We start from the raw sequence: 115,343 nt of genomic DNA on the forward strand, positions 1-115,343 counted from the left end.
ATGGCATCGATAGAGACAACCGGTATCGAAATAGTCGACGATAGTGAGCGCACCGCGAAACCCCGGCATCTTTTCCTGCCGTGGTTCGCCTCGAATATCTCCGTTTTTGGGATGAGTTACGGGGCGTGGGTGCTTGGATTTGGTATTTCTTTCCCGCAGGCGCTGGTTATCACGGTCATCGCCGTGATTCTTTCCTTTGCTATTTGCGGGGTCATCGCGCTGGGCGGCAAACGCGGCTCGGTGCCTACGATGGTCATGTCCCGGGCAGCTTTCGGGGTCAGCGGCGCGAAAATTCCGGGCATTATTTCCTGGCTGACCTCCATCGGCTGGGAAACTTCGCTGGCCATTACCGCAGTTCTGGCCACCAATACGGTGCTTGCGCGGCTGGGGTGGGCCGGGGAAGATTCCACCACGGTCAAAGTGGTAGCGGCCGCAATTGTTGCCACCCTCATCGTTTTGGGCGCGGTGGCCGGCTACCACATTATTATGAAAATGCAGGCGGTTCTCACGTGGATCACCGGCATCACCACCATTATCTATATTATTTTAGTTTTCCCGCATCTCGACGCCGGAGCGCTCTTCTCCCACTCTTCCGGCTCAGTTGCGGCCATGCTCGGAGCTTTCGTCATGGTACTCACCGGCATGGGCCTGGGCTGGGTGAATATCGCGGCGGATTGGTCGCGCTACCAGAGCCGGGAGGCGCGCGGAAGCCACATTATTTTCTGGAATACCCTGGGCGGTTCCCTCGGCCCGGTGGTGCTCATTAGTTTCGGCCTTATGCTGGCCGGTTCGGACGACGTGCTCTCCGAAGCCATCGGCTCTGACCCGGTCGGGGCACTGGCCACCATCCTGCCCACCTGGTTCCTCCTCCCCTTCCTCCTCACCGCAATTCTTTCGCTGCTGTCGGGCGCGATTAACGGTATTTATTCTTCGGGGCTCACGCTCCTGACCCTGGGGATTCGGATTCCGCGGCCGCTCGCCTCCCTTATCGACGGTGTCATTCTCACCGTGGGAACCGTATACGTCACCTTCTTCTCGCCCACGTTTATCGGCCCCTTCCAGTCCTTCCTGGTCACCTTGGGGGTACCGCTTGCCGCGTGGACCGGCATCATGATGGCGGATATTACTTTGCGTAAGCGTGATTACGACGACGCCGCACTCTTCTCCCCCACCGGCCGCTACGGCAAGTACAACGTGACCTCACTGGCCATCTTGGCGGTGTGCTGTGTGATCGGCTGGGGTTTGGTAGTCAACGGCTTCTCCGATGCCCCCTTCAATGATTGGCAGGGCTACCTCCTCCCCCTCATCGGCGGGGTGGACGGGCCCCTCGGTTCGGGCAATATTGGAGTGATCCTGGCCCTCATCATCGGCTTCGTGGCCTACTACGCCCTGTGCGGGGCGCGGGTGCGGCGCCAGGAAGTTGAGATGATTTAGCGCTCGCATACGCAAGTGGGGCGGACATTTTAATGCTGTCCGCCCCACTTTTATAATTTTACTTTTTCTTGCTATCCGCAAGATCTCCCCATTATTGCTGCTTTTTGACCACCAGTACGATAGCCCAGATGGAGAAGGCAATATCAACGATGGTGGCGAGGATAAAGAGAATAAAACCAATACCCACGCTGGCAACCTCAGAGAATTCAGAAAGCTTCGAAAGCGCGTTCATGCTCCCGATGAAGAGCAGAATTCCGAAAAGCAAACCCACCCCGCCGGCGGTGGCCATGGTCCACTTCTTCTTAATGACAAGAGCAAGCGTGGCGAATACCGCCGCAATGAGGTAGCAGAGAATGACCATCCACGCCGACTCGGCATCCCCCTTCATCATGCTGGCGGAAAAACCGAAGGCAGAGGCAAAGGGCAGGAAAACGCTGAGCATAGCAAGCACCTGAGCACCAATGAGCACGGCCGGCACAATCGTGCGCCAGTTAATGCCGCCTGTTGCGGAAGCGTTCGCGAAGCCCTGGCGCATCGCACCGGCCTGCTGGGCGACAGCCGGCGCCACCCGGTTACTAACAAATTCTTTGGCGCCGGTGGCGAATTGCTTGAGGCCCTCTTTCATATCCCCCACGGAATTATCGGGAACACCCGGCCCGGCCACGGTACCCTGGGCCACGGCCTCCTGGTATTCCCGTAACGTGGGTTCACGCCCGTTATCCAGCTGGAAACGAGCTTGCCACTGTTCGGTGGTGAGGGGCTGCGAGGCATGCGTGGCGGGCTGCTGGAACTGAGGTGCGGACTGCTCTTCCGGCTGCGCTGCCGGTTGCTGAGCCTGCGCACACTGCGGAACTTGCTGCCCCGAGGCTTCGGCTTGGCGCTCGCGAATCCAGGACACCAGTGCCGGGTAGCACTGCGGGTGGACCGCGATAGCCTCCCAGAGGTCGGGGCGCTGGGCCGCGATATCGGCAAGATCCCGCGCGGTAATCTGCGGGTCCGCCAAGTTCTCAAGGGTCATCGTGCGCGGATCGTACATCATAGCCGTTCTACTTTCTCCCATAGAATTTTCGTGCCGTGACAACGCGGACGAAAACCCGTGTAGCTACTAATAGTTTCTATGGTTAACATACGGAGTTTTCTCCTGTAGCAACTGTATCCCAGCTACCCTGGATACGTGGAGTTTATGAAAAACTCTACAGGTACGACGGCGGGGCTCATCACGCGAGTTCCACCTTCCACGTCACCGTACTCCATCTGTGAGGAAGGACTTTCTATGACTAACGGACCTGACCAGTTCCCACCGTCCACGCCGGTGCCGCCACCCCCGCCTCCGCCTCCGCCGCCTTCCGCGCCGACGCCCGAGGACGCGGAGCTGACCCGGACTATTCCGCACGTCGAGGAGGTGCCGGCAGCGCAGCCGGAAGCTACCCCGGCGTATCCGCTCGCGGTTCCGGTGCCTCCCCCGCAGCCCGATCCGGAGGCCGCATTCCCTGCTGAGACCCCCGCTGCAGATTCGCCCGCGCCAGCGGCGCCGTCGCCCCTGTCCCCCGGCGAGCCTGAGGCGTGGATCACCACCGAGGCTGATGCGGGTGCGCCCACCCATATCGCACTTCCGCGCATGCTCGAGGAGATTCCGAGTGCGACCAGTGCCGGGACCGGCACGGATGCGGTACCAGCTCCGGATGCGGTACCGGTCCCGGGGTACCCGCCCGCTCCCGGCTATGCGCCGCAGCCCGGTTACGGCGCCCCGCCGCAGGGCTACGCACCTCCGGGCGGGTACGGCACCGCGCCGAGCCCGGCCGCCGGCCCCGGAATGCCGGGCGGAATGTACGCCGCTGCCCCGGCCCCAGCGCTCCCGCGGGAAAAGAAATCACATAAGAAATTGTGGATCAGCCTGGCGGTTTTGCTGGTGCTCGTCGTGGCGGGAGTTATTGGTTTTAAGGTAACGGCCAGTAAATTCGCGCCGGAGAAAACTGCCGAGGCATACCTCTCCGCGATTGTGGAAGGGAAAGCCAGTGCAGCGCTCGAGGTGTACGACCCGAATGTGCGTTCCGGGGAGCGCCTATTCCTCAGCGACGAAATCTACAGCAAGGCCACGAACCGGCCCACGGATTTTGAGGTTATCTCCGCCTTTAAGCAATCGCAGCCGGGCGGGAAAAATACCGTGCACGTGAGCGCGGAATTCACCATCGATATGAAGAAATATCCCGTTGATCTCACCCTCAGCGAGCGCGGCAAGAAATTCCTGTTCTTCTCCGAATGGCAGGTGACCGATGCACCGCTGGGAACAGTGGAGTTACGTTCCGCCACGCCGCTGGTGAATGTTAATGGGGTCGACGTCGATCTTTCGGCCACGATGGACCCGGCCACGAAGGGCGAGCGCGCTAGCGAGTACTATTCGCTGCCCGCTTTCCCAGGGACCTACACGGTGGGTGCCCAGGGCGGTGATACCTTCGTGAGCTTCGGGGAGGCGGAGAGTGTATCCGTTCCGGTTAGTGGCCCGGGTTCCTCGGCATCCATTGAACCGAGCTTCACTCCGGAGGTGGCCGCGGAAATCCAAAAACAGGTGAATGCCCGGTATGAGGCGTGCATGCCCGCTAATACCTTCGAGGTGAAAGACTGCCCCGAATTGAATATGAGCGATCCTGTTTTCCAGGCTGTCACGGAGATTCGACGCTCGTGGAAGGAAGAACCCAAGGTCGAGGTGGAGGCCTCCAGCCTGCGCTACGAAGATGGCGCATACGTGGGCACCGCCAAGATCAAGGGCAAGGCGATTATTAATTACAAGCAGCGCTACAGCGAGAAAGATCCCTGGAAGGAATCGGAATTCCCGGTCAATATCTGGGTGAACCGCACCCTGCGCTTCGAAGTGAAGGACGGGGCGATCACGGTGGATTTCTCCAAGGATAATTACGGCTGGTAAAGGGGCTTATGACGGCATGTCGTTAGCCCGGATCCAGTCCAGTACTGCATGAACCGGGCCCGGTGCCGCACGACGGACCGGGCCCGGTATGTGTTTTCCGGGGTGTACTGCGAATGTCGTACATACGAAGTACAGCGCTGAAAACACCTGGCGCCCCCGCAGATGCTGGTGTGACTCCTACGGTTTGACTTATAGGACCTCAGTTCGACTATAGGAACTCAGCTCACCCAGGATTTCCTCAGCTCACCCAGGATTCCAGAAGAGTCGTTATCTCGCTTCGAATACTTTCGGGTGAGAAGCCCTCATCCACCTCAAGGTTTTCTATTCCCACGTGGCCATCTTTTACCCGAGCCGCGACACGCCCGATAATCTGCTCATCACACAGAATCGGCATCCCGAAATATCCAAACTCCCGTTTATGCGCGGGCTTATATGCCTCGAGTCGATAATCTTTTCCGAAAAGCTCACGCTGGCGCGAGCGCGTCCAGATAAGCGAATCGAAGGGAGATAGCAGCGTCATACTGCCCGTTTCCCAACGGGCGTTATGTAGTTCCTCCATGAGGGCCTCGTGAGCAAGCCACGTTCCGGCCAGCCCGCGCACCTCAACCGCTACATATCCGTCCGCAAAACAATGCTCGCGGATATTCGCGCTTTTCGGGAACCTGAAATAATCCACCACATCGTCAAGGCGCGCAATCCCGAGTGCCCTCAGGGCTAGCGCAACGGTTTTATTCAGGCTTGTATCCGCATCGAGAAGCTCCACGTCCGGCAAACCCGCTTGCTCGGGCGTGCAGTAAATTCTTTGCCACTTTTCGTCTCGGCTGATCACCGCGAGTTCACCAATGCTCAGCAACCATTCACAGGCAGTTTTAACCGGGCTGCTGCGCTCCCAGCCCTGCCCCACCGCGCGCCCGAGCTGCGAGTGCACCATCGGGCCGTTCTCGCGTATGCGTTCCAGCACGGCCCGCGCCACATCGTCATCGACCTGGGGACCGGATAACCCGTGTTGTTTAATGAGGCGACGACGCCAATGGAGCAAGGGCCATATTAACCTGGGCATAAGCGAATGCGCGTGGCCCCAAGTTTCGAAGAGGCCAGTCGAACTCTCGTGCAGCAGCGGTAAGCTCTGTTTATCGACCCCGCGGGCCAGCAGAACCAATTCTTGAGATCTGCGTACGGCCTGTAGCGAATCAATCTGGACGCAGCCGAGGCGCTGGAAAACATCGGCAATAGAAGGCTCGGCGCTGCGAGCTTCCGGGGCGAGCATCTGCGCCGTCACCGCAATTTTCCGCGCTGTTGCAATATCGATGCGATACCGCGGCTCACTATCAGGATTCACCATCACGGTATTGAAACATCCACTGCCACCAAGAAACAAGCGCCCACAGAGACACAAGCAACGCACACACAGAACGGGGCGGGGTGGTTCGTGATGAACTACCCCGCCCCGCTCTTATGGGATGGATCCGCCCTGCTTTAGCTCTGCTTTAGCTCTGCTTTAGCTCTGCTTTAGCTCTGCTTTAGCTCTGCTTTAGCTCTGCTTTAGCGCAGCTGGTACTTTCCGTTCACCAGGCGGTAGCGCGGATCGAGGAGCAGCGCAGCTTCGCCTTCGTGGCGATCCCCGGCGAAGCGCTCGTCCACCGAAGTTTCGGTGTAGAGCGGCGCGTGACCGACCATTCCGGCAACCAGGTGGCGCGCGCCGTCCAGCAGGCGCATATCAGCGCTCTCCCGCCACAGCTGGGCTGCCTTCGCGCCGTTGGTGCGCGCGATAGCAGCCTCGAACGCCGCCGGATGCACGAGCATCATAAGCGCGGAGACATGTCCGAAGCCGAGCGAGGTCAGCACGGCCGCCTTAATATCTCCCACCTCGAGGACTTCACGCGGCCACACTAGGTAACTACGTTCCTCAAAGGCCGGATCGGAGCAGTCCAGGGCCTTATTACCGGGGATCTTCCCGGTGGCGAACATCTGGGTGATGCCAGCCATCTGGAAGAGCGCCGCCCCGCCCTTGGAATGCCCGGTCAGGGTCTTCTGGGAAACCACGTAGAGCGGGTTGCCTTCGCTGCGCCCGAGCGCCGTGAAGAGGCGGTCATGGAGTTCCGCTTCGTTCGGATCATTCGCATTGGTGGAGGTATCGTGCTTGGAAAGCACGGCGACGTCGTCCACACTCACGCCGAGCTCGCGCAGGTTCGTGGCCAGTACGGAGTTTTCTCCGCCCATGCCCGCGGCCAATGCTCCCAGGCCAGGTGCGGGAATCGAGGTTTGGATACCGTCCGCGAAGGAGCGGATGTAGGCCACCACTCCGTAGACGGGCAGCCCCATCTGGGCGGCCACGTCTCCGCGAGCCAGCAGCACCGTGCCGCCACCGCAAGCTTCCACGAAGCCACCGCGGCGCAGATCGCCGGCGCGGGAGAAGAAGCGCGGGTTGATGCCCTTCTTCGCCATGGCGGCAGAATCCGCCGTCGCATTCATATCACCGAAACCGATGAGGGACTCCACCTGCACGTCATCAATCGCACCGGAGACCACGAACTGGGCCTTGCCGGTGGCGATCTTATCCACGCCTTCTTCCACGGACACCGCGGCGGTCGCGCAAGCGCCGATGGGGTGAATCATGGAACCGTACCCGCCCACGTAGGCCTGCATGGTGTGCGCGGCGATCACGTTCGGCAGGGTTTCCTGGAGGATATCCTGCGGGTAATCCTTGCCCAGGAAGCGATCCACGTACAGGCGGCGCATGGAGGTCATTCCGCCAAAGCCAGTGCCCTGCGTGGAGGAAACATCCACCGGATGGACGTATTCGAGCAGTTCTGCCGGGGAGAACCCGGCCGAGAGGAAGGCATCCACCGCCGTCATGAGGTTGTAGATAGCCATCCGGTCCGCACTCTCCACCAGCGATGCCGGGATCCCCCACTTGGCCGGATCGAAATCGGTGGGGAACTGCCCGCCCACGCGGCGGGTGAGGGTGGTACGGCGCGGCATATAGGTCAGTGCCCCGGCCTTGCGGGTCACCCGCCATTCGCCGTCTTCCTCGAAGAAGCTGGTGAAGCTCGGATCGGCTTCGGCGTGGGCGCGGGCTTCCGCTTCGCTGCCCACCGTGAAGGTCACGTCCTTCTCCAGGTAGACCGGGGCGATATCGGTGGTCCCGATATCGGCCAGCGGCCCGTCATCCACAAAGGCGCGGATTCCGGAACGTGCCACAACTTCATCGCGGTAGCGCTCGAAAATATCCTCTTCGGGAACCAGTTCCCCCTCGGGGGTGTACCAGCCCGGCTTGGGGGTATCGAACCAGGTGAGCAGGCCCATCATCCAGGCCAGCTCAAGCACCCCGGCCGGGGTGAGGTCCACATCGCCGTCGCTTTGAATCCCGAGTTCGGCTTCCCACCGGGTACGCGAGCTACCCCAGGGGCCGGTTTCGCCCAAGCCCACGATAACCACGAGATCCTCAGGCTTCGCGGTGCCCTTCCCGAAAGCACCCAGGTCCATGGTCGGCTGGTGGATGCTCACCGGGCTGGGCAGGGCCCGCACGCTCGGCGCGGCCTCCGCTGCCGGCGCGGGGGCGGCCGGCGTGATGCTCGCGGCCAGTTCGGGCAGGTTAATATCGCCCAGCCCACCGGTCATATCGTGAATAACCGGGGCGGTACGGGCGGCCGCCACAGATTCGGGGGTGAAGAGAGTGAGCAATTCGCGCCCGGCCTCCGCCGTGGACCAGGTATGCACACCCTTGGCTTCCACGGCTTCCACCAGCGGATCGTTCCCGCCCATGAGGCCGGTGCCGCGCACCCACCCGATCTTCGCGTGCGCGATGGTGGTGCGCTGCCCCCAGGGCTCCACGCGCCACTTATTGACCACGGCATCCAACGCGGCCTTGACCTCGCCATAGGCGCCGTCACCACCGAAGGATCCCCGATTCGGGGAGCCCGGCAGGATCACGTGCATACGGTGATCGATAGCGGCATCGGTTCCGAGGCTCGCGAGGGTGCCGATGAGGCGCTCCACGCTCCACAGCAGCACTCGGGCCTGGTTTTCCGCTTCGGGGCCGGCATCGCTGAGGTAGCCGCTCACCCGCGGCGCCGCGAAGGGCACGAGCAGATCCGGAATAAGAGCCGGCTTGATGAGCTTCGAGGTGGCACCCACGGTTTCGCGCTGTTCGGCACCGATCCACGCGGTGATCGCGTCGACGTCGCGGAAGGAGGCGAGGTTGGCGGGAATAAGCCACAGCTCGGCACCGTTGATGGCGTTCTCGCGGTAGAGCTTCTTGGCGAAGTTCAGACGCGCGGTGGAGATACGCGAGGAGGTGGCGACGACGGTTGCCCCGCCGGCCAGCAGCCCGGCCACCACCGCACCGGCGATGGAGTTTTCTGCCATACCGGTGACAACCGCGATCTTCCCGGCGTAAATGCCGGGGGTGGTATCGCGCGCCTCACGGGCAATCTTGGCGAAACGCGCCGCCAGATGGGGATTGCGAGCCGCCTGCCATTCGGCCTGGCGGGCCACTTCTTCCCCAACGCCGGTGAAATTGGCGCTTACCTCACGCCCGAAGGCGATCTTGGCAACGTCCTCGCGGGCGGTCGCCCAGCGGTCGCACAGGCGCACGGCCTGGGCCGGATCGAAACGCGGGGTCACGAAGTCTTCCCAACCGCTGCCCAGTTCCGCGCTCATGGCTTCGCGCAGAGCCAGATCATCGGCGCTCGCCTGCGTGTCCGGGCGCTCATCGTGCCCGAGGCGCGCGAGCAGATCGCGGGCGGTCCCGGCCAAAATCGCGTCCATACGCTCGGCATAAGCGTCCAGGGCCGCGGAGTCGACGACGCCGCCCGCCCCGCTCCCGGTACTCGGAAGCGCAACGCTGACCCCGTGGGCTGCACCCACCGCCCGTACCGCCGCGTCGATGAGGTCATCGAGCTGCGCAGCCGAGGTGGGGGCGAGCGGGAGGGTCGCCAATTCATCGCCGCGTACCGACTTACCTTCCCGGGTACCCAGGAGAATCGTGGCGGTCACGTGCGCCACCCAGCCTTCACCGAGCTGCCAGGTGTCCTGCACCCGCTGGGCCACCCGGGCCGGCTTGGCGCCGGCCGCACCGGTGAGGGAACGCAGCCGGTCAGCGATAGCTTCGCGCAGCACGCTCCCGAAAGGCTTGTAGGAGTGGGCGGCCTGATCCACCTGGGAAACCAGGGTGGCGAGCGGTGCCTCCGCGGCGCCGTCCATGGAGGCCAGGTCAAATTCAGCGGTCATATCCATAAGGATCTGGTTACGCTTCGAGGAAACCCCGTTGGTGAGGGTTTCGACCGAATCGGCATCACCCATCTGATCCACACGGATCTTGGTGGACCAGGCCAGCAAAACGCGCAGGGCGTCACCGGCCCGGAAGGGCAGATCCGCTGCCGGCTGGCCATCGCCCGCCGGAGCGCTTTCCGGGGCGGGAGCGGCCGCAGCTGCCGGAGCAGCCGCGGGGGCCGGGGCCTCCGGAGTAGCAGGCGCAGCTTCGGGTGCCGCAGCAGCGATATCGCCGCCGCTCGCACCGGCACCGTTGGCGGCGCTCGGGGCCGCGGCCGCGGTGCTTTCCTCGAGTGCGTCCTCCGCAACCGGGGCACTGGCCACATCCTCATGCAAAACCCGCTTGGCGTCACGCTGGACGTTGTACACGCTCACGTGGCGTTGGGCGTGCTTGGGCAGCGCCAGGGTGCGGGTGGCCATATTCGCCAGCGTGGGCGAAGCGGCCAGGCCGATTTCCACGATATCTTCCACCCCGGCCTCAATGAGGTAATCCTGGGTTTCAATCCAGCGCACCGGGGAGGCGAACTGCCAGGCCAGCAGCTCGATAAGTAGCTCGCGGGCGGTGCCTACCCGGTCGCGCTCCAGGCGCGCGGGCAGGTCGGCGCGAATCTCACGCACCACCCGGGAGGGCACAACCTCAAGAATGGCATCGCAGAACTCTTCCGTGAGTTCGAAGGGGCGAGCTACCAGATTCGGCAGGTAGCGCCCTTCGAGGATCTCAAGCTTGATATCGGCGGGAACGATGGCGCGCAGGGTATCCCCAAATTCGGCCACCCCGGTGCGCAGCACGCTGGAGTGGAAAGGCACATCAATACCGGGAACCAGCATGAAGGGGCGCTTGCCCCCGGCCTGCCGGGCGCGCTCATTGGCGTCCTTTTCCAGGGCTTCCAGGCCCGCTACGGTTCCGGCCACCGCGTACTGGGCGCCGGCCAGGTTGTAATTGACAATCTCGAGGAATTCCCCGGAAGCGGCAGCCACCTGCGCGACGTAGTCGCGCACGGCGTCGTCGCCCACCCCAAATTGGTTGGGACGCAAGGCACCCATACGGTAATTCGAACGGCCCTGCTCATCGCGTTCCACAAGATGATGCATCGTGGTACCGCGCCGGTACACGATTTCCAGCACGTCCTCGAGGCTGAAGACCTGCGAGTAGGCGGACAGCGCATTGTATTCGCCCAAGGAATGCCCGGCGAAGTAAGCGCCGCTTACCAGTGAACCTTGTTCACGCAGGCGCGAGGTCTGGGCGAAGGCCACGGTCGCGAGCGCCACCTGGGTGAATTGGGTGAGGTTGAGGACGCCTTCCGGGTGGCGGAAGATCTCATCACGTACCCGCAGCTCCACCGGGTTATCGCGCACCACGGCGAGGATGGAGAAACCAAGGGCGGAGCGGGTATGCCGGTCGGCGCGTTCCCACACCTCGCGTACGGCAGCGGAGGCTGCCCGATCATCGAGGGTCATGCCGCGGGCCTGGATCCCCTGGCCCGGGTAAACATAGGCGGTACGCGGGGCGCTCACGGTGCACGATGCCTGGGAAACCACGGTATCCCCGCAGCGGGCGGTCACATCGAGGGCAAGCCCGCCCCCGCGCACCCGGCCCACGCGCTCCACGGTGATATCCACCGCGTCACCGAGGTTAACCATGCCGAACATGCGGTAGGTCCACCCGGTGATATGCATGGCGGCGCGCCCGGCAACCGGATCGGCCACCGCGTGCTGGGCGGCGGCGCACAGCCACATGCCGTGCACCAGCGGGGCTTCCATTCCCGCCACCAGCGCGGCGTTGCGGGACACGTGAATCGGGTTGAAGTCACCGGAAACAATGGCGAAAGCCGTCATATCGGTGGGGGCCTGCACGGTAACCTTGCGCAGCACCGAGCGCGGGGTGTCGATAATATCGGCATCCACTCCCCCGCGCGCCGCCGGCTCAGAGGGCAGTTCGGTGGTGGTAGCACGCCCGCGCATCGCGAAACGCTCCTGGAATTCCAGCACCACGGTGCCATCTTCGCGCGAAACATTCGTGCGGATGGTCAGCACTCGGCCGGCCGAGGATTCAGCCACGGAGGCCACCCAGGAGCGCGCGGTGAGCTGCCCGGCTTCCAGGATCTCCTCCACCGGCACATTCACCTTTTCGAGGTGATCGAGGTGCACGCCGGAGAGCAGTCCTTCAATAATCGGGTAGCCATCGGCTTCGCCCGAGCCCATCGCGGAATAGATGGTGGGCCAGCACGAGCCGAGCAGCGCGGAGGGCACGGCCGCCGGGGTGCGCCCGGCCGGCGCGGTGATCCCCGCGTGCAGGGTGTTGATTTCCGGGGAGACCGCGAAAGTGAGGGTGGCCACGCCGTCGATCATCTCGGGTTGCTTGGTGATGGGGGTGCCCCCCAGCGTTGTGGTGCCCACCCCGGACATCGCGGCGAGGACCTCGCGCATGGCATCTTCCAGGCGCGCGTCGTCCACCACGGGCAGCCCGCCGGTGGCTACCGATTCGGGCAGCAGCAGCGGGATGCGCATATGCCGCACCACGTGCTGATGGGCCTGGGTGCCGTCCCAGAGCGTATCGAGGGGCACGAAGATTTCCAGGCCCTCCGGGGTATCGCGGATTTCCGCTTCCGGAATGAGGTGGGCCGGGTTGGTGGCCAGGTGACCGTGCCACACAATGAAGGGGGTTTCGCGCAGGAACGTTTCGCGATCGCGTGCCGCGCGGGAGAAGGCCGGTTCGGCCTGCGCTCCGGCAGCGGCTACCCGGGAAACCGCGTCTTCTTCGTAGCGGCCCAGAATCTCGGCGATCGGCTCATCCACCTTGGTGATGGCTGCCACCGAGGTGGGGCCGGGAATAATGCGTACCTGGTCCGCGGTGTAGCGCGGGTTATGGGATTGCCACAGGGAATCCGAACCCCAGAACCGCAGTACCTGCTCGTTGATAACCGGCACGAAGGGTACCGGCTTGGGGTACTTGGAGGCCAGGGCCACGAACCACGCTTCATCCTGCGCCAGAACGGTGTGTTCTTCGGCGCTCGGGTAGGCGGCGAGGAACCGCTCGAGTGCGGCCTGCGGATCGGCGGCGGCATCTTCCTGAGTGGGGAAGAGCGTGGGAACGTCGCCGCTTTCGGCCGTGCACAGGCGCGCTTCGAAACGCTGCAGCATTTCCCAGAAACGGGTTTGGGTGGGGTCGTCGGCCCACGGCACGGTCAGGTCCACGTAGCGGCGCAGCACCTGGGCGTAGGTCATATGCGCGATATCCCCGAAGTACGGCTTCGCGGTGGCGTTGATCGCGGTGATGATCTCATCGCGGCGCGCGGCAATCGCCTCGGCGTCCCCGTCCACTTCCACGAGGAGGCGGGCGGCGCGGGCAGCCGCGTTTTCCACATTGTAAATATCGGCGTGCAGGGAGGACTGGGTGGAGCAAATACCACCGCGGGTGGAGCCGGCCGCCACCCAACCGCCGTTATCGTCCGGGCTCACGCCGGGTGTATCGACGAGCAGCTGCTTCACATCAGGATTCGTTTTCGCTTCTTTCGCGGCCATGGCCGCGGTCCCGATGAATACGCCGTCCACGGGCATGGGCCGCATACCGTAGGCCTGTGCCCACGTTCCGGTGAGGAACGACGACGCGCGCTCGGGAATGCCCAGCCCGCCGCCCACGGTAATAATGAGCCCGGCCTCACGCATCTGGCCGTACGTTGCGATAAGTAGATCTTCCAGGTTCTCCCAGGAGTGGTGCCCGCCGGCGTGGCCGTCTTCCACCTGCGCGATGAGCGGGGCACCCGGGCACGCCTTGGCGATCTCCACGAGCTGACGAATTTGAGCCACGGTACCCGGCTTGAAAGCAATATAGGGGAAACCTTCGGCGCGCAGCCGCGCGATGAGGTCGAGGGCTTCCTCCTTCTCGGGAATACCGGCGCTGATAACCACGCCATCCAGAGGTGCCCCGGCGGCGCGCTGGCGGGAGACCAGCCGGCGCGATCCGAACTGGAGATCCCACAGGTAGCGGTCCAAGAACATGGTGTTGAACTGAGCCACCCGGCCCGGTTCCAGGTGCTCCCGCAGGGTGGAGAGGTTCTCAGCCAGGACTTCTTCGGAGACCTGCCCGCCCCCGGCGAGCTCGGTCCAGTACCCGGCGTTGGCGGCAGCCGCCACGATTTCCCCGTCCACGGTGGTCGGGGTCATCCCGCCCAGCATAATCGGGCTGCGCCCGGTCAGCCGCGAGAAAGCGGTATCCAGGTAGGTATGCCCCTTGATCTGACGCAGCTGGGGGGCGTAGTCGGACCAATCGCGGGTGCGGGTCACCCGCGCCACTCCGGTCACCAGGTCATCGCGGGCCGCGGCGGTGGAGGCATCCACGTAGCTCACTCCGGTACCGGCCAGGTTTTCCAGGGCGATGGTCTTGAGGTTCGGGCCCGGGCCCAAGTCCACCACGAAGCCCACCGGGGTGCCCTTTCCGCCCGCTTCTTCCAGGGTGGCGGCGAATTCCGCGGTCCAGTCCAGGCTGGCGGTCAGCACCGCGCGAGCGAGTTCATCGCTGCGTTCCACGCTCAGGGAACAGCGGGCCGCCCAGGAATCCACCAGGGCCACGGCCGGCTCGAGGAGCGGCGAATGGAACGGCGCTCCCACGTTGAGGAATTCGCAGACCGGGTGGAGGGCTTCCCCACCGGTGAGCTTATCGGCGCGAGCGCGCGCTTCCCGTTCAGCTTCGCGTTCGATGAGCGCCACCAGCGCAGTGAGCGCCGCCGGGCGCCCGGATACCACGCAGGCTTCCCGGGAGTTAATAATGGCAACATCCGCATCCGGGACCTTGGCGGCCAGCCGGCGCAGCAGCGGGGCACCCACACCCCGCACCGAAAGCATGGGGCTGGCCTCCTTGCTGGCGGTAATTCCGAGTTCCCCGCTGATCTTGGAAGCAGCCGCCCCGATGAGGCGGGCGAGGGCGAAAATACTGGCCGGCTCGCTGGATTCCACCATGGCCGCGGCTAGCACGCCCTGGGAATGCCCGATGGTGGCGGTGGGGCGCACCGCTAGATCGCGGTAGGCCCCGTACTGGCTGAGGAGGATGCCGGGAACCGAGGTGTGGGGGGCCCGCCCGGCGCTGGCCGGGCCGCGCAAGCCGAGCAGGTCGAGGCGTCCGGCCGAAATCACGGTGAGTTCGGGGAGCACCGGGGCGAGGATTTCTTCGGCCGCCGCATCCACCGCGCTCAGGTCGGCGCGCAGCTGCGCGGAGGTGAGCAGCTCATCTAATTCGGTGCGCCAGGGGGTTCCCTGGCCGGCGAATTGGAGGATCCAGGGGCTGGCGGGCGGGGTGGCCGTCAGAGATTCATACACGCTGGTCATAGTGTTCTTTCTGCTAGGTGCGGGAGATCCCGCGAGGCAATTCTTGAGAAAAATGGAAGGTCACAGGTGGCGGTGGGGCTCTCCGGATGAAGTACTTACGGATAAGCGATCCGCTACGCCACTCGAGGCGGGCCGCTACATGGGAATATTCCCGTGCCGGCGCTCGCCCGGATGCGAGCAGTCTTTGGTGGCGAGGATGCGCAGGGATTCAATGAGCACCCGCCGGGTATCTTCAGGGGCGATAATGCCGTCCAATTCGCCGCGTTCCACGGAAAGGAAAGGATTGACGTTATCGCGGGTGTACTCTTCGATGAGCTGCTGGCGCACCGCCGCCACATCTTCACCGTTCTGTTCAGCTTCCCGCAGGCGCCGTCGGCCTGTAATAGCGACCGCGCCCTCGGCGCCGAGCACCGCAATTTCCGCACCGGGCCACGCGAAGTTGAGGTCCCCACCCAGGGACTTCGACCCCATCACGATATAGGCGCCCCCGTAGGCTTTCCGTAACACCACGGTGACGAGGGGCGTCGTCGCATTCGCGTAGGACCAGATCAACTTCGCACCGCGGCGGATAATCCCGGCCTGTTCCTGTTCGGTGCCGGGCCGGTACCCGGGCACATCCACGAGGGTGATAACCGGCACGTGGAAAGCATCGCAGAATTGCACGAAGCGCCCGGCCTTTTCGGAGGCATCCACGTCCAGGGTGCCGGCGTCCACGAGCGGCTGATTGGCCACAATTCCCACGGACTGCCCGGCCAAGGCCGCGAATCCCACCACGATGGAGCGGGAGAAATGTTCCTGGACCTGCACGAATTCCCCGTAGTCCACGAGGTTCGCGATGACGTCGAGCATATCGTAGGGCTGTTTGGTGGAGGCGGGTACCAGATCGGTCAGGTGGCGGGCGCACTGGGTATCCGCGGCCGTTTCCTCATAATCCCAGCGCGGCAGCGAGGCGTCGCAATGCGCGGGAAGGTAGGTGAGGAGGGTGCGGGTGTAATCGAGCGCATCATCCTCATTGGCGGCCAGGTAGTGGGCCACCCCGGATTGGAAATTATGGAGGGTGGCCCCGCCCAAGTCGTCGAAAGACACCTCTTCGCCGGTGGTTGCTTTGACAACGTCCGGTCCGGTCACGAACATATGCGCGTTATCACGCGTCATAATAATGAAATCGGTGAGCGCCGGGCCGTACACCGCACCGCCCGCGCAGGGCCCCAGAATAACGGAAAGTTGCGGGATAATGCCCGATGCCGCGATCGTTTTCTTGAAGATGCGGCCGTATTGGGAAAGGGCGACGACGCCGTCCTGGATGCGGGCGCCACCCGAATCAAGCAGCGAGACCATGGGGATGCGCAGCTCGAGGGCCTTATCCATGAGGGCCACGATTTTATCGCCCTCGGCTTCACCCAGGGTGCCCCCGGATACGGAGAAGTCCTGGGCGTACACGGCCACCAGTTGCCCATCCACCTGGCCAATTCCGGTCACCACCGCGGCACCCTGGAAACCGCGCCCGAGGTTGCCCCCGGCAAAACGCCCGATCTCCGTGAAACTTCCTTCATCGCACAGCAGGGCGATACGCTCCCGTGCGGTCTTTTTACCGTGGGCGTGCTGGCGCTTCGCGGCGCGTTCCTCGGCCTGGCGGGCCAGGTCGTTTTGGTACTCCGCGAAACGCACCCGATCCACCTGCTGGGCGCTATGATCCAAGGTTTGCCATTCGTGGGCGGATCGTAATTCAGTCAGCGACATGATTCTCCTTCGCTACGTGCGGGCACGGACTCGAGTGGTGGTGGGCTAGCGCGCACGGGCCAAGGCGCATATACCAGCCCCGCATATTTTTAGGCATCGGCACCCACCACCCGCACGAGGGGCTGGAAGGCCGCCACGGTGGCCCCGGCCCGCACTTCCACATCCGTCACTTCGCCATCGTGCGGCGAATAAACATAACTTTCCATCTTCATGGATTCGAGCACGACGAGCAGATCGCCTTCGTGCACCTTATCCCCCGGTTCCACAACCACACGCACCACAATTGCCTGGATGGGTGAATTCACCATTCCGCTCGGATCGGTAAGATCCTGGGCCGGCATCGCGGTGCGGGAGACCGCCTGGGAACGGCGCGGCTGCAGGGTGCGGCGGGCCACGTGCGAACCGGTGGCAATGAGCGCGGCCGGGAGGGTCATGCGCATGCGCCGCCCATCCACTTCAATAACGAAGGTGTGGCGCGGTTCCTCATCTTTGACAGGCGCCGGAGTGGTGCTGGCCTGCGCATTTTCGTAACTCGGGAGCACGGTATCTTCCAGCCAGCGGGTAGAGGGAATATGCCCGGCAAAATCCTCCATAGCCAGCACATCGCGGTACATGGCGCAGGGGGTGGCCACCCCGGTGATCTGCAATTCCGCGAGCGCGCGGCGCGAACGAGCAATGGCCTGCTCCCGATCCGGGGCGGTCACCACAAGCTTGGCAAGCATGGGATCGAAATCGGCGGTCACAATATCGCCTTCTTCAATCCCCGATTCGATACGCACCCCGTGCCCGAGGGGCCAACGGATTTTTTCAATGGTTCCGGTAGAGGGCACCATGCCGGTGGCCGGATCCTCACAGGTAATACGGAATTCGAACGAGTGGGCGCGCGGGGCGGGAACCTGGGAGAGTTCCGCGCCGGAGGCGATCAGGATCTGTTCGCGCACCAGGTCCATTCCCGTTACTTCTTCGGAAACGGTGTGTTCGACCTGAAGGCGCGGATTCACTTCCAGGAAATTAACCCGTCCGTCGGGTTCCACCAGGAATTCACAGGTGCCCAAACCAACGTAATCCACCGCTTCGAAAAGCCGGCGCGACCACTCGGTCACAATTGCTTCCGCGTTCCCGGGCAGCAGCGGGGCGGGTGCTTCTTCGATGAGTTTCTGGTTGCGGCGCTGGGCCGAACAATCACGGGTGGAGATCACCGCGAAGTTCCCGTGGGAATCGCGCGCCGACTGCGTTTCAATATGGCGGGCGGTCCGGATAAAACGCTCCACGAAATAGGAATCAAGATCCGCTCCGTGGGCCGCGAAGAAGCGGTCCAGGTCAGCGGCTTCATTATGGATGGTGATACCGCGCCCGCCCCCGCCGTCGGCCTTCTTGGTGACAATCGGGAAACCGAAGCGCGCCACGAACTCGTCCACCCCGGCGCGCCCCTGCACCGGATCGGAAACGCCGGGCACCGGGGCCACGCCCACTGATTCGGCCAGGCGGCGCGCCTGGATTTTATCGCCGAGCCGATGGAGCACCGCGGGGGCCGGGCCGATCCACGTCAGGCCCGCTTCAATAACGGCGGTGGCGAATTCGGGAACTTCGGAAAGGAAACCGTAGCCGGGGTGCACGGCATCCGCGTGGGAACGCTGCGCAATCGCGATGATTTTCTCGATATTCATATAGGTATCGGCATACGCGGTACCTTCGAGCGCATAGGCGCTATCGGCATCCTCAACGAACTGCGCTTCGCGATCCGCGTCGGCATACACCGCCACCGCTTTCATCCCCATATCGTGTGCGGTACGTATAACGCGCTCGGCGATTTCGGAGCGATTGGCAACAAGAATTTTTTTCATCACTACTTTCCTTCCGAGGGCGCTAGCCGACCCACAAGCGAGACTTCTCCGGTAGAAATACGCACGTCACCGGCAGCGGTGGCGACCACGAGGGCGCCGTCGGCCGCAATACGCACCCCGCGCCCGCGCACCGGAGTATCGCGCGGGCGGTTAACGGTGATGCCAGCGCGGAGGGTATCGCAGGAGGCATTGAGTTCGGCCAGGAGTCCGGCGCGTTCCGCCGCGCTACCTTCCCCGCTCCCGCAGGCGGCCATGAGGGCGGCCAAGCGTTCCCCCAGTTCATGCAGGTAGGCGGCGGCTACCTCATCCCGGCTGGGAACCGGGAATCCGGCGGTAGCAAGGGAGGCGGAGGTGGGAGTGGGCAGTTCTTCGGCCCGTAAGCCCAGGTTGATTCCTACCCCGAGGACAATTCCGATATTCCCGGCCGCGTCTGTACTCACGACTTCACCCAGTACGCCGGCGACTTTCGCGGCCCGCGGGCGGGTGACAATATCATTCGGCCAGGAGATCCCCACCCGGGCGCCGAGCTTTTCCAGGGCGGCGCGCGCGGCCAGGGCCCCGGCGAAAGTGACCCAGCTCAGCTCCGCGCGCACCGCTTCCGGTACCGCAAGAAGAACCGAGAAGAGCAGAGAGCCATCTTTCGTGGCGAACCAGGAGCGGCCCATCCGCCCGCGCCCATCACTTTGACTATCAGCAATGAGGCCGCACACCAGCCCGGGCATATGCGCACCCGCGGAACTGAGCCAGAGTTCGGCCAGGTCATCCTGGGTGGATGTGGTGAGGTCGGTATGCAGGAGCGCCGCACCGGGGACCCCTACTTCCCCTAGCGCGCTCGCGGTACGCGGGAAGAGCACGTTTCCTGAATGCACGTGACTCACCTCAGCCTTCTTTCCGGCGGGCCACCCCGCCGCTAACCTACCAATGCGTAACCTTACGTAATCGTAACTTACGGATTCGTAACATACTCGCATCCGCAGGGCGCGCCACCGTTAGTCCTCTCACACCCGCGCCGCACAAAGCCCGCAAATACGCCAAAGCCGGTGTTATCTACCCGCATATTCACATGTTTATACATCGACGCGCATATTTAGTGGCTATACTTGGGGTTGTTCCGAGTAATTTCCACCCGAACACTGAAAAAACATTCACCGTAGGGGAAGAAAATGAAGAAAACATTCGCGCTGCTCGCTGCCGGCCTCCTCACGCTGGGCGCCTGCTCCAATGATGAGGCTGCTTTGACGGATTCCACCGCCGCGGCCGATCCGGGTGAGTCCGGTTTCGCTGTTGATGGCATCGCGGCAGATTCCGCCGTCGTCGCCCTGGTTCCTAGCGATATCACCGCACGCGGGCAATTACGCAACGGCGCGTCCACCGATTACGCTCCCGCGGAATACCGCAAGGCAGACGGGCAGACCCCCACCGGTTACGATATTGATCTCACGCGCGCCATCGCGAAGAAAATGGGACTCAAAGACGGCACCACCACGCACGTGGAATTTGATTCCCTCCTCCCCCAGATCGGAACCAAATTCGATGTGGGCCTCTCAACCTTCACCGTCACCCCCGAACGTGAAGAAGCTTTCAATATGATCACGTACTTCGAGGCGGGTTCCGAATACGGGGTGCCGGCCAAGTCCAGCGATTTCACCCCGGATAACCCCTGCGGTTTCACCATCGGTGTGCAAACGGGTTCCTCGCAGGAAGATGCCCTCAAGGAAGCCACCGCGGCCTGCGAAGCCAAGGGTGCCAAACCGATTAAGATCATGTCCCTGCCGGACGTACCGCAAATCGTCACCCGGGTGGTCTCCGGCCAGTACGACGCTATTTTCGCTGATTCCCCGGTGCTCGGTTACGCCGTGGCCCGCTCGAACGGGCAACTGAAAACCACGGGCGATATTTACGATTCAGCGCCGGTGGCTATCGCGGTGGCCAAGGATAACCCCGAACTTGCCAAGGCGGTGCAGGCCGCCCTGCAATCCCTCATGGATTCGGGTGAACTCAAGGAGATCTTCGCGCATTACGGTATTACCGAAGGCGTGCTGAGCACTGCCGAGATTAACCCCCAGGTGCAGTAATGGAGAAGATTCATCCGCAAGCCCGCGTGAAGCTGAGCAATATTGTGTGGCTCATCGTCATGGCGGTGCTCGGGGCGATGGCGCTCAATGCGCTTATCACCAACGATGCTTTCCACTGGGATGTGGTGGGGCGCTATCTTTTCGACTGGCGTATCCTGCGCGGTATCGTCTACACCCTGGTGCTGACGGTGCTGGCCATGTGGTTTATTGGCATCATCTTGGCTTTGACCATGGCGGTGCTGCGCGAATCAAGTAACGCGGTATTGCGCGCGGCGGCCCGGTTCTATATTTGGTTCTTCCGCGGTACCCCGATTTACACCCAGCTCATGTTCTGGGGCCTGCTACCCTCGCTCTACCAGAAGCTATCCCTGGGCATTCCCTTCGGGCCGGAATTCTTTACCTTCCACACAGACCGGGTCATCACCCCGTTTATCGCGGCGATTATCGGGCTGGGGCTCAACGAAGGTGCCTACCTGGCGGAGATCATCCGCTCCGGTTTGGGTGCAATTGATCCGGGCCAGCGGGAAGCCGCGGTGGCGCTGGGGATGCGTTCGGGTACGATTATGCGGCGTATTATTTTGCCGCAGGCCATGCGCATTATTATTCCGCCCACCGGGAACGAAACAATCTCGATGCTTAAAACGACGTCGCTGGTGCTCGCCGTCCCCTTTACTCTGGACCTCACGTTCGCGGCCCAAGATTTGGGTTCGAAAACGTACCTCCCCTTCCCCTTCCTCGTAGTCGCCGCTATCTGGTACCTGGTTATTACCTCGCTGCTCATGATGGTGCAGCACCGTATCGAACGCCATTTCGCGCGCGGCTTTGACGGGCGTACCGCGACGACGGCCTTCCTCGACGTCACCCCCTAAGGAGCACAATGACTCACGCCATGGTGGACGTGTGCGACGTCTACAAATCTTTCGGTGACCACACCGTTCTCAAAGGTGTCAATCTCACGGTGGAACGCGGTGAGGTGGTGGTGCTGCTCGGCCCTTCCGGTTCGGGTAAATCCACGCTGCTGCGCTGCCTGAATGAGTTGGAAACTATTACCGCCGGGCGGATCTACCTGGACGGGGAGTTGCTGGGTATGACCGAGCAGCCCGCCCCCACCGGGTGGCGCGGGGTGCTGGCCCGCCGCGCTGGCGCACTCACCCCCCAGGGAACCTGGCTGCGCCAGCGCACCGAGGCGGAAGTTGCCGCCCAGCGCGCCAAGGTCGGGATGGTTTTCCAGCGCTTCAATCTTTTCCCCCATATGAGCGCGATGGAAAATATTATGGAGGCACCCGTGCAGGTGGCCCATCGCCCCGAAAAAGAGGCGCGGGCCGAGGCTTTGGAGCTCCTGGAGCGAGTGGGTTTGCGCGATCACGCCAATCATTTCCCGGCGCAGCTTTCGGGCGGGCAGCAGCAGCGGGTGGCCATCGCCCGCGCCCTGGCCATGCACCCCGAACTCATGCTTTTTGATGAGCCTACCTCCGCGCTCGATCCGGAGCTCGTGGGTGAGGTTCTCTCCGTGATGCAGGATTTAGCCCGCGGGGGGATGACCATGGTGGTGGTCACTCACGAAATCGGTTTCGCCCGGGAGGTCGCGGATAAAGTGGTGTTCCTCGACGAGGGCATGATTATCGACGAAGGCACCCCGGCGCAGGTTATTGATAACCCGCGCTCGGAGCGCACCCGCGATTTCTTCACCAAGGTGCTCTAGACAACCGTCCGCAGCCCCGTCTTTCGGTCTATCGGTCCTTCCTTGAGCGAATCCTCAGGATTCACACCAGTATCCCGGGGCACAACAGCACCTGCGGGGGGACTAGGTGTTGTCAGAGCTGTACTTCGTATGTACGACATGTGCAGTACACCTCGGAAAACACATGCCGGGTCCGAACTAACAACACGCTGTCAATAGCAACTATTTTGTCTATTACCTCGCTACGGCAGCTAGATAAATGGTGCCGGCCACTCCCGTTGTGGAGGGGGTGACCGGCACCGTATGCGTCTACCGGGTGCTAGTGCCGTGCGGCACTATTGCCGCGCAGCACTACTTCCGGTGGGCGCGGTAGTACTCAATGAGCTGGCGGGTGGAGGAATCCTGGGCCTCTAGCGCCTGCTCATCCCCGCTAATCGCCGGGGTGAGCTCCTTGGCCATCTGCTTGCCTAGCTCCACGCCCCACTGGTCGAAGGAATCGATACCCCAGACCGCACCTTGCGTGAAGGTAATGTGCTCGTAGAGCGCGATGAGCTGGCCGAGCACCGCCGGGGTGAGAGCCGGGGCCATAATCGAGGCGGTCGGCTTATTCCCGGGGAATTCCCGCGCGGTCACGATTTCTTCCGGGGTACCTTCCGCGCGTACTTCCTCCAGGGTCTTCCCGAAAGCCAAGGCTTTCGTTTGCGCGAAGAAATTGCCGAGGAAGAGCTCATGTTGGTCGGCTTCCCCGTCCACCAGCGCGAAAACAGGATTCGCGAAGGCGATGAAATCAGCCGGAATGAGCTGGGTGCCCTGGTGGATAAGCTGGTAGAAAGCATGCTGGCCGTTGGTGCCCGGCTCACCCCAGAACACTTCCCCTGTTTGGGTGGTCACCGGGCTGCCGTCCCAGCGCACTCGCTTGCCGTTGGATTCCATGGTCAGCTGCTGGAGATAGGCCGGGAAACGGTGGAGGTATTGGGCGTAGGGAAGCACCGCGTGGGTGGCCGCCCCGAAGAAATTGACGTACCAAATATTGAGGAGCCCCATGAGGAGGGGCACGTTTTCCGCGGCCGGCGCGGTGGCGAAATGCTCGTCAATCGTGCGGAACCCGGACAGGAATTCTTCGAAATGTTCCGGTCCGATGGCAATCGCGAGGGAAAGGCCGACGGCGCTATCAACCGAGTAGCGCCCCCCTACCCAATCCCAGAAGCCAAAGGCATTGGCGGGCTCAATTCCGAATTCCGCCACCTTTTCCAGGTTGGTGGAAACTGCCACGAAGTGCTTAGCCACCGCACCGGGATCTTGAATACCACGGGCGGCGAGCTGGGCGAGGAACCAGCTGCGGGCCTGGCGCGCATTGGTGAGGGTTTCCAGGGTGGTGAACGTTTTGGATGCCACGATGAAGAGCACGGTTTCCGGGTCCACTCCCCGCAGGGTCTCCCCCACATCGGTGGGGTCGATATTGGAAATGAAGCGGCATTCCAGCCCGTCCTTGACGTACGGGAGCAATGCTTCGTAGGCCATGACCGGGCCCAGATCCGAACCGCCAATACCGATATTGACCACGGTGGTGATGGCTTTTCCGGTTACCCCGCGCCAGCTGCCCTCGCGTACCTTGGTGGCGAAAGCGTACATCCGCTCGAGGACTTCGCGTACATCAGCGACGACGTTATGCCCGTCTACTTCCACTGTGTCGTCCGCGGTGCGCCGCAGTGCGGTGTGGAGCACCGCCCTATTTTCGGTTACGTTAATGCGCTCTCCGCGCAGCATGGCATCGCGGCGGGCGGCAACGCCGGTTTCTTCAGCGAGCTGGAGCAGCGCATCGCGGACGTCGTCGTCCAGATACGACTTTGACAGATCCACAAAAAGATCGCCGGCGGTGAAACTCAGCCGCTCAGCGCGCTGGGGATCCGCGGCGAAGCGGGCGCGGAAATCAGCGGTGAAGCCCTCGTGAAGGTCATGCAGCCGCGCCCAGGCGCGCGTGGTTGTGGGGTCAATGGGGTGCGACATGGTTATCCTCATCCTCGAAGTAGTCTTTAACTCGTAGTGTAATCAACTTCGCGGCCGCGCGGCGCGCGCTACCACACCGCGCGGGCGCGCCACCGGACTCTAGCACCACACATGAGCCCACCATCTTTGACACAATGTGTTCGGAGGAGGAACCATGTCAGATCACGCAGATCCCGTATCCCTTGCCATTCTTACCTCGGGTGGGGATGCCCCGGGTATGAACCCGGTGGTACGCGCCGTGGTGCGCACCGCTTTACACGTGGGCGCCCGTCCTTTCGCGATTCGCGAGGGGTGGCGCGGAGCTATCGATAATCTTATTGAGCCGCTGGTCTGGAGCGATGTTTCCTCCATTCTGGATAAGGGCGGTACGGTTATCGGCTCGGCCCGTTCCACCGAATTCCGCGAACGCGACGGGATGCGGAAAGTCGCCGCGAATCTGGTGCGCGCCGGAATTGACCGCCTCGTGGTTATCGGTGGGGATGGCTCGCTTACCGGTGCCGATACGCTGCGCGAGCGCTGGACCGGGCTCCTCGAGGAACTGGTTGAAGCGGGAGAAATTGAGGCCGAGCTGGCCGCCCGTCACCCCGAACTGCATATTGCCGGAGTGGTGGGTTCTATCGATAACGATATGGTCGGCACCGATATGACGGTGGGAACTAATTCCGCTCTGTGCCGCATTATTGATGCGATTGACGCTCTTACTTCCACGGCTGCATCCCACCAGCGGGTTTTCGTGGTGGAAGTGATGGGCCGGCGCTGCGGCTACCTGGCTCTTATGGGCGCGATGGCCGGCGGGGCAGATGATGTCATCATCCCCGAGCTTCCCCCGGAAGACGGCTGGGAAGATGCCATGTGCGAAAAGATCCGTGCCGGGCGGGCGGCCGGACGGCGCGATTCCATTATCGTCGTCGCAGAAGGCTGCATGGATCGGCACGGGGAAAAGATCACCGCGCAGCGCATCCAAGCCGCTATTAAAGAGCGCACCGGGGAATCCCCGCGTATTACGGCGCTCGGCCACGTGCAGCGCGGCGGTACGCCTTCCGCTTATGACCGCTGGATGTCCACCCTGCTCGGTTACACCGCTGCCCTGGAAGTCATCCGGGCTGAGCCGGGTGAAGAATCCTGCATTATCGGGATTCGCAATAACCGGCTCCAGCGCCTGCCGCTGGTGGAAACGGTTGCCAATACCAAGAAGGTCATTGATTACCTCGAAGAAGGCGATTATGAGGCGGCGGTGCGCTCGCGCGGCACCAGCTTCTCCCGTATCAAGTCCCTTTTTGAAACACTTTCTTCCCCGCTGGGTGAGGACCGTTACTTCAAGGACGGCTGGCGCCCGCGGGTGGCTATCCTGCACGCCGGCGGGCTTGCCCCGGGAATGAACGCGGCCGCGCGCAGTGCGGTGCGCTTGGGGCTGGATCGCGGCTTTGAAATGCTCGGGGTGGAAGGCGGTTTCCCCGGTCTCATTCGCGGGGATATTCGCCCGCTTGCCTGGGGCGATGTGGATGGCTGGGTCTCGCTAGGCGGGGCGGAACTGGGCACCGCCCGCTCGGTGCTCGGTATTGAGGATTACTTCGGGCTGGCGCGCTCCATCGAAGCCAATGGCCTGGATGCCATTATTATGATCGGCGGCCTGGCCGGCTATGAAACGGCGTGGAATATGGCGAAGGAAGCGGATCGCTACACGGCCTTCCGCCTCCCCCTCATCTGCGTGCCGGCCTCCATTGATAACAATCTGCCCGGCCACGATCTTTCCATCGGGGTGGATACCGCGCTCAATACCAATGTGGAGACCATCGATAAGATTCGCCGTTCCGCTTCGGCCTCCCGGCGCTGCTTCGTGGTGGAAACGATGGGGCGTAAATGCGGCTACCTAGCCCTCATGAGTGCGCTCTCCACCGGGGCCGAACAGGTCTACCTGCATGAAACCGGGGTGGATCTGGCCATGCTCACGAAGGAAAGCGAGCGGATGAACCGGGCCTTTGACGGCTCACGCTCCCTCTACCTGGCCATTCGCAATGAGGATGCCTCCAAGTACTACACCGCGGATCTGTTGCGGCGGGTCTTCCAGCAGGAAGGCCACGGGGCTTTCTCGGTTCGGTCCACGATTATTGGCCACCAGCAGCAGGGCGGTATCCCCACCTCCTATGACCGTACTCTCGCGGTTTCGCTCGCGGCCCTCGCCATTGATGAGGTCACCGCGCAGCTGGAGAAGAAGGAACGAGTGGGGGCGCGTTATATCGGCCAGCACAACGGCCAGCTGGAATCCCATCCGATTATGCGCATGGACGAAGAGATGGATATGAAGAACCGGGTCCCCCTGGATCCGTGGTGGATTTCGGCGCTCCCCGTGCTCTACACGGTGGCGGCCCGCGAGGATACCACCCCGCTGGAGCACCTGGCGATTTACGACGATAACCGCTAGTCTCGCTTGCTTGCAGCGCGGTTCTTGTACTCGCACGCGGTGGGGGCGACGACGCCGCTAGCTGGCAGCGCTCCCACCGGCCGCGGCTGTGCTCCTAATCCTCGGCCTCTGCGGCCCGGTCGCATTTTATTAGCGCGGCGGGTTCATTCTTCGAGAGCTTGGAGGACGGTGGCGCGGTTATGCCGCACTACGGCTCGCACCTGGTTCTCTTCCCAATCCTCGATGCCTTGGTCGAGCGCTTCGCGTGCGCCAGGTGTGCATGCCACGCCGAGCTCGTCAATGACGAAGAGGAGGATTTCTTCCAGACAGGGGCGGAACCAGCGCCGGCCGACCGGGAAATGAATATCAGCAATGTGGGGAGTGCGGGCTTCGTTCTTGATGCGCCGGCGCGACCGGCTGGAATGAGTACCACCCAGAACTAAAGTATGTGTCCATTCATCGCGGTGGGAATGGATCTGGATATGGGCGCAGGGAATACTCGAGCGTGGTGAGCGTATATAATCCCAGCGCACCAGCGGCTCGCTGCTTTTTGCTCCTCGGATGACCGAGAACGTTGATTCGTTGACGCTGAGAGAGCCGGTTTCCGGATTAAGGAAAAGTTCGTAATCGAAGCGGACGATAAGGAAACGAGCAACACGAATATCGCCCGACAATCTTTTTAGCGGGAGATCTCCTTTTGTGATCGTCTGTTTTATCAGTAAAAAGCCCGGGTCAATCAGCTCCCCGATCCGCTGTAGATGTGCCGCAAACTCATCGGCACGCTCATCCAATCGTGCGTTCACCACGGCAATACTCCTCGAAGCGATCCAGACCTATCATCTCGAAATAGGCGTCGGACTCTTTTGGTCCAAGCTGGTAGTTATCGGCGCGCCAGTCGAATTCTTCGCGGGTCATTCTGACCTCACGCAAGATTTCCTCCTTGCGTTCGAGGATTTCTTCCAGCGAGTTGAAAACACGATCCGGAAAATACAACCGGTCCTCGTAAACATCCATGTGTCTCACTCCTTCAATCGCCTCATAGCGGAGTAGTTGTTTGTGCTTATTCGTTATTCTCGCATGGCTCCAAGACGCAGCAAAGAGCTATTTACCCCCTGTGGGAAAGGGTGACGTTTGGTGATTATGTGGATAGCTTCTAGCTGGCCCCGTTACCGCCGGCCACAGCTTTACGTACTTCGTCCAGGAAGATTTCCGCAACCCGGCCCAGGCGCGCCTGTTTATCCCAAGCGAGCACACAGGTCAGGCCTACCAGCCAGTCAAGCGGGATAAACACCAGCCCCGCAGCACTACTCGGTTTACCCGAACTAGCATCAGCACGGCCCGTCAGCGCCATATTCTCCAGCACGATGGCTTCACCCACCCCGGCTTCGACCATGACCCGGGCCCCACGGCTGGTCCCGTAACGCCCCACAATTGTGAGTTGGTTTTCTTTATTAAGCCAGTACCCCAACTCTCGACTGCGTTCCTTCGGCATAATAAGAGACCGCTGGGTAATATCAGCCCGGCAAATCCTCTCACGCCCAACCAGGTCACTATCCGAGCGCACCAGCAACCCCCAACGGTCCTCATCCACTAAAGGCAGGGTTTCCCAGGCCGAGTAATCCCAGGATCCGTCCAGGACCGCGAAAGACGCGGTCCCCTCGGTAAGCATGCGGGTAGCTGCCTCCCGCCCGGAGAGCGTGATCTGGAACGTAATACCCGGGTAACGCGCTCTAACCTGGCTCATCACGGGTGCCAGGCCGTCCAGGGCGCTGCTTTCCCGCCCGGCAATCACGATGGTCCCGTTCGGATTATCCTCCAGGTTGTGAAGTTCGGCCACGGTGGTATCCATAAGGTTGAGGATCTGGTAGCTACGTTCGACCAAGTGGTGGCCAGCCTCGGTAAGTTCCCGCCCGCGCCCAAGCCGGCGAGTAAGCACCTGACCTACTTCTTCTTCCAGGAGCTGGATACGTTTAACAACCGCCGCGGTCGTACACCCAGATTCACGCGCCACCGCATCCATGGTCCCTAAACGTGAATAAAGAATAAGGGTCTCTAATAATTCCAGTCTCACACCGGTACCTCGTTTTATGTCTTGTAATAGTGAGTGGTCTAGATCGTTGACTGATAAGTGGTTAGTAACGCTCGATGCCGCAGTGCCCCCACCGGGCGAGCCGAGCTGCCGCGCGCTTTACGCTGCCACGCCCCACGCCCCGCGCCGCGCGCTTCGTTTTAGCGGAGCATATGCCGGGGCAGCATAAGTCGTTGGGGTTCTTCCCTACGCCTAGCAAACGCAGAGCGGGCAACCAGGAACGCGAACAGCAAAGATATAAGAATCGCGAGCAAGAAGGGGGTCATCCACCACGACCACTGCAACCCGTCTACCGCCGGGACTTCCACCGGATCAGGGAGCATGCGTTCCCCCGTCACAAGCAACCGGTGGGAATTCACCCCGTAGGGAGTACACGTAAGAAGGGTGGCTAGGTCTCGCCCGGGCACGCGTACCAGCAGGGTTGGGTCATGTGGGTCGACGACGTCTATCCGCACCACCCGATACCCGAACACTTGTCCTTGGATTTCGAAAAAGAACTCATCACCGATTCTCATATCGGTGAGCCGGTCAAACATTGACGAGGTCGGCAAACCCGTATGAGCAGTAACCACACTATGCCTGTTTAGGCCGCCTACCGGGATATCAGTACCAAACATATGCCCAGCTCCACGCTGGAGAGTACCCGGAGAAGTCCCGTGATAGATCGGAAGTTTCACCTCGATTTTCGGGATTTTCACTATCCCCATAATCCCGTTGGGTTGATCAAGTACCCGAGCGTATTCCTGGTAGGCCGGCAGGTCCGTGGCTAGGTCATCAAGATAGGGGTCAAGAACTGCCATTCCTTGGTGGCTAGCGTTATAGGCATGAGCACGCTCAATATAAGAGTTACGTAGTTCTTGGGATTGGGTATTTACCTGGCCCTCATAGGCACGGGATACCACTTTGGACTGCCAGTTATTCCACAGAGTCGAAGTCACCGGATAGGCCAGGCACAAAATCCCGATAAGGATCATAGCCAGCGGGGAGACCCGGCGTTTCTTCTCAACTGGATCAGTATAGAAGAGCAGGCTCGCCAACCCGCTCTCTTCACCCACACGCGCAGCCCGACGCCCAGCAACCGAACCCGATACCGGTTTAGATACCGAGCGGGAATTCTCCTTGGGTTCTACGTCGGAGGCTGGGTGCGACGCCGGCTGCGTTGCCGGCCGTGCTGCTGGTGACTTAGGTGTAGGGGTTTCCAGGGCACGCCGCCCACGCATCGGTGTCCTATCTGCTTCACGGCTCATGTCCCTTCACCCCCCTCTTTTTCCCTGGCGTTGGTCGGTCTTTCAGGGATTTGTGGGGCCGGTCGTGGACTGACCGGCCCCACAATCTTCGTTACCTACTCAGGCTGGCAATACCTGCGTAGTCAGTGTTTGTGTTTAGGCATTGCGCTTACGCGAACGCAGGTGCGTGAGCGCACCACCCGCCACTAATCCAGCACCGGCAAGGGCGAAGATACCCACCCCGATAGCACCGGTCTTCGGTAGGTCGAACCACTTCCCCGAATCCTTAGTCGGCACGTTCTTAATACCCGACTTGAAGACCTGACCGGCCTGATCGGTCACGGTCACCGTGGTGATCTCATCCGAGCGAATGAACTTAGCTGGGGCCTCCACCTCAACCACGTAGAAAGCTTCACCCTTCTTTGCCTTGAACTTCGGGGTTAGACCATCAGCGCCGGTCTCCTTGGTACCGAAGCCCTTCGACGCGTTCTGGCAGCTGGTGCGATCCTTCAAAGCCACGCAAGCCTTGGCATCATCCAGGCTCGCGAAGGCCGCGAACTTCGCGGCCGCGAGCGGCTTGCCGTCCGAAGCGTTGGTCTTAGCGATCTGGAAATCGTAGAGCTCAATGGTCGGGAACGGATTCGGCGTCGGGCCAGGACCCGGCTCCGGGCCGGGGCCAGGGGTCGGGCCGGGCTCGGGAACAACCGGACCAGGGGTCGGTTCGCTATCCGAGTGCCCAGGGATGAAACCAAACTTGTTAGAAACCGAATCAAGAGTCAGATCACTCTTGAGGGTGAAACTGAGATCCACCGTCACCACCGGAGCCTCCGAAGCAGTAGCCTTAGCCGCGATAGTGTTGAGGCCGTCCTCGGTGAAGTTCACCTGCAAGCGGGTACGATCCGCTTCTACACCCTCGGTCGGGGTGGTAATCGTGTACTGCGAAGCATCAATCGCAGTGCCGTTAACCTTCACAGACTTCACTGCACTCGCCTCCACGCTCTGGTAGGCGTTGGTAGGAGCGTCATCGAAGATAGCGAAGTCCTTGATATCACTCCCCTTGATGGGGCCCTTCTTATTTAGGGTCGCGGAGATCGTATAGGAGATATCATCACCTGCACCCACGACCTTATCGAAGGCACCAGTCTTACTCACCAGGTTACGGTCATCCGTATTCTTCGGGGTAACCTCAACATCATAGGTGTACTTCTGGTCCGCGCTCGAGGTACCCGTGATTTCCGGGACCGTCATGAAGAACGGCTTAATATCCGAGGTATAACCAGCCGGTACTTCAGATTCCACAATCTTGTAGAGGCCAAGCGGAAGATTTTCGACGACGGCCTTGCCCTCGCCGGTCGTTTTTACCTTGTGGACGGCAGTCGTGCTGAGCTTAGCCTTCGGACTATCGGGATTCGCGTTGAGGTCCTTGATTGCACCCGCCACGGTCTCCCAATCAGACACCTTCTTCATATCACCAAGGGTGACATCCCCGAGGGAATCCACCTTGGTCACTGTGAACTCGGCCCCGTTAACCGGTTTCTTCGTTGCCGCGTCCTGCTTCGTGATCGTAATCGATCCCGTTGTGGGAGCATTCGCAGCCCACGGAGCAACCGGGGCACCGGCCGGAGCCGGGTCACTTGCCGGGGCGGCGTTAGCAACACCGATACCCATTCCCGTCAGTGCCAGCGCACACGCCGCCACCAACGCTCTCAATGACTTCTTACGAGTCATATTATTTTTCCTTCCCATTATCAGCGACATGTCATGCGCTGGCCAACAGGCTTGGCATACGCCACGCCTTTGTTGTTGAACTTGTTTAAAATCTGTGCCCATATCTGGGCCAGTCCCACCCGTTACACCAAGGCAACGAGGATGCCGGCTTATTACACGCCCAACACACCCCGTTTCCGCTGCTTACACAACCCTGGGTCTATGAGGGCATATTCCGGGTGGGGCGTATTGGTTCATGCTCTGGCCCACCCCCTCTTTCTGCGGGTTTGGGTCAGCCACCACCCACCGGTAAGACCCACAATGACAAGCGCACCTAGCCCGGCAGCCCGGTTCATTCCTGCTCCACCTGTTTTTGGTAGTGCAGGCTGCACAACTTCTACCGTGAGCGGCTTGCGTGCCCATCCCAGGCCTTCCACGCCATTAGGGCCACTGGCTTGGCCTGTTGCCGGGTCAATCGTGACGCCGGGTTTCGTGGCATACACCCAACACCGGTAGAGACCTAGCTCCGCCTGGGTGGCATTACCATCCACCTCGCCAACCGTTCGCGCTGCGTTACTTACAAGCTCGATACCGGTAGGTGCTTGACGCACGCGAATCAACTCAACACCCGCGGGTAGTGCGTTGCGGTCCGTTTCACCCTGCCCATCATGCTTCGGGGCACAAACAGTCTGGAGACTGATAAGCCCGGGATCTGTTGTTGATGTGGCTTCAACCAAGAGTGGTTGCAATACCGGCTGGCCCTTGACCACCGTCAGGCTGTCCTTCGAGATAGTGAGGGCAACATTGATGCATTCGCCAAGTTCCCTCTCATTCATATCCCGCTCACGGGTTTCTACTCTCGAGGTCGCTTTACCGGTATCCTCCACCCATTTACGCAAAGACGAGTCCCACTTATAAGGAGTTGTTGTCACGGTCCTGGTTTCCTTGGCCTTACGAGTGTTGCAGTCTTTCGAGCCCTGCTCGGTCGAATCCTGCCAGTCACCTTCCGTGACCTTATCCACCGGCTGCGGGGTGCAAGCCTTATGCTCACCATCATTCATATCCCGCTGACGATTCTCAGTAGTCTTCGACGCCTTACCCGCGTCGAGCACCCACTGACGCTTACCCGAATCCCACTTATACGGAGTCGTGGTCTTGATACGCGACTGCGAAACCTTACGGCTGTTGCAATCCTTAGCCCCGTCAACCCAATCCGAATACGTCACCTGAGCCGGTGGAGGGTTGCCTTGTAGTCCCTTCACAACCACCGCCGCCGGAGTGAACCTAAAACCATATTTCGATGCGTTCTCCGCTGTAAGACCAAGGGTTCCCTGAGTGATTGGATACTCGCCAGGCGGATCACCCGGTTTATACGTTGTGGCGAGTTCACCTTGAATCTTCGAGCGATCCGATCCGGGATTCGTCCGATATGTGAGCGGAGGAAGGGGATCACCTACATTAATGAAAATAGGATTAGCACTCGCCGCGACGAACGGCTTAGGCCTTATTACGAGAATTGCATCATCGGGCGGATTCGGCGGACAAAGGTAATAAAGGAGATCCCAGGCATTCCAACCGGAAGCAATATTTCCGTTCTTACGACAAACTTGGGCTAATACTTCCTTGCCCTCAACCTCCTTATATATGGAATAAGCATCCTCACTGAACTCAAAAAACGAGTAGCCGTAACGATCATCATGATTATCGAAATAAAACTCATCCAGATCCCAGAATGGCTTATATTCAAAACGTATGGTGGTCTTACCAAACGTCCTAAAAGCTGCTTGGAACTTTTTAAAGGTTGGATCGTCAAACGGTCCTCGGAGACGCTTCAGATTCCATTCCGTTGTATCGACATACGAAACGGATACTGCTCCGTAAAACATCCACGCGATATTGTCGATGTTCGGCAATTTCCATTGACTGGTATCAGGATCCGCAGATACAGCGTTATAAAACATCCTTCCCGTTGATGTAACTTGTTCGGTGTCCCATCGGCTAACGTCAGGATTAGCTAATTCGGCCCCCTCGAACATGCGCGATAAGTCGCGGACCTGGCTGGTGTTCCATCGACTAACATCTGGATTAGCTTTTTTCGAATGGAGGAACATCCACCTCATTGTGGTGACATTTTTTGTGTCCCAATTGGATACATCTGGGTTCGCCATATAAGCTCGAAAAAACATTCTCTGCATATTTGTAACAGAGGAAGTATCAATACCGTGGCTCGGCAAGTCTATCTCTGCAGCATCACAGCCCTCGAAAAGTGATGATGAATCGCTTGGAAAACTAATCTGCTTATTAGAATTTGGAGAAAAAGCTATTCTTTTCGGTTCAGCTTCACCACCTTTGTCGCAATACTGCTTTTTCAGATCCATCCACTGTCTACGGTTAAGTTCGCCGTATCCAGCTACGGTAAGTGTTTTTATGGTGGCATCCCATGTGGCGGTGAGGTTAGGGCCGACGGGCACGGATGCAGCACGCTCCATTGCGCGCGTTTCTCCCCCATCGGAAGTGTCGGGTGACGCAAGGCTAGGAGCAGCTACCCCCCCCCCCGCTAAAACAGCAAGCGCGGCAATAACAGCAGCCGCTCGTTTGATCAGCTTCACTACTAACCCCTCACCAATTGTCACCGTTACAGGCACACATTCCACACCCGTCGCGAAACCATTTTCACGTTCAATAAGGAATAGAAATGAGTACGACTGCATAGTCGCTTTCTTGATTTACCTTAGCTAATTTCTACAGTTTTCACCACAGGTTACATTCACGATTGCTTCAGCACCAACTGCGCAGTAGTCAGACTTTTCCGCTATTTAATGCGCCTACAGGTAGATACTTGTGACTAAAGTCTCGAGCGGAAACGTCTTTTGTAATCAACATTCAATAGTGTGGAGATTGGTCCAATATCGACCATACCATTCGGGAAACATATCGCCAATTTGTGCATAATAATTAGTTACAAATATGCCGCACCAATAAGATATTTTGATCTAATATCATTAGCGTCACACAGATCGTACGCACCCACTACGCCGTGAAAATACTATTTTTTGCGTTTTTGTGTCACCGCGGGAATGCGCCGCGCAGCCCCTGTAAAAGGTATATCCAGAATTCAACAGCACCGCGGTAGAGCGCCGACTAGCACCCCGAAGGCTGCCCACGGCTCGAAAGTTTCGCGAAACCGCTCCCCCAAACCGCTAGTGCTGGCGGCCGGCTTCGCTGTGTCCCTCCATGCGAGCCATAGCGATATCCTCCGATTCGGTCACCTGGTCCACCCGCACCCGGTCGATACGGCGTCCGTCCAGGGATTGCACGGTGAGTTCCACCGCGCCCAACCGGGTGGAATCCCCCACCTGGGGCATGCGCCCGAGCTGGGCGATGATGTAGCCGGCCAGGGTATCGAAGGGCCCCTCGGGAAGTTCCACCCCGAGCATTTTGAGCACTTCGGGGCGGGTGGACAGCCCATCCATATCCCGCACTCCCCCGTGCACCTGTACTTTGGGCACCTCGCGGTCGTATTCGTCACGAATTTCGCCCACGAATTCTTCCATGACGTCTTCAATCGTCACGATGCCGTCCGTGCCCCCGTATTCGTCCACCACAATGGCGAGGTGGGCGTGCGCCTTGCGCAGATCCGAGAGGGCTTCCAGCACGTCCTTCCCCGTGGGGAAGAAGGTCACCGGGCGCACAAGATCGCTCACCCGCTGGGCGGTGGGAGCGGGGGCGAGCATATCGCGAATGTGGAGGAAGCCGATCACGTCGTCGTCGTTCCCACCGCGGCGCACCGGATAACGCGAGTGTTCCAGCGCGGTCACCAGCGGGCGCGCTTCCTTCAGGGAAAGTTCCGCGTCCAGGAATTCTACTTCGGTGCGCGGCGTCATCACTTCCTGCACCGTGCGGTCCGAAACGGAGAGCATGGAGACGACCATATCGCGCTCTTCCGTGCCGATGGTTTCTTGGCTGGCCACGAAAGCGCGCAGCTCCGCCACGCCCATTTCTTCGCGCTGCTCCTTCGGGTCGCGGCGCAGCAGGCGCAGCACCCCGTTCACGCTCACCCCGAGGAACCAGATGACCGGGCGCAGCACCGCGGTGATAAAGGCGAGGGGCCGGGCGGCCACCGTGGAGATAGTTTCCGCCGATTGCAAGGCGATGCGCTTGGGCACCAGTTCCCCGAACACGATGGAAATATAGGAGATCACGAGCGTGGTGAGCACGAAAGCAAGAGTGGTGGCGCCGTTCTCCGACATCCCCCAGGCACGGAACGTGGGCGCAATCTCCGGAGCGATGGAGGCCGCACCGAAGGAGGCGGAGAAGAATCCGGCCAGGGTCACGCCCACTTGAACGGCGGAAAGGAACTGGTTGGAATCCGCGGTTAGGCGCTGGATAGTTTTCCCGGAGGCGGAGTTTTCTGCCATCTCGTCAATCTGCGTTTGCCGCAGGGACACCAGCGCGATTTCCGAGGCGGCGAAAAACGCGCCGATGAGCGTGAAAACGATAACCCAGATAATGTTCATAGCTAAGGGACTCACCAGACCAGTATGGACGAGGCCGCGCTGAGCTACCCCACCGTGTCTCAGAAACAAGCGGCAAGCGAACACGCGGGCAGCATGCTGGTACGACGCCGCCGCCGTGCCTGCGTGGTGGCGTGCCGGGGCGCTGCGGCGTCGTTCTTAAATAACGGGAGGCGTGAGGGCGAAACGCGCGAGGAAAAAGAGGGCTGCGGCAAAGAGGAGAAGGGTGGCGGCGTCCGTGATGCGCGAGCGCACCGAGGGAACGTAGCCGGTGGGCAGGGTCAGGCGCGCCACCGCGAGAACCACGAAGCTGCCCGCGAGCGCGAGGATCGCCACGCGCGGGTCAGCGAGGAAGGCCAGGGCTATAACGATGCCGATCCAGGCCGCGCAGGCCCAGTAGACCACCGGGTGAGAAAAATGCGCATTCACATCGGCCAGTATATCCCGCGCCCGGGCGGCTATCCGTGGCCCGGGCAGTTATCCGCGGCCCGCGCGGCCGCTACATGGTGAAGAGGTGGAAGAAGGCGCCGATAAAGCGGATATCTTCAACCGTATGTGTTTTGAGATTGACGGTGAGGAGGAGGGCAACGATCCCCCAGGCTACCGTCAAGCTCACCCAGGTCCAACGCCGGATCCGGTAGCGGCCTTTGCCGCGCGGGAGGGCATGGCGGCGGGTCTGCGCGGCGTGCCGGGGCACGTAGAGGCGGCGGCGCACCAAGCTTCGCCCGCGCACCACGCTCCCGGCTGCCAGAAGCGCGAAAATCACGTAGGCGCCCGCAACGGTGGTTTTTTGAGTCATCCACCCGCGGGTGGCCACCACGCTTTTCGTTCCGCCCGTCTGGCCACCATTCCACCAGTCCAGCGCCCCGGGGAGCTGTTTTTTCCAGGTGTCCCAGGAGTGCCCGCCGTTGGGGTCGAGGTGCACGGTGGTTTTCAGGCGCGGGTTATCAACTTCCTCCAGGCCGCGCGCCAGTTCCACCGGGTCGTTATCGGTACGGGTCCCGGTGAAATACATGGACTGGGGCCAGCTCGCTTTTTTCATAAGATTGGTGACGGTGAATTGTTCACGCAGGCCGGGGGCTTGAGTCAGGCCAATAACCGGCACGTTGTATCCGGAAAAGGAGATCACCGAGGCGAAGGTTTGCGGGTTGTACAGCCCGAGCACCGGCGCGCACCAGCCCCCGTAGGAGGCCCCGGCAATGGCCCAGTCGCGCCGATCCGCGGAAACCGAGAAATTCTTGCGCACCATCTGCACGACGTCGCGGTTCACCCACGTGCCCACCGCGGGCCGCCCCGATAGATCCACGCAATCGGGCTGTTGGTTATCAACATTGAGGGAGGGAACGACGACGATAGTATCCGGCGCGCTCGCCGGCATCGTATGTTCCAAATCCAGCACGCCCGGGATTTTCTCCGTCTGGGAGGGGAATCCCTGAATCATAACGATTACCCGGTAGGTGCGTTCGGGGGAATAATCCGGGGGTAGGTAGACCCATACGGGCAGTTCAAGGCCGGATTCGGGGCCGCGGAAGACCGTGCTCACCACCCCTCCTCCGGCGGGGGTGAAATCGGCTTTCCACTCTTTACCTTCGGGCATGGGGATCTCACCGGATTGTCCGGCGTATTTGGGTAGTTCGCTCGTCACCGCGGTCACGGATGCCTTGCCACCACTTTTTGTGAAAATGGTTTTGACATCGCTCCACGTGCTCGCGTACTGCAAGTTGAGGTTCATCCCCACCCCAATAGCGACGACGCCGCATACCGCTGAGATCACCATCGCAAGCACCGGAATCGCGGTAGCCAGGCGGCGGGTACGCGGGATGGTGCGCACCCCCAGCGCCAGGAAAGCCAGCGAGCACAGGCCAGCGGCCAGGAGCGCCCCGTGCGTATTGGGTTGAAGCATAGGTAAAATTTTAGGCCGCTCGGGCGGACCCGCGCGCCGTTATTTCACTCTACGCCCAGCTCTCCTGTTATTTTTCCTCACTTTTCCCACGCTCTTCCCAGTCAGCGGCAGCCGGCGGGGCAGGTGCGGGTTCCGCAGCGGTCACGGCGGTGGGTGCGGTGGATGCGGTGGCGGTGGCATCCGCGGTAAGAGCGCTCTGCCCGCCCGCTACCTCGGCATCCTCCGGTGTGGCTTGCTCCGGCACGGCCTGGCCCGGTGTGACCTGCTCCGTCGATACGGTACCGGCAGGTGGCACGGAGGTGGCGGAGGTGGCTACCTCGGGCTGTGCGGCGGCGTCGTTCCGCTTCGCAACGGAAGGGCGCAGGGCGCGCCGTACCCGGTAACGCTCCCAGCACCCGCGCACCCACGTCCAAAAATCGCGCGCCCCGTAGCCGAGGGCGAAGGGCAGCAGCACGGTGAGCGCCACACAGCCGGTGAACAGCGGGGCATCCGTACCCACCTCGAGCATGCGGCCCGGACCGATTCCGCCGGTGGCAACCTGCCCGGCCAGGGCCACAATGACCAGCAGCTCCAGGGCGCCCACCCCGGCGCTCACCCAGTCACGCGGGCGGAGCGAACGGATAACACCCCAGGTCAGACCAGTCAGGACGGGAATGATGAGGAGCCAGGCGGGGCGCAGCGCCGGATCGGGCAACAAGCCGAAAATAGGTAGGCCGGGGATGGGTGCGAAACTGCCGCCCAGGGCAGAAAAGACGGCGCCGCTACCCACCGTGAAACCGGCGCCGGTCACGTAGGCCAGCGCCCATACCGCCAGCGCGGGTGCGAACAGCAGCTGGGTGAGGGTGAAGAGAATCGTGCCGGTGAGGTCCGTAAGGTAGGCGGCGTGCAGGGCCCGCACCTGCCCGAAGCCGAGCGCCAGCGCGCTAAGAACCAGGAGGATGCTCACCGCACCCAGGGTCGTGGCCAGCGGTGCGATGAGCCGCCAGCCGCGTTCAAGGATAGCTACGCCGGGCCAGGCGGGCCGCTCCAGCCAGGCACATTGGCTGGCCAGGAAACCGAGCACCGCCCCTCCCACGAGGGCGTGAAGCAACGAGGATTGCGGGAGGGAGAAGAGGCAGATCACCCCGGTGCTTCCCGCTCCGCTCAGCGTTGCGATAAGAACATCCCACCAATCTTCCACCACGATGGAGCGCAAGAAACGCACGGTGAGCCAGGCGATGAGCGCGGTGAGGAACAGCGGCATGAGGCCGATATGCCCACCCGCGGTCACCAGGGGTGAGCCGAGCGCGAGCAGCCACAGGGAGCCACCCAGGCGCGCAGCGCCCTGCCAGGTCACATCTCCGAGCAGCGGGGAGGCCGCGGTGAGGGTGTAGCCGAGCAGGCAGATGAGCACCACCGTGATCCAGGTGAGAACCACGGGCTGGATAACGGCCAGAGCGAGCGCCACGCGGCGCGAATACGTTAACATCCCCTCCATGGTGACGCGCGGAGCGGGCCGGGCCGCGGAAGAGGGCCCGGCGTGTTGCTCACCGCACGTTCACGGCGCTACCGCAGTGCGCCCTTGAGTTCGCTCACCCGTCCGGCAATATCCGCGGCGATGCTATCCGCGCTTTTTCCGGCAGCGGCCAGTTCGTGAATCCGGGAAACCAGGGCCGAGCCCACAATCACGCCGTCAGAGAGGGCGCCCATACGCGCGGCCTGCTCCGGGGAAGAAATCCCGAACCCGATGGCGCACGGGGTATCGGTAACCGAACGGATCTTCTCCACGATGGCACCCACATCGGTGGTGATATTCGAGCGCATGCCCGTCACCCCCATGGAGGAAACCACGTAGAGGAAACCGCGCGCCGCCCGCGCAATCGCTTCGATCCGATCCGAGGACGTGGGCGCGATCAGCGAAATGAGATCCACGTTGTGGGCCGCGAGCGGAGCTTCGAATTCGGCCTTCTCTTCGAAAGGCACATCGGGGAGAATCACACCGGAAACCCCCACCTCCGCACAGCGGCGCGCGAAGCGCTCCGGGCCGTAGGAAAAGACCACATTGGCGTAGGTCATAATGACAAAGGGGCACTCCAGATCCGGGCGCACCTCAGCGATCATCTCAAAAATCGCGTCCGTTGTGGCTCCCCCGCGCAGCGCCCGCTCCGAGGATGCCTGGATGACGGGGCCTTCGGCGGTCGGGTCAGAGAAGGGCACGCCGAATTCAATGAGATCCGCACCTGCCCGGCCGGCCGCGCGAATGATCTGCGCCGTCGTACCTAAATCCGGATCCCCGCAGGTGAAGAACGGAATAAAAGCCTTGCCGCGGGAAAAAGCCCGGGCGATGGGTACCTGTTTAGTCATGGATATCTTCTCCCCGGTAGCGCGCGATGGCCGCGACGTCCTTATCACCGCGGCCCGAGAGCGTGACGATAATGATCTTGCCCGGCATCTCCGGGGCGATCTTCATGGCGTGGGCGAGAGCGTGCGCCGATTCAATCGCGGGAATAATCCCCTCGGTACGCGAGAGGTATTCGAAAGCGTCCACAGCTTCCGCGTCGGTGACCGGAACGTACTCCGCGCGCCCGATATCGTGCCAGTAGGCGTGCTCGGGGCCGATGCCCGGGTAGTCCAGGCCGGCCGAAATAGAGTACACCGGGGCGATCTGCCCGAATTCATCCTGGCAGAAATACGATTTCATGCCGTGGAAAATACCTTCGGTGCCGGTGGCGATGGTGGCGGCGGTATCCGGGGTATCCACGCCCCGTCCGGCCGCCTCCGCGCCGATGAGGCGCACGCCCGCGTCGCCTACGAAGTTATAGAACGAACCGGCCGCGTTGGAGCCCCCGCCCACGCAGGCGATCACCGCATCGGGCAGGCGCCCTTCCGCCTGGAGAATCTGGGCGCGCGCCTCGCGGGAAATCACCGCCTGGAAGTCACGCACGATCGTGGGGAAGGGATGCGGGCCCATAACCGAGCCGAGGCAGTAGTGGGTATCGCTCACCCGGCCCGTCCATTCGCGGAACGCCTCACTGGCGGCATCCTTGAGAGTGCCGGTCCCGGACTTGACGGCCACCACATCCGCACCCAGCAGCCGCATCCGATAGACGTTGAGGGCCTGGCGGCGAGTATCTTCCTCACCCATGAACACCACGCACTCCATATTGAAGAGCGCGGCGGCCGTGGCGGTAGCGACCCCGTGCTGACCGGCCCCGGTTTCCGCGATGAGGCGAGTTTTCCCCATTTTCTTCGCGAGCAGCGCCTGACCCAGCACGTTATTGATTTTGTGGGCGCCGGTATGGTTGAGATCCTCGCGTTTGAGGTAGATCTTCGCTCCTCCGAGGTCGCGCGTCATCCGCTCCGCGTAGTAGAGGAGGGAGGGCCGCCCCGCGTAATTATTGAAGAGATCGGTGAGTTCGGCATTAAATTCCGGGTCATCACGATAGTGCCGGTAGGCGGCATCGAGTTCTTCGATGGCGGGCATGAGAGTTTCGGGGATGAACTGCCCGCCGTGGATACCGAAACGGCCCGGGCGCTCGGAGGTGCCGGTTTCCGGCGCGGAGCTTCCCAACGTGTGTTCTTCGCTCATGATTACTCTTTCTCCTGTCCGGGGGCGACGACGCGCGCCGCGGCCTGGCGCCACTGGGCCAGTACACCTACTTTATCCGCGCTGCGCATGAGAGCCTCCCCCACGAGCACCGCGTCGGCGCCGCCGGCCGCGAGCGCTTCCACATCCGCGGCTCCGCGCACACCTGATTCAGCAACGACGAGCGCGCCAGTGCCAATGCGGGCCCGCAGCTGACCGGCCGTGGTCAGATCCACCGAAAAATCTTTGAGGTTGCGGTTGTTGATACCGATAATGCGGGCACCGGCGGCCTGGGCGGAGTCAATTTCCGCGGCGTCGTGGGTTTCCACCAGGGCCGAAAGCCCGAGGGAATGCGCCAGTTCGAGGTACTCGCGCAGGGTAGCGGCATCCAGGAGGGAGCAGATGAGGAGCACCGCGCTGGCGCCCAGCACTTTCGCCTGGTAGATCTGGTAAGAATCCACCACGAAATCTTTGCGCAGGCAGGGCGTGGTCACGGTGCGCGCGATCTCCTCCAGGTAGCGGTCCGAGCCGAGGAACCACTGCGGTTCGGTGAGCACGGACATCGCCTCCGCCCCGGCCGCCTCGTAGGACCGGGCGATATCGAGGTAGGGGAAATCTTCGGCAATAATGCCCTTCGACGGCGAGGCTTTTTTCACCTCGCAAATGAAGCCGAGTCCGGGCCCGCGCAGGCCCGCTTCGAAGGGGAAGCTCGCAGGGTTACTCCCGGGTGCGGGCGCGAGCGCCGCGGCCAGTTCGCGCATGCGGGGCGCGGGGGTCTGTTCTTTATCGCGCGCCACCCGCTCCCGGGTGGCGGCGGCAATCTGCTCCAAAATATTAGGCACGCGAGGCCTCCACGAATTCGTCGATCTTGCGGTAGGCGCTGCCGTCGTCAATGAGGTCACCGGCCATATCCACGCCCACGGCAATGGAACGGGCCTTGCCGGCGATATACAGGCCAGCACCCGCGTTGAGCTGAACCACGTTGCGCTTAGGGCCGGTGATCTTGCCGGAAAGGATATCGCGGGTGATCTGGGCGTTTTCTTCCGGGGTGCCACCGAGCATATCGGCCGGGGTGGCGCGGTTGAACCCAAAGACATCCGGGGACATTTCGAAGGTGCGGTATTCGCCGTTGCGCACTTCGCAGACCGTGGTGGGTGCGGAGAGAGATTTCATCGAGCTTATCCTGGCCGTAAACCACGAGGCCGCGGTGGACGCCCAGGTCATTGAGGACGCGGGCGAGGGGTTCGACGAGGTATTCGTCGTACACCCCGAGGACCTGGTACTCGGGGTGGATCGGGTTGGTCAGCGGCCCGAGAATATTGAAGACGGTGCGAAAGCCCAGTTCCTTGCGGATCGCCCCGACGTTCTTCATCGACTTGTGATAAAGCTGGGCGAACATGAAGCACATACCCACCTCATCGAGGAGGCGGCGGCAGGTATCCGGATCCTGGTTGATATTCACCCCGAGAGCTTCCAGGCAGTCCGCGGTGCCCGAGAGCGAAGAGGCAGCGCGGTTGCCGTGCTTGGAGACCTTCACTCCCCCGGCGGCCAGCACAAACATCGACGTCGTCGAAATATTGAAGGAATGGGCGTTATCCCCGCCGGTTCCCACGATTTCCAGGGTGGGGAAAGGAACCTCGAAGTAGTCGGCGTGCTCACGCATGGCGGTGGCGCAGCCGGAAATCTCATCGGTAGTTTCCGCCCGGGCGTTCTTCGTGGACAGTGCGGCAAGGAAAGCTGCAGTTTGGGTGGGGGTGCTCTCCCCGCCCATGATCTCATTCATAACGGTATAGGCCTCGTCGTAGGTGAGATCCTGCTTGGAGACAACTTTAATAATGGCTTCTTTAATCATGACAACTCCGTACGTGTGGAAAGATTTTTTGGACTGCATTTTTCTGAACTGCGAGGCTGAGCGGGCTCTGCCATCGCCCCCGGGCGGCTTTCCACCAGCGGCAGCGCAGCTGCGCGTGGGTGGAGGTAGAAAATGTGGTGGTAGCCAAGCGATGCGTGGATAGTGCATCGGGGACATGGTGCTCAGGTAAATGCGGTAGGTCCCGCTGCACGGGATTCTCCTCTCAAGTGGTTGGGACGGCGCTGGTACGCCGCAGGACGCGCTTCTTAGGCGCGCCACCATCGCCAGGCCGCACCGGCCCGGACCTGTACCTTGAGATCCTGCTGCATAGCTGCGAGCTTATCCCACCCCGAACCGAGCCCCCGCCCCGGTCCATCATGCGGACAGGTGGGGCGCGGCGCGGGAGCGGCGGCGTCGTACCACCAAACGTGGGCCCGCATTATCCGCAGCCACCTGGCACGAAATTATTCTTATTTATCTTTCATCCAGAGATTCTCCGGATTTTTCGCGGGGTTTCGCAGATCCGCCCTAGTGCTTTATGCGTGCATCAGTTAACATATTCAAGTCCCGAGTAAAGAAACCCATACCTTACATGCTTTCGTGATTGAAGAAGGACACCATGAAACATTCTGTTAAGTTGGCTGCGATTGCCGCAGCCGGGGCTTTGGCACTCACATCTCTGACCGGCTGCGCTACCGACAACAAGGACGCATCCGACTCCACCGCCACCGACTCCTCAAAGGCCGCGGGCCTGTCGGTGGTGGCAACAACCAGTTACCTCGAGGATGTTATTCGCAATGTCGCCCCCGAGGCTAACGTAACCACCCTGGTCAAGCCCGGCGGTGATCCTCACACCCAGGAACTGACCACCCAGGACACCCAGGCCATTGAAAAGGCCGATCTTGTGGTGTGGACCTCCCACGATATGGAACACAAGATGATGGGCCAGCTGGAGAAGCTGGGCGACCGCCAGATCGCGGCCGCCGAAGCCATCCCGGAAGATAAGCTCCTCCCCTGGGAAGAAGACGGCAAGATCGAAGGCCACGACCCGCACGTGTGGAACTCCCCGGAGAACTGGCAGTACGTGGTGACCGCCACCGCCGCCAAGCTCGGTGAGATCGACGCCGCCAACGCTGATCTCTACAAGGCGAACGCGGAAGAATACAACAAGAAGATCGCCGCGGCCGCCGAGGAAGCGAAGGCCAAGTTCGATAAGATTCCGAAGGAAAACCGCGTGCTCATCACCGGGCATGATGCCTTCAACTACCTGGGCTCGTCGTTCGGTATTGAAATTCACGCCACCGATTTCGTTTCCTCCGAATCGGAAATGTCCGCGGTGGAACTCAACGAGCTTGCCTCCCTCATTGCCGAACGCAAGGTTCCGGTGATCTTCCAGGACAACCTCAAGAATCCGGAAGTTATTAAGCACCTCCAGGACGCGGTGCGCGAAAAGGGCTGGCACGTGGAGGTCTCCGATAACGAACTCTTCGCGGATACCCTCAGCTCCGAAGCACCCACGAACACCTACCTGGGTGCTTTCAAGTACAACGTTGACTCCATCGTCAGCGCGCTCTCGCAGAAATAGGTGATATCGATGGGAACCGCTACCACGCTGGCCTGTCAGATTGACCACCTGAGCGTCGCCTACCAGGACACGATCGCGGTGAGCGATGTATCGCTCCGCGTCAGTCCAGGCCAGGTGGTGGCGCTTCTCGGACCGAACGGCGCGGGGAAATCTACTGTTATGAAGGCATCCCTGCGCCTCGTGCCCGCCCTCGCCGGAGAGGTCGCTTTCTTCGGTGAGCCTCTCCCCCGGGTGCGTTCGCGCCTTGCTTACGTGCCGCAAACCGCCACCGTGGACTGGGATTTCCCGACCACGGTGGGCGACGTCGTGCTTATGGGTACCTACGCCCAACTCGGCTGGCTACGCCGGCCGGGCGCACGCCAGCGCGAAGCGGCCGCCGCGGCTATGGAGCGCCTGGGGATTTCCGATCTAGCCCACCGCCATATTAATGAGCTTTCCGGGGGCCAGCAGCAGCGCACCTTCGTGGCGCGCGCCCTGGCCCAGAATGCTGAGCTCTACCTTATGGACGAACCTTTCGCCGGTATCGATATCACCTCCCAGCAGGCGATTATGACGCTGCTGCGCGAACTCGTGGATGAGGGGAAGACCGTTATGATCGTGCATCACGATTTACAAACGGTTCCCGATTTCTGCGATAGCGTGGTGCTGCTCTCGGGCGGCAACCTGGTGGCGGCCGGGAGCGTGGCCGAGGCTTTCACCGCGGATAATATCGCGCGGGCTTACGGCCTTTCCGTGGCGCTCGATCGCAAGTGAGGGCGCGGCGCGATGATTGATTTTATTTCCCCGCTGGAATTGTGGGGAACCTATATTTTCCGCACCATGCTCATCGGCACCACCCTCATCGGGGTGTTTTCGGGAGTGGCTGGTTGCCTGCTCTACCTGCGCCGGCAGTCCCTGGTGTCCGATGTGATCGGGCACAGCTCCATCCTCGGCGTTGTGGCCGCATTCACCGTGGCGACGCTGCTGGGCGGTGACGGGCGCTCGATGGTGGTCCTGGTCCTCGGGGCGAGCGCGGCGGCGATGTGCGCCGTCGTGCTCACCAATATCATCGTGGCGCATTCGAAAGTGAAGCCGGATGCCGCCATGGCTATCTGCCTCTCGCTGTTTTACGGGGGCGGGATGGTGTGCCTGCGCCTCCTTACCCATTCTCACCTGCCCAATCGCGGTGGGATCGACAGTTACATGTTCGGGAATGCGGCGAATGTGCGCGCCGGGGACCTCGTGACTATCGCGGTGTTCGGGGTGCTGACCGTCGCCGTTATCCTGGCCTTCTTTAAAGAAATTAAACTGGTGACTTTCGATCCGGTGACGGCACAGTTACAGGGTTTCAGCCCGCGGGTGCTCACCCCGCTCATGCTCGTGCTGGTCACCATCGCCATCGTTATCGGGATCAAGGGCGTGGGGCTCATTCTCATGGTCGCGTTCGCGATTATGCCGGCCGCTGCCGCGCGCCAGTGGACCCACCGGATGTCCTCGATGATGGTGCTCGCTGGCGTTTTCGGCGGGCTCGCGGGCGCTGCGGGCGCATACCTGTCCGTGTGCCTGGGGAAGGTTCCCACCGGCCCCGTTGTGGTCATCCACCTTTTCGTTATTTTTGCGGCGTCCCTGCTCGCCGCGCCGCGCCGCTCCATCGTGGTGGTGGCCTTGCGCCAGCGGCGTCTGCGCGGAGATCTAGTGGCGCAGGCACGCGCTGCCGCCGCAGTACCGGCCTCCGCACAAGCAGCAACCGCAGCGACGCACCATGTAGCGACGACGACGCCCGGGGCGCCGGCCGGTGTGGCAGCGTCCGCTGCTTCGGAAAGGAGTGAGCGATGAGTTTCATCGTGGCAGTGATGTTGCTTGCGGTGGTGACCGCGGTGACCTGCGCACTTCCCGGGGTATTCCTGGTATTACGTGGGCGATCCATGCTGGTGGATGCGATGTCCCACGCGGTGCTCCCGGGGATTGTGATCGGCACGATTCTTTCCGGTTCCACGCATTCCCCGGTCATGGTGGTGTGCGCGGCGCTCATGGGTTTGGTGGTGGTGCTCGGTGCCCAGCAATTGGATCGCACCCGCCTGCTGACCGGGGACGCGAGTCAGGGCGTCATCTTCCCGGTGCTGTTCGCCTTGGGTATTTTGTTGCTATCAACCACCCTCTCCCACGTACATATTTGCCAGGACACCGTACTCACCGGAGATCTCAATCTCATGGCTCTGAGTCCGGAGCATATTATTATCGGCGGTTACGATATCGGCCCGCGCACCATGTGGCAGTTGCTCGCGGTATGCGCGCTGAACGCTGTTTTTATCGCGGTGTTTTTCCGGGTGCTCAAAACCGATACTTTCGACGGTGATTTCGCCGCCACTATCGGTTTCCCGGTGCGCGCCGTGGAGCTGGGCCTTATGATGCTGGTCTCCCTGACCGTGGTGGCGGCTTTCAATGCCGCGGGAGCGATTCTTGTGATTGCTCTTATGGTGGTTCCGGCGGCCACCGCGATTCTTTTCGCCCGTTCGCTGCGCCACCTGCTGATCCTCACCATCATCATCGCGGTTGCTGAGGCGCTCCTTGGCTTCGTGGTGGCCCTCTACCTGGATCTGGCCACGTCCGCCATGATGGCATTCACCGATGGCGTGGTTTTCCTGGCTGCGCTGGCCTGGTGCAAGCTCGGCGGGCGGGCAGCGGCACGCAGCCACCGCCGTACCCTACGCGTGCCGGCCGGTACCGCCGTGACCGGTGAGGTTACCGGAGCTACCTCGGTTACCAGGACTCCCGGGGTTACTTCTCCACTTTCGTCAACGGAGCGAAACGCAGCATCAAGCGTTTCGTAACCGAACCGAAGGCGACCTTCGCGGTGGTGGACTTTCCTCGGCCCTCAAAACCGAGGATGGTCCCCCGCCCGAAGGAGCGGTGGTCCACGATGTCACCCACCGCGAAACCAGCGGTATCTGCCGGGCCAGCGGAGCTACCTGCCGCGCCCGCCCGCGTGCTAGCCGCGTTGAACGCATTGGACGCATTGGACGCATTGCCTTCCGCGGAATCTGCTTGAGCGGCCGAGTTTGCCGTGGCGGGCACCCCGAGTTTCCCGGGTGTGAACTTGCCCGAACCGATAACCGGCCCGGCGTCGTCGTCAAAGAACGACGGCGCGCGCCGCTCCCGGCTTCCCCACCCGTATCCGGAACCGATACCGGATCCGATGCCGGCCCCCCGCACGAGATCCTGGGAGGAGCGCTCCCGGCGCCAATCAATAAGTTCGGGCGGGATTTCTTCAATGAAACGCGAGGGCGGAAATTCCTGGGGTGCACCCCACGACGAACGCGCTGCCGCCCGCGAAATATAGAGGCGTTCGCGCGCGCGAGTGAAAGCCACGTAGGCCAGGCGGCGTTCCTCAGCCAGTTCGCGCCGGTCATCTAGAGAGCGCATATGCGGGAACGTGCCATCTTCCAGACCGGTCACGAAAACAACCGGGAACTCCAGACCTTTCGCGGTGTGAACCGTCATGAGGGTGGTTTCCCCTTCAGATTCACTCCCCTCGGGAAGCCGGTCCGTATCCGAGACCAGCGAGATCTGGTCCAGCCACTCCCCCAGCGTGGCATCCGGGTTCTGGGCGGAGAATTCCACCGCGACCGCGTGTAATTCGGCCAAGTTTTCCACCCGGCTAAGATCCTGCGGGTCTTTGGATTCTTGTAGCACAGCCACGTATCCGGATTCATCCATGAGGTAATCGAGGATATCCCCGGGTTTACCGCCAGCTTCCGCTTCAGCGCGGGCGGTTTCGAGGATCCGGGCAAGGTCAGCGACGGCGCGGCGGGCCCGAGCCGTGAGCCCCGCAACCTCACCGCGCTCCGGGTGCGGACTGGCCACATCCGCCACCGCGGCACCGAAGGAAATATTCCAACGTTGGGCATGGGTAGCCAGGTGGCCCTGCGCGGTATCCCCCACCCCGCGTTTCGGTTCATTAATGATGCGGCGCAGCGAGACAGTATCATCCGGATTAGCCACCGCGTGCAGATAGGCGAGGGCGTCCTTAATCTCTTTGCGCTCGTAGAAACGGGTCCCGCCAATCACCCGATAAGGAATGCCAGAACGCACGAACATTTCTTCCAGGGCCCGCGCCTGGGAATTGGTGCGGTAGAACACCGCCACATCCCCGTACCGCACCCCGCTATCATCACGAAGTCGATCAATTTCCGTGACAACGAAATGCGCTTCATCGCTTTCCGAATCGGCAACGTAACCGGTGATCTTTTCCCCGCTACCCGAATCCGTCCACAGCTTTTTGGGCCGGCGCCCTTCATTATGGGAGATCACGGCATTGGCAGCAGAAAGAATATTTTGGGTAGAGCGATAGTTTTGCTCCAGAACCACACTGGTGGCATCCGCGAAATCTTTCTCAAAATCCTCAATATTGCGGATGGTGGCGCCGCGGAAAGCATAGATGGACTGGTCTGCATCTCCCACCACGGTGAGGGAGGAGCGCTGCGGCCCCTGCCCGGCGAGGGTGCGCACCAGAACGTACTGGGCGTGGTTAGTGTCCTGATATTCGTCTACCAAAATATGGCGGAAGCGAGTGCGGTAGCGTTCCGCAATATCCGGATGCGAGGTGAGAACCTCCACCGTGCGCATAATGAGATCATCAAAATCTAGCGCATTGGCACGCTCCAAACGATCCTGGTAGGCGGCATACGCCTGGGCCAGAACCTGCCCGTCCCGATCAGTGGCAGCCGCGGCCTGTGCCGCCGGGGTGACCAGTTCATCTTTGAGATTGGAAACCTGGCGGCTGAGCATTTTGAGTGGGTAGGCCCGGATGTCAATATTTTCTTCCCGGCACACCATCGTCATGAGACGCTGCGAATCTGCAGCATCGTAAATAGTGAACGTGGAACGCATCCCCAACGCGCGGTGTTCGGCGCGCAAAATCCGCACGCAGGCGGAATGGAAAGTGGAGATCCACATTCCGCGAGCCAAACCGCCGAGCATTGCCTCCAAGCGTTCGCGCATTTCCCGGGCCGCTTTATTGGTAAAGGTAATGGCGAGGATATTGGCCGGGTGAGCCTGCCCGGTAGCAATGAGATAGGCAATACGCGAGGTAAGTACCCGGGTTTTACCCGAGCCGGCCCCGGCGACCACGAGCAGTGGACCGCCCGTGTGCACCACCGCTTCCCGCTGGGCGCTATTGAGGCCGGTGAGGATACGCTCCGCGGCCCCGCTGGTACCACCGGGGCTGCCGGTTTCAGACGCCGCGGGCGCTGCGGACTGCGGCGCAGCATGGCCTACCGGCGCGGCCGCCCCCGCCGGCGCAGCTTCGGCCGCCCGGGCAGGTACGGGCACGGCAACCGGGCGGCGCCCCACGGTAGCCCCGGCTTGCTGTGCGGCCGCCACACGCTCCCGCAGCCGCGCGATTGTTGACTTGTACGATTCCTCCATAGCCCTTCTAGGGTACGACACCACCCCGACACAAAAAACGTTCCGAAGCTGTGTGGTGCTGTCAGTCCGGTCACCGCGGGAGTCGGTAAGCCACCCGGGTAGCTAGCCAGCCACCGTGCCAGCTGGGCTGCGGCGTCGTACCTACCGTGCCGGGTGGACCCGTACCGCGTGTTCGTTGGTGAAAGCACGCAAGCCCCAGGCGCCCTCTTCACGGCCGTAACCGGACCGGTTAATCCCACCGAATGGCCACGTGGGCGCCGATTCGCGGTGCTTATTGATAATGGTCATCCCGGCCGCGAGCCGCGCCGCGAAGCGCTGCGCTTTCTCCAGATCCTGGCTCCACACCGAGGATTGCAAACCGTAAGCGCTGCTATTGGCCAGCTCGAGGGCTTCTTCCTCATGAGCCACCCGGTAGAGCGCCACCACCGGCCCGAATACTTCGTTACAGGCGATATCGTGGTCCGCTGGAATATCAGTGAGCAGCGCCGGGGTCATATAGGCACCCGGTCGGTCAAGTGCGGTCCCGCCGTAGTGGAGATGCGCTCCTGCGGCGACGGCGCTCGCCACCCGCCGCACCACTTCATCACGTGCCGCAATCGAGGACAGCGGCCCCATATCCGTGGCCGGGTCATCATAGGGGCCCACCACGATACTCTCGATTTCCGCGCGGGCCGCCGCAAGAAATTCATCAAAAACGTTATCCAGCACGATAATGCGTTTATTCGAGGTGCACACTTGCCCCGCGTTAAAGACGCGGGTGCGCACCGCCTCCCGGGCCACCGCCCCGATATCAGCGGCATCCAGGACCACCATGGCGTCATTACCGCCCAATTCCAAGAGGGAACGCTTGATGTACTTCCCGGCCAAACTCGCAACCGCGGAACCCGCCCGGTCCGAACCGGTGAGCGACACTCCTTTGACTCGCGGATCCGCCAGGACTCTCTCCGTATCCGCGATATCCAGGTAGATATTCTGGTAAACACCCGCGGGCAGGCCGGCCTCGCGCAACAGCGCTTCGAAGGCGGCCGAGGAGCGCGGGCAGATCTCCGCCTGTTTCATAAGAATCGTATTGCCGACCATGAGTTGAGGTAGCGCGAAGCGTGCGATCTGCGAATAGGGGAAATTCCACGGCATGATCCCCAGCAGAACGCCCAGCGGCTGATGGAGCACGTAGGTAGGGATGCCGTCGCCGGCATCCAGCGGGGTGGGTTCTAGGTAGCGCGGCGCATTATCCGCGAACCAGTGGGCATGATGACTGACCGTGGCGAGTTCCGCGGCGCCGTCGCGCAACGGTTTGCCCATTTCGCGCCCGATAATATCAGCGAGTTCAGCGGTGCGCTCCGTAACGAGTTCCCCGAAGCGGTGCAGGATCTCGCTACGGAGTTCCATCGGAGTATCCCGCCACGTGGTGAAAGCATCCCAGGCAGCACCGATCACACCGGGGATAGCAGCTGCCGGTAGGGAGGCGAAGCGTTCTTCCACCTCGCCGGTATTGGGATTATGCACACGGTAGTTACTCATAACCCTAGCCTACTGTGCCACATCCCACTCCGCGCGAAAACCTGGCTATGATGGGGACATTAGTCCTAAACGAAGAAAGGAGTGGTGAACGTGGGAGACTTCTTTACCGGGGAAAGCACCCCGGGAATGATTGATTGGGCTTCGATGCCCACCTACAACACCATTATGGCCATCGCGGCCGGGGTGGGCCTCATCTTGGTTGGCAGACTGCTGGCGCAGCTGCGGCGCGCTGTCCCGGCAGCAGCCACAGAGGATGCAGATAGGGCCGTCAGTTTGGACGGTTATACCCTGGGGTTTTTCATCACCGGCCTTATTCAGACCTTGACCGGTTTGCACATGTCGCTCACCTGGCCGCTGGCCGCCGGGGGCTTCCCCTTTGACAATATTATCTTTGGAGAAACCTGCCTCGGCTTCGGGGCGCTCTTGCTGGCGGCGAGTTTCATCCTGTGGAAGCGCGGGGAACGTATCCTCACCTCCGCCACTCCCTTCCACACGTTCGCCCGGATTGCCCGGCCCGTCTCCATTTTCGCGCTGGCAATGGGCCTGGCTCTCCTGGCCATTATGTGCGCCGGGATGGTCTACCAGTTCTTTGCGGCGCCTCCGCAGGAGCCGATTTCCGGTTCCTTTGCGGCCTACCCTTGGCTGGAGTCCATTGCCCTCTCCGCGGTCTTTGGTTTGGCCGGTGTGGGCGCGATTCTCTTCTTCGGCGCGGTGCGGCTGGATGCCCGCGGGCAGGTGCGCGAGGGCGTGGTACGTGCCGCCTACTGGTGCCTGGTTATCAGCGGGGTGATCTTCATGCTCTTCGGTGCGATGAACTTCTATACCCATATCGGGCTGGTGGTCAACACCATGTAGTGCCGCCATGCTGCTGCGTGGGTGCAGCTGCGTCGTCGTACCTTCATTGTTGTGAACGACGACGCAGCATCGTCCCACCAGCGCACCACCCAGGCACGCACACACAAGGGCCGCATCCCTTTCGGGACGCGGCCCTTGGCGTCATCCGTAGCGTTTAGAAAGCCGGAGTGTTGAGCCCCAAGCGCCGGAAATGCTCCCGCGCTTCTTCCACAGCTTGCGGTGACGGCGGTACGACGTCTTCCAGTTGGTAGTCGTAGCCAAGTGAATGCCACTTGTCTCGACCCATCTGGTGGAACGGTAGAACTTCAACGCGGCTAACCGCGTTCTTCCACCGTGCAACGATCTTCGCAACGTTCTCCACGTTCTCCGGATCGTCTGTCAGCCCGGGCACAAGTACGAAACGTACCCAGATTTCTTTGCCCGCGGCAGCCAATCGATCACCAAAATCAATGGTCGGTTGCAGTTCACGGCCGGTCGTGCGCTTATACACCTCTTCGGATCCGGATTTAACGTCGAGTAACACCATGTCGATGTAGTTCATCATTTCGTCATCGACGTTACGCCCAAGATATCCGGAAGTATCGATACACGTATGGATTCCCATTTCTTTGGCACCGCGGAGCACGGTCTTGAGGAAGGCGGGTTGCATTAAGCATTCGCCACCCGAGATCGTGATCCCGCCACCCGTCGCCTTGAACATACGACGGTAGCGCTTCCAGCGCCGCAGTAATTCGTCGGAATCCACCGGCTGACCGTCCTTCATAATGAAGGTGTCAGGGTTATGGCAGTACAGACACCGCAGGGGGCACCCCGCCATGAAGACTGTCATTCGGGTCCCGGGCCCGTCCACCGCGGTCACAAGTTCCCACGAGTGGACGGAACCGAGGGTTCCCTCGCGCATCTTGCGAAGCCGTTCTTTACGTTCGATGTCATCGAGGATATCGATGCCTCCGAGACCGGCCCCCTGCAACCGACCGGTCGGCGCTTCGAAATCTTGAAGGCCGACCGGTGCTAGTCGCAACTCAGCAGACAATTGCTATGCCGAGTGATGGAAGGTACGCGAAAGAACGTCGAGCTGCTGTTCGCGGGTCAGCTTCACGAAGTTGACGGCGTAGCCGGAAACGCGAACGGTCAGGTTCGGGTACTTCTCGGGGTGATCAATCGCGTCCTCGAGGGTGGAACGATCCAGCACGTTGATATTAGCGTGGTACAGACCCTGCACCCCACCGTTATCTTCGCGAGCAGCCTTCATCGACTCGAGACGCTCTTCGTAGGTCTTAGCCATTTTTTACCTTCTTTTCTTTGTTGGGGGTTGAATCTTAGAGTTTTAGTCTTCTTCAGCCATGAAGCCGGCGTCCATAATTCCGACCAGGTTCTTGACCTGCTCGTCCTTATTGCGGCCGAGGCCAGCCGGCGTAATGGTATTCGTCAAGGAAATACCATCGAGGGCATCCTTGTAATCCAGCTTACCAACGGACATCATGGATGCCACCATGCCGTGGGTGTCCATGCCGTTCTCCGGGTTCGCACCCGGGGAGAACGGGGTACCAGCCTTGTGACCGGACGGGAAGGAACCCGTGGCCTTGCCGTACACCACGTTGGAGGTAATGGTCAGCACCGACTGCGTCGGGATGGCATCACGGTACATCGGGATCGCCTTGATCTTCGCCATGATGGTGTGGACCACGGTAGCCGCGATGTCATCAGCGCGGTCATCGTCGTTACCGTAAATCGGGAAGGTGCCTTCCGTCTTGTAATCAACAACGAGGCCGGTTTCATCACGAACCGGGTACACCTTCGCGTACTTGATCGCGGAAAGCGAGTCCGCCACGATGGACAGGCCGGCAATACCGCAACCCATGGTACGGATGATCTCCGAATCGTGCAGAGCCATCTCCACCGCTTCATAGGCGTAGCGATCATGGCAGTAGTGGATGATGTTGAGCGCTTCAACGTAGGTGCCAACCACCCAGTCAAGCATCTCTTCGTACTTCTGCCAGACTTCGTCGAAGTCGAGCGGGCCGTCCCCTTCGATCGGGGTGAACAGACCCGGCTCGGTCACCTGCTTGCCGGTCATTTCATCGCGACCGCCGTTGATGGCGTAGAGCAGAGCCTTGGCGGAGTTCACACGCGCGCCGAAGAACTGCATCTGCTTGCCCACCCGCATCGGGGAAACGCAGCACGCGATGGCGGCGTCGTCGCCCCACTGGTTACGAATCTGTTCGTCAGATTCGTACTGGATGGAGGAAGTTTCGATGGAAATAGCCGCGCAGAATTCCTTGTAGCCTTCCGGAAGTGCCGGATCCCAGAAAATGGTGATATTCGGTTCCGGAGCCGGACCCAGGTTACGCAGGGTCTGGAGCAGGCGGAAGGAGGTCTTGGTGACGAGGGTACGCCCGTCGTCACCGAAACCGGCATCCGACCAGGTGGCCCAGTAAGGATCACCGGAGAAGATCTGATCGTAATCGATGGTGCGCAGGAAGCGGACGATACGCAGCTTCATGACGAGGTTGTCAATCATTTCCTGCGCGTCAGATTCCGTAATGGTTCCAGCGGCCAGATCGCGCTCGAAGTAAATATCCAGGAAGGCGGACAGACGGCCGATGGACATGGCCGCGCCATCCTGGCTCTTCACGGAAGCGAGGTAGCCGAAGTACAGCCACTGCACGGCTTCACGCGAGTTCTTCGCCGGGCCGGAGATATCGAAGCCGTAGATTTCACCGAGGGTCTTGAGCTTCTTCAGAGCCTTGATCTGCTCTGCGTGTTCCTCACGGAAACGAGCCCAGTGCTCGGAGAAGGGCTGATCGGCCACCGAATCCTTCATGGCCTGCTTCTCTTCGATGAGCTTATCCACACCGTAGAGGGCCACGCGGCGGTAGTCACCAATAATGCGGCCACGGCCGTAAGCATCCGGAAGACCGGTAATAATGTGCGAGGAACGAGCCGCGCGAATACGCGGGGTGTAAATATCGAAGACCGCGTCGTTGTGGGTCTTGCGGTAGCGGGTGAAGATCTTCTTGATCTCCGGGTTGACTTCCTTGCCCGCTTCCTTGATAGCGGTTTCCACCATGCGCCAGCCGCCATTGGGCATCATCGCGCGCTTGAGCGGAACATCCGTCTGCAGGCCGACGACGACGTCGTCATCTTCGGAAATGTAGCCGGCGGGGAAAGCGTCAATGTCGGCCGGGGTGTCGGTGTCGACGTCGTACACGCGACGACGACGCTCCTCGGAGAGGTAATTTTCCTCAAGAGATTCCCACAGCCGGGTGGTCTTCTCCGTCGGGCCGGCCAGGAACGAAGCATCCCCTTCGTAGGGGGTGTAGTTCTTCTGGATGAAGTCACGAACGTCAATGGCTTCATTCCAGGTGCCGGACGTGAAACCCGCCCAGGCTTCCTCTGTTGGGGTATCGGTAGCAGTGCGCTCCATGTGCGTCTAACTCTCCTTGTGTCGTGTCAGTACCCGTTATTATCCAAGCATAAAGCAACTCGCAACGGAACAGATATTCCGTGAAAAATTGCCGCACGCTTGCGTCCGCACCGCATTCACACCTTCGCGTGAATCGCTACGGCACCGAGGTAACAAGTCCTGATTCTTTTACCTGTTGTCCGTATCAATCGGTCAGGCACAAGCGACTCTCGATTTATATTGTCCGGCACGGGCGGCGGGCGTGTATCACTCGCTGTCCGCGCCTACGTTTATCCTAACGCGCTTCTGCGCAAAAACATTCCCTGACACGTGAGATGAGCGGCGCATAATCCCGCGGCGCCCCCGGCGGGCGCGCCGATACGCGACTTCACGTCACCATCCGTCTCACATGTGTGAGGAATCACTTTTTTCGATGAGTGTTACTCCCATTCGATCGTTGCCGGCGGCTTGGAGGTTACGTCCAGAACCACGCGATTCACTTCCGCAACCGAGTTGGTGATGCGGTTGGAAATATGGGCGAGCACATCATAGGGAACGCGTGCCCAATCGGCCGTCATCGCATCTTCGGAAGATACCGGGCGCAGCACGATGGGATGCCCGTAGGTGCGGTGATCACCCTGCACGCCCACCGAATGAACCTCCGCCAGCAGTACCACCGGGCACTGCCAAATCTCAGCGTCCAGCCCGGCCGCGGTGAGTTCTTCGCGAGCGATAGCATCCGCTTCACGCAGGATGCGCAGGTTATCTTCGGTGACTTCACCAATTACGCGAATCGCCAGGCCCGGCCCCGGGAACGGCTGGCGGGCCACGATTTTCTCCGGCACGCCCAGTTCACGCCCGATGGCGCGCACCTCATCTTTAAAGAGGCTGCGCAAAGGCTCGATAAGCTCGAAATTCATATCCTCGGGCAGGCCGCCCACATTGTGGTGGCTCTTAATATTGGAAGCACCTTCTCCCCCGCCCGATTCCACCACGTCGGGGTACAGGGTTCCCTGTACGAGGAATTTCACATCCTCCCCGCCCCCGAGCTTATCTACCAGCTGGCGCTGCGCGCTTTCGAAGGAGCGAATAAACTCCCGCCCGATGATCTTGCGCTTCGTTTCCGGATCGCGCACACCCGCCAGCGCGGACAGGAACCGCTGCGATTCATCGACGGTGAAGATACGGATGCCGGTACTTTCCGCGTAATCGCGTTCCACCTGCTCGCGTTCACCGGCGCGCAACAGCCCGTGGTCAATGAAGAAGCAGGTGAGCTGGTCGCCAATAGCTTTGTGCACAAGCGCGGCGGCAACCGAGGAGTCCACCCCGCCGGAGAGCGCGCAGATAACCTGCGCGGAACCCACCCGCTCGCGAATCTGGGCCACTTGCTCGTCAATAATGGAGGAAGGAGTCCAGTTCGGGCTAATCCCCGCGCCTTCGTAGAGGAAGTTTTCCAGTGCGGCCTGACCGCGCTGGGAATGGAGCACCTCCGGATGCCATTGCACGCCAAAGAGCCGGCGCTTGCGGTCTTCAAATGCGGCCACCGGAGTTTCATCGGTGGCGGCGGTAACGGTGAAGCCTTCCGGGGCTTCGCTCACGGCGTCCCCGTGGCTCATCCACACAATTTGCTTATTTTCCAGACCTGCGAAGAGGCAGGAATCGCCGGCGGTGCGGGCTTCGGTACGCCCGTATTCGCGAGTGCCGGTGCGTCCCACGCGCCCGCCTAGTGCCTGGGCCATCGCCTGGAACCCGTAGCAGATCCCGAGGATGGGCACCCCGGCCTCAAAAATATCCTTATCGATTGCGGGCGCACCCTCCGCGTACACGGATGCCGGGCCGCCGGAAAGAATAATGGCCGCGGGGTTTTTCGCCAGCATATCCGCGGCGGACATGGTATGCGGAACAATTTCTGAATAAACGTGTGCTTCACGAACGCGCCGCGCAATGAGCTGAGCGTACTGCGCACCAAAATCGACAACAAGAACCGGGGAATTATCGCTGGTATTCACGCTGTTCATTCTAATGATTAAAACGCGCCGGCGCCTACTGGGAGCCAGGCCGCACCCGGTGCGGGTCTAGGACCTTCGTCACCGCGGAAGAACGACGGCGCACATCCGAGCGCACGGGACTGAGCTGGGCATGCACATCTGCCCGCAAGATGTGAGATTATTTGAAGGGATATCCCAGCGTGGATACGCCTATTTTTTCAAGGGTCCGCAGGGGCCGGAAGGATAAGAAAGTGACCTACAGCGTATATTTCACCGCGGTAGAAGGCAATGCGGGCACCCAGGCGGTTGCCAGCGCCTACGTTGATGTACTCACCTCCACTTACAAGAACGTCGGGGTGTTCCGGGCGTTCACCAACGGAAATATCGAAAATGACTCCGCCTTCCTTCAGCTGCTCGACCAGGTTGGCCGGGGCGAGGATCGCGATATCGCCTGGGGTTCGAGCCGGCAGGCCTACGTGGCTGACGAAGAAGAAGCCATGACCCAGCTGGTGAATCGCTACACCGATTACGTCCAGAACTTCGATGCGGTGCTCATCCTCGGCATTCTGGATGGGGACCCCATTAATCCCGGGATGCTTTCGCGTACCGGCCGCACCATCGCCAACCTGGGAACCACCGGCATCGTTGCCGTCTCGGCAGCCCAGCGCAATGCCGCGCAGGTGGAGGTTGTTGCCCAGCTTTCCGCGAAGGAAATCGCGGATCGCTACGGAACCCTGAGCGCCCTCATTGTTGTGGACGCTGATGACACCGTGCCCACTACCATGCGTGACCTGGGCATTCCTACTATTTATCTCCCCGACGGCGAGGCGCGTTCCTTCAGCGAAGCGGACCGGGCCACCCTCGTTGCCGCGATGGAAGAGGAATCCTCGGTTATTACCCCGCTGTCCTTCCAGGCATCTCTAGCGGCCCGGGCCCGCAAGGCAAAGAAGCGCATTGTTATGCCGGAAGCCGAAGATGACCGCATTTTGCTAGCCACCGCCCAGATCCTGGCTCGCGATATCGCAGATATTACGCTGGTCGGGGAAAAGGATGAGGTTCTTGCCCGGGCAGCTGAGCTCGGGGTGGATGTGTCCGGCGCGGAGATTATTTCCCTGGATGACCCGGAGCGGGTGCGCCGCTACGCGGAAAAGTTCGCCGAACTGCGCGCCAAGAAGGGCGTGACCTACGAGCAGGCCGTGGAGAAGATGAAGGATCCTTCCTACTACGGCACCATGATGGTCTACATGGGGGACGCCGATGGCATGGTTTCGGGCGCGAACCACACCACCGCGAATACCATTGTTCCTTCCTTCCAGACCATCAAGATGAAGCCCGGCACAAAGACTGTCTCCGGTGCTTTCCTCATGCTCATGGATGATCGCGTCTACGTGTACGCCGATTGCGCGGTCAACACCAATCCCACCCCGGAAGAGCTGGCCGGCATCGCCATTGATTCGGCCCGCACCGCCCAGCAATTCGGCATTGAGCCGCGCGTGGCCATGCTCTCCTACTCCTCGGGTACCTCCGGGAAGGGACCGGATGTGGATGCGGTGCGCGAAGCCACGGAACTCGCGAAGAGCCTCGCCCCCGAGGGCGTTCTTATTGACGGCCCGCTCCAGTACGACGCTTCGGTGGATGCCGCGGCCGCGAAGAAGAAGCTGCCTGATTCGCCGGTAGCCGGCCGCGCCACGGTATTCGTGTTCCCGAATCTGAATGCCGGCAATATCGGCTACAAGGCCGTGCAGCGTTCTTCGGGTGCGGTGGCCGTGGGCCCGGTGCTCCAGGGCCTCAATAAGCCGGTCAACGATCTTTCCCGCGGCGCGCTCGTGGAGGATATCGTCAATACCGTGGCGATTACCGCGATCCAGGCGCAGGAATAAGCTGCACCCGGCATTACACTGAAGTTATAGGGGTGGGCGTCCACCCGGTCACAGACACAAGGAGATCATTTTGTCCGTTCTCGTAATTAATTCCGGCTCCTCCTCGATCAAGTACAAGGTCGTGGACCCCGAATCGGGTGAGGAACTCGCCTCTGGCCTCGTGGAGCAGATCGGCCTGCCCTCCGGCCACGTCAAGCACGAACACGGCGAGGACGTGCGCGAATGGGAAGGCCCCATTCCCAATCACGAAGTCGGCATGGAGAAGGTGCTCGAGTTCTTCGACGCCGCCGGCCCGTCCCTGCATGACGGCTCCATCCGCGCCGTCGGGCACCGCGTGGTTCAGGGCGGTAAGTACTTCGATGGCCCGGCCCTCATTACCGATGAGGTGCGCCAGAAGATCGAAGATCTCCAGCCGCTCGGCCCGCTGCACAACCCGCCGGCCTTGGAGGGCATCAAGGTGGCGCAGCGCCTGCTCCCCAACGTCCCGCACGTGGCGGTTTTCGATACTGCCTTCTTCCAGAGCCTGCCGGAAGAGGCCGCTCGTTACGGCCTCAACCGCGAGATTGCCGATAAGTATGAGATCCGCCGCTACGGCGCGCACGGTACCTCGCACCAGTATGTTTCCGGTGAGGTAGCAAAGATCCTCGGTCGCGATGATCTCAAGCAGATCGTGCTTCATATCGGTAACGGCGCCTCGGTTTCCGCGGTGGATTCGGGCCGCGCGGTGGAAACTTCGATGGGCCTGACCCCGCTGGAGGGCCTCGTTATGGGTGGGCGCACCGGTGATATCGATCCGGCCGCCGTCTTCCACCTGGCTCGCGAAGCGAAGATGTCCATCGATGAAATCGATAAGCTCTTCAACCGCCAGTCCGGTATGGCCGGCCTGACCGGTTCCTCCGATCTGCGTGACGTGCATGCCATGGTGGAAAAGGGAGATAAGAACGCGAAGGAAGCGGTGGATATTTACGTTCATCGTATCGTCAAGTACATCGGCTCCTACACCGCGATTCTTGGCGGCCTGGATGCCCTGACCTTCACCGCCGGTGTGGGTGAGAATGACGATATTATCCGCAAGGAAGTTCTTGATCGCCTGGCTCCCTTCGGTGTCAAGTACGATGCCGAAAAGAACTCCACGCGCTCGAAGAACGCGCGTGAGATCTCCACGGAGGATTCCACGGTGCATGTGCTCGTGGTTCCCACCAATGAGGAGCTGGCCATCGCTCAGCAGGCCATGACGCTCGTCTAGGCACGCGCCCGTTACTTTCGGGTATGACGACGCAGCGGGGGGGAGTAACCGATCCGGTTACTCCCCCCCCCGCTTATTAGGCTCTGTGCTTATCAAGCAATGATTGCTACCCAAGGCTGCCCCCATACCCGAGGGGGCGAGGCTGCTCTCCGCTACCGTTTTCCTGGCAGCTACCGGCTTTCGGAGGCCGGGACCGCTCCCATGCCGAGGGCTTGGAGTGCAATGGCGCGATTATGACGCACCACGGCCCGCACCTGGCTCTCCTCCCACTCCCGCATGCCTTGCTGGAGTGCTGCCCGGGCATCCGGTGTGCATGCCACCCCGAACTCGTCAATAACAAAAAGGAGGATTTCTTCCAAGCAGGGCCGGAATCTGCGCCCACCTACCGGGAAATGAACATCGGCAATACGGGGAGTGCGAGCCTCATTCTTGATGCGCCGGCGCGAGCGCCGGGAATTCTTACCGCCCAGGAGTAAAGCATGTGTCCATTCATCACGATGGGAATGTACCTGGACATGCGCGCAGGGAATATTCGAGCGTGGCGAGCGAATATAATCCCAACGCACCAAAGGCTCACTACTTTTTGCTCCCCGGATGACCGAGAACGTTGATTCCTCAACGGTAAGAAGACCGGTCTCCGGATTGAGAAAAACCGCGTAATCGAAGCGGACAATGAGAAAACTACCAGCGTAAATACTTCCCGACAATATCATTGTCGGAGGCTCTTCTTGCATAAGTGTTTGCTTCACGACAGAAAACTCGGGGTCGAGAAGCTCCCCAATCGACTGTAAGTGCGCCGCAAATTCATCGGCACGCTTATTTAAGTATTCGTTCACCACGGCACACTTCCTCGAAGTAATCTAGGCCCTTCATCTCGAAGTAGGCGTCAGATTCTTCCGGTCCGAGCTGGTAGTTATCAGCGCGCCGATCGAATTCTTCTCGAGTCATTCTCACTTCACGCAAGATCTCTTCCTTGCGCTTGAGAACATCTTCAAGCGAGTTGTAAACACGGTCCGGGAAAGACAAACGGTACGGATGTGTAGTCATGATGTGCCGCTCCTTCAGTCACAGAGTTCCAGGTCGGTACCTTCCTTCTCCGTCATTCTCGCATGACGTGGAGGCACCGCATAGACCTATTCGGCGCTCTGTGGACAAAGGTGGCGTTAGGAGATTCTGTGGACAACTTCTAGCCCGCAACCACCTATTTCCGGAACCTGGGTAACGCTCAGTTTTTTGGCAGCTACCGGCTTTCGGGGGCCGGGGCCGCTACCCGCTTGCGGATGAGGGTAATAAGCTCGGGAAGCACCGTGTAGAGATCCCCAACGATTCCGTAATCACAGAATTCGAACATTTCCGCTTCGGGATCATTATTGATCACCACGATCACGCCGGAATCCGTGACTCCCGCGGTATGGTGAGGCTGGCCGGAAATACCGATGGCGATATACAAATCCGGGGCGATAACCGTGCCCGAAAGCCCAACGTAGGAATCACGCGGAAGCCACGCATCCCCTTCGGCCAGCGGGCGGGTTGCTCCTTCCGCGGCATCCAGAACCTCGGCAAGCTCATGGAAGAGCCGCAGGTCCTCCTTGGCGGCGAAACCGCGACCGGCACCTACCACCCGGGTGGCGGTGGCCAAGCGCCGCTCGGACACATCTTCCGCTTCGGCTACCGTGATCCGCGCCGGCGCTATCGCGCCGGCCGGGGCCGCTACCTCCGCTACCGGAGCATCACCTGCGCGAAGCGCATTTCCATATCCCGCGGCAGCGCCGGAGCAGGCTCCCGTACCGGGCAGAGATCCGATAACGCCCACGAAGGTCACTCCCGCGCGCGCGTAAGTTTCTAGGGAGATCGCACCGAAACGCCCGCTGACCACGTGCGCGGCGCTGACTTCCCGCACATCGGTGAGGATGGGCCAGCCGCGCCGGCCGGCGATCTCCCCGCCCAGCGCGCGTTCGCTCGGCTCGTTAGGAACCAGCACAATATCCCCGGGTTGGGCATCCACGAGCTCGGTAAGCGCCGCGCTCAGGGCCTCCGGCGGCACATCGCTGGCGTGCGTGATGACCTGCACGCTGGTCGCATCCGGGAAGGCGGGCAGCTGCGCACTTTCCGAAGCCATGTCACCTTCGGGGACAAGAGCGAGCACATGAACTGCATCGTAGCGGCGCAGGGCCGGAAGGAAAGGCGAAATAGCAGCGCCGGCCGTGATCACCCATACCGCGTGCTCCGGGGCCGCGCCGGTAGCCGCCGATGCCTCTGCCGCGGGAGTGCCGGCGGCCTGAAGGGCGGCGTCGTCGCCAGAAATACCGGTGGAACCAGCGGTGGGGAGCAGGCCGCGCCGATCTAGAATTCCCACAAGTTCGCTCACGGCGCCGGGACCGTCAAGGATTTGGTGAAGCCGAGGTTGGACGGGCGGAACCGCACGCGCGATGGGGTCAAGAGTACGCCCTTCCATATCGCCAAGGTCGGCGGCGGTGAGAAGCTGCGCGGGTTTCTTGGCGGCGTCGAGGATATCCTTCATGGCCGGGACTTTGACAGCCGCGGCATCGGAGGTCACCGCGATGACCACCGGGCCGGTCACGCGCACCTCGCGGCGCTGCCCGCCGGTGTGCTGGGTGAGGAGAAGATCCTCTCCCGCCGTGGTGATGGCTGAAACATCCTGGAAAGACGGCCAGCCCAGCGCCCCGGCAATAACGCCGGAAACCATCTTCGAGCCTTCGTCGGTGGAACCCGGACCGGTGATGAGTGCGGTGATGGTGCCGTCGCGCTGGACCACCCGCGCCAGGGCCTCCCCCACCGCGGTGGAATTCCAGCTGGTGGTGGCATCATCACTCACCACGAGGAGGCGATCCGGACCTTTGGAGAGCGCGTTCTTGCGCAGCGCCGGAGTGCCGATGGAGTCGGGGCCCAGGGTGATACCCACAACCTCGGTGCCCAGGGCGTCGCCGAGTTCCCGCGCTGCCCGCATGGCAACGGCGTCGTCGTCGCTAATGGAGAGGCGCGCGCCGCTCCAATCCACCACACCGGAATCCAAAACGTGCGCTGAACGTGGATCACCGGCAATTTTGTAGGCAACCGCAATGGTCATAAGTGTCCCCTGACGTAGTCGTTAGGCTTGCACATTATCTTAGCTCTCCCGCGGCGCGGTGGGCTCCGTCTCCTCATCCGGCAGCCGCGATCCGAGGGCTTCGGAAAGTACCTGCGGGGCCGCGGCGCTGCGAGCGGCGAAGAAGATCGCCACAATAATCATCGCTAGACCGGTCCAGAGGTTGAGGTTGATGCCCGCGGCTTTGGCCAGATCTTCCTCGGTCACGAAGAAGAGCCCGTAGCCGGCCAGCATGATGCCGAAAACCCCGAACATGATGGCGATCCAGGTGCGCAGGTCAAAAAGCGAGAGCCGCCCGAGGCGCGCCTCGGGTAGTTGCGCCTCCGCCGCCGCGCCCGCATGGCTCGCGTTTTCTCTGCCCGCATGGCTCGCGTTTGCCGCACCCACGTGGCTCGAGTCCGCCCCGCCCGCGCGCGCGGCGCTCCGCCGCGCTGCGTCGTCGTTCATATCGTCGCGTCCCTTCATTTACAGCACCACATTGAGCACCGCGCACACCGTCAGCACCGCGATACCCAGCGGAAGCGGCTCTTCCCACCAGTGCAGTTTTTCGCCGGTGAGGGCACGTTCGCGGGCTTCGGCCACCCGGGCTTCGTGCAGTTTGGGGGCCGGGCGCGCGCCCTTAATATCCATCTTGACACGGCCCCACACCAGCCCGTCGAGTTCCTCAATCGGCTTGGGGCGCGTCATTTTCGTGACGAGCACCGAAACGATGAAATCAGCGATAAAAGCAATACCGGAAGCCGTAAAGGAGGCCGCCTGGGAGGAATTGAAGTCCAGCAGCCCGTTTGCGTAACCAAGCTGGATAAACCCGGCCCCGGCCGCGCCCGCCACCAGGCCCCACAGCCCGGCCTGCGGGCTCATACGCGCCCAGAACATTCCCATAATGAACGTGGCGAACAGCGGAGCGTTGAAAATGGACTGCAGCATCTGGGTGTAGTCCTGAATATTGGAGAATTCCGCGGCAATAAACGCCGCCCCGACGGCGATGAGCACCCCGATGATCGTCAGGCGCCGCCCGATTTTAATGTAGTAGGTATCGCGCCGGCCCGGGCGCACGTAAGTTTCCCAAATATCGTAGGTAACCACAGTATTGAAAGACGAAACATTCGCCGCCATCCCGGCCATAAAGGCCGCAATGAGCCCGGCGAGGGCCATGCCCAGCAGCCCGTGCGGGAGTACCTCCCCCATAAGGGCCGGGAAAGCTTCATTATGGGTGATCTCTCCGGTGTGCAGCTGCGGGATGAGGACCGCGGCAATAAGCCCGGGCACGATAATAATAAGCGGCAAAAACATTTTCGGGATCGCCGCGAGAATCGGGGTCAGCCGTGCCGAACGCATATCTTTGGCGGAAAGCGCCCGCTGCACCTCGGTGAAATTCGTGGTCCAGTACCCGAAGGAATTGACAAAGCCCATCCCCAGCAGCAGCGCGATCCAATTCCCGTACGGGTTCGTGGTGTTACCGAGCCCGGTTCCACCCCACACATCCAGGCCGTTCGGGCCGAGTACCTGGGTCTCATTGAGTGCGGCGATCAGACCACCCGGCCCGCCCACCCGCGCCAGCCCGGCGATGGTGAGCGGGGTGAGCACCGCAACGATGAGCAGGAATTGCAAAACCTCGTTGTACATGGTGGCGGTGAGCCCGCCCATCACCGTATACACGAGCACCACACCGGCCGCGATAATAATCGAGGCCCATAGCGGCACCCCGATGAGCACATTAATGAGAAGCGCGAGGGCGAAGAGGTTAATCCCGGCCACCAGGATGGTAGCCACTGAGAAAATCACCGATTGGTAGAGGTGGGTGGGCCGGTCGAAACGCAAACGCAGATATTCGGGAACCGAACGCACCCGCGAGCCGTAGTAAAAGGGCATCATGATGAGCCCGAGGAAAACCATGGCCGGCACCGCGCCGATCCAGTAGTAGTGCACCGTCGGTAGCCCGTATTGGGAACCGGAAGCCGCCATCCCGATGAGTTCCACCGCCCCGATATTCGCGGAGAGGAAAGCCAGCGCGCAGATCCACGCGGGCAAGGAGCGCCCCGAGAGGAAAAAATCTTCCGAAGTATTCACCTTGCGCCGGGTAACCACGCCGATGACGAGGACCAGCACCAGGTAGAGCACCACGAAGCTGTAGTCGAAAGCGCTCGCGTCGAGCCGCAAATCCATGCTTTAGCCCTCAATTTCGGCCAGGGAAACCACCCGGTGCTCGCGTTGCGATAACCGTACAGCTTCCGCGATGCGTAGGGAGGCGACGGCGTCGTCGACCGTGGCGGGAATCTCCCCGCTACCCGCAACTACCTCCAAGAACGCCTCAATTTCACGTTCGTAACACGCGGCGAAGCGGGCGATGAAATCCACCCAGGCGGGCTCTTGCGGATAGGAAACCCCATCCTCAAGGGAACGCACGGGCAGTTTGCTATCGAAACCAACCGCGAGGGTTTCCTTGGTTCCGTGCAGTTCCATGCGCACGTCGTAACCGTGGCCGTTGAAACGCGAGGATTGCGCGGTGGCCAGCACATCGCCTTCCAGGCGCAGTACCGCTGCTGTTTCGCATACATCTGCGAAATCGCGGAAATCAGGCAGGCCCAGGTCGGTGCCGAAAGCCATTACTTCGATGACTTCCCGCCCGGTTACCCAGCGCAGCATATCGAAATCGTGGATGAGGCAATCGATGTAGATGCCACCCGAAGCCGCCAAGAATTCACGCGCGGCCGGGGCCTGGTCCATGGTTCCCATGCTCAGGCGCCGCAGCTGACCCAGGCTTTCCTCGCGCACCGCCGCGCGGGCCCGGGTGTAGGCGGTGTCGAAGCGCCGCTGGAAACCAACCTGGATGCGGGCCCCGCGCTCGCGGGCCGCCGCGCGCACCTGCAGGGTCGAGGCCAGCGACGTGGATACCGGCTTCTCGGTAAACATGGGGATCCCCAGGTCCATGCCGCGCAGTAACTGCTCGGCGTGCACATCCGTGGGGCTGGTGAGGACAAGGGCGTCCAGGGTGGGATCAGCGAGGGTGGCGTCCACGCTTGCTTCACTGATACGGGCACGAGTTGCAGCCTCACCCTGGAGTTCTGCGACGACGGCGGCACTGCGCTCCGGCTTCGGTTCGGCAATAACAAGTTCATCAACACGGTGGGCGAGAATGCGCGCGTGCATAAGCCCGGCGCGACCCGCTCCCAGTAAACCAATTTTCAACAGGGATTCCTTCCAAACGTGACATTAGCCTAAAGCAATTTCAACCCCGCCGAAGAGACCCGCGTCACACACCCGCAAACTTGCATCTTCCCTAGTTCTGTGGTTCATTAGTTATGTAACTAACCAAGAAGGGAGGATGCGATGGAGTTCAGTTCAGCGGTGCCTATCTATGTGCAACTCGCCGAAGATCTGCGTCGTCGTATTCTTTCCGGCGAATTAGGGCCCGGAGAAAAGGTCATGTCTACCACCGAATACGCCACTACCTACCGCATTAATCCCGCCACCGCGAACAAAGCTTTTTCCCTCCTCGTAGAGGAAGGAATCCTGGAAAAACGCCGCGGCATCGGCATGTTCGTCACCGCGAGCGCCCAGGCGGCCTTACGCGAACGCGGGCGCGCCACCTACCTGAGTGACACCCTCGCCCCGGCCCTGGCCGCGGGCCGGGTGCTGGGCCTGAGCCCGGCGGAAATTTCCGCACTCGTCTCGACCTATTGGGAGGAGAACCAATGATTAGTATCGAGAACCTGAATTTCAGCTACCGGCGCGGCAGCCGCGCCCTCGATGACCTCAGCGTGGAGATCGGTCATAACACCATCACCGGCCTCTTTGGCCGCAACGGCTCAGGCAAGTCCACGCTCGGGATGCTCATCGCCGGGCTCCTCCCGATATGGCGCAGCCACGGGCGCGCCACAGGGAAAATCTTTATTGACGGGCATCCGGTGGATGAGAACCCGGAAGTCATGCCCGGGGTCGCCTATATTCCCGCGCGGGTGGAGGCTCTTTCCGGCTCGCCGCTCACCCTGACCATGGATCTGTGGCGCATGGCCCGCCCCACCTGGGATGAGGATTTCGCCCGGGAGCTTTTCGAGCTTTTTGAACTGAATCCTTCCCGGACTGTCGATGGGTTATCGGTAGGCCAGCGCTCCCTTTTCTCCGCGATTTTGGGGCTGGCAGCGCGCTGCCCCATTACCGTATTCGATGAGGTCCACCTGGGGATGGACGCGGTGATGCGCGAACTGTTCTACCGGGTACTGCTCAGTGATTTCGCTGAACATCCGCGCACAATCATCCTCTCCTCCCACCTGCTTGAGGAAGTGGAAAATCTTGTCGATAGCGTGGTTTTCCTCCACCGCGGCAAGCTCCTGGAAGCCGGTGACGCCGATGAGGTTCGCGCGCGCCATTCCACGGATAGCCTCGCCTCCCTCACCGATGTGCTCGTAACGACGACGCTCTCCCCCGCCCAACGCGAACGCCTGGCACGCCCGCTGGCAGGCCACGCGCCCCGGCCCGGTACCCCGCCGGCCGGCACGGTGGCTGCCACCGGGGAACCCACCCGCACCCAGATTGGAGTCGATCATGATTAAGCTGTATCACCGCGTCAATTCCGCCATTGATCTGACCGCTCGGCGCGTTATCGGATACCGCGGCCTTTTCTCCTATTTCTACCGGACTCTGTGGCTGATCACGGGGTGCACCCTGATTTTCATTACTGCACTAGCCCTGGCCACAAGTAACCTCCCGCATATGCCTATCGAAGGTGTCGATCACGATTTCCTCAACTGGATTATGCTGACGTGGATCTGCTTGGCTTGCGGAATGGCCATGGTAGCAATGCTCTCCACGATTTCCATGCGTGCTCATCTGCAAGCAGGTACCACGCGGCGGAAGTTCTTCACCACCCTGGCACGTGCGGCCGCGCGGATGAGTGCCGAATACTTGGCGATCACCGCCGTGCTCCTCCTCATCGCGTTCACCTTGATACGCAGCGGGAACGGTTCCCGGCTCCTCGATGGCGCCACCTTGATGAACGGGAACGCGACGGAATCCGGCAGCATCTGGTTCACGCTCATTCCCATGTGGCCCGGTGTTCTAGCATTGTTCTTCACCATTGTTCTTCTCACCACCTTCTTCCTACGCTGGTCGCTGAGCACACTAGGCCGGGCAGCCCTGGTGGTCATCGCCTTCTTTGCCGGGCTCTCCCTGGTGGGCTACCTCATCGGCATCACGGGCCTGGGCGGATTTATTCGCCGCCTCTGGCTGCCCCACTGGGAGAGTTTCAGCGCCTGGGCCGCGCGCACCGGCACGGACTTCGCACACTGGATTGAGCGGGTGGGCGATTCCGCCGGCATCTCCGAATTCCTCACCGCCAACAAGGCATTTATGGCGATGATCGCCTTCGTGCTGATCTTCGGCACCTGCGCCGTGATGAGCTGGGCGCTGGCGCGGCGCTCCACCGGGCGGCTGCATTTGGTGCGACTCTAGCTGGAAGGGCTGGAAGCGGGAACCCGCTGCGGGGCGCGCGGTGACGCGCGTCCCGCAGCGCCGTCGTCGTTCCTACCTAGGAGCAGCGGCAGGCCGCACCGTAGACTAAGCACATGATTATTGGCGTTCCCACAGAACTGAAGAATAACGAATACCGGGTCGCGCTCACCCCGGCCGGTGCGCGCGAACTCACCGCGGCCGGGCACACGGTGCTGGTCCAGGCCGGAGCCGGGGCGGCCTCCGGATGCGCCGACGCCGCCTACGCTACCGCCGGGGCACGGATCTGCGCCGCAGCAGCCGAGGTATGGGGCGCCGATGCAGTTCTCAAAGTCAAGGAACCCGAACCGGAAGAATACGGATACCTCCGTGAAGACCTGGTGCTTTTCACCTATCTGCACCTGGCCTCCCAGCCGAAACTGGCGCGCGCGCTCCTGGATGCCGGCACCACCGCCATCGCCTATGAGACCGTGCGCGAACGCGCCGCGCTGCCGCTGCTCGCCCCCATGAGCCGGGTGGCCGGCAAACTCGCCCCCATTGTGGGTTCGCATTACCTCCTCGACGCGCAGGGCGGGGCCGGAATTCTTATCGGCGGGGTGGCCGGGACCCGTAAGGGCAAGGTGACCGTTATCGGGGCGGGCATCGCCGGGGAATCCGCCGCGGTTATGGCCGCCGGGATGGGTGCGAATGTCACGATCCTGGATATTAATATTGAGCGTCTCGCCCAGCTGGAGATGCGCCACGCCGGAATGCTCACCACCCTGGCTTCCACCGCGCAAACCATTGAGGAGCAGGTGGCGGATGCCGATCTGGTTATCGGCACGGTGCTGGTGCCGGGCTCCTCCACCCCGAAACTGGTGACCTCCGCGATGGTGGAGCGGATGCGCCCGGGCAGCGTGCTCGTTGATATTGCCATTGACCAGGGCGGATGTTTTGAGGATTCCCATCCCACCACCCACGATGAGCCGACCTTCACGGTGGACGGCAAAATTTTCTATTGCGTGGCCAATATGCCCGGCGCGGTTCCGCGTACTTCCACAGAAGCTCTCACGACGGCGACACTCCCCTACGTGGTGCGCCTGGCGGGCCAGGGGTGGCGCGCGGCCACCAGCGCGGATCCCGGTTTCGCTAGCGGCGTGAATATCAGCGGTGGGAAAATCACCCACCGCGGGGTTTTTGATTCGCTGCGCGCACAGCTTGACCTGCCCGAATCTGAATTTGACGATTCCTGCGTGTCGCAGGCAATGGCAGACTAGACCCATGAGCGATTTTTCCTCGATCTACAGTCACGGTTTTGTGCGCGTGGCCGCCTGCTCCCCGGAAGTGGTGCTGGCCGATCCGCAGCGCAATGCCCAGGCCATTATTGCTGCGGCCCGGGAGGTGAGCGCGCGGGGAGCGGCACTGGCCGTATTCCCGGAACTGAGCCTCACCGGGTATTCCGCGGAGGATCTATTCCTCCAGGATGCGCTGCTGCGCGCCACCCTGGATGGCCTGGAAACCGTACGCGCGGCAAGCGTGGAATTCGATGCGGCCCTTATCGTGGGGGCGCCGCTGCACTGGCGCAACCGCCTCTACAACTGCGCGGTTGTGCTCCACCACGGGAATGTGCTCGGGGTAGTTCCCAAGTCCTATATCCCCAATTACCGGGAATTCTACGAGAAGCGGCATTTCGCTTCCGGGGCGGGACTGCGGAATGCGTCAATCGAGCTACCGGGTGTGCGCACGGATGCCGCCTGGAGCACCGGGCTTTCCGAGGAAGCGAAGGCCGAATTAGCGCAAACCGAGGAAGCCTGGGCCTATACGCTCGGGCGGGATACCGTTCCCTTCGGCCCGGATCTGATTTTCTCCGCCAGTGATATCCCGGGCTTCAGTTTCCACGTGGAAATCTGTGAGGACATGTGGGTGCCTATCCCGCCTTCGGCGCGCGCGGCCCTGGCCGGGGCGCAGGTGCTCGTTAATCTTTCGGGTTCCCCGGTCACGGTGGGGCGTGAAGATGACCGTGACCTCCTTATTCGGGGAGCCTCGGCACGCTGCGCAGCCGCCTACGTGTATGCGGCGAACGGGGAATGGGAATCCTCCACCGATCTAGCCTGGGATGGCCAAACCGTTATCTACGAGTGCGGGGAAAAAATCGCGGCCGGGCAGCGTTTCTCGGCTGGCCATAGCGCCACCCTGGGCGATATTGACCTGGATCGTATCCGCCAGGAACGCCAGCGCAACGGCTCCTTTAATGACAATGCGCTCACCCAAGGAACCGAACGCGATGCCTACACCGATCCCGGGGCGGATTCTTTCCGCACCATTAATTTCACGGCCGGTATCCCGGATATGAGCGCGGTTGCCCCGGCGCAGCAGCGCCTGCACCGCGAAGTGGTGCGTTTCCCCTTTATGGGAGGTAGCGAACGCAATCCGGATCGCGATTGTTTTGAGGCTTTTTCCATCCAGGTTTACGCACTTATCACCCGGCTGCGGGCCACCGGTTCCGCCAAGGTGATTATCGGGGTGTCCGGCGGGCTGGATTCCACCCATGCGCTGCTGGTGGCCTGCCGGGCCATGGATCTTATGGAGCGCCCCCGCACGGATATCCTCGCCTATACCCTGCCCGGTTTCGCTACCTCGCAGCACACCAAGAACAATGCCTATGCGCTGTGTGAGGCCGTGGGGGTGCCGCTGGAAGAAATCGATATTCGCCCGGCGGCCCGCCAGATGTTGGCCGATATGGGCCATCCTTTCGCGAATGGCGAGCCGGTCTATGACCTCACCTTCGAGAATGTACAAGCCGGGTTGCGCACCGATTACCTATTCCGGCTGGCCGGGTTCCACAGCGGCATCGTGCTGGGTACCGGGGATCTTTCGGAACTGGCCCTCGGGTGGTGCACCTTCGGGGTGGGTGACCATATGAGTCACTACAATGTCAATGCCGGGATGCCGAAAACCTTTATGCAGCACGTGCTGCGCTGGATGGCGCGCCAGGACTTCCTGGCCGGCGCGGCGGCGCAGGCCCTCACGGATATTCTCAATACGGAGATTTCCCCGGAGCTGGTTCCCGCGGATGCGGGCGGGGCGCTGCAATCCACCCAGGAGAAAATCGGCCCCTACGAACTCCAAGATTTCACCCTCTACTTCGCGCTGCGCTACGGTTTCCGGCCCTCGAAAATTGCTTTCCTGGCCCGGGAAGCCTGGGGCGATGCCTCCCGCGGTTTCTGGCCGGAAGGTATTGAGGGCGATGCCCGCCACACCTATAACCTGGCGGAGATCAAGACGTGGATGGAGCTGTTCTACCGCCGTTTCTTCTCCCAGCAATTCAAACGTTCCACTCTCCCGAACGGCCCGAAGATCCTTTCGGGTGGCTCGCTCTCCCCGCGCGGGGATTGGCGGATGCCGTCCGATGCCACCAGCCGGGTCTGGCTGGCCGATCTGGCTACTATCCCCACGGAGGACGCATGATTTCCCTGCAAGAAACCGTTACCGAGGATTTCCTGGCGGCCTGCCAGCGCCTCATCCCCCAGCTTTCCTCGAGTAGCGCGCCATTATCACGTAGCACCGCCGCGCAGTTGCTCGCCCAGCCCGGGGTCTACCAATTGGTGTACCGGGTGGAAGAAGGCGCCCCGATCCTCGGGATGCTCACCCTCGTGACTTTCCAGATCCCCACCGGAACGCGCGCCTGGATCGAGGACGTGGTGGTGGACGACGCCGCCCGCGGCCACGGCGCCGGCCAGCAACTCGTAGAAGCCGCCCTGGCGCACGCGGCCCGGCTCGGGGTGAAATCGGTGGATCTGACCTCCCGGCCCAGCCGCGAAGCTGCCAACCGGCTCTACCGGCGCTGCGGTTTCGAGGCGCGGGATACCAACGTATACCGCTATCACGCCCAGTAAATCGTGGTGCTCTGAGCGGTCCGGGCCTGGCTGCATACAGCTTGACGGGGCGCGTGCGCGCTTAACCCTGCGCGCCCGGCCCCGGCGCTAGTGGGCGCGCACCACCACTTGAGCGCGCTGGAACTCCTTGCAATCGGAGTAACCATTAGCGGCCATAGCGTGACGCAGCGCCCCCATAATATTGGTGTGCCCGCGGGCGCTTGAGGTGGGACCGGTGAGGATTTCTTCCAGGGTTCCCGCGGTGCCCACCCATACGCGTTCCCCGCGGGGTAGGCGAGGGTGGCGGGCTTCCGGTCCCCAGTGCCAGCCACGCCCGGGTGCTTCGCTGGCCCGCGCCAGAATAGTTCCGAGCATCACGCCGTCTGCTCCGCAAGCGAGGGCTTTAATGAGGTCCCCGGAGCTACCTACCGAGCCGTCCGCAATCACATGCACGTAGCGCCCGCCCGATTCGTCAAGGTAGTCACGGCGGGCGGCCGCGATATCGGCAATCGTCGTCGCCATCGGGGCAGCGATCCCCACGGTACGCAACGTCGCGGAAGCGGCCCCTCCCCCGTAACCGGCCAGCACCCCGGCCGCGCCGGTGCGCATGAGATGCAATGCGCTCTGGTAGGTGACGGCCCCGCCCACGAGCACCGGAATATCAAGATCGTAAATAAGACCGCGCAGGTTGAGCGGTTCACGGGTGGTAGATACATGCTCGGCACTCACCGTGGTCCCGCGGATGACCAGGAGATCCAGGCCGGCATCGGCGGCCGGCGGCACAATTTCTTTCGCGTGCCCCGGCGAGCAGGCCCCGGCCACGGTGATTCCGGCTGCCCGCAGCTGGGCGACCCGGTAACGCACCAGCCCGGTATCGATGGGGCGTTCCGCGTAGACCTGCTGGAGCCGCGCGGTGGCGTGTTCGGGAGCCAGCTGCGCAATTTCTTCGTACAGCGGGGTGGGGTTCTCATAACGGGTCCACAGACCTTCGAGGTCCGCCACGCCCAATCCTCCGGCGCGCCCCAGGCGGATCATCATATCCGGGGAGGCCACCGAATCCATGGGGGCACTGAGCACCGGGATATCGAGGTGGTAGGCGTCTAACTGCCAGGCGGTAGAGACTTCGCGAACGTCGCGGGTGCGCCGGGTGGGCACAATCGCGACGTCGTCCAGGGTATAGGTTATCCGCGCGCGTTTGCCGCGCCCAATCTCGATTTCGCTCACGCCCTCCACTTTACCGGCCCGCGCCCGCCGCGGCTCGGGCCGCACCTACCTGGTTTCAGCTCCGAGCACGCGCGCGAGGAAACGCGGGGCGAACGTCTTTTCGTAGGTGCCCACGAATTCCTCGACCTGCCCGTTGAGCCAGCGCTTGAAGGCGAGGATATTGGCATCATCCGCATCCTCCGAAAAGTCACCGGAAATCCCGAAAGTGTTGTAGGTATCCAGGCCCTCATCGCAGGCGTATTTGAACATGGCGCGCTCCACCGGGTAATCGCGCGCGTAGGCGGACAGTGTTTTATCCATCCCGCCCAGCAGCAAAATGAGTTCGGAACCGACCCGGAATCCGAGTGCGGCATTGAAGGGAATCTCCGCGTCGCCGCGCTCGGCCAGGGTTTCGCGCGCCATTTCTTCCTGACCGTCAAGCACCTCTAGGCGCTGGGCGGCCTGCTCAAGTTCCCGCTCGCGTGCTTTTGTTTCTTTGCGCCCGCGCAGCACCTCAATCCGCTCGTGCACCTCAGTGCGTTCGGCGGCAATTTGGTCGAGGTAGCGGCGCGGAGACACGTACGCCACCGCGAGCAGCGCGCGTTCGGGGCCCATATCCGCCATGAGATCGCGGTAGAAACGCACCGCGGAGGCCGAAAGCGCGGGCATTCCGTCCGTGCGGTCCCGGGTACTCGCGTAAAGCTGGGCGAAAACATCGAAGTCTTCCGGCCCGAGGAAACGGGTCTGCACCCCGTAGCGGTTTTCGTTATTGAAACGACGCCGCAGTCCCTTGGCAAGCGTGGCTTTGGCTTCCTCGAAGTTCATCCCGGAGATGGTTTTGGTGTAGATCCAACGCAATTGAATATCGGAGCGCTCCCCGAATTCGTAAGGGAGGTGGCGCCAGCCATCGCGTTCGAGGGCTTGGGAGACCGTGCCGGCAACCGGGTTATCCTCAACGGGCGTAATGTCCGTGTACCAGCGGCGCGCCAGAATCGGGTTAATCCGAGCGGTGAGCAGGCGCGACTGGGAAGCGAAATGCCGATTGAGCCCGCTGAAGAAAGCGGCAACTACCTCGCGCTGGCTCCAATCCAAGGTGGGCCCGTAGGCGAGGGAAGCCCGGGTAAAAATCTTCTTCCAGGGCTGATACATAATGAGGCCGGCACCGCAAACAGTGCCGGTTTCGTCGCGTACGCCCACGTATTCCACCCGGTAGCCTTCGGCTTGGCGCACCCGCCCGTAGCTGACCGTTTGGGAGAGGAAACACCGTTGCGTGGCCATATAGTCGTTATAGTCATTCTCGGATAACACCGCGAACTGCATAGCGTTCCTTTCCTACCGGGCAGCTCAGAGCCAATTCGTCAGCTCCCTATTAGAGTAACTTAAGCTGAAACAGCCCTGGAAATGCGATATGGCTGCCAGCGCTTATTTTGGTGTGGTAAGCGCCGATTTTTATGTCGTAGGGGCCGATTAGACTACAAAGCACCAGCACAGAAGCGCGGCGCGGGCCGCGGAAAGGATAAGAACCGTGTGGACCACGCTGCCGCTTATCGGCTTTGATACAGAAACAACCGGGGTGGATCCCCGGCGTGATCGCCTCGTCACCTGCTCGCTCGTGCGGGTGGATAGTGAGGGCAGCTCACGGCAGTATTGGTTGGCAGATCCCGGGGTAGATATTCCGGAGGCGGCCAGCCGGGTGCACGGCATCACCACGGAGCAGGCACGTTCGGAAGGCCGGCCCATCACGGAAGTTCTCGGTGAAATCGCAGATGTTTTGGGGGCACAGCTAGCGGCCGGCCAACCGGTGGTGGCTTTTAACGCCTCCTATGATTTCACGCTGCTCGAAAGTGAACTGGCCCGCCACGGGCTCCCCACCCTCAGCCAGCGCCTCGGCGGGGATATTTTCCCGGTTATTGACCCCTACCTGCTAGATCGCGGGGTGGATCGCTACCGGAAGGGTAAGCGCCGCCTGGAAAACCTCGTTATGCACTACGGGGTATTCCAGGATGATTCTTTCCATAATGCGGAAGCGGATGTGGTGGCCACGCTCCGGGTATTGGGAGCCATGTTGGAGCGCTTCCCCCAGCTGCGGGAAAAAGAGCTGCGGGAAATCGTGGATATCCAGATCGCGGCCGAACGCGAATTCCAAGAATTTTTACGCAAGGTAGGCCGCTCGGATGGCCCCAAGGAAGGCTGGCCCGTCCCGCGCGCCTAAACCCAGCCACGTGTGTAGTTCGCAGGGTTCTTCCTACCGGACCACGCACAATTCGGCCACGCGCGTCACCCAACCATGCAAGAAGCCGGGTTGCGGCGTCGTACCTTGCGGCGCATAGGGAAGGCCGGGAACATATCAGTGTGTTCCCGGCCCTCACTACCGCCTTCAGCCATGCCACTCGCGGTGGTTCCCACCGGAAGTCTATGTATGGCTAGGCGCCTTTAGGACTTGAGCCCGGAGTAATTCGGGGCTTCCACAGTCATCTCCACGTCGTGAGGATGCGATTCCTTGAGGCCGGCTCCGGTCATGCGGACCATGCGGCCCTTTTCCTTGAGTTCGGCAATGGTGGAGGCACCCGAGTAAAACATGGTCTGGCCCAGGCCGCCCACCAATTCGTAAAGCACCGAAGCCAGCGGGCCGCGGAAGGGAATCTGGCCTTCGATGCCTTCCGGAATGAGCTTCGCATCGGAGGTCACATCGGCCTGGAAGTAGCGATCCTTGGAGTAGGACTTCTTGCCGCGCGAGCTCATCGCACCCAGGGAGCCCATGCCGCGGAAGTGCTTGTACTGCTTGCCGTTCACGAAAATAACCTCGCCGGGAGTTTCCACACAGCCAGCCAGGAGCGAACCGAGCATAACCGTATCCGCACCGGCCACGATGGCCTTGCCAATATCCCCGGACCAGTGCAGGCCACCGTCCGCGATCAGCGGGATACCGGCCGGCTTGCAGGCGCGCGCCGCGTCAACAATAGCGGTCACCTGCGGCACGCCCACACCGGCCACCACGCGGGTGGTGCAGATGGACCCGGGGCCCACCCCAACCTTGACCGCGTCAACGCCGGCGTCGATCAACGCCTGGGCACCCGAGCGGGTAGCAATATTTCCGCCGATAATCTCCACGCCGTCGAAACCAGAATCGGCACGCAGGCGGCGAATCATATCGAGGGCAAGCTTCGCTTCCCCGTTCGCTGAATCGATCACGAGCACGTCCACACCCGCATCGGCAAGCATCCCGGCCCGCTCCCAAGAATCGGTCAGGTAGCCAACGCCCGCACCCACGAGGAGGCGCCCCTGGGAATCCTTCGACGCATTGGGGTACTGCTGGGTTTTAACGAAATCTTTGACGGTGATGAGGCCGGTGAGGCGCCCATCCTCATCAATAAGGGGCAGCTTTTCAATCCGGTGGCTCTTGAGGAGCGCCCGCGCATCCGCGCGGGACACTCCCGTGGGTGCGGTGACCAGCGGCATGCGGGTCATAACATCCTCAACCCGAGTGGTGGCATATTCATCTTCCGGAACGAAACGCAAATCACGGTTGGTAATAATGCCGAGCAGATGCTTCTGCTCATCCACCACGGGAAGGCCGGAAACTCGATACTGCCCGCACAGGGCATCAAGCTGGGCGATCGTGGCATGTGGAGCAACGGTCACCGGATCGGTGATCATACCGGATTCGGAACGTTTAACCTCGCGAACCTGCTGGGCCTGATCTTCCGGGGAAAGATTACGGTGAATAATCCCAATACCGCCCTGGCGTGCCATCGCAACAGCCATATCGCGCTCCGTCACCGTATCCATAGCCGCGGAAGCCATGGGGGTTTTCAGCACAATATTGCGGGTCAGGTGGGAAGAGGTATCGACTTCGGAAGGAATAACATCAGTTGGTTGCGGAACAAGCAACACATCGTCATAGGTTAGAGCAAGAGGAGCAAAATCGTTCACGAAATCCATTTTCCCATGTTATCGCGCCTAGCTGATAACTCCAATGCGGCCGGCACGCGAAAATCAACACAGCTCGCGTGTACCCCGCCCCCGGGCACAGCTGCAAACTCCCAGTTCACGAGCGTGCCCGCGGCTTATATACAACTAGCCCGCAGGCCGGCGGACTCACCTAGGAGCCACGCCAGCCCGCGGGCTAGCAGCGTGGGAGCGCCCCCTTAACGGACTCGGCGGACGGCCGGAGTATCTACGCCGTCGCCATTCCAGTCACCCAGGAGATGCGCATCGGTGTGCTTACCGAAGGAGTACACCGCGCTGGCGGGGCCGGAGCTCAAGGACCCGGCCAGGTAGTAGGCGTTACCGCGGACCACCGCAATCGTGTCCTTTCCGTCGCCATCAGTATCACCCACCAGGGCGATATCCGAGGCACGGCCGAAGGAGAAGGTGGCCGAGGCCGCCCCTCCCAGAGAATCCTGCACGAAGAAAGTATTACCGCGCTGGACCGCTACTTCGTCACGGCCGTCGCCATTGAAATCGCCGGCCAGGTAGGTATCCCCGTGGCGCCCGAAAGTGAAGACGTGGTCTGCCACGCCGCCGCGCAGGGAATCCACCGCGTAAATGGTGTTTCCACGCACCACGGCTACGGTGTCTCGACCGTCGCCGTTCCAATCCCCCACGAGCACCCGGTCACCGGCCTTCCCGAAAGCAAATACCTCGGTAGCGTTCCCGGAGAAGCCGTTAGTCAGGAGGAACTGGTTACCGCGCACAACGCCGAGGCTATCCACGCCATCACCATCCCAGTCCCCGTAAATGAAGTCTTCCCCGGAACGCCCGTAGCCGGTGTCGATACTGCCGGCTCCCGAGTTCCAGTTATTGGTGGCGATGAAGCGGTTGCCCGCCGCAGCACCCGGCTTCGCGGGCTGTTCCGGCTGCGTCGGTTCCGGCTTGCTCGGCTGCGTCGGTTCCGGAGTACCCGGATCCGGCGTTACCGCGGCGGGAGCAACGGCCACCTGGAAGGACACATCGGTGGGCCCGGCCACCACGCGCAGCACGGAATCCGCGGGCGCATCGGCTGGAACCACGACCTGCACGGTGGCCCGGCCGGTGTTATCAAGAGCCGGAGTGACGGTGGTGTCCAGCGCCGCGCTACCAACTTCCACCCCGTTGAGGTAGACGGTGACTTTCTCACCCTTGGGTTCGGTAGAGGTATGGGCCAGCGAGGAGAAGCTCAGCTCCGCGCTTGCACCCGCCCGCAGGGCATCTTCCCCGGTAATGCCCACCGAGGTCTGGTTATAGCGGATCTGGTAGCCGGGATTGGCCTTGAGGAACGCGTTGAATACATCGTTATCGATAAGCCCGGTATCGGCGTAATTGCTACCTTCGCCCAGCACCGTGAAGCCGTCACCGCCGGCCAGGATGAACTGGTTGGAGGCCACGGTATAGACCTTCTTACCCTCCCGATCCAGTTTCTCACCGTTGATGTAGACGGCCTTGACACGCTGGCCCGGGGTGGCATCCGCCGCGGCGTCGAAAACGTAATGCATATTGTAGGAGAGCCCGAGGCGCAGCATGGGCCGCGAGGCGCCTTCCTTGTCATTCCACTGCTGTTCGAGCATGGTGTAGATCTGCGCTTCGGTCAGATCCACGGTGGCATAGGAGTTCCCGAACGGCTGCACCGTGTAGGACTCCTCCAGGGTGACGATGCCGTCCCCGTTGGGGTCTAGATCCGCACGGATCCCGCCCGGGTTAATAATGCCGAAATCGGCCTTTTTCTCCATGCCTTGAGAGTACTGGTAGAAAGCTTCCGCGATCATATTGCCGGCCGAGGATTCGGTCCCGCGGTTCGCCCCGGTATCGTTCCCGTTATTGGTGCCACGGTTCGCGATTCCCTCAATGGTCCCGATCTGCTGAGCGCCCAATTCCTTGGCTTTCACTTCGGCAGCCTGGTACATCTTGTCGATATCGGCTGACTTGGGGACCTCGGGGTTCTTGTAGTCAATCGCAATATTGGCGGCCTGAGCACTCACGAGCTTCTTAGCTGCGGCGTCGTACACAAAAGTGTAACGGCCGTACATGCGCCCGTATTCGCCCACTTCCAGAACCGGCGCGCCCGAAGGCGTGGTCACGCTATCCACGGCGAGGTGCGTGTGACCGGCGACGACGGCGTCCACATCGCTTCCGAGCGTTGCCGCTACCGCATTATTGGCGTGCATCAGGGCGACGACGATATCCGCCTCCCCGTTGCTTTCGTCCCCATCCTTGAGCAGCGCGGCCTGGGCATCCACAGCCTTGACGGGATCCTTAATATCCAAGCCGGTAATCGCGGTGGGAGACACCAGGGTATTGAGCTCGTCAGTCACACCGGAAACGAAAGCCACCCGCACTCCGCCAACCGTCTTAGCGGTGTAGGGAGCGATTTTTTCCGTATCGATACCGCCCACACTCGCCAAAGTCCACGGGAATTCGGAGGCCGGTACGATGCGGTTCTCGAAATCCTTGACGCCCTGGTCGAATTCGTGATTGCCCGCCCCGGAAAGGTCGAGCTTCATGGCGTTGAGAATATCGAGGGTGGGCTGGTCATTGGCGATCGAAGAAACGTAGGCGGAGCCGCCCACCAGATCCCCGTTGCCCACGAAGAGGGTATTCGGATTGGCCTTGCGCAGCTCATCAATCTGGTAATCGAGGGCAGCCGCATTCTCGATATGGCCGTGGAAATCGGAGATCGCCGCGATGTCAATGGTGACGTGGTCGGCTGGCGCTGCATGAGCCGGCGTGGTGAGCACGCCGGCGCCCAGTACCGCGACCGCACCGAACGCGGTCATACGCCGAAGGGAGAATATGGTCATGGTGTTCCTTCATCCGAGGGAAATAGGACACCGCCACCCTACGAAGCGCGGGTTAACGCCCGGCCAAGTGAATGTGACTGGAAAGTGAGCGCCGGGTGGCCGGGGCCGGCGGGAAGCCGCGAGCGCGCCGGCCCTTGGCCGGAGCTGGCGCGCAACCGGCCACCCGCCGTTCCAGCTATTCGACCGTCACCGATTTAGCCAGGTTGCGCGGTTTATCCACGTCATAGCCGCGCACCGCCGCCATCTCCGAGGCGAAGATCTGCAGGGGGATCACGGTGACGAGCGGCATCATGAGGGTGGGCGTGCCGCGGGGTGCCCAGAATACCGAGGTGGCGAAATCGCGCACGGCGTCGTCGCCCTCCTCCGCAACCACAATGGTTCGTGCCCCGCGCGAACGGACCTCTTGCAGATTCGAGAGCGTTTTCGCGTGCAACTCGGGGCGGCGCGGGGTCGGGACGATCACGAAAATAGGCAGATCTTCGGTCACGAGCGCAATGGGGCCGTGCTTGAGTTCCCCAGCGGCGAAACCTTCGGCGTGCACGTAGGCAATTTCTTTGAGTTTGAGGGCGCCTTCGAGCGCGATGGGGAAGCCGACGTGCCGGCCGAGGAAAAGCACCGAGTTTTCGCCCTTGAGCTCGCGGGCCAGGGCGCGGATCTGCGGTTCCTGGGCGAGCATTTTTTCCATGCGCGCCGGCATGCGTTCGAGTTCGTCGAGGTAGCCGGTGATTTCATCGCGGAATTTATTGCCGCGAATCTGGGACAGGTAGAGTCCAAGCAGGTAGGAGGCGGTGATTTGGGCAACGAAGGCCTTGGTGGAAGCCACCGCAATTTCGGGGCCGGCGTGGGTGTAAAGCACCGCGTCGGATTCGCGCGCGATGGTCGAGCCGTACGTGTTCACGATGGCAAGGACTTTCGAGCCCTGCTCGCGCGCGTGGCGCACCGCCATAATCGTGTCCATCGTTTCCCCGGATTGCGAGATCGCGACGACGAGCGTCTTCTCCCCCACCACCGGGTCGCGGTAGCGGAATTCGGAGGCGAGCTCCACCTCCACCGGGATACGGCACCAATGCTCAATGGCGTAGCGGGCCACCTGCCCAGCATAAGAAGCGGTACCCGCGGCAATAACAATAATTTTATCGATGGTGCGCAGCACAGATTCACTAATGCGCATCTCGTCCAATTGAAGAGAATCGTTGACCACGCGCCCGCGTAGCGTATCGGCGACGGCGCGCGGCTGCTCGTGGATCTCTTTGTCCATGAAAGTGGCGTATCCACCCTTGACCGCTGCCGAAGCATCCCAATCCACCGTAAATTCCCGGCCCGCGCGCGGCGAGCCGTCAAAACCGAGGAGGCGCACCGTATCCGCGCTGATTTCCACCACGGTATCTTGGGGCACTTCCAGAGCGCGCTGGGTTTCGGAGATAAAAGCGGCCACATCGCTGCCCAGGTAGTTCTCCCCTTCTCCCAGGCCGATCACCAGCGGGGAATTACGCCGGGCCGCCACCACGGTATCGGGGCGGTCGCGGTCGATAGCAACAAGGGTGAAGGAGCCGTCAATAATATTCGCGGTGGCGAGCATGGCGCGGAAGAGGGCCGAGCCTGAATCTGTGGCGCCGGTGGTGGGCTCCGCGGCCGTCGCCTCTACCGCGGCCGTCGCCTCTACCGCGGCCGTCGCCTCTACCGCGGCCAGCTGCTGGGCGAGGATATGCGCCGCGATTTCCGAATCGGTATCGGAGATGGGAGTGATACCGTCCGCCGCGAGCGCCTGGGCGAGTTCGCGGTAGTTTTCGATAATTCCGTTATGGACGATAGCAACCCGCCCGTCAAAAGAGACATGGGGATGGGCGTTGGTATCGGAGGGCGAACCGTGAGTGGCCCAACGGGTGTGCCCGATGGCCACCTGCGCGGGTGGCAAGGGAGTATCGCTAAGGGCGTGGCGCAGGTTATCGAGGCGCCCGGCACGCTTGACCGCACGCAGGCCTTCCGGCCCCGCCACCGCTACCCCGGCCGAGTCGTAGCCGCGGTATTCCAGGCGGGCTAAGCCTTCGAGGACCACCTGAAGGGCGCGCTGTGTACCGCTGTTTGTTCTTCCCTGTTCTGCTCGCGAGCGCGGGCCCGCGTACCCAACAATTCCGCACATGGAAGTTAAAGTACTGCGCCGGTGGCTCCAAGAAAAGAGCCAACACCCTTAAAAGCCGCATATTTGCGCAGGTCAGACAAATTTAGTTACGGGCATCCGGAAACTTGCTCGCCAACGCCGCTGCAGCGCGTACGAGGCGCGTACAAACCTGGTTTCTGAGTACCACCACACACACGCCGTGTAACTCACTTCACAAATAGTTGTCAGACTTAAAGTCCATAAAACGCTTGCACCTGGGCGTAGACCTCCTAGAATGTTCACAACAAGGACCGGTCATCTTGTAGACGGAGTACCCCAACCCAGTTGGGAGCATCGGCAGCGCTGCCGATGCTAGGTGCTCCACATATAGCAATCCATCGAAAGTGAAGACTGGTGAAACGGTTATATAGATTCATATCATGCGCAAGCGCGTTCCTGCTCGCCTTGCCAGCCGGGGGCACGCTCGTCGCGCACGCGGCGGAGGAGGCCGAGGGAGCAGCCCCGATTCATAAATACTCCTTCAATACCGACCTCGCGGATTCTGCGGGCCAACGCAATCCAGATCAGGCACAGGCGCCGCTGGTGGCCGGCGTATCCGGCACAGCCCTGCGGGTCGAAAACGGTAAGGGCCTGAGCTTTTCCCAGCCGATCTCGATTGGTGAGAACGACCCGTGGTCGGTGAGCTACTGGGTGCGCTCGGATGCCGCGCCGCGTGAGCGCTCATCAGTCCTCATGGATAAAGAGAAGAATTTTTCTTTTGATCTCAAATTAGCTGCCGGCCGCCAAGCTGGATTCCATGTAGGTCAGCGAAGCGGTGATGTTCTCACCTTCAAATACGATTTTTCCGGTGGCACCTGGTATCACGTCGCGTGGACGCAGTCGAAATCCGCTGGCATGACGATGTATGTCAACGGGCAAGCCGTTGATACAAATGCCTGGACGAAGAACCACCGCGCCCTCATCCCAGCGGACATCATTGGTGGAACGGGTTTCACCGGCGCCATTGATGAACTGGCGGTTTACAACTCTGCGCTGAGCGCGGCTGATGTGAAGGCCCTTTATGACAAGGAGCGGCCGCAGAATTCCGGCCAAGAAAATCCAGATCCGGGTAAGCCGGTTCCAGATCAGCCGGATCAAGATGAACCTGCGCAAGCTCAGCTACCGCTGCGCAATACCATTCCCGAATACAAACTTAGTGCCGATAACGTGAGCACCGTTATGCGCCAGCCGGGTGGTAACCGCCAGTACTTGGGCCAACCCGATGTGGTTCAAACGAAAACGGGGCGCTTGATCTCCGCTTTCCCGGCCGGGCACGGTAAAGGCCCGCTGGTCATGATGGTCTCTGATGACCAGGGAGCCACCTGGACAGAGAAAACCGATACCCCGAAGTCGTGGACCGGTTCGCAGGAGACTCCCACGCTGTATTCCCTGATCCGGGAGGACGGCTCGGAGCGCCTCGTGCTCATCACCGCTAACCCGGGCTGGGGCGTTGATAATGCCGGCAATCGTTACGGGTGGAATACCTCCTATTCGGATGACAATGGCGAGACGTGGAGCGAATACAAGAATTTCCACCCGGTACGTCAGCACGACGGGAAGGACAACGCCGCGATTGTGGCCATGGCATCACTGGTGCAGCTGCGTGACGACGCAGGTCAGCCGATTCAAAAATGGATGGGCGTGTACCACGACTACAGTTTCGTCAATTACAAGACCTACCTGACCTTCGAGAACGGTGTTGAGAAGTGGTCTGATCCGGTTCCTTATCTTGCGGAATACCGGGATATTGAAAAGTCCCATCAGATGTGTGAGATCGGAATGTTCCGTTCTCCCGATGGCAAGCAAATCGTGGGTTTGGCGCGCAGCCAGTCCCACGCACATCTCCCCACGATGATTGTGTCGAAGGATGAGGGGAAGACGTGGTCACAGCCGGTCGAGCTTCCCGGTTCCCTCGCCGGAGAACGGCATAAGCCGACATATGATCCCGTTTCGGGCCGCGTGGTGGTTCCGATGCGGGAAATCCGCTACGACCTCAACGGGAACGGGCGCCACGATGGGGCTAGTGACTGGAAAGCCGGCAACTGGGTGGCCTGGGTCGGTACTTTTGATGATTTGATGAACCAGCGTGCAGGGCAGTATCGCATTCTCCTGGAGCGGGACTGGTCGAATAACCGTTACGGCGGGGATACCGGATATACGGGTGTCACAACGCTGCCCGATGGCACGTTTATCATGCATTCCTACGGTCACTGGGATAAAGACTTTTCACATTCGTGGAAGGGAACAGCCGGGCGCGGGTACGATGTACGCACCGATCTTGCGTATATCAAGCAAGCGAAATTCACCCTGGCTGGGTTTGAGCAATCAGCAGGGATTGCGCAACCCGATCCGAAACCTGTTCCTTCAGTAACGACGACGCCTACCGAGAAACCGGCACCTTCGGCACAGCCTGTTCCCTCGGCTACGCCCACTCCCCCGGTGCCGCCAACGCCTACGGCTCAGCCGACGCCGACAGTGAAGCCAGCTCCTACAGAAAAGCCGGATCCAACGGTGCAGCCGACTCCCACGGTGTCCCCTGACCCGACTCCGGCGCCTGACCCGACTCTGGTGCCTAGCCCGAGCGCAACTGATGTTCCGGAAAAACCGGGTAACACCGGTAATACGTTCTACCTGTCCAATGATTGGAAGTCCGGGGCAGCCGAGCCGGCCTTCTCCTACGGGCGAGCCGGTGACGAAGTCCTGGCCGGGGATTGGAATGGTGATGGTCAGCAAACCTTGGCTGTCCGCCGCGGCAACCAGATCTACATCAAGAACAGCCTCGCCGGTGGAATCGCAGATGAGGTGATCTCCTTCGGGCGCGCTGATGACACTATCGCGGTCGGTGACTGGGATGGCGATGGTAAGGATACCTTCGCTGTCCGGCGCGGCAACCAGATCTTCGTTCTCAACTCGATTCGTTCGGGTGCAGCTGATGCAACCGTGAGCTTCGGGCGCGACGGCGATACCTTGGTCAGCGGTGATTTTGACGGTGACGGGAAGGTCAGCTTCGCGGTCCAGCGTGGCAATCAGTTCTTCGTGACTAACTCGCTCACGGGCGGTAAGGCTGAGATGAGCTTCTCCTATGGCCGGATCGGTGACCGAGTCTTGGTAGGTGACTGGGATGGCGATGGCGTGGATACCTTCGCGGTGCACCGCGGCAACCAGGTATTCCTAGCAAACTCACTCAAGAGCGGCAATGCTGATGTGGCGCTGGCGTACGGAAATCCCGGCGACCAGCTGCTCGTGGGCGATTGGGATGGTGATGGCGTTGATACGCCAATGCTCCGCCAATGATCTATCGCTGACACAACACTGTTAGCAGCCCGTTAACAACTAGCTCCTTGTGCGGGATGCTGGCCCACCGGCCGGTATCCCACCCATGACAAACGGAAGGGGAGGCCCCGGATTATCCGGGGTCTCCCCTTCCCTCACGTTCAGCTAGAAACAAAGTGGACGTGGCTGACAGTTTTCCGCTAATTTTCTGTTCCTGACGCACACTTGACGGCCCGAACGGTCCGGAATGCACTGTGAGACTTGTGCGTAGCTGATCTGGGATCGGCTGGCCGGGAGCCCAGCTGCGCCGCAATTAACTGTCGAGCTAGCCCCGGTCCTCTTGAGAGTGCGGATCTGAGTGCGCATCAGGCTGCCCCGCGGCGTCGGGCTCGGCACGCGGCGGAATAAAGTTAACGCGGTGCGGCCTGAATTCAAAACCACCCGGCTTTACCGTAATAATCGGACTGGTGTCCTCCGGTAAACCGAGCCGCTTGCGGCGCTCGGCCGCTCTGCGCCGAGCTATCTCCCGCCGCTCTATGCGGGTTTCTATGATGAGTTCCTGAAGTGCTTTCTTGGCTTTCAGAGCGGCTTCTCTCTCCTCCGCTATGGTCAAGCCGGATTTCCACTGCCGTATCCCGATCACCTCAATAATCGCGACCGCGGTAGCCACACCACCACAGATGAGTGCCTGCCGAGAGTCCCACGTCAGTGCGAGCGCGACAAGAAAATAGACCCCTGCGAAGAATGCAATCCGGCTCAGCGGAGGAAGCCATCCTCCCGGGTGGGGGTGATGGTACCTTTGCTGTTGCCACAGGTGCGGGATAGTCGAAAGAAACTCAACAGCCACGGTGCTCAGCACAACAATGAGCAGCAGAGCGAAAAAATTCACCTGATGAGAGAGGAACAACCTGCTCAGCGCCAGCGCAATCACAATACCTATCGCGGTCAGCGTGCCGACAATGAGGTGCCCGCTCCATGACCGGTGGAAAGGCACCGGCGTCCAATCCGGATCCGGAGAAACACGAACCATAGCTATCCCTTCACTCGACGCATGTGCAAAGTGTGCGCGACGGACAGTTTTCCGCTAATTTTCTGTTCCTGACGCACACTTGACGGCCCGAACGGTCCGGAATGCACACCCTGTCCAGATTCAAAACTTGCGCCCGCTCCTCGCCGCGTTCCGTCACAACCAAACTGCCACCTATTGGCGCCTCAATTTAGGCTCCAAGCATTACATCAGCATTTCTTTCACACGCCATTAGCTAGTCGCCCCTGGAGGCTTGTTTTGCCTCACCCTCAATCTCCTTGATCGCTCTAAGATAGTCTTTCTCAACCGGAGATAGAGTCTGAGTTTGGAATTTGCGGTACTCGCTGATCGCTTTATCCACGGCTTGCTGGTGACTGATCTTTCCAGCGCCACAGAGCACTGGTTTGCCGGTAGCGGCCAAAAGTTTGTCGAGATGCTCGACATAGTCGGCCATACGCATCGGATTGTGGCTCATTGCCTGGACTTCAGCGAAATCAAAATAACCCGACACCAACCTGTTCAAGATTTTAAGCTCATCTTCACTCAGGTAATTCTTCGCGATTTTGACCTCGGATAATATCGGCAAGTCACCTTTGAACGTAGTTAGCCCCATGAACGGCTGAGTGGCATCAGCACGTTCATAGATCACCTCAGCAGCAGTGTGCCCATGCACAGCGTAATGAAGTTTGTTTTGCACCATTTTAAAAAACGCAACTGACTCAGCACTACGCGGGTCATAATCAACACTCGTGGCCTACAGGTCAAGCACTTGCCGGTACATCACCTTTTCTGACGAGCGAATGTCCCGAATGCGCTCCAGCAGCTCACGCCAGTAGGCGCCACCACCAAAGTTTTTCAACCGCTGATCATCAAGAACAAAGCCCTTGACCAGATACTCTTTCAGCCGCTCAGTTGCCCACCTGCGAAACTTGGTTGCCGTCTTGGATTTCACCCGGTAACCCAACGAAATAATCATGTCGAGGTTGTAGTGGGCGACCAGGTAGCGTTTACCGTCAGCGGCAGTTGTTCGGAATTTCCGAACAACTGATTCTTCGTCCAGTTCACCTTCTTCGAAAATATGCTTGATGTGCTCACTGAGATTGGATTTCGAGGACTGAAACAACTCTGCCATCTGTGCTTGAGTCAACCAGACTGTTTCCCCTTCGAGGCGCACCTCAATATCAGCAGCGCTATCAGGGTTGTAGTAGATCAACACCTGCCCAACATCCGCCTGAGCATCGAATCCTTCTTCGTTTGGAACGCTATCCATCACACCCCCGTAGAACGTTTATGCAACATGTTGAACACAAGTGTATGCAAAAACGTGGTGGGGCCGGCCCGAGAGAGCCAGCCCCACCACGTACTACGCTGCCGCCGAATCGCGGCGCTACTAGTTGCCGCAAAAACGGCGCTGCCTAGGTGATGTTACTTTTCCACCACGGCGAGCACGTCACGCGCGGAGAGGATGATGAATTCATCCCCGCCGTACTTGACTTCGGTGCCTCCGTAGCGGGAGTACACCACAACGTCCCCCACCTTGACATCCATGGGGACGCGGTTGCCCTTGTCATCAATACGACCCGGACCCACCGCCAGCACGGTGCCCTCCTGGGGCTTTTCCGAAGCGGTATCGGGAACGATCAGACCGGAAGCGGTGGTCGTTTCTGCTTCTGCCTGGCGGATAACAACGCGATCCTCAAGCGGCTTAATGGAGACCGACATGCGGCTCCTCCTTACTTCTCAACTCGTGCACTACAAACGCGCTCAGAACCGGGACCCGCCGTCGCGGGGGCCGGGCCCGCACTAAGCACAAGCCGTAGCATGAACTACGTCCGCTATTAAAGGTAAGCCGCACTTAGCACTCAGTCAAGGTGAGTGCTAAGGATTTGCGAAAAGCGAAGTTTCTCGCACGCGCGCTTAGTTCACCTCATCAGGGTGAGAGCTCACCCGCCCGGCTTCCCCGGCATCCAGCCCGGCAATCGCCCGCATTTCCGCGGCACTGAGCTCAAAATCGAAGATATCGATATTCTCTTCCATGCGCGCCCGGTGGGTGGTTTTCGGGAAAACGATATGCCCACTTTGCAGATGCCAGCGCAGCGTCACCTGCGCGGCCGTTTTCCCGTACGCGCGAGCCGCGGCCGCAATCGGCCCCAGCTCATCAAGCCCGTACTTGGACTGCCCCAGCGGCCCCCACGCCTCGATCTTGATGTCGCGCGCGGCGCAATACTGGGAAACGTCGCGTTGCTGGAAACGCGGGTGCAGCTCAACTTGGTTCACGACCGGTACGACGCCGCCATCGGCCAGGATGCGATTGAGATGCGCAGGTTGGAAATTGGATACGCCCACCGAACGAACCAGCCCGGCCTCCCGGAAGCTCACCAGATCTTTCCATGCCTCCCCGTACAGTCCCTGCTGGGGTGCCGGCCAGTGAATGAGATAGAGATCCACGTAATCAAGCCCGAGCTTGTCCAAAGATTGCGCCAGCGCGGCCGGAGCATCGGCCTGCCGGTCATTCCACAGCTTCGTGGTGATAAACAGCTCCTCGCGCGGGATACCGGAGGCCGCAAGCGCGCGCCCCACCTCAGCTTCATTGCCGTAAATGGCTGCGGTGTCAATATGCCGATACCCGGTGGCCAGCGCCTCGCTCACCACGCGCTGCGCCTCCTGCGGCTCCACCAGGAAAACGCCGAAGCCGAGCTGCGGGATGGTGTGTCCGTCGTTCAATGTCAATGTCGGAATATTAGCCATATCACATAGTGTGCCAGGTGCGGGCTGGTCTGGCCAGGTTTCACCTCCCAAGCACGTTAGGTTCCACCTCCCCGGGCACGCTAGGCTAGGAGCGTGGAACAGCTCGACGTCGCCCACTGGCTCACCTCCCCCGCCGGGCAGGCCCTCCTGGCCACCATGCCGGCCCACAACGTGGCCGACGCTTTCAAACTTTCCACTGAGCTGCGTGAACGCGGCCTGAGCCCCGCGCAAAGCTCCGCTGTTCTCACTCAGACCCGCTTGCGTGATGCCGCCCGCGCAAAATTCGGGGAACGTGCCGCGCGCATGTTCTTCACCGACGCCGGCCTCCAGCAATCCACCCGTGCCAGCGTGGCCCGCCAGCACGCCTCGGTCTTCCAGCGTGCCGGGGTCACCTCCGTGCTCGATTTCGGGTGCGGGATCGGGGCGGATTGCCAAGCTTTTGTGGACGGCGGCTTAACCGCTCTGGGAGTGGAGCGCGACCCGGTCACCGCTCATTTCGCGCAGGCTAATGCCGGCTGCGCCGTCGTACCAACAGATGGGTACGCCCTGCTGGAGCAGTACGACAACCGGGAGGGGCTGTGGTTGGATCCGGCGCGGCGTGATGCGCGGGGGAAGCGGATTTCACACCCGGAACACTGGCAGCCGGCTCTTAGTGACGCTATTGCGCTCGCGCGGGAGTTTCGGGTCACCGGTATTAAGCTCGGGCCCGGGATTCGCTACGCGGATTTGCCCGCCGATGCGTTTGTCGATTGGGTGAGCGTGGACGGGGACCTCGTGGAGGCGGTGGCGTGGTTTGGTACGCGCGATCCGGGGCGCGGCGCCACGATCCTCACCGAAAAGGCCGGGCAGCACCGCGGCACCACTTCCGCCACTTCCGCCAGCCCCGCTCCCGGGAACTTGGTCGGCTACTACCGCACCTGGCGCGGGGATCCGAGCCAGTCGGCCGCTCCCCTGCCGGCCCGCCCTCTGGATGCCTACCTGTATGAGCCGGATCCGGCGCTCATGCGCGCCGGGGGCCTCGACCAGGTGTGTAGCGATTTTGATTTAGCTCCGATTTCGCCCGGGCTCGCGTATCTAAGTGGCGACGCCGTCGCCTCCCCGCTCCTCGCCCGTTTCAAAATACTGGACGTGCTCCCGCTGCACGCCAAAACCGTGGCTGCCGAGCTGCGCAAACGCGGCGTGGTGCGGGCCGAAATCAAAAAACGCGGAACCGATATTGACCCGGCGCTCTTCCGCAAACAACTCCAGCTGCACAAGAACGCCGGGGAGGCCGAGGCCACCGTGATCCTCACCCGGATCCTCGGCGAGCATCGGGCTATCGTGGCCGAACGCGAAGGCTGGTAAAAAGTTAGAAAGCTACCAAGTCGAGGGGCATATTCGTGTCCACCGTAATATCGAGGGCCGACGGCGCCCGCCCGCTCACCGCCACACTGTAACCGAGGGCCGCAATCATGGCGCCATTATCGGTGCAGTAGCGCAGTGCCGGGATACGCACGGTGATCCCGCGTTCGGCTCCGCGCTGGGCGGCCAGTTCCCGCAGCCGGGAATTTGCGGAGAATCCTCCACCCACCACCAGGGTGTCACAGCCTTTATCTTCGCAGGCGCGCAGGGCTTTATCGGTGAGAGTATCGGTAATCGCTTCGGTGAATCCAGCGGCAATATCGGGAACATTGACCTCTTCGCCGCGTTCCTCCAGGCCCTCGATATAGCGAGCCACCGCGGTTTTCAGGCCGGAGAAGGAGAAATCATAACGATGGCGAGCTTTGTTCTTCCCGCCTTCCAGGCCGCGCGGGAAACGGATGGCATCGCGGTTACCGGTACGCGAGAGCCGGTCAATATGCGGGCCGCCCGGGTAGGGCAGGCCGAGGAGGCGCCCCACTTTATCGAAAGCTTCGCCGGCGGCATCATCCAGCGTGCCACCCAGCTCGGTGACATCTCCGGCAATATCACGCACGTGCAGAATCGACGAATGCCCACCGGAAACAACCAGGCCAATAAAGCTCTCCGGGAAAGGCCCGCTGGCCAGCTGGTCCACCGCCAGGTGCCCGATAATATGATTAACTCCGTACAGCGGAATGTCCAGCGCCAAGGCCAGGGATTTCGCCGCGGATACCCCCACGGTGAGCGATCCGATAAGTCCCGGGCCGGCGGTCACCGCAATGGCATCCAGGTCGCGCAGCCCCACACCTGCTTTCTCCAGGGCGGCATTCAAGGTGGGGACCATTTGCTGGAGGTGAGCACGCGAAGCAATCTCGGGAATAATGCCGCCGTAACGGGCATATTCATCCATTGAGGTGGCGGTGACATCCGCCAGCAATTCGCCGTCACGTACGATGCCGATCCCCGTTTCATCGCACGAGGTTTCGATTCCCAAAACTGTTGTACTCACGCCCGCTAATCTTACTCCTTTAACGCTTATTCCTCACTGGCATCGGGGTCCGCTCTCATCCGCATCGTTGGTAGCGATGGGCGAGAAGTTATCCACAAAATCGCCACGCGCTACCCTTTTCCACAGGGAAATAGCTAGCTCTTTTTTGTGTCTCTATGCCATGCGAGAATGGCGGAGAAGGACGGGGATAACCACCCGGAACTATAGGAGTAAGGGAGTGACAGATATGACTGCGCAGCCGGACCGTTTGTATTTTCCGGACCGTGTTTACAACTCACTGGAGGAGGTTCTCGAGCGCAAGGAAGAAATCTTGCGTGAGGTCAGAATGACCCGGGAAGAATTCGACCTCCGGGCCGATAATTACCAGCTCGGTCCAAAAGAAACTCACGCCTACATTGAGATGGAAGGCCTAGATTACTTTGAGGAGATGTACCGTGGTGAGCGAACACTTGGATGAGCGAACCAATGAGTTCGCCTCGCATCTACAGCTGATTGGGGAGCTGATCGATCCCGGTTTTTCATTGGTAAAACAAGAAGGCACAAAGGGAACCCTTCCGTCAAAAAGACTGTTGGGAAGTATTTACGTTGATCGTTTCCTCATTGTCCGTTTCGATTACGTGGTTTTCCTCGATCCAGAGGCCGGTCTTCTTACTGTTAATCAGTCAACGTTCTCGGTGATCCGTGGGAAAGATGGAAAAGAGCCCTTGGTGCGCTGGGATTATATTCGCTCACCACGCTCGAATATCCCCTGCGCGCATATCCAGGTACATGCCCATCGTGATGAATGGACACATGCTTTGCTCCTGGGCGGCCACCACTCCCGGCGCTCGCGCCGGCGCATCAAGAACGAAGCACGCACTCCCCGTATTGCCGATGTCCACTTCCCGGTAGGCGGGCGCAGGTTCCGGCCCTGCCTGGAAGAAATCCTCCTCTTCGTTATCGACGAGTTCGGGGTGGCATGCACACCCGAAGCCCGCGCAACACTCGAACAAGGCATGCGGAAATGGGAGGAGAGCCAGGTGCGGGCCGTGGTGCGTCATAACCGTACCATCGCACTCCAAGCCCTCGAAGCGTAACCACCCGCACTTGAGTCAGGAATTCAGTTCTCTGGCGCGATAAAAGCCCAGGATTATACGCCAATACGAATCCCACCACGCCGCAACGAGCTAACTCAGAGCTTGCTCAGTTAGTGCTCATACCTCACCGGCATCGGGAGCCGCGCTCTCACCGCCGCCGGCTTGCTCACCAACACCGGTTTCTGCATGGCCGCGCAGCGCGCACCGCATAATCGTGGCATCCGCCCCGTGGTAGTAGCCCGGGCGCCGCCCCACTGCGATAAAGCCGCGCGAAGCGTAGAGCCCGGTGGCAATCGGGTCCTCCGAACGCACTTCCAGGAACATGGTTTCCCCACCGGCATCACGCGCGAGCGTCATGAGGTCATCCAAGAGCGCGCCGCCCAGGCCCTGCCCGCGCACCGCCCCCGCGACCGCGAGGGTGAGAATTTCGGATTCCACTCCCAGGCTCACCCCACCGGCTGCCAGGATAGGAGGATGCATATCATCTAGCGCATTAATGGAAGGAACGGAATTGCACACCTCAGTTACCTCCCGCGGAGGCTCCACCGTGTAGAGCAGATACACTTCACTGCTGGCCCGCAGCGCCTGTTCCCAGGCTCCACGCGGCCAGGATTCTCGCGTTCCAAATTGCGCCGCATCGAAACGCGCCAGGTCGCGCGCCCAGCTCGCATCAGCTACCACCCGCCGCACCGGCAGATCGCGCCAATGCCGCGGCATATTGGCCGTCATCGTCCGCGCCTAGCTGCCCAGGTAACCGCTGCCCGCCGGCTGGGCCACCCCCTGCGCGATATCGGGGCGCCGCAAATACTGCGGTTCGGTATCGAGCACCTCACCCGCGGCAAGCTTCGCCGCCGCGCGCGCCACCATGAGCTCCGGTTCGCATTCCACCACGTGTGCCCCGCTCAGTTCCGGATACATATCCTCATGGGAAACGACGACGCTCGTATGTTCGCCGCGCAATTCCGGCACCTCGGCCGGGCGGATAATCCGGGGGCCGTCCACCACGCGCAGCGCGCCACTGAGTGCCTTACCGCAGGCAGCCGCCTCCGAGGTCGCACCAGACACTGCGCCAGCACCCGCTTCCGGAGCACCCGCGACCGCTTCGGCTGCCAACACGTAAAGTTCCTTACGCCGGGCATCAATCACCGCGAGGGCGCGGGCAGCACCCTCGCGCAGCGCACCCATGGCCCGCACTTCCAGAGATGAGACGCCGTATAGCGGAACATCCCAGGCAAAGGCAAGAGTACGGGCAGTCACGAGACCGGCGCGCAACCCGGTGAATGCTCCGGGCCCGGTTCCCGCCACGATAGCGTCCGCGCGGTCCACCCCGGCTGCCTTCAGCACTGCGGCAACCATCGGGGTGAGGGTTTCCGCATGGTGGCGCGAATCCGCAGAAACTTCGCGGGCCAAGGTGGCGATGTTCCCGGTGGCGCCGTCGTTCCCGAAACGATCCACGCGACCCAGGCCCACCACGGACAGATCGCTGGTATCAATGGTCAAAATATTCATAAAGCATTCTCCTGGTGGTACGAGGCGAGCAAGTCGGCAGCGAGCTGGCGCGAACGCGGGCCGGAGGCACGCAGCGTGAGGGTGCGCGGCGAATCAACGTACAGGTCAAGCACATCGCTACCCGCTTCCGAGCCAACGGGCCGATCAATATCTATATCGAGGCGGTCATTGGTGAGGACTTCAGTTTTGCCCTCGCCCCATTCCACCACGGTGGCGGATTCTTCCAGGGAGGAATCCAGGTCCAGGGCGTCCAGTTCTTCCAGGGAGGTGAGGCGGTAAGCATCCACGTGGACGAGGTCGGGACCGCCCGCCCGCGCGCGGTGCACATTGGCAATAACGAAGGTCGGGGAAGTTACGCGCCCGCCCACGTTCATCCCTTCCGCGATCCCGCGGGTCATTGTGGTTTTCCCGGCGCCCAGCGGCCCGTTGAGCATGATGAGGTCGCCGCCGCGCAGGAGCTTTCCGAGGACACGGCCCACCGCGTGCATCGCATCGGCGTCCGCAATAAGGATCTTCTCAGTCACCGTGCTATTCTACGTCGCTTCGCAGCCGCGGGCGTAGGCCACCCTAAGCCACAGGGCACCGTAAGTAACGCGCTTATTCCTCGGGCGCGTGCCTATTTCACGTAGACGCGCGGGACCCGGGCCGCAACCCTGGTAATAATCTCATAAGAAATCGTGCCGCCGGCCAGCGCCCATTGCGCGGCGCTCACTTCCCCACGGGCCGGATCCCCGAACAGCACCACCGGGGTGCCGGCCGGCAGCGGCCCGTCCAGGCGTACCACAAACTGATCCATGCATACCCGCCCGGTCATGGGCGCGCGCTGGGCGGTGGCCCCCTCCCCGACCGTGACGTAGCCCTTATTTGATAGTGCCCGCGGAACACCATCGGCGTATCCCAGCGGTACGACGCCGAGCACGGCCCCGTCCTCAACAACGGCCGTGTGCCCGTAGGAAACGCCGGCGCGGTGGGAGAGCTGGCGGGTGGTAAGCAGCTCAGATTCTAGGCGCATGGCGGGGCGCAGCCCGAGGTCGGAGGCCAGGGTGCGGCGCGGTTCGGGACTGAGTCCGTAAAGAATAATGCCGGGGCGCACCATATCGTAGCGGGCTCCCGGGTGCCAGAGAACCCCGCTGGAGGCAGCCAGGTGAGCCAGGCGCGGGGCCAGGCCGGCGCTTGCGGCGAAGCGGCGGGCTTCGTCGAAAGCGGTGATTTGGCTGGCGGTGGCATCGCTTTCCGGGTCGTCCGCGCAGGCCAGGTGGCTCCAGATGCCAACAACCTTGAGGCGGCCGGCTTGTTCGTGGCCGGCCAGCAGCTGCGCGGCCGCCGGGATATCCTCCACATTGAAACCTTCGCGGCTCATCCCGCTATCCACACTCAAGTGGACCCGCGCCGTGCGGCCGGTAGCCGCAGCTGCCCGCGCCACCGCCTCGATCATCCAGGTATCCCCCACCGAGAGTTCAATTCCGGCTTTCAGCGCGGGGGTGAGGTCGCTATCGGGGGTATAGATCCATGAGAAAACCGGGGGCAGGGCCGGGTGGCCGGCCAGCGCTTCACCTTCCGCGGGTAGCTCCCCCCATTCCCGCACCAGCTCGAGTGCTTCGGCAAGCTGGGCAACCCCGAGGTAGTCCGCTCCCGCGCGCGCGAAGGCGCGCGCGGCGGGAAGCAACCCGTGGCCGTACGCATCTCCTTTAATAACCGCCATGATTTTCTGGCCCGTGAGATGAGCCCGTACCCGGGTGAGGTTCTGTTCGAGCGCACCCAGGCTGATGGTAGCTCGAGAGGTGAAAACTGCGGGATCAAGGCTAAGCATGTGTTCTTCCTGTTGGAGAGCGGAACGGGCCGGGGTGGAAAGGTGCGGGGCGCGGATGTGCCTGTATTCTACGCGCCCCCGGCCAGGATCTGGCCGATGACCTCCGGAATGCGCGCGGCAATCTGAGCTGCGGTGATGGGCCGGCCTGGCAGCGGCGCGGGTTCTCCGAGGGCGCTGGTACCCACCGCCCCGAAAGGAGTTCCGGCCGCGAGCGCAGCGGCGCGGGCATGCATATGCAGGGCGGCGGCCGCGATGCGGGCAGCTGCCCCGGGGGCAAGGGCGCTCGCCCCGGGCCCGTCGGGAGCAGCACCGGTGGGTTCCGCGTGCTGCGCAAACCCAGCGTGCTGTTCACTCCCAACGTGCTGCGCGAGCAGGGCACCGATCAGCCCGGCTAGAACATCTCCGGCGCCGGCCACGGCGCGCCACCCGGGCGCCCCGCCCTGGGCATAACACGGTCCGCTCGGGCTGGCCACCACATCGACGGCGCCCTTGAGCACCACCGTCGCTCCCATTCGGGCCGCGAGCGCCTGCGCCGCCGCCACCGGGCAAGATTCAATCACCGCGCGGCTGAAAGGAGTGCCATCTGCGCTACGAAGATCCAGTTGAGCGGCCAGCGTGGCCGCTTCCCCGGCGTGCGGAGTGAGCACCACGTGTTCGCCGAGCTCCTTGCCCTCACGCCACACCATATGGCCAAGCTCGGGCAGAGCCCCGGCATCCACCACCACCGGGGATTCATTTTTCAACGCCGCCCGCAGCAGGGCCGGCGCCCCCGGAGGATCACCCGAACCAACCGTGAGGGCCTGGATCTGCCCCGCAGCAGCCACCACTTCCGGATGCTCGGCGATGACCAGCTCCGCTACCGCACTCTCGCCGAGGTACCGTACCATCCCGGGTCCCGCTGCCAGCGCCGCCGTCGTCGTTAATAACCCCGCACCCGGATACTGCACGGAACCGGCCACAACTCCCACCACGCCGCGGGTGTATTTGTGGTCATCCGCGCCCGGTACCCGCCACAGGTCCGCCGCATCGGCATCGCCCAGTTGCAGTACGGCCGGCTCGCCCAGGTACGGACCGAAACCGAGCTCCACCACCTCGACGCGCCCCGCGGCCCGCCGCGCCGGCTCCAGCACCAAACCTGCTTTGGCCGCACCCATGGTTACGGTGAGGTGGGCGGAGAGGTACGGGCCGGGGAGGGCGCCGTCGTCCACCCCGATACCCGACGGAGTATCCACCGCCACCACGAGCGGCTCCACCGGGCTGGCCAAACGCTCGGTCTCCAGCGCACTCAGCACCGATGCCAGGGGTTCGCGGGCCGCCCCGCGCGCCCCGATGCCGAGCAAGCCGTCCACCCAGACAGCGCTGCGCCGCGCAACACCCACCGCCTGCGCCGCGCTCGCCTCGCGGATGAGGCTCCCGCCGGCCCGCTCGAGAGCCGCCGCTCCCTCCCGGTGATACGCCGCCAGCGGCGCCACCGCCACCACGGCTGCCCCGCGCCGCGCCAGATACGCGCCAGCGTAGAGGGCATCCCCACCGTTATTACCCGCCCCGGCGAAAATAGCGATGCGGGTCCCGCTCACACGAATGGAACGCCTGCGCAACTCCCAGATAACTGCATTCGCGAGCGCCCGGGCCGCCCGCGCCATAAGCGGCTCACCGGCCGCCAGCAGTGGTTCTTCCGCGGCTCGCACGGTCGCGGCATCATAGGTACGCAACATACTGGTATCGTAACGCGCGCAGCGCCCCCGGAACCGGGTCGCGCAGCCGGACCGCCGAAACGGGGCGCGCAACCGGACCGCCGAAACGGGGCGCGCAACCGGGCCGCGCAACCGCGCGCCCAACTAGTAGGCTGGCCCCATGGAGTCCAACCGTCACCTCGTCACGTTCACGCACGACGAATGGAGCGCCCTTGCTAAAAACGCGCCCCTCCCCCTCACGCACACCGATGTGCGCCACCTAAAAGCTCTTGGCGACCCGATTGACCTAGCCGAAGCGGACGCTATTTACCGCCCGCTGTCCGCGTTGCTGCAAATGTACGCCCAGGAAATCGGCGATCTCCACCGCAAAACTTCCGATTTTTTGGGCTTGCGGGAACAGCGCACGCCTTTTGTGATCGGGATTGCCGGGTCGGTTGCGGTAGGGAAATCGACGACGGCGCGTCTGCTCCAAGAGCTCCTGCGCCGCTGGCCCTACACTCCCCGCGTGGATCTGGTGACCACCGACGGCTTCCTCTACCCCAATGCGGTGCTGGCCGAACGTGGCCTCATGGACCGCAAAGGCTTCCCGGAATCCTATGATCACGCCGCCCTTCTCGATTTTCTGCGGCGGGTCAAATCCGGGGAAGAGCGCGTGGAAGTTCCCCGCTACGACCACGTGATTTACGATATTGTGCCCGGCCAGCACCAGGTGGTGGCCCACCCGGATATTCTCATCCTGGAAGGGCTTAATGTGCTCCAGCCGCCGCTGCTTGCCGCAGGTGGGCGCACCGGGGCCGGAAAACTATCCGGCTGCCCGGCCGGTTCTCCAGCCGGTTCTCCGGCGCGCCTCACCCCCACGGATCCTGCTTTCTACACCGGGAACCTCACCGCGGTCTCCGATTTCTTCGACGTCTCGATTTACGTAGATGCCTCCCCCGAGGATCTAGAAACCTGGTATCTCTCGCGTATTTTCAAATTGCGCGACGTCGCCTTTAACCTGCCCGGCGCCTATTTCCACCAATTCGCCCATATGCCGGACGAAGAATTGCGGGCCCGTTCCCTCGAGATCTGGAACGCCATCAACCTTCCCAATCTGTTGGAAAATATCCAGCCCACCCGTGAGCGCGCCGATATCATGCTCTGCAAGGGTGCCGACCACCGGGTGCAGCGCATTCACTTGCGTAAGTTATAGCGCGAGGTTCGTGGCCACCACGTCTGCGAGTTCGTGGGCCACGGCGTCCGCTTCTTCCTGGGTGGCAGCCTCAACCATGACCCGCACCAGCGGCTCGGTGCCCGAGGGACGCAGCAGCACCCGGCCCGTCTCCCCCAAGCGTTCCTCGGCCTCACGGACCGCGCGCTGGACCTGCTCGTTTGTGGAGGCCGCGGCTTTATCCACATTCGGCACATTGACGAGAATCTGCGGGAGGCGGGTAACCACGCTGGCGAGTTCGCGCAGGCTGCGCCCGGATGCCGCAACTTGCTGGGCGAGGAGCAGGCTGGTGAGTGAGCCATCGCCGGTGGTGGCTTTTTCGAGAGAAATGACGTGGCCGGATTGTTCGCCGCCCAGGCTGTAGCCCCCGCGGCGCATCTCCTCAAGGACATAGCGGTCCCCCACCCCGGTTTGGACCGTGCGCACGCCGTGCTCCTTCATGGCGAGCAGCAGGCCCAGGTTGGACATGACCGTAACGACGAGGGTGTTCTGCGCGAGTTTGCCGGCGTCCTTGAGAGCAAGAGCGAGGATCGCCATGATTTGGTCGCCGTCCACGAGTTTGCCTTCGTGATCGACCGCCAGGCAGCGGTCCGCGTCGCCATCAAAAGCCACCCCGAAATCGGCACCGTTATCCACGACGGCGCGCTGAAGAGCCTCCGGGTGGGTGGAGCCGCAGCCGTCGTTGATGTTGTAGCCGGAAGGATCAGCGTTAATAACAATAACCTTCGCTCCGGCGCGGCGCAGCGCCTCGGGGGCGATAGCGGAGGTGGCACCGTTCGCGCAATCCGTGACGATAGTGAGACCGTCCAGGCGGGTGGTAATCGCCGTGGTGAGGTGGTCGAGGTAGAGCCGATCCCCGAATTCCGCGGTATCGCTAATACGGCCAATACCGGCGCCGGTGGGGCGGCCCCAATCCGTGCCGAGGAGTTCTTCGATTTCGTCCTCGAGGCTGTCCTCGAGTTTGAAGCCGCCCTTGGCGAAGAATTTAATGCCGTTGTCCTGCATGGGGTTGTGGGACGCGGAGATCATCACGCCCAGGTCATAGCCACCTTCCGCGGTGAGGAAAGCGATACCGGGGGTGGGGATAACATCCACATGTTCCACATCCACCCCGGCCCCAGCTAGCCCGGCAGCCACGGCCTGCGAGAGCATCCCGCCCGAGACACGAGAATCCTGGCCAATAACCGCACGCGGTCGGCCTTCCCCATCGAATTCGCGGGTGAGAACCCGAGCTGCGGCTTCACCCAATTTCACCGCGAGATCCGCCGTGAGAGCGCGGTTTGCGAGTCCGCGAACGCCGTCTGTTCCAAAAAGTCGTGGCATTGCTCAGCCTTTCGCTGGGGCGCGGCCAGGCCGCGCCGTGTTGTTCTTCCCTCATATTCTGACCTCGCCCGCGGCGGCGGCCGCTATGGACAGCCCGGCGTGGAGCCGATAGTTACTGCCGGCTGCTGCTGGCACCGCGGGTGCGCTGTGTTCTACTGTAACGCGCGCGGCCGGCTGGCGGAAAAAGGAACGCGGAGTGGACGGTTGAATGCAGCCGAGCACAGGATGCAACCCCACGACAACACCCACCACACAATGCAACCCCACGACATGTAATCCAATTAATTATGTAGCTAGAGTTGCATTATGTGTCTAGGAGAATCGCTAGAGCCCGCGCGCCAGTAGGGAGCATAAGCACCCACGCCACATGCAACAAGGGAGGCCCCGGATCGGGACCTCCCTTGTAAGACGCGAGCGCGGCGCCCAGCTAGGGGCATAGCGCCACAGCTTAACGCTTGGAGAACTGCGAAGCCTTGCGGGCCTTCTTCAGGCCGGCCTTCTTGCGTTCCACCGCGCGAGCATCGCGGGTGAGGTAGCCGGCCTTCTTGAGGGCCGGGCGATTCGCTTCGCGGTCAATTTCATTGAGGGCGCGGGCGATGCCAAGACGCAGCGCACCGGCCTGGCCGGACGTGCCGCCGCCGTTGATACGGGCGATGACGTCGAAACGGCCTTCGAGATCAAGCAGGGTGAAGGGGGACTTCACGAGCTGCTGATGGAGCTTATTGGGGAAGTAATCGGCCAGGTCTCGACCGTTTACCTTCCATTCCCCCGAGCCGGGGACGAGCCGGACGCGGGCAACGGCTTCCTTGCGGCGGCCGAGTGCCTGACCCGGGACAGCGGCGGATACACCCTGACCAACCTTAGCGGTTTCGGTCTCCGTGGTGTAGGAGCCGCTGAACTCCTCCTCCACCTGGGTGTCAACATGAGTTTCTGACATTGATGTAAATCCTGTTCCGAAAAAAGCGGCCGAACGCGACTCGCTTATTGGGCGATCTTCTTCAGCTCGTAAGGTTCGGGCTTCTGAGCTCCGTGCGGATGCTCAGCGCCGGCGAAAACCTTCAGCTTCTTCAGCTGCTGGCGTCCGAGAGACGTGTGCGGAAGCATGCCGCGCACCGCCTTAATAACGGCCTGCTCGGGATTCGAGGCAAGGAGTTCGGCGTACGAGGTAGCCTTGAGGCCCCCCGGGTAACCGGAATGCCGGTAAGCCATCTTCTGCGTTGCCTTGCTTCCCGTGAGGGTCACCTTGCTCGCATTCGTGATAATAACGAAATCGCCGGTATCCATGTGAGGAGCAAAATTCGGTTTGTGCTTCCCACGGAGCAGGGCGGCAACCTGAGCTGCCAAGCGCCCGAGGACAACATCGGTGGCGTCAATGATGTACCACTTCTTCTCAATGTCGCCGGGCTTAGGAGTGTACGTGCGCACGTGCGTAGCCTTCGTTTCTGATATTGGTTCCGAACATCCGCCGTGGTGGCGGGCGAAACCGTAACGGTCAAAAGTTAGATGTGCCCTTCACAGCGCGCGACGAGTGGGAATAAGCATCGCGCCGATGGTATGGACAACAACGCTCTATCATACCCGTAGCACCTATACCGGTCAAAGCTTTACCAGCGCTGTGAGGTACTCCACCGGCGCTTGCGCGTGGAAGTACGACGACGCCGCACGGGCCCGCCGCCTCACCTTCGTGCGCACGCGCTTTCCGCCGCGCCGCCCCGGCCGCGAGTGCGCTACAAAATAGGAGTGGGCAGGTCCACCACGGGTTCGGCCCGGCCTTCCGTCACCCACAAGCGCACATGCGGCGCGGTAATAGCCAAGACCACCAGCACCGAGATCCCCGCCGGGTACATGGCCGCGGTTGCCCCCGTGGTTGCCAGCAAGAGATAGAGCAGCGCGATACCTGCCTCACAGGCGAGGAAAAACACCCAGGCCACCCGGGAATGGTTTGCTACCCCGAGCAAAAGCAGCAGCATGACCAGGTAGAGCACCACGTCCACCGCGGAGGCGGGCATCATATCGGTGACCAGCGCGGTGCCGAGCAGCACCGTGATCGCCACGGCGGAGAAGAGCAAGGCCCCGGGCGGCACGCGATGTTCAGCAGCATTACGTGCCAACTCAGTGGCTTTTTCTGCCATGACACTTGAGTTACGCCACCCCGCTTTGCCCTCGGAGCCACCGCGCCGCGGCCCCAAACGCTGATCGCCCGTTCGCCGGTGGCCCGCTCGCTGGTGACCCGGAAGTGCAGCCCCTCCCGCGCCGGCACCGCCTTGGCCGCACGTTCCCTGCGCATCCGGTTGGCGTTCCTCCAGCCGCGCGGCCGCCCCGGTGACATCGAGGATGGGCAGATCGCCATCTGTTTGGATCTCATCACCGCCGCCGTTGCGCGAACTATAGGCGTTGAAATACTGCTCGATAACGCTCACGTGGCTTTCGGGATCCGCGTAGCGCACCGTATTGATAATGAAGTCCCGTTCCGCATCGATATTCGGGTCAATTTTATGGGTGAATTGCCCAGTGAAAATAGACAGGCCCACGCTACGATCAAAAGTTCCGGCAGCGAGCCAGGTGATCCGTTCCCCGCCCGGGAGTGTCCAATCCGGCGGGCAGCGCCAGAAACGCACGTGGTGGCGCTGGGCCGCATTTCCGTCCACTTCCTGCTGGTAGGCGAATTCTTGCTTTCGGGAGAATAAATACAGATCAGAGACCGGCGCGGAAGGATAGGAGCGGCGCAGCACCGCGGCCACGATAATACGCCAGGACGTGCGGAAAGTAATGGGTTCGGCTTCGATCCAGCCCGCGGCCCGCATAGCCGCGTGAATATCCGCCTCGCTCCCCTCCCAGCCAATATTGACCGGGTCCCCGAGAATACCGTCAGCAGTTTTGGTGCGCCCGAAGAAATAATCCGGCACGTACATGAGCGAAAACAGCTGATGCAGCCGCGGGAAAGCGAAATACGCCGCGAGCGCCCAAAACACCAGCAGGTGCAGCCACCACAACGGCTGCCCGGGCAACCCGCGCAACAAAAGGAGCACGGCCAACCAGAAACTATAGATAAGAGCGACGACGACGAAGAGCCCTGCCAATACGGCATAGAGGGGGAAACCCCGCCGCAGCGGCTGCCGGGGCAGGCGCGCATAGGCGGGCGGGCGCGAGGGAACCGGCCAGCGCTGGTCAGCGCTGTGCCGCACCGAGCGTACCGGCGTTGATTGCGCAGCTTGGCTTTGTTCCTGAGTCACGTTATCGATTTTACCCGGGGCCTACGACGCTCTCGGTTAGTCCTCCAGCAGCATCCGGATGGCCCGCGAAGCCTCCGCGCGCGCGGCCCATTCACCGGGCTCGGGGTAATTCACGCGTTCCAGGGTGAGCGGATGGGGCGGAGCTACCACCACTTCCCCATCCCGGCTCGCTTCGCGTAGGCGGCGGGCCGGCCAGGCGGCGTCGCGCTGTCCCTCACCCACCCGGAGCAGCGAGCCGACGAGGGTACGCACCATGGAATGGCAAAACGCGTCCGCGACCGCGTGGATGGTCACCAACTCGCCTTCCTCGGCAACGTCCAGCGCCAGGAGCTCCCGAATCGTCGTCGCTCCCGCGCGAGGTTTGCAGTAGGAGAGGAAATCGTGTTCGCCCAGGAGGGAGGCCGCGGCCTCCCGCATCGCATTGAGATCCAGCGGACCGGCCAGCCAGAGGACGTCGCGTCGTCGTAAAGGATCGAAGTGACCCACCGCGATACGGTACGTGTATTCGCGCGAAACCGCCGAAAAACGCGCGTCAAAATCAGGAGAAACCACACGGGTGCTATGCAGCACAATATCGGCACTCCCCCGCGGACCGCTCGCACCGCGAGCCAGCATACCCTGCACCCGGCGCACCAGCACCCGGGTAGGCGCCTCCACGGAGCGCCCCTGCACCGCGGCGAGCACCTCCCGCGGCACATCCATATGGGCGACCTGCCCGCGGGCATGCACCCCCGCATCGGTCCGGCCGGCCACCGTGAGCGTGACCGGTACCCGCAGGACCGTGCCGAGCGCCTCCGAGAGTGTTCCTTCCACGGTACGCAGGCCCGGCTGCGCCGCCCAACCGTGAAATTCGGTACCGTCGTAGGAAAGATCAAGCCGAAGCCGAAGATTTTGCGCTAGCGTGTCACTCATGGATCCAGTTTCCCACGCCGAGCCCATCGCCCGCATACCGGAGAACGAGGAGCCGGCCCTCCCCCGCGGCACCGCACCGCTTTACGCAAGCGCGCCCAGCCCGGAGGATGCCGCCACTACCACCCCGGCAGCCGCGGCCTCCGGCCCGCGCACCTTCGCGGTGGACTGCGGCGGGGGCGGCATCAAAACAGCGCTATTAGACGCGGCCGGCACCCAGATCGGACCCGCTCGCCGTACCCCGGTCCGCTACCCCTTCTCACCCGCAGATCTCGAAAATATCATTGCCGCGGATGCCGCCGCGCTGCGCGCCGAGGGCGCTGATTTCGAGCGACTCACGGTGGGCATGCCCGGAATGTTACGCCACGGCGTTGTGGTGTATACCCCGCATTACATTCGCCGGGCCGGCCCGCATACCCGCCTCGACCCGGACATGGAGGCAGCCTGGAACGGCCTGGATATTCGTACCGCCCTCGCCGCGCGCTTTTCGCGCCCCACTCTGGTTCTCAACGACGCCGAAGTGGCCGCCGCCGCGACCGTGACCGGTCAGGGCCTGGAAGTGGTGCTGACCTTCGGGACCGGTTTGGGAAATGCAATCGTCGATAACGGGGTGCTGGCCCCCCACCTGGAGTTTTCCCACGCGCCGTTGCGGTGGGGACTCACCTACGATGACGTGATCGGTGAAATCGAACGTATCCGCCTGGGCGACGCTGCGTGGAGCCGGCAGGTGGCGCGCGCTATCGAATCGCTCTACCCGGTAATCCGCTGGGACACCCTCTACCTCGGGGGCGGCAACGCGGCACGCATAACCGATACGGTACGCGAACGGCTAAGCAGCTCCGTGGTATTTATTCCCAATGCGGCCGGCATGAGCGGCGGGGTGCGGGCCTGGGATTTAGTGGCCGCCTCCGAACGTGCCCGGGCGGAGGGATAGGCGCGCTTCTTCTCTGGCGTACAGAAAAGGGCTCCGGAAACTCATGTTTCCGAAGCCCTTTTCTCAAGCTTCCCGGACGGCCCGGCCAGTCAAACAGCCGGACCTACCGCAGGCTTTTACTTAGCTTCTTCAGCCTTCTCGGCTTCCGCAGCTTCATCCGCACTGGCGGCCGACTCGGCCGACTCTGCGCTTTCGGCCGATTCAGCGGACTCCGCACTTTCAGCAGATTCAGCCGACTCAGCAGATTCTGCAGCTTCGGCTTCTTCCGCGGCAGCGGCACGCTCGGCGGCCTTTTCCGCTTCCTTGACAACCGCCTGCTTCGGGGAGACCTTCTCGGTCACCAGCGAAATAACGGCCATCGGGGTGTTATCACCGCGGCGGTTGCCCACCTTGGTGATGCGGGTGTAGCCGCCCTCGCGTTCCGCGAACAGCGGGGCGAGTTCCTCGAAGAGGATGTAGGCGGTTTCACGATCGCCGAGCACCTTGAGGGCCAGGCGGCGATTGTGGGTATCACCCTTCTTCGCCTTCGTGATGAGCTTTTCGATATGAGGACGCACCGCGCGAGCCTTCGCTTCGGTGGTCTTAATCGACGTGTGATGAATAAGTTCCTTGCACAGATTGGCAAGAATCTTGCGCTGGTGGGCGGGGCTGCCGCCGAGGCGCGGACCCTTGGTGGGCTTAGGCATTGTCTACTCTCCTAGTAAATTATGTGGCTGCTCAGGCCTGAGAATCGTCGCTGAACTGCATCCCGTAGTCATCGAATCCGCCACCGAGGAAACTCGATCCGGAATCCTTGAGGCTCAGGTCCATCTTCGCCAGTTCATCCTTGACATCATCGATGGACTTCGCCCCGAAGTTGCGAATATCGAGCAGGTCGGCTTCCGAGCGCTGCACCAGTTCCCCAATAGTATGGATACCTTCGCGCTGCAGGCAGTTCTGGGAACGTGCCGGCAGGTTGAGGATGGTGATCGGACGCTGCAGATCCGAGGAGCGCTGCTCGGTGACCGGAGCCGGACCAATTTCGATGCCTTCGGCTTCGTCATTGAGATCCACCGCCAGGCCGAAGAGCTCCACGAGGGTCTTGCCGGCAGAGGCGAGAGCGTCCCGCGGCGTCGTCGATTCCTTGGTTTCCACATCAACCACGAGGCGATCAAAGTCGGTGCGCTGTTCCACGCGGGTGGCTTCCACCTTGTAGGAAACCTTGAGCACCGGCGAGTAGATCGAGTCAATCGGAATGCGGCCGATCTCATCGTTATCGCCCTTGTTGAGAGCCGCGGAAACATACCCGCGCCCGCGTTCAACCGTGAGGTCGATTTCGAGCTTGCCCTTGTCATTGAGGGTGGCGATATGGAGATCCTGGTTGAGGATTTCCACGCCCGCCGGCGGGGTGATATCCGCGGCGGTCACTTCGCCCGGGCCCGTCTTCCGCAGGTACATGAGGACCGGTTCGTCGTTATCCGAGGAGACAACAAGTTCCTTGAGGTTGAGGATGATTTCCGCAACATCTTCCTTCACACCGGGGATGGTGGAGAACTCATGGAGCACCCCATCGATGCGGATCGACGTGACCGCAGCACCGGGGATGGAGGACAGCAGGGTACGGCGCAGGGAATTACCCAGCGTGTACCCGAATCCGGGCTCGAGCGGCTCGAGGACGAACCGGGAGCGGAATTCGGAGATCTTCTCTTCACTCAGAACGGGACGTTGTGCAATGAGCACGATTCTTTCCTTTCCGCAAACAACCGCTATATGAGGTTTGCGTACCCTCGCGAAACTCTGTCTGTCCGCGAGGTGCGGGCACGGCTTTTCCTGTCAAAGCTCGCGCCCTGGGAGGGGTGCCGCAGAGGCCGTGGCCTCTGCGCCGGCGTCGTACCTACAAAGGCGACGCCGCAACGCACCGCGCCGCAACTAGACGCGACGGCGCTTGGGCGGGCGGCACCCGTTGAAGGCCTGCGGAGTCACATCGGAAATGGAGGTGACTTCCAGCCCGGAGGCGGTCAGGGAACGGATCGCGGTTTCGCGCCCGGAACCCGGACCCTTGACGAATACATCAACCTTCTTCATGCCCTGTTCCATGGCCTGACGCGCGGCATTTTCCGCAGCGAGCTGCGCGGCGTAGGGAGTCGACTTACGCGAGCCCTTGAAGCCAACCATCCCGGAGGAGGCGGAAGCAATAACCGCACCGGTGGGGTCGGTGATAGACACGATGGTGTTATTGAAGGTGGACTTAATGTGGGCCTGACCCACGGTGACATTACGACGCTGATTGCGACGCGGACGGCGCGCACCGGCGTTAGCAGAACGAGTCTGACGAGCCATAATCTATTTCTCCTGAACTACGACGAAGCCTACTTGGCCTTCTTCTTACCGGCCACGGTGCGCTTGGGGCCCTTGCGGGTGCGCGCGTTGGTCTTGGTGCGCTGCCCGTGCACGGGCAGGCCGCGACGGTGACGCAGGCCCTGGTACGAACCGATTTCGATCTTGCGGCGAATATCAGCCTGGACTTCGCGGCGCAGGTCGCCTTCAACCTTGTAGTTCTCGTCGATATGGTTCTTGAGCTTCACCAGATCGTCTTCAGTGAGATCGCGCACGCGGGTATCCGGGTTCACCCCGGTAGCGGCGAGGGTCTCGTGGGCGCGGGTGCGTCCAATGCCAAAAATGTAAGTAAGCGCGATCTCAATCCGCTTTTCGCGGGGGAGATCAACGCCGGAGAGACGTGCCAATTTCTTAGCTCCCTTAGTTATGCCGGAGGTGTCGGGCACTGCTGTTCCCACGGGTCTCTATTCCGTGAGCCCCGGCCTCCGGACCGGGGGTTGCCTTGCGGCTAACAGTGCTGGTGCAACGGGGCATTTAGCCCTGACGCTGCTTATGGCGCGGATTCGAGCTGCAGATCACCATGACGCGACCGTGGCGCCGAATGACCTTGCAGTTATCGCAAATGCGCTTAACGCTCGGCTTGACCTTCATGAATAACTTTCCTTGTTGATCACTTGTAGCGGTAGACAATCCGCCCGCGGTTCAGGTCATAGGGCGTGAGCTCTACAACCACCCGATCCTCGGGCAGGATACGAATGTAGTGCTGACGCATTTTGCCGGAAATATGGGCCAGAACTTCGTGCCCGTTTTCCAGCTCGACCTTGAACATCGCGTTGGGCAGCGCTTCAATCACGCTACCTTCAACTTCGATGACGCCGTCTTTCTTCGCCATGTTCCTCGCTAACAGTGTTGCCCACACCGGATTGTGCGGGGCATCAAAATCGGTGCGCAGGCGTGCGCCATACAGGCACACGGCACCGACGTCCAATACTACTGCACGAAGCCGCCCCTATGTAAGGGGCGGCTTCGATGTTATGGATCACGTGTATGCGAGGCGCGGACGCAGTACCGGAACTGCATGCCCGCTGCGAAGCGGTACGACGGCGCAGCCTAGTCTCCGAGAGGAACCGGAACTACTCCGTACTTCGCGAGGCGGGCCGCTCCCCCATCGGGTTCGTTGAGTACCCAAATACCACCGGCGTGCTTAGCGATTTGGCTTTCCCAATGGCAGGCATCCTGGCCGTCGGCGGTTTTCACCGTCCAACCATCGGCCAGGGTGATGTTCTCCTGGGAGCCGGCGGTAAGAATCGGCTCGATACACAGCACCATCCCAGCCTTGAGGCGGGGCCCGCGCCCGCGGGTGCGGTAATTGAAGACCGTGGGATCTTCGTGCATGGCGCGCCCAATCCCGTGCCCGGTGAATTCTTCAACAATACCCGGTTCGGGATCCTGGCTCACTACGAAATCATCAATGGCCGCCCCGATATCGGATACAAATTTCCCGGTCGCCATCGCCGCAATACCCACCCACATGGATTCTTCCGTGATGTCGGAGAGGCGCTGGCGGGCAGCCATCTGCTTCTCATCTCCACCCGGGAGGACTATGGAAAAGCAGGAGTCGCCATTCCAGCCGTTGAGAAGAGCCCCGCAGTCAAAGGAGACCAGGTCCCCCGGCTCCAGGATTTCTTCTTCGCTGGGGATACCGTGCACCACGGTGTTATTCACCGAGATGCAGGTCTGGGCCGGGTAATCGTAATACCCGTAAAAATTCGAGACGGCTCCGTGTGCCTCCAAGACCGCTTTGGCGCGTTGGTCGAGCTGCGCCGTCGACATCCCGGCTGCCACGTGGGCCCGCAGGTCATCGTGAATCGCGCGCACCACCAGCGCCGCCTGGCGCATGCCCAGAATATCCGCCTCGGAACGAAGATTAATCATTGCTGCGCCTACCGGCCCAAGAAATCGCTCAGCGCGCTATCAATAGCGGCAGCAACTTCCTCCACGGTGCCCAGGCCGTTGACGGACACCACGAGCCCGCGGCTGGCGTAGGCATCGATAATCGGCTTGGTGGTGGCGTGATAGACCTCGATGCGGTGGCGGATAACCTCTTCCGTATCATCAGCCCGGCCCTGTTCCTGGGCGCGCCCGAGCAGGCGCTGGACCACCACGTCGTCGTCGGCCTGCAGTTCCACCACGGCGTCCACGTTCTTCTCACCGAGCATGGCGTCGAGGGCGCTCACCTGATCGAGATTGCGCGGATAGCCATCCAGGAGGAAACCGGCAGCTGCATCGGCTTCACCCAGGCGCTCCTCCACCATCTGGTTCGTAACGGAATCGGGAACCAGCTCGCCCTTTTCCGAGTAGGAGGCGGCCAGGCGCCCCAGTTCATCCTGAGCCTTGGCATGCGCGCGGAAAAGATCACCGGTGGAAATGGCCGGGATACCGTAACGCTCCGCAATACCGGCCGCCTGGGTGCCTTTGCCCGCGCCCGGGGGGCCAACCAAAATCAAACGTACTGACATGAGTGGCACCTTTCTGTGTTATCGGTGCGGAGCGCGCCTGCGCCCCGCCGGAAAGAGGGGGCGAGGCCGCGTTAGCGGATACCGCCGAGGAAGCCTTCGTAATGGCGCTGCTGGAGCTGGGCGTTGATGTCCTTGACGGTCTGGAGGCCCACACCCACCAGAATCATGATGGAGGTGCCGCCGAAACCGGACTGCACAATACCGAGCGCGCTGAAGAGCAGCAGCGGGATGAGGGCCACGATGGTGAGGTAGGTGGCGCCCACCCACGTGAGGCGATTAGAGACGAAGTGGAGATAATCCGCAGTGGGCTTACCCGCGCGCACATTCGGAATGAAGCCGCCGTACTTCTTCATATTGTCCGCGACTTCGTCCGTGTCGAAAGCGATCGAGGTGTAGAAGAAGGTGAAGGCGAAAGTGAGAAGCGCGTAGGTGAGGATGTAGGCCCAGCCGTTGTGCTGGAAATTGCGCTGAATCCAGACCACCCAGGAAGAATTCTGATTTCCGAACGTGGAGATCATCGTGGGGAGCATGAGGATTGAGGACGCGAAGATCACCGGGATAACGTTCGCCATATTGATCTTGATAGGCAGGTACGTGGTGGACCCGCCGTAGGTGCGCCGGCCAATAACGCGCTTGGCGTACTGCACAGGGATACGGCGCTGGGACTGCTCCACGAAGGTAACAACCAGGGTGATGAGAGCGAAGACCGCAATGACGATGAGGAGGGTGCCCACCCCGTGCCCGGCGTAGATCTGACCCATCATCGAGGGGAAACCGGCGCAAATACCGGTGAAGATGAGGATGGACATACCATTGCCCACCCCGCGTTCGGTGATGAGTTCCGCCATCCACATGATGAGGCCGGTGCCGGCCGTCATGGCGAGGATGGTCATGGTGTAGGTCCACCAGGTGGCGTTCGGAATCACCGGTTCTTTACAGCCGGCGAACAGCGTGAAGTTCGCGGTTGCTACCACGACCGAGGACTGGAGCAGGCCCAGCCCGATAGTGAGGTAGCGGGTGTATTCCGTCAGCTTCGCGGTACCCGATTGGCCTTGCTTATGCAGTTCCTGGAAACGCGGGATGACCACACGCAGCAGCTGCACAATAATCGAGGCCGTAATATAGGGCATAATTCCCAGGGCGAAAACGGAAAGCTGCATCATCGCGCCGCCTGAGAACAGGTTGAGCATATCGATGAGATCCTGCGCGCCCGATTGCTGCGTGGTGCACTCCCGAATATTGCTCAAGCTCACGAACGGAGCCGGGATGAAGCTACCCAAGCGGTAAATCACCATAATCATCATGGTGAAAAGCAGCTTGCGGCGCAGATCCGGGGTGCGGAAAGCAGCTGCGAAAGCCTTAATCAAGATTCCTCCTGATGGTGACGGATCGCGCGGGGCAGTCCGTTATCGTCGAGAACCGTCGGGTGACGGAAATGGGGACAAGCGTATTTTCGGGGAAAGTACGCACGACGGCGCACTGGCAACGCTGCGTATTTGCCACTGAAAGCAATCTTTCAGCAACGCTGCCCGCGCCCAGAAAAAAGCTCGCCCCCGCCATAATAGCGGGGACGAGCAAATTTCGCACTGTTCATCCACAGAGTGTGGGTGAGTGCTCAGTCAAACGGTGGCCGTGCGGCCAGCGCGTATTACTTGGATTCGACCTGCGGCGCGGAGATAGAACCCCCGGCAGCCTCGATCTTTTCCTTAGCCGAGTTCGACCACGCTTCCACTTCGACGTCGAGCTTGACGGAAATCTCACCGGTTCCGAGAACCTTGACCGGGGAGTTCTTGCGAACCGCACCCTTGGCCACGAGATCCGCCGAGGTTACCTTCCCACCTTCCGGGAAGAGCTCGCCGAGCGCCGAAACGTTAACGACCTGGTATTCAACCCGGAACGGGTTCTTGAAACCACGCAGCTTCGGAAGGCGCATATGCAGCGGCATCTGGCCACCTTCGAAACCGGGACGCACGGTATTACGTGCCCGGGTACCCTTGGTACCGCGGCCGGACGTCTTACCCTTGGATCCTTCACCGCGACCAACGCGAATCTTCGCCTTGTTCGAACCCGGAGCCGGACGCAGGTCGTGCAGCTTAATGATGGAATCCTTTTCCGTTTCCGCCATTAGTCAACCTCCTCCACGGTAACGAGGTGAGCCACGGCGCGAACCATGCCCTTCACCTCGGGGGTATCCTCGCGCACAACGGACTGTCCGATCTTACGCAGCCCGAGCGTGCGCAGGGTGTCCTTCTGGCGCTGGATCGCACCAACAACACCCTTGACCTGGGTGATCTTAAGATTTGCCATTACGCACCAACTCCCGCGGCCGCGGCCTCATTTTCCGCCTTGGCGGCTTCGGCCTCTTCGATCTCGCGTTCCTTGGCTTCCGCTTCGGCGCGCGCCCGCAGCATAGCTTCGGGGACAACACGCTCGATGGGGAGCCCACGCCGGGCAGCAACCGCTTCGGGCTGCTCGAGCTGCTTGAGGGCAGCCACGGTGGCGTGCACGATATTGATCGCGTTCGAGGAACCGAGCGACTTGGAGAGCACATCGTGAATACCCGCGCACTCCATGAGGGCACGCACCGGGCCGCCGGCAATTACGCCGGTACCGGGAGCGGCCGGGCGCAGCAGCACGACGCCGGCGGCGTCTTCGCCCTGCACCACGTGCGGGATAGTCCGCGCGATACGCGGGATGCGGAAGAAGTTCTTCTTCGCTTCCTCGGTACCCTTAGCGATAGCGGCGGGAACTTCGCGGGCCTTGCCGTACCCGACACCCACGAGGCCATTGCCGTCGCCCACCACCACGAGAGCGGTGAAGGACATCCGGCGGCCACCCTTGACCGTCTTCGCAACGCGGTTAATGGTCACCACGCGCTCGATATAAGCGTTCTTTTCTTCACCGCGACGATTGTCACGGCGGTTATCACGACGGTTATCGCGGCGTCCGCGACGACCTTCGTTGCGATTTTCCCGGCCGTTCTGGGCCGGATCCTGCTGCTCTGCAGCCATTTTCCTCTGCCTTTCCTCAGCCGTTAGAAATCGAGTCCAGCTTCGCGCGCACCTTCGGCGACAGCTGCAACGCGACCGTGGTACTGGTTGCCACCGCGGTCGAAGACCACGGCGCTGATCCCAGCGTCCTTGGCGCGCTGACCGACACGTTCGCCGACCTTCCGCGCGATTTCTGTCTTGGTACCCTCCGCTTCGCGCAGGTCAGCTTCGTAGGACGAGGCGGCCGCGAGAGTGCGACCCACGACGTCGTCGATAACCTGGGCGTAAATGTGGCGGTTGGAACGCGAGACCACGAGACGCGGCCGCGCGGCGGTACCGGAAATACGCTTGCGCAACCGGAAGTGGCGGCGCGCACGAGCGATGTACTTGCCCT

General features: G+C 61.6%; 89 protein-coding genes and 3 pseudogenes (1 of these 92 running past the window's edge). 26 read left to right on the forward strand and 66 right to left on the reverse strand.

Features of this window, described 5'->3' with window-relative positions:
• The coding region (locus tag ACTFPK_RS01750) for a purine-cytosine permease family protein (RefSeq protein ID WP_439910956.1) at nt 1-1,434 on the forward strand (1,434 nt) is incomplete at its 5' end.
• 91 nt (nt 1,435-1,525) lie between these two features.
• Here ACTFPK_RS01750 and ACTFPK_RS01755 read toward each other — a convergent pair.
• Nucleotides 1,526-2,473, reverse strand: a complete 948-nt coding sequence (locus ACTFPK_RS01755) for a hypothetical protein (protein ID WP_439910957.1) — start codon at nt 2,471-2,473, stop codon at nt 1,526-1,528.
• A gap of 234 nt (nt 2,474-2,707) precedes the next feature.
• Here ACTFPK_RS01755 and ACTFPK_RS01760 point away from each other — a divergent pair, with 234 nt between their 5' ends.
• Complete coding sequence (locus tag ACTFPK_RS01760) at nt 2,708-4,357, forward strand: hypothetical protein (RefSeq protein WP_439910958.1); 1,650 nt, start codon at nt 2,708-2,710, stop codon at nt 4,355-4,357.
• A 238-nt stretch (nt 4,358-4,595) separates the two neighbouring features.
• Here ACTFPK_RS01760 and ACTFPK_RS01765 read toward each other — a convergent pair whose 3' ends face one another.
• The 5 genes from ACTFPK_RS01765 to ACTFPK_RS01785 all read right to left on the reverse strand — a co-directional run bounded on the left by ACTFPK_RS01765 (nt 4,596) and on the right by ACTFPK_RS01785 (nt 19,415).
• The gene (locus tag ACTFPK_RS01765; RefSeq protein WP_439910959.1) at nt 4,596-5,699 is read right to left on the reverse strand and encodes a DNA glycosylase AlkZ-like family protein; all 1,104 of its coding nucleotides are present in this window, start codon (nt 5,697-5,699) and stop codon (nt 4,596-4,598) included.
• Nucleotides 5,700-5,899: 200 nt separating this feature from the next.
• Nucleotides 5,900-14,953: a fatty acid synthase subunit beta domain-containing protein gene (locus ACTFPK_RS01770; protein ID WP_439910960.1), complete on the reverse strand. Its 9,054-nt coding sequence runs from the start codon at nt 14,951-14,953 to the stop codon at nt 5,900-5,902.
• 135 nt (nt 14,954-15,088) lie between these two features.
• The gene (locus ACTFPK_RS01775; RefSeq protein WP_274733563.1) at nt 15,089-16,693 is read right to left on the reverse strand and encodes an acyl-CoA carboxylase subunit beta; all 1,605 of its coding nucleotides are present in this window, start codon (nt 16,691-16,693) and stop codon (nt 15,089-15,091) included.
• A gap of 89 nt (nt 16,694-16,782) precedes the next feature.
• Nucleotides 16,783-18,537, reverse strand: a complete 1,755-nt coding sequence (locus tag ACTFPK_RS01780) for an acetyl/propionyl/methylcrotonyl-CoA carboxylase subunit alpha (protein ID WP_274755782.1) — start codon at nt 18,535-18,537, stop codon at nt 16,783-16,785.
• Between the two features lie 2 nt (nt 18,538-18,539).
• Nucleotides 18,540-19,415, reverse strand: a complete 876-nt coding sequence (locus ACTFPK_RS01785) for a biotin--[acetyl-CoA-carboxylase] ligase (protein WP_274755781.1) — start codon at nt 19,413-19,415, stop codon at nt 18,540-18,542.
• A gap of 285 nt (nt 19,416-19,700) precedes the next feature.
• On the opposite strand from ACTFPK_RS01785, the gene ACTFPK_RS01790 reads away from it, so the two are divergent.
• From ACTFPK_RS01790 to ACTFPK_RS01800, 3 genes are read left to right on the forward strand one after another with little or no spacing between them, the layout of a single operon-like run.
• A complete protein-coding gene (locus ACTFPK_RS01790; RefSeq protein WP_274733566.1) occupies nt 19,701-20,612 on the forward strand; it encodes an ABC transporter substrate-binding protein in 912 nt (303 codons plus the stop codon).
• Nucleotides 20,612-21,481, forward strand: coding sequence for an amino acid ABC transporter permease (locus ACTFPK_RS01795; RefSeq protein WP_439910961.1), 870 nt, complete (start codon nt 20,612-20,614; stop codon nt 21,479-21,481). The genes ACTFPK_RS01790 and ACTFPK_RS01795 overlap by 1 nt, the downstream gene beginning before the upstream one ends.
• Before the next feature lie 8 nt (nt 21,482-21,489).
• The gene (locus tag ACTFPK_RS01800) at nt 21,490-22,314 is read left to right on the forward strand and encodes an amino acid ABC transporter ATP-binding protein (RefSeq protein ID WP_439910962.1); all 825 of its coding nucleotides are present in this window, start codon (nt 21,490-21,492) and stop codon (nt 22,312-22,314) included.
• A gap of 330 nt (nt 22,315-22,644) precedes the next feature.
• Here ACTFPK_RS01800 and pgi read toward each other — a convergent pair whose 3' ends face one another.
• Entirely contained in the window at nt 22,645-24,300 is a 1,656-nt protein-coding gene (gene pgi, locus ACTFPK_RS01805) for a glucose-6-phosphate isomerase (RefSeq protein WP_126134759.1), read from the reverse strand.
• 154 nt (nt 24,301-24,454) lie between these two features.
• Between pgi and ACTFPK_RS01810 the strand changes: the two genes are divergently transcribed.
• A complete protein-coding gene (locus tag ACTFPK_RS01810; RefSeq protein WP_126134758.1) occupies nt 24,455-26,722 on the forward strand; it encodes a 6-phosphofructokinase in 2,268 nt (755 codons plus the stop codon).
• Between the two features lie 143 nt (nt 26,723-26,865).
• On the opposite strand, the gene ACTFPK_RS01815 is transcribed toward ACTFPK_RS01810, so the two are convergent.
• From ACTFPK_RS01815 to ACTFPK_RS01885, 15 genes and pseudogenes are all read right to left on the reverse strand, one after another.
• Nucleotides 26,866-27,507 carry a hypothetical protein gene (locus ACTFPK_RS01815; protein ID WP_274778206.1) on the reverse strand — a complete coding sequence of 214 codons (642 nt, stop codon included), beginning with the start codon at nt 27,505-27,507 and terminating at the stop codon, nt 26,866-26,868.
• Nucleotides 27,485-27,715, reverse strand: coding sequence for a hypothetical protein (locus tag ACTFPK_RS01820; RefSeq protein WP_126134756.1), 231 nt, complete (start codon nt 27,713-27,715; stop codon nt 27,485-27,487). The genes ACTFPK_RS01815 and ACTFPK_RS01820 overlap by 23 nt, the downstream gene beginning before the upstream one ends.
• Before the next feature lie 139 nt (nt 27,716-27,854).
• Entirely contained in the window at nt 27,855-28,772 is a 918-nt protein-coding gene (locus ACTFPK_RS01825; protein WP_274755779.1) for a LysR family transcriptional regulator, read from the reverse strand.
• 158 nt (nt 28,773-28,930) lie between these two features.
• Nucleotides 28,931-29,845 carry a class C sortase gene (locus ACTFPK_RS01830; protein ID WP_274755778.1) on the reverse strand — a complete coding sequence of 305 codons (915 nt, stop codon included), beginning with the start codon at nt 29,843-29,845 and terminating at the stop codon, nt 28,931-28,933.
• A 327-nt stretch (nt 29,846-30,172) separates the two neighbouring features.
• Nucleotides 30,173-31,744, reverse strand: coding sequence for a SpaH/EbpB family LPXTG-anchored major pilin (locus ACTFPK_RS01835; protein WP_439910963.1), 1,572 nt, complete (start codon nt 31,742-31,744; stop codon nt 30,173-30,175).
• Nucleotides 31,745-31,977: 233 nt separating this feature from the next.
• The gene (locus ACTFPK_RS01840) at nt 31,978-34,434 is read right to left on the reverse strand and encodes a BspA family leucine-rich repeat surface protein (protein WP_439910964.1); all 2,457 of its coding nucleotides are present in this window, start codon (nt 34,432-34,434) and stop codon (nt 31,978-31,980) included.
• A gap of 489 nt (nt 34,435-34,923) precedes the next feature.
• Complete coding sequence (locus ACTFPK_RS01845) at nt 34,924-36,255, reverse strand: hemolysin family protein (protein ID WP_274755749.1); 1,332 nt, start codon at nt 36,253-36,255, stop codon at nt 34,924-34,926.
• 141 nt (nt 36,256-36,396) lie between these two features.
• Entirely contained in the window at nt 36,397-36,666 is a 270-nt protein-coding gene (locus tag ACTFPK_RS01850) for a DUF3017 domain-containing protein (RefSeq protein ID WP_274733242.1), read from the reverse strand.
• A 70-nt stretch (nt 36,667-36,736) separates the two neighbouring features.
• Nucleotides 36,737-38,140 carry an alpha/beta hydrolase gene (locus ACTFPK_RS01855; RefSeq protein ID WP_274755750.1) on the reverse strand — a complete coding sequence of 468 codons (1,404 nt, stop codon included), beginning with the start codon at nt 38,138-38,140 and terminating at the stop codon, nt 36,737-36,739.
• 67 nt (nt 38,141-38,207) lie between these two features.
• Complete coding sequence (locus ACTFPK_RS01860; RefSeq protein ID WP_274755751.1) at nt 38,208-39,608, reverse strand: cell division protein PerM; 1,401 nt, start codon at nt 39,606-39,608, stop codon at nt 38,208-38,210.
• Between the two features lie 77 nt (nt 39,609-39,685).
• Entirely contained in the window at nt 39,686-40,483 is a 798-nt protein-coding gene (gene trpA, locus ACTFPK_RS01865; protein WP_274733249.1) for a tryptophan synthase subunit alpha, read from the reverse strand.
• Nucleotides 40,476-41,708, reverse strand: a complete 1,233-nt coding sequence (gene trpB / locus ACTFPK_RS01870; protein WP_126134747.1) for a tryptophan synthase subunit beta — start codon at nt 41,706-41,708, stop codon at nt 40,476-40,478. The genes trpA and trpB overlap by 8 nt, the downstream gene beginning before the upstream one ends.
• Nucleotides 41,709-41,710: 2 nt before the next feature.
• Nucleotides 41,711-42,547 carry an indole-3-glycerol phosphate synthase TrpC gene (gene trpC, locus ACTFPK_RS01875; RefSeq protein WP_274755752.1) on the reverse strand — a complete coding sequence of 279 codons (837 nt, stop codon included), beginning with the start codon at nt 42,545-42,547 and terminating at the stop codon, nt 41,711-41,713.
• Nucleotides 42,540-43,839: pseudogene (gene trpD / locus ACTFPK_RS01880) on the reverse strand (anthranilate phosphoribosyltransferase). Before trpD ends, trpC begins: the two are co-directional and overlap by 8 nt.
• Nucleotides 43,824-43,997: a hypothetical protein gene (locus ACTFPK_RS01885; protein WP_274755754.1), complete on the reverse strand. Its 174-nt coding sequence runs from the start codon at nt 43,995-43,997 to the stop codon at nt 43,824-43,826. Before ACTFPK_RS01885 ends, trpD begins: the two are co-directional and overlap by 16 nt.
• A gap of 179 nt (nt 43,998-44,176) precedes the next feature.
• Here ACTFPK_RS01885 and ACTFPK_RS01890 point away from each other — a divergent pair, with 179 nt between their 5' ends.
• The 4 genes from ACTFPK_RS01890 to ACTFPK_RS01905 are packed head-to-tail and all read left to right on the forward strand — an operon-like array spanning nt 44,177 to nt 47,952.
• A complete protein-coding gene (locus ACTFPK_RS01890) occupies nt 44,177-45,142 on the forward strand; it encodes a metal ABC transporter substrate-binding protein (RefSeq protein ID WP_439910965.1) in 966 nt (321 codons plus the stop codon).
• A gap of 9 nt (nt 45,143-45,151) precedes the next feature.
• Nucleotides 45,152-45,895, forward strand: coding sequence for a metal ABC transporter ATP-binding protein (locus tag ACTFPK_RS01895; RefSeq protein WP_274755755.1), 744 nt, complete (start codon nt 45,152-45,154; stop codon nt 45,893-45,895).
• A gap of 12 nt (nt 45,896-45,907) precedes the next feature.
• A complete protein-coding gene (locus tag ACTFPK_RS01900; protein WP_274755756.1) occupies nt 45,908-46,957 on the forward strand; it encodes a metal ABC transporter permease in 1,050 nt (349 codons plus the stop codon).
• Nucleotides 46,954-47,952, forward strand: coding sequence for a metal ABC transporter permease (locus tag ACTFPK_RS01905; protein ID WP_274733259.1), 999 nt, complete (start codon nt 46,954-46,956; stop codon nt 47,950-47,952). The genes ACTFPK_RS01900 and ACTFPK_RS01905 overlap by 4 nt, the downstream gene beginning before the upstream one ends.
• Here the strand turns inward: ACTFPK_RS01905 and ACTFPK_RS01910 are convergent.
• Nucleotides 47,900-50,548: a UvrD-helicase domain-containing protein gene (locus ACTFPK_RS01910; protein ID WP_274755757.1), complete on the reverse strand. Its 2,649-nt coding sequence runs from the start codon at nt 50,546-50,548 to the stop codon at nt 47,900-47,902. The genes ACTFPK_RS01905 and ACTFPK_RS01910 overlap by 53 nt on opposite strands.
• Nucleotides 50,549-50,689: 141 nt before the next feature.
• A complete protein-coding gene (locus tag ACTFPK_RS01915; RefSeq protein WP_274733262.1) occupies nt 50,690-52,069 on the reverse strand; it encodes an aldehyde dehydrogenase family protein in 1,380 nt (459 codons plus the stop codon).
• Nucleotides 52,070-52,153: 84 nt separating this feature from the next.
• Here ACTFPK_RS01915 and ACTFPK_RS01920 point away from each other — a divergent pair, with 84 nt between their 5' ends.
• On the forward strand, nt 52,154-52,924 hold the full coding sequence (locus ACTFPK_RS01920) for a DUF981 family protein (protein ID WP_274733264.1): 771 nt from the start codon (nt 52,154-52,156) through the stop codon (nt 52,922-52,924).
• A gap of 154 nt (nt 52,925-53,078) precedes the next feature.
• Here the strand turns inward: ACTFPK_RS01920 and pflA are convergent, their stop codons facing one another.
• The 3 genes and pseudogenes from pflA to guaA form a co-directional block, all read right to left on the reverse strand.
• Nucleotides 53,079-53,957, reverse strand: coding sequence for a pyruvate formate-lyase-activating protein (gene pflA / locus ACTFPK_RS01925; RefSeq protein WP_375712905.1), 879 nt, complete (start codon nt 53,955-53,957; stop codon nt 53,079-53,081).
• Nucleotides 53,958-53,960: 3 nt separating this feature from the next.
• Nucleotides 53,961-56,351: pseudogene (pflB, locus tag ACTFPK_RS01930) on the reverse strand (formate C-acetyltransferase).
• Nucleotides 56,352-56,770: 419 nt separating this feature from the next.
• Nucleotides 56,771-58,348, reverse strand: coding sequence for a glutamine-hydrolyzing GMP synthase (guaA, locus tag ACTFPK_RS01935; protein ID WP_274733267.1), 1,578 nt, complete (start codon nt 58,346-58,348; stop codon nt 56,771-56,773).
• 221 nt (nt 58,349-58,569) lie between these two features.
• On the opposite strand from guaA, the gene pta reads away from it, so the two are divergent.
• Together pta and ACTFPK_RS01945 are read left to right on the forward strand one after the other, a co-directional pair.
• Nucleotides 58,570-60,198 carry a phosphate acetyltransferase gene (pta, locus tag ACTFPK_RS01940; protein WP_439910966.1) on the forward strand — a complete coding sequence of 543 codons (1,629 nt, stop codon included), beginning with the start codon at nt 58,570-58,572 and terminating at the stop codon, nt 60,196-60,198.
• Between the two features lie 70 nt (nt 60,199-60,268).
• Nucleotides 60,269-61,444 carry an acetate/propionate family kinase gene (locus tag ACTFPK_RS01945; protein ID WP_126134734.1) on the forward strand — a complete coding sequence of 392 codons (1,176 nt, stop codon included), beginning with the start codon at nt 60,269-60,271 and terminating at the stop codon, nt 61,442-61,444.
• A gap of 170 nt (nt 61,445-61,614) precedes the next feature.
• Here ACTFPK_RS01945 and ACTFPK_RS01950 read toward each other — a convergent pair whose 3' ends face one another.
• From ACTFPK_RS01950 to ACTFPK_RS01975, 6 genes are all read right to left on the reverse strand, one after another.
• A complete protein-coding gene (locus tag ACTFPK_RS01950; RefSeq protein ID WP_274733270.1) occupies nt 61,615-62,157 on the reverse strand; it encodes a hypothetical protein in 543 nt (180 codons plus the stop codon).
• Nucleotides 62,158-62,260: 103 nt separating this feature from the next.
• Nucleotides 62,261-62,491 carry a hypothetical protein gene (locus tag ACTFPK_RS01955; RefSeq protein WP_274733272.1) on the reverse strand — a complete coding sequence of 77 codons (231 nt, stop codon included), beginning with the start codon at nt 62,489-62,491 and terminating at the stop codon, nt 62,261-62,263.
• Nucleotides 62,492-62,684: 193 nt separating this feature from the next.
• Nucleotides 62,685-64,532 (reverse strand): FAD-binding protein, encoded by a 1,848-nt coding sequence (locus ACTFPK_RS01960; RefSeq protein ID WP_274733273.1) that lies wholly within the window; start codon nt 64,530-64,532, stop codon nt 62,685-62,687.
• 39 nt (nt 64,533-64,571) lie between these two features.
• The gene (locus tag ACTFPK_RS01965) at nt 64,572-65,015 is read right to left on the reverse strand and encodes a hypothetical protein (protein ID WP_274733275.1); all 444 of its coding nucleotides are present in this window, start codon (nt 65,013-65,015) and stop codon (nt 64,572-64,574) included.
• The gene (locus ACTFPK_RS01970) at nt 65,016-66,716 is read right to left on the reverse strand and encodes a sodium:solute symporter family protein (RefSeq protein ID WP_274733277.1); all 1,701 of its coding nucleotides are present in this window, start codon (nt 66,714-66,716) and stop codon (nt 65,016-65,018) included.
• A 3-nt stretch (nt 66,717-66,719) separates the two neighbouring features.
• Complete coding sequence (locus ACTFPK_RS01975; protein WP_274733278.1) at nt 66,720-67,739, reverse strand: Gfo/Idh/MocA family oxidoreductase; 1,020 nt, start codon at nt 67,737-67,739, stop codon at nt 66,720-66,722.
• Between the two features lie 141 nt (nt 67,740-67,880).
• Here ACTFPK_RS01975 and ACTFPK_RS01980 point away from each other — a divergent pair, with 141 nt between their 5' ends.
• The 6 genes from ACTFPK_RS01980 to ACTFPK_RS02005 all read left to right on the forward strand — a co-directional run bounded on the left by ACTFPK_RS01980 (nt 67,881) and on the right by ACTFPK_RS02005 (nt 73,873).
• Entirely contained in the window at nt 67,881-68,249 is a 369-nt protein-coding gene (locus ACTFPK_RS01980; protein ID WP_274733280.1) for a GntR family transcriptional regulator, read from the forward strand.
• Nucleotides 68,246-69,103 carry an ATP-binding cassette domain-containing protein gene (locus tag ACTFPK_RS01985; protein WP_274733282.1) on the forward strand — a complete coding sequence of 286 codons (858 nt, stop codon included), beginning with the start codon at nt 68,246-68,248 and terminating at the stop codon, nt 69,101-69,103. The genes ACTFPK_RS01980 and ACTFPK_RS01985 overlap by 4 nt, the downstream gene beginning before the upstream one ends.
• Nucleotides 69,096-70,001: a hypothetical protein gene (locus ACTFPK_RS01990; RefSeq protein ID WP_439910967.1), complete on the forward strand. Its 906-nt coding sequence runs from the start codon at nt 69,096-69,098 to the stop codon at nt 69,999-70,001. The genes ACTFPK_RS01985 and ACTFPK_RS01990 overlap by 8 nt, the downstream gene beginning before the upstream one ends.
• Before the next feature lie 113 nt (nt 70,002-70,114).
• Nucleotides 70,115-71,254, forward strand: a complete 1,140-nt coding sequence (gene ald / locus ACTFPK_RS01995; protein ID WP_274733286.1) for an alanine dehydrogenase — start codon at nt 70,115-70,117, stop codon at nt 71,252-71,254.
• 4 nt (nt 71,255-71,258) lie between these two features.
• Nucleotides 71,259-73,445 (forward strand): NAD(+) synthase, encoded by a 2,187-nt coding sequence (locus ACTFPK_RS02000; RefSeq protein ID WP_274733288.1) that lies wholly within the window; start codon nt 71,259-71,261, stop codon nt 73,443-73,445.
• Nucleotides 73,442-73,873: a GNAT family N-acetyltransferase gene (locus ACTFPK_RS02005; RefSeq protein ID WP_274733289.1), complete on the forward strand. Its 432-nt coding sequence runs from the start codon at nt 73,442-73,444 to the stop codon at nt 73,871-73,873. Before ACTFPK_RS02000 ends, ACTFPK_RS02005 begins: the two co-directional genes overlap by 4 nt.
• A gap of 87 nt (nt 73,874-73,960) precedes the next feature.
• Here the strand turns inward: ACTFPK_RS02005 and ACTFPK_RS02010 are convergent, their stop codons facing one another.
• Both ACTFPK_RS02010 and ACTFPK_RS02015 read right to left on the reverse strand, forming a co-directional pair.
• The gene (locus ACTFPK_RS02010) at nt 73,961-75,076 is read right to left on the reverse strand and encodes a GuaB3 family IMP dehydrogenase-related protein (RefSeq protein WP_274733290.1); all 1,116 of its coding nucleotides are present in this window, start codon (nt 75,074-75,076) and stop codon (nt 73,961-73,963) included.
• Between the two features lie 45 nt (nt 75,077-75,121).
• Complete coding sequence (locus tag ACTFPK_RS02015) at nt 75,122-76,375, reverse strand: lipid II:glycine glycyltransferase FemX (protein ID WP_274733292.1); 1,254 nt, start codon at nt 76,373-76,375, stop codon at nt 75,122-75,124.
• A 205-nt stretch (nt 76,376-76,580) separates the two neighbouring features.
• Here ACTFPK_RS02015 and ACTFPK_RS02020 point away from each other — a divergent pair, with 205 nt between their 5' ends.
• Complete coding sequence (locus ACTFPK_RS02020) at nt 76,581-77,267, forward strand: exonuclease domain-containing protein (RefSeq protein ID WP_274733294.1); 687 nt, start codon at nt 76,581-76,583, stop codon at nt 77,265-77,267.
• A gap of 221 nt (nt 77,268-77,488) precedes the next feature.
• Here the strand turns inward: ACTFPK_RS02020 and guaB are convergent, their stop codons facing one another.
• The 3 genes from guaB to glmS all read right to left on the reverse strand — a co-directional run bounded on the left by guaB (nt 77,489) and on the right by glmS (nt 83,971).
• On the reverse strand, nt 77,489-78,997 hold the full coding sequence (gene guaB / locus ACTFPK_RS02025; protein ID WP_274733296.1) for an IMP dehydrogenase: 1,509 nt from the start codon (nt 78,995-78,997) through the stop codon (nt 77,489-77,491).
• A gap of 206 nt (nt 78,998-79,203) precedes the next feature.
• Nucleotides 79,204-81,831 (reverse strand): 5'-nucleotidase C-terminal domain-containing protein, encoded by a 2,628-nt coding sequence (locus ACTFPK_RS02030; protein ID WP_274733298.1) that lies wholly within the window; start codon nt 81,829-81,831, stop codon nt 79,204-79,206.
• Between the two features lie 175 nt (nt 81,832-82,006).
• Nucleotides 82,007-83,971: a glutamine--fructose-6-phosphate transaminase (isomerizing) gene (glmS, locus tag ACTFPK_RS02035; protein ID WP_274778480.1), complete on the reverse strand. Its 1,965-nt coding sequence runs from the start codon at nt 83,969-83,971 to the stop codon at nt 82,007-82,009.
• A 372-nt stretch (nt 83,972-84,343) separates the two neighbouring features.
• Between glmS and ACTFPK_RS02040 the strand changes: the two genes are divergently transcribed.
• Complete coding sequence (locus ACTFPK_RS02040) at nt 84,344-87,283, forward strand: LamG-like jellyroll fold domain-containing protein (RefSeq protein WP_274733302.1); 2,940 nt, start codon at nt 84,344-84,346, stop codon at nt 87,281-87,283.
• Nucleotides 87,284-87,587: 304 nt separating this feature from the next.
• Here the strand turns inward: ACTFPK_RS02040 and ACTFPK_RS02045 are convergent, their stop codons facing one another.
• From ACTFPK_RS02045 to ACTFPK_RS02060, 4 genes and pseudogenes are all read right to left on the reverse strand, one after another.
• A complete protein-coding gene (locus ACTFPK_RS02045) occupies nt 87,588-88,292 on the reverse strand; it encodes a hypothetical protein (protein WP_274778481.1) in 705 nt (234 codons plus the stop codon).
• Nucleotides 88,293-88,524: 232 nt separating this feature from the next.
• Nucleotides 88,525-89,559, reverse strand: a pseudogene (locus ACTFPK_RS02050) (virulence RhuM family protein).
• A gap of 155 nt (nt 89,560-89,714) precedes the next feature.
• Nucleotides 89,715-90,011 carry a co-chaperone GroES gene (gene groES / locus ACTFPK_RS02055; RefSeq protein WP_016443059.1) on the reverse strand — a complete coding sequence of 99 codons (297 nt, stop codon included), beginning with the start codon at nt 90,009-90,011 and terminating at the stop codon, nt 89,715-89,717.
• Between the two features lie 195 nt (nt 90,012-90,206).
• Nucleotides 90,207-91,037, reverse strand: a complete 831-nt coding sequence (locus ACTFPK_RS02060) for an aldo/keto reductase (RefSeq protein ID WP_274733306.1) — start codon at nt 91,035-91,037, stop codon at nt 90,207-90,209.
• A 93-nt stretch (nt 91,038-91,130) separates the two neighbouring features.
• Here ACTFPK_RS02060 and ACTFPK_RS02065 point away from each other — a divergent pair, with 93 nt between their 5' ends.
• Nucleotides 91,131-92,381: a class I SAM-dependent methyltransferase gene (locus tag ACTFPK_RS02065; RefSeq protein ID WP_274733307.1), complete on the forward strand. Its 1,251-nt coding sequence runs from the start codon at nt 91,131-91,133 to the stop codon at nt 92,379-92,381.
• Nucleotides 92,382-92,385: 4 nt separating this feature from the next.
• On the opposite strand, the gene tsaD is transcribed toward ACTFPK_RS02065, so the two are convergent.
• Complete coding sequence (gene tsaD, locus ACTFPK_RS02070) at nt 92,386-93,426, reverse strand: tRNA (adenosine(37)-N6)-threonylcarbamoyltransferase complex transferase subunit TsaD (protein WP_274733308.1); 1,041 nt, start codon at nt 93,424-93,426, stop codon at nt 92,386-92,388.
• Nucleotides 93,427-93,652: 226 nt separating this feature from the next.
• On the opposite strand from tsaD, the gene ACTFPK_RS02075 reads away from it, so the two are divergent.
• A complete protein-coding gene (locus tag ACTFPK_RS02075; protein ID WP_150867983.1) occupies nt 93,653-93,883 on the forward strand; it encodes a hypothetical protein in 231 nt (76 codons plus the stop codon).
• Nucleotides 93,864-94,502 (forward strand): hypothetical protein, encoded by a 639-nt coding sequence (locus ACTFPK_RS02080; RefSeq protein ID WP_316992464.1) that lies wholly within the window; start codon nt 93,864-93,866, stop codon nt 94,500-94,502. The genes ACTFPK_RS02075 and ACTFPK_RS02080 overlap by 20 nt, the downstream gene beginning before the upstream one ends.
• Nucleotides 94,503-94,619: 117 nt before the next feature.
• Here the strand turns inward: ACTFPK_RS02080 and ACTFPK_RS02085 are convergent, their stop codons facing one another.
• The 5 genes from ACTFPK_RS02085 to ACTFPK_RS02105 all read right to left on the reverse strand — a co-directional run bounded on the left by ACTFPK_RS02085 (nt 94,620) and on the right by ACTFPK_RS02105 (nt 99,536).
• Entirely contained in the window at nt 94,620-95,231 is a 612-nt protein-coding gene (locus ACTFPK_RS02085) for a GNAT family N-acetyltransferase (protein WP_439910968.1), read from the reverse strand.
• 9 nt (nt 95,232-95,240) lie between these two features.
• A complete protein-coding gene (tsaB, locus tag ACTFPK_RS02090; protein WP_439910969.1) occupies nt 95,241-96,011 on the reverse strand; it encodes a tRNA (adenosine(37)-N6)-threonylcarbamoyltransferase complex dimerization subunit type 1 TsaB in 771 nt (256 codons plus the stop codon).
• Nucleotides 96,008-96,535 (reverse strand): tRNA (adenosine(37)-N6)-threonylcarbamoyltransferase complex ATPase subunit type 1 TsaE, encoded by a 528-nt coding sequence (gene tsaE, locus ACTFPK_RS02095; protein WP_284898126.1) that lies wholly within the window; start codon nt 96,533-96,535, stop codon nt 96,008-96,010. The genes tsaB and tsaE overlap by 4 nt, the downstream gene beginning before the upstream one ends.
• A 92-nt stretch (nt 96,536-96,627) precedes the next feature.
• On the reverse strand, nt 96,628-97,821 hold the full coding sequence (gene alr / locus ACTFPK_RS02100; RefSeq protein ID WP_439910970.1) for an alanine racemase: 1,194 nt from the start codon (nt 97,819-97,821) through the stop codon (nt 96,628-96,630).
• A gap of 68 nt (nt 97,822-97,889) precedes the next feature.
• Complete coding sequence (locus tag ACTFPK_RS02105; protein ID WP_439910971.1) at nt 97,890-99,536, reverse strand: bifunctional ADP-dependent NAD(P)H-hydrate dehydratase/NAD(P)H-hydrate epimerase; 1,647 nt, start codon at nt 99,534-99,536, stop codon at nt 97,890-97,892.
• A gap of 139 nt (nt 99,537-99,675) precedes the next feature.
• Between ACTFPK_RS02105 and coaA the strand changes: the two genes are divergently transcribed.
• Nucleotides 99,676-100,707 (forward strand): type I pantothenate kinase, encoded by a 1,032-nt coding sequence (coaA, locus tag ACTFPK_RS02110; RefSeq protein WP_126134704.1) that lies wholly within the window; start codon nt 99,676-99,678, stop codon nt 100,705-100,707.
• On the opposite strand, the gene glmM is transcribed toward coaA, so the two are convergent.
• The 5 genes from glmM to truA all read right to left on the reverse strand — a co-directional run bounded on the left by glmM (nt 100,702) and on the right by truA (nt 106,193).
• Nucleotides 100,702-102,048 (reverse strand): phosphoglucosamine mutase, encoded by a 1,347-nt coding sequence (glmM, locus tag ACTFPK_RS02115; RefSeq protein ID WP_016443069.1) that lies wholly within the window; start codon nt 102,046-102,048, stop codon nt 100,702-100,704. The two genes, coaA and glmM, sit on opposite strands and share 6 nt — an antisense overlap.
• Nucleotides 102,049-102,496: 448 nt before the next feature.
• Entirely contained in the window at nt 102,497-102,985 is a 489-nt protein-coding gene (rpsI, locus tag ACTFPK_RS02120; protein ID WP_126134702.1) for a 30S ribosomal protein S9, read from the reverse strand.
• Nucleotides 102,986-103,029: 44 nt separating this feature from the next.
• Entirely contained in the window at nt 103,030-103,473 is a 444-nt protein-coding gene (rplM, locus tag ACTFPK_RS02125) for a 50S ribosomal protein L13 (protein WP_087070545.1), read from the reverse strand.
• 302 nt (nt 103,474-103,775) lie between these two features.
• Nucleotides 103,776-105,281 carry an LssY C-terminal domain-containing protein gene (locus tag ACTFPK_RS02130; RefSeq protein ID WP_274733323.1) on the reverse strand — a complete coding sequence of 502 codons (1,506 nt, stop codon included), beginning with the start codon at nt 105,279-105,281 and terminating at the stop codon, nt 103,776-103,778.
• 36 nt (nt 105,282-105,317) lie between these two features.
• The gene (truA, locus tag ACTFPK_RS02135; protein ID WP_274733325.1) at nt 105,318-106,193 is read right to left on the reverse strand and encodes a tRNA pseudouridine(38-40) synthase TruA; all 876 of its coding nucleotides are present in this window, start codon (nt 106,191-106,193) and stop codon (nt 105,318-105,320) included.
• Here truA and ACTFPK_RS02140 point away from each other — a divergent pair.
• Nucleotides 106,192-107,124, forward strand: coding sequence for an ROK family protein (locus ACTFPK_RS02140; protein WP_274733327.1), 933 nt, complete (start codon nt 106,192-106,194; stop codon nt 107,122-107,124). The two genes, truA and ACTFPK_RS02140, sit on opposite strands and share 2 nt — an antisense overlap.
• A 116-nt stretch (nt 107,125-107,240) precedes the next feature.
• Here ACTFPK_RS02140 and rplQ read toward each other — a convergent pair whose 3' ends face one another.
• The 13 genes from rplQ to rplR all read right to left on the reverse strand — a co-directional run.
• Nucleotides 107,241-107,810, reverse strand: a complete 570-nt coding sequence (gene rplQ, locus ACTFPK_RS02145) for a 50S ribosomal protein L17 (protein ID WP_126134698.1) — start codon at nt 107,808-107,810, stop codon at nt 107,241-107,243.
• Nucleotides 107,811-107,841: 31 nt separating this feature from the next.
• Nucleotides 107,842-108,843: a DNA-directed RNA polymerase subunit alpha gene (locus ACTFPK_RS02150; protein WP_016443076.1), complete on the reverse strand. Its 1,002-nt coding sequence runs from the start codon at nt 108,841-108,843 to the stop codon at nt 107,842-107,844.
• A gap of 189 nt (nt 108,844-109,032) precedes the next feature.
• Nucleotides 109,033-109,443, reverse strand: coding sequence for a 30S ribosomal protein S11 (gene rpsK, locus ACTFPK_RS02155; RefSeq protein ID WP_016443077.1), 411 nt, complete (start codon nt 109,441-109,443; stop codon nt 109,033-109,035).
• Nucleotides 109,444-109,472: 29 nt separating this feature from the next.
• Nucleotides 109,473-109,847, reverse strand: coding sequence for a 30S ribosomal protein S13 (gene rpsM / locus ACTFPK_RS02160; RefSeq protein ID WP_026428270.1), 375 nt, complete (start codon nt 109,845-109,847; stop codon nt 109,473-109,475).
• Nucleotides 109,848-109,974: 127 nt separating this feature from the next.
• On the reverse strand, nt 109,975-110,091 hold the full coding sequence (gene rpmJ / locus ACTFPK_RS02165; protein ID WP_016443079.1) for a 50S ribosomal protein L36: 117 nt from the start codon (nt 110,089-110,091) through the stop codon (nt 109,975-109,977).
• Between the two features lie 19 nt (nt 110,092-110,110).
• A complete protein-coding gene (infA, locus tag ACTFPK_RS02170) occupies nt 110,111-110,332 on the reverse strand; it encodes a translation initiation factor IF-1 (protein ID WP_016443080.1) in 222 nt (73 codons plus the stop codon).
• 218 nt (nt 110,333-110,550) lie between these two features.
• Entirely contained in the window at nt 110,551-111,375 is an 825-nt protein-coding gene (gene map / locus ACTFPK_RS02175; RefSeq protein ID WP_126134697.1) for a type I methionyl aminopeptidase, read from the reverse strand.
• An 8-nt stretch (nt 111,376-111,383) separates the two neighbouring features.
• Nucleotides 111,384-111,959 (reverse strand): adenylate kinase, encoded by a 576-nt coding sequence (locus tag ACTFPK_RS02180; RefSeq protein ID WP_126134696.1) that lies wholly within the window; start codon nt 111,957-111,959, stop codon nt 111,384-111,386.
• Between the two features lie 71 nt (nt 111,960-112,030).
• Nucleotides 112,031-113,326, reverse strand: a complete 1,296-nt coding sequence (secY, locus tag ACTFPK_RS02185) for a preprotein translocase subunit SecY (protein WP_274733332.1) — start codon at nt 113,324-113,326, stop codon at nt 112,031-112,033.
• A gap of 281 nt (nt 113,327-113,607) precedes the next feature.
• Nucleotides 113,608-114,084, reverse strand: coding sequence for a 50S ribosomal protein L15 (gene rplO, locus ACTFPK_RS02190; protein ID WP_126134694.1), 477 nt, complete (start codon nt 114,082-114,084; stop codon nt 113,608-113,610).
• Nucleotides 114,084-114,266, reverse strand: coding sequence for a 50S ribosomal protein L30 (gene rpmD / locus ACTFPK_RS02195; RefSeq protein WP_026428275.1), 183 nt, complete (start codon nt 114,264-114,266; stop codon nt 114,084-114,086). Before rpmD ends, rplO begins: the two co-directional genes overlap by 1 nt.
• Nucleotides 114,266-114,970, reverse strand: coding sequence for a 30S ribosomal protein S5 (gene rpsE, locus ACTFPK_RS02200; protein WP_126134693.1), 705 nt, complete (start codon nt 114,968-114,970; stop codon nt 114,266-114,268). The genes rpmD and rpsE overlap by 1 nt, the downstream gene beginning before the upstream one ends.
• 23 nt (nt 114,971-114,993) lie before the next feature.
• Nucleotides 114,994-115,343, reverse strand: the 3' portion of a protein-coding gene (gene rplR, locus ACTFPK_RS02205) for a 50S ribosomal protein L18 (protein WP_016443087.1). The gene runs 22 nt beyond the window's last position; the window shows 350 of its 372 coding nt (coding positions 23-372); the start codon falls outside the window, past its right edge; its stop codon occupies nt 114,994-114,996.

This window comes from Actinotignum sp. UMB0459 (genome assembly GCF_051905915.1).
Lineage (GTDB): Bacteria > Actinomycetota > Actinomycetes > Actinomycetales > Actinomycetaceae > Actinotignum > Actinotignum sanguinis.

Bases quoted from the DNA above. Each gene is read 5' to 3' on its own strand.
- ACTFPK_RS01755 (WP_439910957.1), bottom strand. From the start codon at position 2,473: ATGATGTACGATCCGCGCACGATGACCCTTGAGAACTTGGCGGACCCG.
- ACTFPK_RS01760 (WP_439910958.1), top strand. From the start codon at position 2,708: ATGACTAACGGACCTGACCAGTTCCCACCGTCCACGCCGGTGCCGCCA.
- ACTFPK_RS01765 (WP_439910959.1), bottom strand. From the start codon at position 5,699: ATGGTGAATCCTGATAGTGAGCCGCGGTATCGCATCGATATTGCAACA.
- ACTFPK_RS01770 (WP_439910960.1), bottom strand. From the start codon at position 14,953: ATGACCAGCGTGTATGAATCTCTGACGGCCACCCCGCCCGCCAGCCCC.
- ACTFPK_RS01775 (WP_274733563.1), bottom strand. From the start codon at position 16,693: ATGTCGCTGACTGAATTACGATCCGCCCACGAATGGCAAACCTTGGAT.
- ACTFPK_RS01780 (WP_274755782.1), bottom strand. From the start codon at position 18,537: ATGAAAAAAATTCTTGTTGCCAATCGCTCCGAAATCGCCGAGCGCGTT.
- ACTFPK_RS01790 (WP_274733566.1), top strand. From the start codon at position 19,701: ATGAAGAAAACATTCGCGCTGCTCGCTGCCGGCCTCCTCACGCTGGGC.
- ACTFPK_RS01795 (WP_439910961.1), top strand. From the start codon at position 20,612: ATGGAGAAGATTCATCCGCAAGCCCGCGTGAAGCTGAGCAATATTGTG.
- ACTFPK_RS01800 (WP_439910962.1), top strand. From the start codon at position 21,490: ATGACTCACGCCATGGTGGACGTGTGCGACGTCTACAAATCTTTCGGT.
- pgi (WP_126134759.1), bottom strand. From the start codon at position 24,300: ATGTCGCACCCCATTGACCCCACAACCACGCGCGCCTGGGCGCGGCTG.
- ACTFPK_RS01810 (WP_126134758.1), top strand. From the start codon at position 24,455: ATGTCAGATCACGCAGATCCCGTATCCCTTGCCATTCTTACCTCGGGT.
- ACTFPK_RS01820 (WP_126134756.1), bottom strand. From the start codon at position 27,715: ATGGATGTTTACGAGGACCGGTTGTATTTTCCGGATCGTGTTTTCAAC.
- ACTFPK_RS01835 (WP_439910963.1), bottom strand. From the start codon at position 31,744: ATGACTCGTAAGAAGTCATTGAGAGCGTTGGTGGCGGCGTGTGCGCTG.
- ACTFPK_RS01840 (WP_439910964.1), bottom strand. From the start codon at position 34,434: ATGCAGTCGTACTCATTTCTATTCCTTATTGAACGTGAAAATGGTTTC.
- ACTFPK_RS01855 (WP_274755750.1), bottom strand. From the start codon at position 38,140: ATGCTTCAACCCAATACGCACGGGGCGCTCCTGGCCGCTGGCCTGTGC.
- ACTFPK_RS01860 (WP_274755751.1), bottom strand. From the start codon at position 39,608: ATGTTAACGTATTCGCGCCGCGTGGCGCTCGCTCTGGCCGTTATCCAG.
- trpA (WP_274733249.1), bottom strand. From the start codon at position 40,483: ATGACTAAACAGGTACCCATCGCCCGGGCTTTTTCCCGCGGCAAGGCT.
- trpB (WP_126134747.1), bottom strand. From the start codon at position 41,708: ATGAGCGAAGAACACACGTTGGGAAGCTCCGCGCCGGAAACCGGCACC.
- ACTFPK_RS01885 (WP_274755754.1), bottom strand. From the start codon at position 43,997: ATGCGGGCCCACGTTTGGTGGTACGACGCCGCCGCTCCCGCGCCGCGC.
- ACTFPK_RS01890 (WP_439910965.1), top strand. From the start codon at position 44,177: ATGAAACATTCTGTTAAGTTGGCTGCGATTGCCGCAGCCGGGGCTTTG.
- ACTFPK_RS01895 (WP_274755755.1), top strand. From the start codon at position 45,152: ATGGGAACCGCTACCACGCTGGCCTGTCAGATTGACCACCTGAGCGTC.
- ACTFPK_RS01900 (WP_274755756.1), top strand. From the start codon at position 45,908: ATGATTGATTTTATTTCCCCGCTGGAATTGTGGGGAACCTATATTTTC.
- ACTFPK_RS01905 (WP_274733259.1), top strand. From the start codon at position 46,954: ATGAGTTTCATCGTGGCAGTGATGTTGCTTGCGGTGGTGACCGCGGTG.
- ACTFPK_RS01910 (WP_274755757.1), bottom strand. From the start codon at position 50,548: ATGGAGGAATCGTACAAGTCAACAATCGCGCGGCTGCGGGAGCGTGTG.
- ACTFPK_RS01915 (WP_274733262.1), bottom strand. From the start codon at position 52,069: ATGAGTAACTACCGTGTGCATAATCCCAATACCGGCGAGGTGGAAGAA.
- guaA (WP_274733267.1), bottom strand. From the start codon at position 58,348: ATGAACAGCGTGAATACCAGCGATAATTCCCCGGTTCTTGTTGTCGAT.
- ACTFPK_RS01950 (WP_274733270.1), bottom strand. From the start codon at position 62,157: ATGATATTGTCGGGAAGTATTTACGCTGGTAGTTTTCTCATTGTCCGC.
- ACTFPK_RS01955 (WP_274733272.1), bottom strand. From the start codon at position 62,491: ATGACTACACATCCGTACCGTTTGTCTTTCCCGGACCGTGTTTACAAC.
- ACTFPK_RS01960 (WP_274733273.1), bottom strand. From the start codon at position 64,532: ATGACCATTGCGGTTGCCTACAAAATTGCCGGTGATCCACGTTCAGCG.
- ACTFPK_RS01965 (WP_274733275.1), bottom strand. From the start codon at position 65,015: ATGAAGGGACGCGACGATATGAACGACGACGCAGCGCGGCGGAGCGCC.
- ACTFPK_RS01970 (WP_274733277.1), bottom strand. From the start codon at position 66,716: ATGGATTTGCGGCTCGACGCGAGCGCTTTCGACTACAGCTTCGTGGTG.
- ACTFPK_RS01980 (WP_274733280.1), top strand. From the start codon at position 67,881: ATGGAGTTCAGTTCAGCGGTGCCTATCTATGTGCAACTCGCCGAAGAT.
- ACTFPK_RS01985 (WP_274733282.1), top strand. From the start codon at position 68,246: ATGATTAGTATCGAGAACCTGAATTTCAGCTACCGGCGCGGCAGCCGC.
- ACTFPK_RS01990 (WP_439910967.1), top strand. From the start codon at position 69,096: ATGATTAAGCTGTATCACCGCGTCAATTCCGCCATTGATCTGACCGCT.
- ald (WP_274733286.1), top strand. From the start codon at position 70,115: ATGATTATTGGCGTTCCCACAGAACTGAAGAATAACGAATACCGGGTC.
- ACTFPK_RS02000 (WP_274733288.1), top strand. From the start codon at position 71,259: ATGAGCGATTTTTCCTCGATCTACAGTCACGGTTTTGTGCGCGTGGCC.
- ACTFPK_RS02005 (WP_274733289.1), top strand. From the start codon at position 73,442: ATGATTTCCCTGCAAGAAACCGTTACCGAGGATTTCCTGGCGGCCTGC.
- ACTFPK_RS02015 (WP_274733292.1), bottom strand. From the start codon at position 76,375: ATGCAGTTCGCGGTGTTATCCGAGAATGACTATAACGACTATATGGCC.
- guaB (WP_274733296.1), bottom strand. From the start codon at position 78,997: ATGGATTTCGTGAACGATTTTGCTCCTCTTGCTCTAACCTATGACGAT.
- ACTFPK_RS02030 (WP_274733298.1), bottom strand. From the start codon at position 81,831: ATGACCATATTCTCCCTTCGGCGTATGACCGCGTTCGGTGCGGTCGCG.
- glmS (WP_274778480.1), bottom strand. From the start codon at position 83,971: ATGTGCGGAATTGTTGGGTACGCGGGCCCGCGCTCGCGAGCAGAACAG.
- ACTFPK_RS02045 (WP_274778481.1), bottom strand. From the start codon at position 88,292: ATGGTTCGTGTTTCTCCGGATCCGGATTGGACGCCGGTGCCTTTCCAC.
- groES (WP_016443059.1), bottom strand. From the start codon at position 90,011: ATGTCGGTCTCCATTAAGCCGCTTGAGGATCGCGTTGTTATCCGCCAG.
- ACTFPK_RS02060 (WP_274733306.1), bottom strand. From the start codon at position 91,037: ATGGCTAATATTCCGACATTGACATTGAACGACGGACACACCATCCCG.
- ACTFPK_RS02075 (WP_150867983.1), top strand. From the start codon at position 93,653: ATGACTGCGCAGCCGGACCGTTTGTATTTTCCGGACCGTGTTTACAAC.
- ACTFPK_RS02085 (WP_439910968.1), bottom strand. From the start codon at position 95,231: ATGACGGCCAATATGCCGCGGCATTGGCGCGATCTGCCGGTGCGGCGG.
- tsaB (WP_439910969.1), bottom strand. From the start codon at position 96,011: ATGAATATTTTGACCATTGATACCAGCGATCTGTCCGTGGTGGGCCTG.
- alr (WP_439910970.1), bottom strand. From the start codon at position 97,821: ATGCTTAGCCTTGATCCCGCAGTTTTCACCTCTCGAGCTACCATCAGC.
- ACTFPK_RS02105 (WP_439910971.1), bottom strand. From the start codon at position 99,536: ATGTTGCGTACCTATGATGCCGCGACCGTGCGAGCCGCGGAAGAACCA.
- coaA (WP_126134704.1), top strand. From the start codon at position 99,676: ATGGAGTCCAACCGTCACCTCGTCACGTTCACGCACGACGAATGGAGC.
- glmM (WP_016443069.1), bottom strand. From the start codon at position 102,048: ATGCCACGACTTTTTGGAACAGACGGCGTTCGCGGACTCGCAAACCGC.
- rpsI (WP_126134702.1), bottom strand. From the start codon at position 102,985: ATGTCAGAAACTCATGTTGACACCCAGGTGGAGGAGGAGTTCAGCGGC.
- ACTFPK_RS02140 (WP_274733327.1), top strand. From the start codon at position 106,192: ATGGATCCAGTTTCCCACGCCGAGCCCATCGCCCGCATACCGGAGAAC.
- truA (WP_274733325.1), bottom strand. From the start codon at position 106,193: ATGAGTGACACGCTAGCGCAAAATCTTCGGCTTCGGCTTGATCTTTCC.
- rplQ (WP_126134698.1), bottom strand. From the start codon at position 107,810: ATGCCTAAGCCCACCAAGGGTCCGCGCCTCGGCGGCAGCCCCGCCCAC.
- rpsK (WP_016443077.1), bottom strand. From the start codon at position 109,443: ATGGCTCGTCAGACTCGTTCTGCTAACGCCGGTGCGCGCCGTCCGCGT.
- rpmJ (WP_016443079.1), bottom strand. From the start codon at position 110,091: ATGAAGGTCAAGCCGAGCGTTAAGCGCATTTGCGATAACTGCAAGGTC.
- infA (WP_016443080.1), bottom strand. From the start codon at position 110,332: ATGGCGAAGAAAGACGGCGTCATCGAAGTTGAAGGTAGCGTGATTGAA.
- map (WP_126134697.1), bottom strand. From the start codon at position 111,375: ATGATTAATCTTCGTTCCGAGGCGGATATTCTGGGCATGCGCCAGGCG.
- ACTFPK_RS02180 (WP_126134696.1), bottom strand. From the start codon at position 111,959: ATGTCAGTACGTTTGATTTTGGTTGGCCCCCCGGGCGCGGGCAAAGGC.
- rplO (WP_126134694.1), bottom strand. From the start codon at position 114,084: ATGGCGGAAACGGAAAAGGATTCCATCATTAAGCTGCACGACCTGCGT.
- rpmD (WP_026428275.1), bottom strand. From the start codon at position 114,266: ATGGCAAATCTTAAGATCACCCAGGTCAAGGGTGTTGTTGGTGCGATC.
- rpsE (WP_126134693.1), bottom strand. From the start codon at position 114,970: ATGGCTGCAGAGCAGCAGGATCCGGCCCAGAACGGCCGGGAAAATCGC.